The 114,879-nt window shown below is 59.2% G+C and carries 103 protein-coding genes, 1 tRNA gene and 1 pseudogene (1 of these 105 only partly in view); 37 read left to right on the forward strand and 68 right to left on the reverse strand.

The window, feature by feature from the left end:
- The 3 genes from DKK66_RS17585 to DKK66_RS17595 all read right to left on the reverse strand — a co-directional run.
- Positions 1-2,336, reverse strand: partial view of an AAA family ATPase gene (locus tag DKK66_RS17585; protein ID WP_131360151.1) — the 5' portion only. It extends 1,075 nt beyond the left edge of the window; only the first 2,336 of its 3,411 coding nucleotides appear in the window; it begins with the start codon at positions 2,334-2,336; its stop codon lies off the left edge, out of view.
- Positions 2,333-3,550, reverse strand: a complete 1,218-nt coding sequence (sbcD, locus tag DKK66_RS17590) for an exonuclease subunit SbcD (protein ID WP_131360153.1) — start codon at positions 3,548-3,550, stop codon at positions 2,333-2,335. Before sbcD ends, DKK66_RS17585 begins: the two co-directional genes overlap by 4 nt.
- A 74-nt stretch (positions 3,551-3,624) precedes the next feature.
- Positions 3,625-5,091 (reverse strand): DUF945 family protein, encoded by a 1,467-nt coding sequence (locus tag DKK66_RS17595; protein WP_131360155.1) that lies wholly within the window; start codon positions 5,089-5,091, stop codon positions 3,625-3,627.
- Positions 5,092-5,179: 88 nt separating this feature from the next.
- On the opposite strand from DKK66_RS17595, the gene DKK66_RS17600 reads away from it, so the two are divergent.
- Positions 5,180-5,830, forward strand: coding sequence for a phospholipase D family protein (locus DKK66_RS17600; RefSeq protein ID WP_207389807.1), 651 nt, complete (start codon positions 5,180-5,182; stop codon positions 5,828-5,830).
- Here DKK66_RS17600 and DKK66_RS17605 read toward each other — a convergent pair.
- Both DKK66_RS17605 and DKK66_RS17610 read right to left on the reverse strand, forming a co-directional pair.
- The gene (locus DKK66_RS17605) at positions 5,827-6,402 is read right to left on the reverse strand and encodes a cysteine hydrolase family protein (protein WP_131360157.1); all 576 of its coding nucleotides are present in this window, start codon (positions 6,400-6,402) and stop codon (positions 5,827-5,829) included. The genes DKK66_RS17600 and DKK66_RS17605 overlap by 4 nt on opposite strands.
- A gap of 176 nt (positions 6,403-6,578) precedes the next feature.
- Entirely contained in the window at positions 6,579-6,782 is a 204-nt protein-coding gene (locus DKK66_RS17610; protein WP_045844829.1) for a cold-shock protein, read from the reverse strand.
- A gap of 445 nt (positions 6,783-7,227) precedes the next feature.
- Here DKK66_RS17610 and DKK66_RS17615 point away from each other — a divergent pair.
- Both DKK66_RS17615 and DKK66_RS17620 read left to right on the forward strand, forming a co-directional pair.
- Positions 7,228-7,313, forward strand: a tRNA-Tyr gene (locus DKK66_RS17615).
- 80 nt (positions 7,314-7,393) lie between these two features.
- Positions 7,394-7,798, forward strand: a complete 405-nt coding sequence (locus DKK66_RS17620; RefSeq protein WP_131360159.1) for a hypothetical protein — start codon at positions 7,394-7,396, stop codon at positions 7,796-7,798.
- Positions 7,799-7,801: 3 nt separating this feature from the next.
- Here the strand turns inward: DKK66_RS17620 and DKK66_RS17625 are convergent, their stop codons facing one another.
- Positions 7,802-8,497 (reverse strand): ABC transporter substrate-binding protein, encoded by a 696-nt coding sequence (locus tag DKK66_RS17625; protein WP_165494218.1) that lies wholly within the window; start codon positions 8,495-8,497, stop codon positions 7,802-7,804.
- Positions 8,498-8,631: 134 nt separating this feature from the next.
- Between DKK66_RS17625 and DKK66_RS17630 the strand changes: the two genes are divergently transcribed.
- Positions 8,632-9,135, forward strand: a complete 504-nt coding sequence (locus DKK66_RS17630; RefSeq protein ID WP_131360163.1) for a prolyl-tRNA synthetase associated domain-containing protein — start codon at positions 8,632-8,634, stop codon at positions 9,133-9,135.
- Positions 9,136-9,241: 106 nt separating this feature from the next.
- Here DKK66_RS17630 and lipA read toward each other — a convergent pair whose 3' ends face one another.
- From lipA to DKK66_RS17650, 4 genes are all read right to left on the reverse strand, one after another.
- Positions 9,242-10,189: a lipoyl synthase gene (gene lipA, locus DKK66_RS17635; protein ID WP_045844835.1), complete on the reverse strand. Its 948-nt coding sequence runs from the start codon at positions 10,187-10,189 to the stop codon at positions 9,242-9,244.
- Positions 10,186-10,809 (reverse strand): lipoyl(octanoyl) transferase LipB, encoded by a 624-nt coding sequence (gene lipB, locus DKK66_RS17640; protein WP_045844836.1) that lies wholly within the window; start codon positions 10,807-10,809, stop codon positions 10,186-10,188. Before lipB ends, lipA begins: the two co-directional genes overlap by 4 nt.
- A 20-nt stretch (positions 10,810-10,829) precedes the next feature.
- Positions 10,830-11,108, reverse strand: a complete 279-nt coding sequence (locus DKK66_RS17645; protein WP_045844888.1) for a YbeD family protein — start codon at positions 11,106-11,108, stop codon at positions 10,830-10,832.
- A 93-nt stretch (positions 11,109-11,201) separates the two neighbouring features.
- Positions 11,202-12,350 (reverse strand): D-alanyl-D-alanine carboxypeptidase family protein, encoded by a 1,149-nt coding sequence (locus tag DKK66_RS17650; RefSeq protein WP_045844837.1) that lies wholly within the window; start codon positions 12,348-12,350, stop codon positions 11,202-11,204.
- Positions 12,351-12,572: 222 nt separating this feature from the next.
- Between DKK66_RS17650 and ilvA the strand changes: the two genes are divergently transcribed.
- The 4 genes from ilvA to DKK66_RS17670 all read left to right on the forward strand — a co-directional run bounded on the left by ilvA (position 12,573) and on the right by DKK66_RS17670 (position 15,711).
- Entirely contained in the window at positions 12,573-14,102 is a 1,530-nt protein-coding gene (gene ilvA, locus DKK66_RS17655; protein WP_131360165.1) for a threonine ammonia-lyase, biosynthetic, read from the forward strand.
- A 54-nt stretch (positions 14,103-14,156) separates the two neighbouring features.
- Positions 14,157-14,804, forward strand: a complete 648-nt coding sequence (locus DKK66_RS17660) for an HAD family hydrolase (RefSeq protein ID WP_131360167.1) — start codon at positions 14,157-14,159, stop codon at positions 14,802-14,804.
- Between the two features lie 179 nt (positions 14,805-14,983).
- The gene (locus tag DKK66_RS17665) at positions 14,984-15,223 is read left to right on the forward strand and encodes a hypothetical protein (protein WP_131360169.1); all 240 of its coding nucleotides are present in this window, start codon (positions 14,984-14,986) and stop codon (positions 15,221-15,223) included.
- Between the two features lie 32 nt (positions 15,224-15,255).
- Positions 15,256-15,711: a hypothetical protein gene (locus tag DKK66_RS17670; RefSeq protein WP_131360171.1), complete on the forward strand. Its 456-nt coding sequence runs from the start codon at positions 15,256-15,258 to the stop codon at positions 15,709-15,711.
- Between the two features lie 90 nt (positions 15,712-15,801).
- Here the strand turns inward: DKK66_RS17670 and DKK66_RS17675 are convergent, their stop codons facing one another.
- Together DKK66_RS17675 and DKK66_RS17680 are read right to left on the reverse strand one after the other, a co-directional pair.
- Positions 15,802-16,068 carry a hypothetical protein gene (locus DKK66_RS17675; RefSeq protein ID WP_045844841.1) on the reverse strand — a complete coding sequence of 89 codons (267 nt, stop codon included), beginning with the start codon at positions 16,066-16,068 and terminating at the stop codon, positions 15,802-15,804.
- 150 nt (positions 16,069-16,218) lie between these two features.
- Positions 16,219-16,839 carry a hypothetical protein gene (locus DKK66_RS17680; protein ID WP_131360173.1) on the reverse strand — a complete coding sequence of 207 codons (621 nt, stop codon included), beginning with the start codon at positions 16,837-16,839 and terminating at the stop codon, positions 16,219-16,221.
- A gap of 582 nt (positions 16,840-17,421) precedes the next feature.
- Here DKK66_RS17680 and DKK66_RS17685 point away from each other — a divergent pair.
- The 8 genes from DKK66_RS17685 to mdcH all read left to right on the forward strand — a co-directional run bounded on the left by DKK66_RS17685 (position 17,422) and on the right by mdcH (position 24,721).
- Positions 17,422-18,369, forward strand: a complete 948-nt coding sequence (locus DKK66_RS17685; RefSeq protein ID WP_131360175.1) for a LysR family transcriptional regulator — start codon at positions 17,422-17,424, stop codon at positions 18,367-18,369.
- An 81-nt stretch (positions 18,370-18,450) separates the two neighbouring features.
- Positions 18,451-20,112 carry a malonate decarboxylase subunit alpha gene (gene mdcA, locus DKK66_RS17690; RefSeq protein ID WP_131360177.1) on the forward strand — a complete coding sequence of 554 codons (1,662 nt, stop codon included), beginning with the start codon at positions 18,451-18,453 and terminating at the stop codon, positions 20,110-20,112.
- Positions 20,112-20,969, forward strand: a complete 858-nt coding sequence (locus DKK66_RS17695; RefSeq protein WP_131360179.1) for a triphosphoribosyl-dephospho-CoA synthase — start codon at positions 20,112-20,114, stop codon at positions 20,967-20,969. Before mdcA ends, DKK66_RS17695 begins: the two co-directional genes overlap by 1 nt.
- Before the next feature lie 25 nt (positions 20,970-20,994).
- Positions 20,995-21,291: a malonate decarboxylase subunit delta gene (locus DKK66_RS17700; protein ID WP_131360181.1), complete on the forward strand. Its 297-nt coding sequence runs from the start codon at positions 20,995-20,997 to the stop codon at positions 21,289-21,291.
- A complete protein-coding gene (locus DKK66_RS17705) occupies positions 21,288-22,151 on the forward strand; it encodes a biotin-independent malonate decarboxylase subunit beta (RefSeq protein WP_131360183.1) in 864 nt (287 codons plus the stop codon). Before DKK66_RS17700 ends, DKK66_RS17705 begins: the two co-directional genes overlap by 4 nt.
- Positions 22,148-22,981, forward strand: coding sequence for a biotin-independent malonate decarboxylase subunit gamma (mdcE, locus tag DKK66_RS17710; RefSeq protein WP_131360185.1), 834 nt, complete (start codon positions 22,148-22,150; stop codon positions 22,979-22,981). The genes DKK66_RS17705 and mdcE overlap by 4 nt, the downstream gene beginning before the upstream one ends.
- 139 nt (positions 22,982-23,120) lie before the next feature.
- On the forward strand, positions 23,121-23,786 hold the full coding sequence (locus DKK66_RS17715; RefSeq protein WP_131360187.1) for a malonate decarboxylase holo-ACP synthase: 666 nt from the start codon (positions 23,121-23,123) through the stop codon (positions 23,784-23,786).
- Positions 23,783-24,721, forward strand: coding sequence for a malonate decarboxylase subunit epsilon (gene mdcH, locus DKK66_RS17720; protein ID WP_131360189.1), 939 nt, complete (start codon positions 23,783-23,785; stop codon positions 24,719-24,721). Before DKK66_RS17715 ends, mdcH begins: the two co-directional genes overlap by 4 nt.
- A gap of 9 nt (positions 24,722-24,730) precedes the next feature.
- Here mdcH and DKK66_RS17725 read toward each other — a convergent pair whose 3' ends face one another.
- The 3 genes from DKK66_RS17725 to DKK66_RS17735 are packed head-to-tail and all read right to left on the reverse strand — an operon-like array spanning position 24,731 to position 27,862.
- Entirely contained in the window at positions 24,731-26,062 is a 1,332-nt protein-coding gene (locus tag DKK66_RS17725) for an aspartate aminotransferase family protein (RefSeq protein WP_207389808.1), read from the reverse strand.
- Positions 26,059-27,129 (reverse strand): phosphotransferase, encoded by a 1,071-nt coding sequence (locus DKK66_RS17730; protein WP_165494219.1) that lies wholly within the window; start codon positions 27,127-27,129, stop codon positions 26,059-26,061. The genes DKK66_RS17725 and DKK66_RS17730 overlap by 4 nt, the downstream gene beginning before the upstream one ends.
- The gene (locus tag DKK66_RS17735) at positions 27,122-27,862 is read right to left on the reverse strand and encodes an SDR family NAD(P)-dependent oxidoreductase (protein ID WP_207389809.1); all 741 of its coding nucleotides are present in this window, start codon (positions 27,860-27,862) and stop codon (positions 27,122-27,124) included. Before DKK66_RS17735 ends, DKK66_RS17730 begins: the two co-directional genes overlap by 8 nt.
- A gap of 156 nt (positions 27,863-28,018) precedes the next feature.
- Here DKK66_RS17735 and DKK66_RS17740 point away from each other — a divergent pair, with 156 nt between their 5' ends.
- Together DKK66_RS17740 and DKK66_RS17745 are read left to right on the forward strand one after the other, a co-directional pair.
- A complete protein-coding gene (locus DKK66_RS17740) occupies positions 28,019-28,726 on the forward strand; it encodes a GntR family transcriptional regulator (RefSeq protein WP_242673515.1) in 708 nt (235 codons plus the stop codon).
- Between the two features lie 151 nt (positions 28,727-28,877).
- On the forward strand, positions 28,878-29,066 hold the full coding sequence (locus DKK66_RS17745; RefSeq protein WP_045844855.1) for a hypothetical protein: 189 nt from the start codon (positions 28,878-28,880) through the stop codon (positions 29,064-29,066).
- Positions 29,067-29,184: 118 nt separating this feature from the next.
- Here DKK66_RS17745 and DKK66_RS17750 read toward each other — a convergent pair whose 3' ends face one another.
- Positions 29,185-30,114, reverse strand: a complete 930-nt coding sequence (locus DKK66_RS17750; RefSeq protein ID WP_207389810.1) for an AEC family transporter — start codon at positions 30,112-30,114, stop codon at positions 29,185-29,187.
- Positions 30,115-30,553: 439 nt separating this feature from the next.
- Here DKK66_RS17750 and DKK66_RS17755 point away from each other — a divergent pair, with 439 nt between their 5' ends.
- The 4 genes from DKK66_RS17755 (at position 30,554) to DKK66_RS17770 (ending at position 34,647) form a co-directional block, all read left to right on the forward strand.
- Positions 30,554-31,201, forward strand: a complete 648-nt coding sequence (locus DKK66_RS17755; RefSeq protein ID WP_131360195.1) for a 2Fe-2S iron-sulfur cluster-binding protein — start codon at positions 30,554-30,556, stop codon at positions 31,199-31,201.
- A complete protein-coding gene (locus tag DKK66_RS17760; protein WP_131360197.1) occupies positions 31,198-32,829 on the forward strand; it encodes an FAD-dependent oxidoreductase in 1,632 nt (543 codons plus the stop codon). The genes DKK66_RS17755 and DKK66_RS17760 overlap by 4 nt, the downstream gene beginning before the upstream one ends.
- A 2-nt stretch (positions 32,830-32,831) precedes the next feature.
- On the forward strand, positions 32,832-34,082 hold the full coding sequence (locus tag DKK66_RS17765) for an NADH-quinone oxidoreductase subunit F (RefSeq protein ID WP_131360199.1): 1,251 nt from the start codon (positions 32,832-32,834) through the stop codon (positions 34,080-34,082).
- Between the two features lie 73 nt (positions 34,083-34,155).
- The gene (locus tag DKK66_RS17770) at positions 34,156-34,647 is read left to right on the forward strand and encodes an aminoacyl-tRNA deacylase (RefSeq protein WP_045844859.1); all 492 of its coding nucleotides are present in this window, start codon (positions 34,156-34,158) and stop codon (positions 34,645-34,647) included.
- 80 nt (positions 34,648-34,727) lie between these two features.
- Here DKK66_RS17770 and DKK66_RS17775 read toward each other — a convergent pair whose 3' ends face one another.
- The 8 genes from DKK66_RS17775 to DKK66_RS17810 all read right to left on the reverse strand — a co-directional run bounded on the left by DKK66_RS17775 (position 34,728) and on the right by DKK66_RS17810 (position 48,754).
- A complete protein-coding gene (locus DKK66_RS17775; RefSeq protein WP_131360201.1) occupies positions 34,728-35,945 on the reverse strand; it encodes a hypothetical protein in 1,218 nt (405 codons plus the stop codon).
- Positions 35,942-36,697 (reverse strand): outer membrane lipoprotein-sorting protein, encoded by a 756-nt coding sequence (locus DKK66_RS17780; protein ID WP_242673516.1) that lies wholly within the window; start codon positions 36,695-36,697, stop codon positions 35,942-35,944. The genes DKK66_RS17775 and DKK66_RS17780 overlap by 4 nt, the downstream gene beginning before the upstream one ends.
- Positions 36,697-37,983 (reverse strand): ABC transporter permease, encoded by a 1,287-nt coding sequence (locus tag DKK66_RS17785; protein WP_131360203.1) that lies wholly within the window; start codon positions 37,981-37,983, stop codon positions 36,697-36,699. The genes DKK66_RS17780 and DKK66_RS17785 overlap by 1 nt, the downstream gene beginning before the upstream one ends.
- A 28-nt stretch (positions 37,984-38,011) precedes the next feature.
- Positions 38,012-38,698 (reverse strand): ABC transporter ATP-binding protein, encoded by a 687-nt coding sequence (locus DKK66_RS17790; protein WP_062790864.1) that lies wholly within the window; start codon positions 38,696-38,698, stop codon positions 38,012-38,014.
- Positions 38,699-38,823: 125 nt separating this feature from the next.
- Positions 38,824-45,324, reverse strand: a complete 6,501-nt coding sequence (locus tag DKK66_RS17795) for a type I polyketide synthase (protein ID WP_131360205.1) — start codon at positions 45,322-45,324, stop codon at positions 38,824-38,826.
- A gap of 84 nt (positions 45,325-45,408) precedes the next feature.
- Positions 45,409-45,930 (reverse strand): hypothetical protein, encoded by a 522-nt coding sequence (locus DKK66_RS17800; protein WP_131360207.1) that lies wholly within the window; start codon positions 45,928-45,930, stop codon positions 45,409-45,411.
- 903 nt (positions 45,931-46,833) lie between these two features.
- Positions 46,834-48,078 carry an ammonium transporter gene (locus DKK66_RS17805; RefSeq protein ID WP_165494221.1) on the reverse strand — a complete coding sequence of 415 codons (1,245 nt, stop codon included), beginning with the start codon at positions 48,076-48,078 and terminating at the stop codon, positions 46,834-46,836.
- A 262-nt stretch (positions 48,079-48,340) separates the two neighbouring features.
- On the reverse strand, positions 48,341-48,754 hold the full coding sequence (locus DKK66_RS17810) for a GFA family protein (protein ID WP_131360209.1): 414 nt from the start codon (positions 48,752-48,754) through the stop codon (positions 48,341-48,343).
- 273 nt (positions 48,755-49,027) lie between these two features.
- On the opposite strand from DKK66_RS17810, the gene DKK66_RS17815 reads away from it, so the two are divergent.
- The 3 genes from DKK66_RS17815 (at position 49,028) to DKK66_RS17825 (ending at position 51,330) form a co-directional block, all read left to right on the forward strand.
- Positions 49,028-49,618, forward strand: coding sequence for a hypothetical protein (locus tag DKK66_RS17815; protein ID WP_131360211.1), 591 nt, complete (start codon positions 49,028-49,030; stop codon positions 49,616-49,618).
- Positions 49,619-49,685: 67 nt separating this feature from the next.
- Positions 49,686-50,153 carry a hypothetical protein gene (locus DKK66_RS17820; RefSeq protein ID WP_131360213.1) on the forward strand — a complete coding sequence of 156 codons (468 nt, stop codon included), beginning with the start codon at positions 49,686-49,688 and terminating at the stop codon, positions 50,151-50,153.
- 496 nt (positions 50,154-50,649) lie between these two features.
- The gene (locus DKK66_RS17825; RefSeq protein ID WP_131360214.1) at positions 50,650-51,330 is read left to right on the forward strand and encodes a hypothetical protein; all 681 of its coding nucleotides are present in this window, start codon (positions 50,650-50,652) and stop codon (positions 51,328-51,330) included.
- A gap of 71 nt (positions 51,331-51,401) precedes the next feature.
- Here DKK66_RS17825 and DKK66_RS17830 read toward each other — a convergent pair whose 3' ends face one another.
- The 17 genes and pseudogenes from DKK66_RS17830 to DKK66_RS17910 form a co-directional block, all read right to left on the reverse strand.
- Positions 51,402-52,721 carry a sigma-54 dependent transcriptional regulator gene (locus DKK66_RS17830; RefSeq protein WP_131360216.1) on the reverse strand — a complete coding sequence of 440 codons (1,320 nt, stop codon included), beginning with the start codon at positions 52,719-52,721 and terminating at the stop codon, positions 51,402-51,404.
- A gap of 3 nt (positions 52,722-52,724) precedes the next feature.
- Complete coding sequence (locus DKK66_RS17835) at positions 52,725-54,548, reverse strand: ATP-binding protein (RefSeq protein ID WP_165494222.1); 1,824 nt, start codon at positions 54,546-54,548, stop codon at positions 52,725-52,727.
- A 207-nt stretch (positions 54,549-54,755) separates the two neighbouring features.
- Positions 54,756-56,438 carry an aspartate-alanine antiporter gene (aspT, locus tag DKK66_RS17840; RefSeq protein WP_045844898.1) on the reverse strand — a complete coding sequence of 561 codons (1,683 nt, stop codon included), beginning with the start codon at positions 56,436-56,438 and terminating at the stop codon, positions 54,756-54,758.
- 121 nt (positions 56,439-56,559) lie between these two features.
- Positions 56,560-58,218: an NAD-dependent malic enzyme gene (locus DKK66_RS17845; protein ID WP_082086274.1), complete on the reverse strand. Its 1,659-nt coding sequence runs from the start codon at positions 58,216-58,218 to the stop codon at positions 56,560-56,562.
- A gap of 322 nt (positions 58,219-58,540) precedes the next feature.
- A complete protein-coding gene (locus tag DKK66_RS17850) occupies positions 58,541-58,978 on the reverse strand; it encodes a DUF411 domain-containing protein (RefSeq protein ID WP_131360220.1) in 438 nt (145 codons plus the stop codon).
- 70 nt (positions 58,979-59,048) lie between these two features.
- Positions 59,049-59,387: a hypothetical protein gene (locus DKK66_RS17855; protein WP_131360222.1), complete on the reverse strand. Its 339-nt coding sequence runs from the start codon at positions 59,385-59,387 to the stop codon at positions 59,049-59,051.
- A gap of 118 nt (positions 59,388-59,505) precedes the next feature.
- On the reverse strand, positions 59,506-60,009 hold the full coding sequence (locus tag DKK66_RS17860) for a hypothetical protein (protein WP_131360224.1): 504 nt from the start codon (positions 60,007-60,009) through the stop codon (positions 59,506-59,508).
- Positions 60,010-60,058: 49 nt separating this feature from the next.
- Positions 60,059-60,322, reverse strand: coding sequence for a hypothetical protein (locus DKK66_RS17865; protein WP_131360226.1), 264 nt, complete (start codon positions 60,320-60,322; stop codon positions 60,059-60,061).
- Complete coding sequence (locus DKK66_RS17870) at positions 60,289-60,609, reverse strand: hypothetical protein (RefSeq protein ID WP_131360228.1); 321 nt, start codon at positions 60,607-60,609, stop codon at positions 60,289-60,291. Before DKK66_RS17870 ends, DKK66_RS17865 begins: the two co-directional genes overlap by 34 nt.
- Before the next feature lie 69 nt (positions 60,610-60,678).
- Entirely contained in the window at positions 60,679-61,083 is a 405-nt protein-coding gene (locus DKK66_RS17875; protein WP_131360230.1) for a hypothetical protein, read from the reverse strand.
- A gap of 84 nt (positions 61,084-61,167) precedes the next feature.
- Positions 61,168-61,422, reverse strand: coding sequence for a hypothetical protein (locus DKK66_RS17880; protein WP_131360232.1), 255 nt, complete (start codon positions 61,420-61,422; stop codon positions 61,168-61,170).
- Positions 61,423-61,531: 109 nt separating this feature from the next.
- Positions 61,532-62,095 carry a GNAT family N-acetyltransferase gene (locus DKK66_RS17885; RefSeq protein WP_131360234.1) on the reverse strand — a complete coding sequence of 188 codons (564 nt, stop codon included), beginning with the start codon at positions 62,093-62,095 and terminating at the stop codon, positions 61,532-61,534.
- A gap of 1,667 nt (positions 62,096-63,762) precedes the next feature.
- Positions 63,763-63,921, reverse strand: a pseudogene (locus DKK66_RS17890) (IS5/IS1182 family transposase); the annotation flags it as partial.
- A gap of 107 nt (positions 63,922-64,028) precedes the next feature.
- Positions 64,029-64,250: a hypothetical protein gene (locus DKK66_RS17895; RefSeq protein WP_165494223.1), complete on the reverse strand. Its 222-nt coding sequence runs from the start codon at positions 64,248-64,250 to the stop codon at positions 64,029-64,031.
- Positions 64,251-64,282: 32 nt separating this feature from the next.
- Positions 64,283-64,828 carry a hypothetical protein gene (locus DKK66_RS17900; protein ID WP_131360238.1) on the reverse strand — a complete coding sequence of 182 codons (546 nt, stop codon included), beginning with the start codon at positions 64,826-64,828 and terminating at the stop codon, positions 64,283-64,285.
- Positions 64,829-64,830: 2 nt separating this feature from the next.
- A complete protein-coding gene (locus tag DKK66_RS17905) occupies positions 64,831-65,133 on the reverse strand; it encodes a hypothetical protein (RefSeq protein WP_131360240.1) in 303 nt (100 codons plus the stop codon).
- Between the two features lie 275 nt (positions 65,134-65,408).
- On the reverse strand, positions 65,409-65,750 hold the full coding sequence (locus DKK66_RS17910) for a hypothetical protein (RefSeq protein WP_131360242.1): 342 nt from the start codon (positions 65,748-65,750) through the stop codon (positions 65,409-65,411).
- A gap of 390 nt (positions 65,751-66,140) precedes the next feature.
- On the opposite strand from DKK66_RS17910, the gene DKK66_RS17915 reads away from it, so the two are divergent.
- The gene (locus DKK66_RS17915; protein ID WP_131360244.1) at positions 66,141-66,827 is read left to right on the forward strand and encodes a hypothetical protein; all 687 of its coding nucleotides are present in this window, start codon (positions 66,141-66,143) and stop codon (positions 66,825-66,827) included.
- 38 nt (positions 66,828-66,865) lie between these two features.
- Here DKK66_RS17915 and DKK66_RS17920 read toward each other — a convergent pair whose 3' ends face one another.
- The 3 genes from DKK66_RS17920 to DKK66_RS17930 all read right to left on the reverse strand — a co-directional run bounded on the left by DKK66_RS17920 (position 66,866) and on the right by DKK66_RS17930 (position 69,554).
- Positions 66,866-67,582 carry an anaerobic ribonucleoside-triphosphate reductase activating protein gene (locus DKK66_RS17920; protein WP_131360246.1) on the reverse strand — a complete coding sequence of 239 codons (717 nt, stop codon included), beginning with the start codon at positions 67,580-67,582 and terminating at the stop codon, positions 66,866-66,868.
- A complete protein-coding gene (gene nrdD / locus DKK66_RS17925) occupies positions 67,560-67,736 on the reverse strand; it encodes an anaerobic ribonucleoside-triphosphate reductase (RefSeq protein ID WP_131360248.1) in 177 nt (58 codons plus the stop codon). The genes DKK66_RS17920 and nrdD overlap by 23 nt, the downstream gene beginning before the upstream one ends.
- Positions 67,737-67,847: 111 nt before the next feature.
- Positions 67,848-69,554: a ribonucleoside triphosphate reductase gene (locus DKK66_RS17930; protein WP_242673517.1), complete on the reverse strand. Its 1,707-nt coding sequence runs from the start codon at positions 69,552-69,554 to the stop codon at positions 67,848-67,850.
- A gap of 264 nt (positions 69,555-69,818) precedes the next feature.
- On the opposite strand from DKK66_RS17930, the gene DKK66_RS17935 reads away from it, so the two are divergent.
- Positions 69,819-71,591, forward strand: coding sequence for an ATP-binding protein (locus DKK66_RS17935; protein WP_131360252.1), 1,773 nt, complete (start codon positions 69,819-69,821; stop codon positions 71,589-71,591).
- A 53-nt stretch (positions 71,592-71,644) separates the two neighbouring features.
- Here the strand turns inward: DKK66_RS17935 and DKK66_RS17940 are convergent, their stop codons facing one another.
- The gene (locus DKK66_RS17940) at positions 71,645-80,692 is read right to left on the reverse strand and encodes a hemagglutinin repeat-containing protein (protein ID WP_131360255.1); all 9,048 of its coding nucleotides are present in this window, start codon (positions 80,690-80,692) and stop codon (positions 71,645-71,647) included.
- 11 nt (positions 80,693-80,703) lie between these two features.
- Positions 80,704-82,398 carry a ShlB/FhaC/HecB family hemolysin secretion/activation protein gene (locus DKK66_RS17945; RefSeq protein WP_165494224.1) on the reverse strand — a complete coding sequence of 565 codons (1,695 nt, stop codon included), beginning with the start codon at positions 82,396-82,398 and terminating at the stop codon, positions 80,704-80,706.
- Positions 82,399-82,770: 372 nt separating this feature from the next.
- Between DKK66_RS17945 and DKK66_RS17950 the strand changes: the two genes are divergently transcribed.
- From DKK66_RS17950 to DKK66_RS17985, 8 genes are all read left to right on the forward strand, one after another.
- A complete protein-coding gene (locus DKK66_RS17950) occupies positions 82,771-83,376 on the forward strand; it encodes a response regulator transcription factor (protein WP_131360259.1) in 606 nt (201 codons plus the stop codon).
- Positions 83,376-85,133: a hybrid sensor histidine kinase/response regulator gene (locus tag DKK66_RS17955; RefSeq protein ID WP_131360261.1), complete on the forward strand. Its 1,758-nt coding sequence runs from the start codon at positions 83,376-83,378 to the stop codon at positions 85,131-85,133. Before DKK66_RS17950 ends, DKK66_RS17955 begins: the two co-directional genes overlap by 1 nt.
- A 157-nt stretch (positions 85,134-85,290) precedes the next feature.
- A complete protein-coding gene (locus DKK66_RS17960; protein ID WP_045845019.1) occupies positions 85,291-86,397 on the forward strand; it encodes an ABC transporter ATP-binding protein in 1,107 nt (368 codons plus the stop codon).
- Between the two features lie 69 nt (positions 86,398-86,466).
- Positions 86,467-87,492, forward strand: coding sequence for an ABC transporter substrate-binding protein (locus DKK66_RS17965; protein WP_233160791.1), 1,026 nt, complete (start codon positions 86,467-86,469; stop codon positions 87,490-87,492).
- Between the two features lie 112 nt (positions 87,493-87,604).
- Positions 87,605-88,873 (forward strand): ABC transporter permease, encoded by a 1,269-nt coding sequence (locus DKK66_RS17970; RefSeq protein ID WP_062788920.1) that lies wholly within the window; start codon positions 87,605-87,607, stop codon positions 88,871-88,873.
- A gap of 26 nt (positions 88,874-88,899) precedes the next feature.
- Positions 88,900-89,718 carry an ABC transporter permease gene (locus tag DKK66_RS17975; RefSeq protein ID WP_045845016.1) on the forward strand — a complete coding sequence of 273 codons (819 nt, stop codon included), beginning with the start codon at positions 88,900-88,902 and terminating at the stop codon, positions 89,716-89,718.
- 186 nt (positions 89,719-89,904) lie between these two features.
- On the forward strand, positions 89,905-91,455 hold the full coding sequence (locus DKK66_RS17980) for a FecR domain-containing protein (protein ID WP_131360265.1): 1,551 nt from the start codon (positions 89,905-89,907) through the stop codon (positions 91,453-91,455).
- Positions 91,456-91,457: 2 nt separating this feature from the next.
- Positions 91,458-93,098: a CHASE2 domain-containing protein gene (locus tag DKK66_RS17985; protein WP_131360267.1), complete on the forward strand. Its 1,641-nt coding sequence runs from the start codon at positions 91,458-91,460 to the stop codon at positions 93,096-93,098.
- Positions 93,099-93,183: 85 nt separating this feature from the next.
- On the opposite strand, the gene DKK66_RS17990 is transcribed toward DKK66_RS17985, so the two are convergent.
- The 22 genes from DKK66_RS17990 to DKK66_RS20555 all read right to left on the reverse strand — a co-directional run bounded on the left by DKK66_RS17990 (position 93,184) and on the right by DKK66_RS20555 (position 112,102).
- Positions 93,184-93,528 carry a 2Fe-2S iron-sulfur cluster-binding protein gene (locus tag DKK66_RS17990; RefSeq protein ID WP_131360269.1) on the reverse strand — a complete coding sequence of 115 codons (345 nt, stop codon included), beginning with the start codon at positions 93,526-93,528 and terminating at the stop codon, positions 93,184-93,186.
- A gap of 2 nt (positions 93,529-93,530) precedes the next feature.
- The gene (gene glp, locus DKK66_RS17995; RefSeq protein ID WP_131360271.1) at positions 93,531-94,724 is read right to left on the reverse strand and encodes a gephyrin-like molybdotransferase Glp; all 1,194 of its coding nucleotides are present in this window, start codon (positions 94,722-94,724) and stop codon (positions 93,531-93,533) included.
- A complete protein-coding gene (gene mobB / locus DKK66_RS18000) occupies positions 94,711-95,232 on the reverse strand; it encodes a molybdopterin-guanine dinucleotide biosynthesis protein B (RefSeq protein ID WP_131360274.1) in 522 nt (173 codons plus the stop codon). Before mobB ends, glp begins: the two co-directional genes overlap by 14 nt.
- 117 nt (positions 95,233-95,349) lie before the next feature.
- Positions 95,350-95,568, reverse strand: a complete 219-nt coding sequence (locus DKK66_RS18005) for a hypothetical protein (RefSeq protein WP_131360276.1) — start codon at positions 95,566-95,568, stop codon at positions 95,350-95,352.
- A 176-nt stretch (positions 95,569-95,744) separates the two neighbouring features.
- Positions 95,745-96,872 carry a succinylglutamate desuccinylase/aspartoacylase family protein gene (locus DKK66_RS18010; RefSeq protein ID WP_131360278.1) on the reverse strand — a complete coding sequence of 376 codons (1,128 nt, stop codon included), beginning with the start codon at positions 96,870-96,872 and terminating at the stop codon, positions 95,745-95,747.
- 110 nt (positions 96,873-96,982) lie between these two features.
- The gene (locus DKK66_RS18015) at positions 96,983-97,489 is read right to left on the reverse strand and encodes a DNA-deoxyinosine glycosylase (RefSeq protein WP_242673518.1); all 507 of its coding nucleotides are present in this window, start codon (positions 97,487-97,489) and stop codon (positions 96,983-96,985) included.
- An 11-nt stretch (positions 97,490-97,500) separates the two neighbouring features.
- A complete protein-coding gene (rnhB, locus tag DKK66_RS18020; protein WP_207389811.1) occupies positions 97,501-98,094 on the reverse strand; it encodes a ribonuclease HII in 594 nt (197 codons plus the stop codon).
- Entirely contained in the window at positions 98,091-99,275 is a 1,185-nt protein-coding gene (gene lpxB, locus DKK66_RS18025) for a lipid-A-disaccharide synthase (protein ID WP_131360280.1), read from the reverse strand. Before lpxB ends, rnhB begins: the two co-directional genes overlap by 4 nt.
- Positions 99,276-99,277: 2 nt before the next feature.
- Positions 99,278-100,054 carry an acyl-ACP--UDP-N-acetylglucosamine O-acyltransferase gene (gene lpxA / locus DKK66_RS18030; protein ID WP_062788913.1) on the reverse strand — a complete coding sequence of 259 codons (777 nt, stop codon included), beginning with the start codon at positions 100,052-100,054 and terminating at the stop codon, positions 99,278-99,280.
- 2 nt (positions 100,055-100,056) lie between these two features.
- On the reverse strand, positions 100,057-100,509 hold the full coding sequence (fabZ, locus tag DKK66_RS18035; protein WP_045845007.1) for a 3-hydroxyacyl-ACP dehydratase FabZ: 453 nt from the start codon (positions 100,507-100,509) through the stop codon (positions 100,057-100,059).
- Positions 100,502-101,551 carry a UDP-3-O-(3-hydroxymyristoyl)glucosamine N-acyltransferase gene (gene lpxD / locus DKK66_RS18040; protein WP_131360282.1) on the reverse strand — a complete coding sequence of 350 codons (1,050 nt, stop codon included), beginning with the start codon at positions 101,549-101,551 and terminating at the stop codon, positions 100,502-100,504. Before lpxD ends, fabZ begins: the two co-directional genes overlap by 8 nt.
- Before the next feature lie 52 nt (positions 101,552-101,603).
- Positions 101,604-102,092 (reverse strand): OmpH family outer membrane protein, encoded by a 489-nt coding sequence (locus DKK66_RS18045; protein ID WP_131360284.1) that lies wholly within the window; start codon positions 102,090-102,092, stop codon positions 101,604-101,606.
- Between the two features lie 18 nt (positions 102,093-102,110).
- Positions 102,111-104,411 (reverse strand): outer membrane protein assembly factor BamA, encoded by a 2,301-nt coding sequence (gene bamA, locus DKK66_RS18050; RefSeq protein ID WP_131360286.1) that lies wholly within the window; start codon positions 104,409-104,411, stop codon positions 102,111-102,113.
- A gap of 9 nt (positions 104,412-104,420) precedes the next feature.
- Positions 104,421-105,767, reverse strand: coding sequence for an RIP metalloprotease RseP (gene rseP / locus DKK66_RS18055; protein WP_131360288.1), 1,347 nt, complete (start codon positions 105,765-105,767; stop codon positions 104,421-104,423).
- Positions 105,761-106,942, reverse strand: coding sequence for a 1-deoxy-D-xylulose-5-phosphate reductoisomerase (gene ispC, locus DKK66_RS18060; RefSeq protein ID WP_045845002.1), 1,182 nt, complete (start codon positions 106,940-106,942; stop codon positions 105,761-105,763). The genes rseP and ispC overlap by 7 nt, the downstream gene beginning before the upstream one ends.
- 9 nt (positions 106,943-106,951) lie before the next feature.
- Positions 106,952-107,758 (reverse strand): phosphatidate cytidylyltransferase, encoded by an 807-nt coding sequence (locus DKK66_RS18065; RefSeq protein ID WP_131360290.1) that lies wholly within the window; start codon positions 107,756-107,758, stop codon positions 106,952-106,954.
- Positions 107,759-107,764: 6 nt separating this feature from the next.
- A complete protein-coding gene (locus tag DKK66_RS18070) occupies positions 107,765-108,514 on the reverse strand; it encodes an isoprenyl transferase (protein ID WP_045845000.1) in 750 nt (249 codons plus the stop codon).
- Positions 108,515-108,525: 11 nt separating this feature from the next.
- Entirely contained in the window at positions 108,526-109,083 is a 558-nt protein-coding gene (gene frr, locus DKK66_RS18075) for a ribosome recycling factor (RefSeq protein ID WP_045845049.1), read from the reverse strand.
- 81 nt (positions 109,084-109,164) lie between these two features.
- Positions 109,165-109,884, reverse strand: coding sequence for a UMP kinase (gene pyrH / locus DKK66_RS18080; protein WP_045844999.1), 720 nt, complete (start codon positions 109,882-109,884; stop codon positions 109,165-109,167).
- A gap of 92 nt (positions 109,885-109,976) precedes the next feature.
- Positions 109,977-110,843, reverse strand: a complete 867-nt coding sequence (gene tsf / locus DKK66_RS18085; RefSeq protein WP_045844998.1) for a translation elongation factor Ts — start codon at positions 110,841-110,843, stop codon at positions 109,977-109,979.
- Between the two features lie 74 nt (positions 110,844-110,917).
- Positions 110,918-111,646, reverse strand: coding sequence for a 30S ribosomal protein S2 (gene rpsB / locus DKK66_RS18090; RefSeq protein ID WP_045844997.1), 729 nt, complete (start codon positions 111,644-111,646; stop codon positions 110,918-110,920).
- Between the two features lie 141 nt (positions 111,647-111,787).
- On the reverse strand, positions 111,788-112,102 hold the full coding sequence (locus DKK66_RS20555) for a hypothetical protein (protein ID WP_242673519.1): 315 nt from the start codon (positions 112,100-112,102) through the stop codon (positions 111,788-111,790).
- Between DKK66_RS20555 and DKK66_RS18100 the strand changes: the two genes are divergently transcribed.
- Both DKK66_RS18100 and DKK66_RS18105 read left to right on the forward strand, forming a co-directional pair.
- On the forward strand, positions 112,067-113,131 hold the full coding sequence (locus DKK66_RS18100; protein ID WP_131360292.1) for a nitronate monooxygenase family protein: 1,065 nt from the start codon (positions 112,067-112,069) through the stop codon (positions 113,129-113,131). The genes DKK66_RS20555 and DKK66_RS18100 overlap by 36 nt on opposite strands.
- A 213-nt stretch (positions 113,132-113,344) precedes the next feature.
- The gene (locus DKK66_RS18105) at positions 113,345-114,643 is read left to right on the forward strand and encodes an MFS transporter (protein WP_131360294.1); all 1,299 of its coding nucleotides are present in this window, start codon (positions 113,345-113,347) and stop codon (positions 114,641-114,643) included.
- Positions 114,644-114,879 lie beyond the last annotated feature (236 nt).

The following is a 114,879-nucleotide window of genomic DNA, read 5'->3' on the forward strand; positions in this document are numbered from 1 at the left end:
TGCTGGGTCAGGGCCTGGCTGTGCTGCTCTTCCAGCCGGGCCAGTTGCTGCTCCAGCTGCTGCATGTCGCTCTGCTGCTGTTGCCAGTGCTGCCATTGCTGCTGACGCGCATCCAGCCAGGCATCGACATCCTCTGGCATGGCATGGCCAGCGTCGGCCAGGGCTTGTTGCAACTGCTGCTGCAAGGCAAGGTGCTGACGCTGAAGATCAGCCAGCGCAGATTCCGCCTGCTGACATTGCTGCTGCATGGCTTGTCTTGCCTGTTGCAACAGGGCCAGCTCGGCCTGGGCTGCCTGGAATTGCTGCTGGCGCTGCTGACTGTCTTGCACCGCCTGTTGCCAGCGCAGGGCGGCGGCTTCGGCTTGCTGCATGGCTTGTTCGGCCTGTTGCAGCTGCTGCATCGCCTGCGCCACACCGGCCTGCAGACGGGCTGGCTGTTGCCAGTCATCCGCAAGCAAGGCCAGCGAAGCTGCCAGCGTCTGCCACTGCTGCAAAGCCAGTTGCTGCCGTTCCTGTTGCGCTTGCCATTGCTGCTGCAAGCTGGCCAGCTGTTGCTGCGCAGTGCTCAGCCGCAAACTGGCCTGTTGACCTTCCGCCTGTACTGTTTCCAGCTTGGCCTGGATTTCAGCCACGCCCTGACGGGCCGTCGACGCATCAGCCGCCTGATAACTTTCCACCAGCGGGTGGTGTTCCGACCCACACAGGGGACAGGGCTGGCCGGGCTGCAACTGGGCGCGCTGCGCCTCCAGCCCCTGGATGCGCAATTCCATTTCCAGCAGGCGCTGGCGGTCAAGCAGCTGTTCCTGTAGCTGACGGTATTGCGCACGCAGTGCAGTCAGGGTCTGTTCGTATTCCGGCAACAGTGCCTGCCTGCTGGCCATGTCCTGCTGCAGGGTGGCCAGCACCTGCTCTCCTTGCTGCAACTGCCCGGCAAATTGCTCGGCCTGTTGCCAGCCTTGTAACGTTTGCCCGGCCTGCTGCCAGTGCTGGCGCAGTGTTGGCAAGTCTGCCGGCTGGGCCGCCGCTGCTGCCGCTTCTGCCTGTATGGCAGCCTGCGCACTGGCTTCGGCCTGCGCGCAAAGCTGTTGCTGTTGGTCAATTTTCTGCTGCTGGCTGACCATGGCCACTTGCAAATGGCCGTGTTCTTGCCCGGCCTGCACCACGCGCTGTTGCAACTGGCTTAGCTGGCCAAACTGGCTGCGCCACAAGGGCAGCTGACTACCCAGGCTGGCCAGCTGCGGTGCGGACTGTTGCCGGGCCTGCCATTGCTGCCAGCGCAAGCGGCCTTGTTGCAGCTTCTGCTGCAAGCTGTCGACCAGTGAGCCGGCATGACACAAACCATCCCAGTTCAGTTGCTGCCATTGCTGCTGATCCTGTTGCAGCGCTTCTTCCTGTGTATTCAGGCTGCTGCGGATCTGCTCCAGCCGCTGCTGTCTGCTCTGCCATTGCTGGTATAGCGGAAGTATCTGACTGGCAGCCTCGCCATCTGCCAATTGCTGGCGCTGCCCGGCTGCGGCCTGCTGTGCCTCGCGGGCGGTATCCAGCTGCTGACTGGCGCTCTGCGCCTGTTCTTCCAGCTTGGCCAGCTGGCGACGCCAGTCCAGTGCCTGCACCAGCTTTTGTTGCTGCACCGCCAGTTGCTGCTGCTGTTGCTGTGCGTTTGCCAGCTGTTGCTGCATGCTGTTGCGCTCGATTTCATCCAGCAGATCGACCGCTCCAGCCTGGGTCTGCAATTGTTGCAGGGCCTGGCGGCTGTCCCTTGCCTGTTCGAATACGCGGCGCGACAGCTCGCCGTATAGCTCGGTGCCGGTCAGTTCCTCCAGCAATTCGGCCCGCTCATTCGGGCTGGCATTGAGAAAGGCGGCAAAACCACCCTGTGCCAGCAGCATGGATTTGGTAAAGCGGGCGAAATCCAGCCCTGTAATGGCGGCAATCCGTTTGAGCTTTTCGTTGCTGTGGGTAGTGATGATGGTGCCATCGGCCTCGGCCAGTTCCACCCGTGCTGCCTGCAAGGCGCCATCCGCCTTGTCGCGGGCGCGGCGCTGGCTCCAGAACGCTCGATAGGCCTTGCCCTTGACCTCGAACTCCACCTCCGCCAGGCAATCGGCAGTATGGCGGGTCATGATGTCGTTGCTGCTGGCCGATATGGTCTTCAGTCGCGGGGTTTCGTGGTACAGCGCCAGGCAGATGGCATCCAGCAAGGTGGATTTGCCTGCGCCGGTGGGGCCGGTAATGGCAAACAGCCCGTTATCCCGGAATGGCGGGCGGGTGAAGTCGATTTTCCACTCGCCTTGCAGCGAGTTAAGGTTTTTCAGCCGCAGGATAAGGATTTTCATGCCTGCTCCTCCTGCAGCTGCTGCAATACTTGCCGATAACGCTGGCGTAATGCCTCGGCCATTGGCGCTTCCATTTCTTCCAGCTGCAAGCGGCGTTCAAACACTTCCTGCGGGCTCAGTTCGTCCAGTGTGCTGCGTTCGGATTGCATGCTGACGGCTTGCTGGCTGCGGGCACGGCGCAGGCGCAGCAGCTCGGCAGGCTGTCCGTCCAGCATGGCCTGGATACGGCCTTGCAGGTCAGAGAGGTAATCATCTCCCTCTACCGTAATTTCCAGCCACAGGTGCTGGTCGGCAGCCAGCCCGGCCAGGGCTTGCGGTATGGCCTGCTGCAACTGCGCCAGCGTACCGCGCAGGCTGGCCAGCGGCTGGAAGCATGGCACCGGTAGCGCGGTGATGTTGAGCTCTGCCCTCGCACCGGTTTCTATCAGCAGCATTTGCTTGTCCTGACCCAGCTCATCAAAACTCAATGGCAAGGGCGAGCCGCTGTAACGGATATGTGCATGGCCACCTACCGGTTGCGGGCGGTGGATATGCCCCAGCGCGATGTAGTCGAACGGCGGGAAGGCATTGGTGGGGAAGGCATCCAGCGCGCCGACGTAAATGTCCCGCACCGATTCGCTGCTGCTGGCCCCCACGGTAGTCAGATGGCCGCTGGCGAGAATGGGCAGTTGCAGCCCCAGCGCTTCGCAGTGCTCACGGGCCAGCTGGTACAGGGCCTGATAATGCGCGGCAATGGCTTGTTGCAAGCTCAGCTGTTTTTCCTCGGCACTCTGGCCAGCCTGGCTTTGCAATACATCACGGGCGCGGATGAAGGGCACCGCGCACAGCAGAGCCGCAGGATTACCTGCGGCATCATGCAGGGTAATCAGCTGGCGCGACAGGTCGTCCTGTACTGCCGGAATGACGGTGCAACCCAGATAGGCCAGCAAGGGACGGCTTTCCTCCAGCGTGGCCACCGAGTCATGATTGCCGCCCAGCAGGATCAGCCGGCAGTGCGCATCATGCAGGCGCACCACCAGCTGGTTGTAGAGTTCCCGTGCATAACTGGGTGGCGCGCCGGTATCGAAAATGTCGCCCGCCAGCAGTACTGCATCCACAGCCTGTTGCTGTACTTGCTGCAACAGCCAGTCGATCAGTGCCTGATGTTCGGCCTGACGGCTGCGGCCCATGAAATGCTGGCCCAGATGCCAGTCCGAAGTGTGAAGAATGCGCATGCCATCGCTCTTGCCGGAAAACAGCGCATTCTAGCAAGAGCCGCCGCAACACGCGCGGCTCTTGTCCTGCCCGCTCAGTTGGCCGGAGTCTGATCCGGTGCATTTTCCTCAGCGGGAGCGGCAGCCGGTGCTGCTGCCTGAGGTGCAGTTGCCGCCGGATTTCCACCCAGCAAGCCTGCCATGGACGGCAGCGGGTGACCATTGAGCACTGCGCCATCCCGGTTGAAGCTGAAGTCGGCACTCAGGCGCTGCCCGTTATCACTCAGCCATCCCTGCTGCACCGCGCTTGAGATGCTGGCATCCATCATCTGGGCGGTCCGGGCGGTGTCGGCACTGCCGGCGGCTTGCCCAGCCAGCTCGTTAAGCAGGCCGCGATCCAGCTGCATGGCTGCCCTGCCGCTCAGGCGGTCGCGCAGCAGTGGCAGAATGCTTTGCGCGGTCTGCACCCCGGTCAGCATGCCATTGCCATCAAAGCGCAGTTCCAGGCTGCCATGCAGTCCGCCCTTGTCGGTCTGGAAGCCAAACTGGTCGATCCGGAAGGCAGGAGAACTAGCCAGCAGGCTGCTGGCACTGTCCAGCAATGCCTGTGCGCTGGCCTGCTGCATGGCTAGCGCATCCGTATTACCGGGGTTGGCATAGAGCTGATTGGCCTTGCTCTGCCAGTCGGCATAACCCTGCTTGTTGATGTTGGCATAAGAGAAGTCCATCCGGGCATCCTTGATGGCAAAGGCATGGTTGATCGGCCCCAGCTGCCCTTTTTCCGCCCGGCTGTGATACAGCATGTCCACCAGACTGCCCTTGTCCTGCATGGCGGCATCCAGCGACAAGCCATTCAGCCGCAGCACCGAATTATTGTCGACCAGCAGCTCCATGGACTCCAGCTTTTGCTGTGCATCCATCTGCCAGCTGTCCTTGACCGATGCCATGGCGGCCTGATGTCCATCCGCCTGCAAATTGCCCAGCACCAGCTGTACCACGCCACCGGCACCAGTGGGTACGGCCACGCGCAAGGTGGCGCCAGCCATGTTCATCCTGTACTGCATGGGTTTGCCGTCTTCAGTCTGGATGGTGGCCAGCAGTTTGCGCAGATCCAGTGCATTGCCATCCGGGCTGGCCCAATGCAGCTCATCCGCTTTGAGCGTGGTGTCGGTGCGACCGAAGAAGGTCTTGATGCTCCACGCTTCGATGGCCAGGGGATTACCACTATTATTGCCGCTGGCATCCAGCGGGGTGATGGTGTAGTCGGTACGTGCCCAGCGTTGCAGGGGAATGGCAAACTGGTTCACCTTGTAATCCACGGCAAACCGCAGCGTCTGGCCAGCCAGCGGCAGGCTGTAGCTCACACGGGCACTGGAGCCGAACCAGCCACGGTCGTAATGATCCACCTTCACTGTCCATGGCATCAGTTTGTTTTGCTGCAGGCTGTCGATATCATTGCGGATCTTGTCTTCGGTACGTACACCCACGATGCCGGGCAGCACCAGCACCCAGCCCAGCACCAGTCCTGTAGCAGCCAAAGCTGCCAGTTTTGTCGTTTTCATCTACTCCCCTTCATGCTTTACCCTGTCAGCCAAACATGCATAAAGAATAGTAAATAATTTAAAAATGAGGCGCACAAACAAAGAATTCATGATGAAAGACAATAATCAGCGACAACAGCATGGCTGGTGGCAGGCACAGGCTGCAAACCAGCAACCACTTCCAACCGGAAATAAACGCATGAAGCCTGCACATCGCGTGATATGTCTTGGCCTGCTTGTCCTGAGCCTCAACGCAGCCGCCGACACTACCCTCCAAAGCCCGACCACAACCATGACGACCGAAGTTGCGTTTGCTCCCGATCCGGCGGCATTGCAGCTGGTACTCAAGGGCATTGCGCAAGCCCGGCGCTCCATCCACCTGGCTGCATACGTCTTCACCAGCAAACCGGTGGCCACCGCCTTGCTGGAAGCAAAACGACGCGGCGTGGAAGTTGCGGTGGTGGCCGACATGCAGGAAAACCAGCGCCAGTACAGCGCAACGCGCTATCTGGCCAATCAGCAGCTTCCAGTAAGACTAAACGGGAAATACGCGATTTTGCATGACAAGTTCATGATTATTGACCAGCAGCATGTGCAGACCGGCAGCTTCAACTACACTGCCTCGGCCGCCAGCAAGAATGCTGAAAACGTGCTGATCATCTGGAATGCACCGGCATTGGCTGCGCGCTACGAATCACAATGGCAGCGCCTGTGGCAGGAGGGAGAACCCCTGGCCGCTGCCGACCCCGCTCCGCGCTAAGCGGCAGTCAGTGCTGCCAGCAACTGAGTGGAATGACAGACCTGGCAGTATTCACCATGCAGATTGGCCAAAGACATGGCATGCACTTCATCGGCTGTACGCCAGTTGCCGGCCCAATCGTTTCGGCCAAATGTAAAACAGGCATCTTCAGGCAGATACACGCGATAGCCCAGATTACCCGCCATGCGCACGGTGGCTTCCACCGAGTTACTGGTGGCCACCCCGACAACAATCAGGGTATTGCAAGCCATCTGCTGCAAACGCGCATGCAGGTCGGTACCGATAAACGCCGAGTTGGTTTGCTTGGCCAGCACCCACTCCTCCGGCAGCGGAATGACTTCGGGCTTGAAGGCATGACCGGCCTGACCTGGCCGATAGGTGGAGCTATCCTCTTGCGAGTCGTGCCGCACATGGCAAAGCGGGCGCCTCTGTTGGCGCCATGCCGACAACAATGCGCCGGCAACAGTTTCTGCCTGCGGGTTGTTACGCGGGCCCCAGCTGGGGTCATCCACCGCACATTGCAGATCGACCAGCAGTAACAGGCTGTTGTCAGGAATAAGTAATGGCTGCATGCAATACTCCACCGGAATTGATTGCCCAGCTTAACAGCTCCAGCCTTTGGCAAAGCCGCATGCATGACAAATTCACGGCCGCAGTCCATGAAAAAACCCACCGGACCGTAAGTCGGGTGGGTTTTTCAGCAGCCGAAGCACCGGGCTTCAGCCATCACACAGGCAAAGCCCGTGAATTACTGCGGCTGTACGTTGGTAGCAGCCGGGCCTTTTTGGCCAGCAGCTTTAACGTAGCTTACTTTCTGACCGTCTTGCAGCGACTTGAAGCCGTCTACCTTGATTTCGGAGAAATGTACGAACAGGTCGTCGCCGCCTGCATCCGGAGTGATAAAGCCAAAGCCTTTGGCGTCATTGAAAAACTTAACGGTGCCGGTTTCCATGATATATCCCTGACATAAAAAAACATTAAAAACAGAGCAAATGCTCAAACAACAAGAACTTCAAGGGATAGATATTTGAACAATTAGGCACTCGGGAAGGAGGGACACCACTGTAACGAAATAGGCACAACGCTTGAAATCCTGCACGACCGTTATACGCACCTCACAGCCATCGGTCAAACACTATCTGACAAATCAGCAAAATAAATTACGGTACGGTAAATATCCATTCATACCATTTGGCCGTTTCAGAAGGACTGCAGCATGCTGGCTGCCGCTTTTTACCAATGTCATCCCGGCAATAAAACCCGCCCTGCCATCGCTGTCACATCACCTGGCTCACGGCCGCCCGCGGCGGCAGGCAGTAGCCTGACTAGGCCATGCAAAAATTTTTACCGGGGGCTTGACGCTGAAAATGAGCCTCGCTATCATGCCGATCTCTTTTGGAGGGGTTACCCCAGCGGTCAACGGGTCCGGACTGTAAATCCGGCGGCTCAGCCTTCGAAGGTTCGAATCCTTCTCCCTCCACCAGTATTCCCAAAAGGCCCGACATTGCGTTCGGGCCTTTTGCATGCCGTCTGCAGCGGCACCATCCAGCGGGAGACACAGCCATGGCCAACAAGAACGGCAAAGCAGGCAAACCCAACACTGCCCAGGGCGTACGTCTGGCCGAACAAAAACGCTTCCAGCGTACTGAAGAAGCCTGCCGCCGCATCATGGACCAGCTGTTTGCCATGCAGCGTGCCAACCGTTTTACCGAAGGCGAGCTGGCAGAAAAATACGCTGTGATGGCCGGCATCCACTATCGCAAAGTCCGCAATGGCAAGGTGCTGGGTCCGGCCGATTTCAATGCCGCGGTGGAAGTGTGCACGGCGGCGCGGCGCTGCCTGCAGCAACTGGATGCCAGCCTGCAGTTTGACCAGTTGCCGGACAGTACCGGCCTGCAGCAAATATTGCCGCTGATTGATGGCGTGCTGGCCGATTACCAGCAACTGAAAGCTGGTCGCCAGCCCTGATGCTCAGGGCAGCTGCCGCTTGAGCAAGGCAGCCAGCTCTCCCCGCGCAGCCAGCGCCTGCAAACCCTTGTCCAGTTGCTGACGCAGCAATTCCGCCCCCGGCATGCGGCGCGAAATCATGAATGAAGCTTCCACCGCCAGCCTGCCCGGCAGCGGGCGCAGCACCAGCGGCGGCAGTTGATCCGGCTGCAACACGCCCAGCCGCAACAAACCCTGCCACACCTCCCGGTACTCGACAAAACCACGGCAATGCCCGGCGCGCAATTTGCGCAGCAGGTCCGGATAATTGGCCGAGCCCCGATCCACCTCCTGCGCACGCAAGCCGAAGGCCTGATAATTGAAACCGTTCAGACCACACCATGGCAGCCGGTCGCTACCTGCCAGCATGGGCTGCATGGTCAGGCTCACCGGATGCAATTGCAGATAAGGGCGGGTGAACAGGAACTGACTCTCGCGCGCAGGCGCACGGCTCGCCGCCATCACGATCTGCACCTGACTACCCTGCTCGGCCAGCGCCAGGCAACGGGCAAACGGCATCAGCCGGATTTGCAGGCCGGCCTCCGGCCCCAGGATGGTGCGCAGCACATCCGGAGAAAAGCCCTGCACATCCGCAGCGGATGCAAGCTGGTAAGACGACGGCGGCCATTGATTATCTCCACCACAAGCCACCACTGCCGCCTCTGCTGGCAGCACGAACATCAGGCATGGCCAGACGCTGCTGATGCACTGCATTACGGTTGTGAATGCACGTTTCATCCTGGGGCACACACCTCTTCAAGCGGACAGACTAGCAAGATACCATTAACACAACTGTCATTTCGATACGGAAAAGCATGAGAACCCCTCAGGATCTGTACCAGCTGCTGGATACAAAAGCCATCCACTACCAGCGTTTTGATCACCCTGCCGTCTTTACCTGTGCAGAAGCCAGCACACTGGCACCGATACCCGGCAGTCTGGCCAGCAAGAACCTGTTTCTCAAGGCTGGCAAAACCGGGCGTTACTTGCTGCTGTGCCTGCCTGCCAGCGCAAGGCTGGACCTCAAAGCCCTGGGTGAATTGCTGGCCATCAAGAACCTTGGGTTTGCCTCAGCCGAGCGGCTGCTGGCCACACTGGGACTGACACCGGGCGCCGTCAGCCTGCTGGCTGTCGTCAACGACAGCGCCGGGCTGGTTGACGTCATTATTGATGAGGCCGTAACCCAGCATGACACGGTGCTTTGCCACCCGCTGGTCAATACCAGCACGCTGGCCATCAACACTGGCGATTTGCTGCGTTTTCTCGATAGCAGCCACCACCCGGCCCGTGTGATGCAGCTACCCTGCCTGCCAGCCTAGGCCGCGCAGAAGAGGCATCAAGCAATGAAAAAGGCTGCCTGCACCACCGACAGAAGGTCGGCAGCACAGGCAGCCCGGCTGAGTCGCATGCGGCTCAGTGCATTACTTACACACCGGCCTCGTGAGCCTGCACATCGGCATGGTAGCTGGAGCGCACCATGGCACCGACTGCCGCGTGAGCAAAGCCCATTTCATAGGCCTTTTCTTCGAACATCTTGAAGGTGTCGGGGTGGACGTAGCGCAATACCGGCAAGTGACCGTCGGACGGTTGCAGGTACTGACCAATGGTAAGCATGTCCACATTGTGGGCACGCAGGTCGCGCATCACTTCGAGGATTTCCTCGTCGGTCTCACCCAGGCCCACCATCAGGCCAGACTTGGTGCGCACTTCCGGATTCTTGGCCTTGTAGTCCTTGAGCAACTGCAAGGAATGCGCGTAGTCGGCGCCGGGACGGGCCTGCTTGTACAGGCGCGGCACGGTTTCCAGATTGTGGTTCATCACATCCGGCGGGGTGGTGGTGAGAATGTCCACCGCAATATCCAGACGGCCACGGAAGTCCGGCACCAGGGTTTCGATCTGGGTACCTGGCGATGCGGCACGTACCGCGCTGATGCAGTCGGCAAAGTGCTGGGCACCGCCGTCACGCAGGTCATCGCGGTCCACCGAAGTCACCACCACATACTTCAGGCGCATGGCGGCCACGCTCTCGGCCAGGTGCTTGGGCTCGTTTTCGTCCAGCGGGTTCGGGCGGCCATGACCCACGTCGCAGAAGGGGCAGCGACGGGTGCAGATATCACCCATGATCATGAAGGTGGCCGTACCCTTGCTGAAACACTCGCCGATATTCGGGCAGGTGGCTTCTTCGCACACGGTATGCAGCTTCTGGTCGCGCAGAATCTGCTTGATTTCATGAAAACGCTGACCGGTGGGCAGCTTGGCGCGAATCCACTCCGGCTTTTTCAGCTTTTCATCCAGCGGCACGATCTTGATGGGAATACGTGCGGTTTTGGCGGCGCCTTTATGCTTGACCCCTGCCTCGTTATCCAACTTCATGCTGTCTCCTTCACCACGGTCAGGTGTTTTTCCAGCTGGGGCAGCAGCAGCTCGGCCACTTGCGCCAGGGTTTTATCCACCCCCAAATCCTTCATTTGCGTCACCCTGAGGCCTTCGTAGCCACAGGGGTTGATCCAGCCAAACGGCGTCAGGTCCATGTCCACATTCAGTGACAGGCCGTGATAGACCGCGCCGTTCTTGATACGCAGGCCCAGCGAGGCAATCTTGGCACCGTCCACATACACGCCCGGCGCATTCACGTCGCCATTGGCGGTAATGCCCTGCCCGGCCAGCATGTCGATGACCGACTGCTCGATGCGGCGCACCAGTTCGCGCACGCCAATATGCATGCGCTTGAAATCAATCAGCAGATACACCACCAGCTGGCCGGGGCCATGATAGGTAACCTGACCGCCACGGTCGGTCTTCACCACCGGGATGTCGGTCAGGCGCAGCAGGTGTTCCGGCTTGCCCGCCAGCCCTTGCGTGTATACCGGATGGTGCTCCACCACCCACAGCTCATCCGGCGTTTCGGCCGTGCGGGTATCGGTAAAGGCCTGCATGGCCCGCCAGGTGGGTTCATAGTCCACCAGGCCCAAATGCTTGATCAGACGCTGCACGCGCTTGGCTCCACGTTGGTTTAAAGCACCATCTTGACCATGGGATGGCCAGTGAGCGACAGGTAGATATTATCCAGCTGCTGGCGCGAGGTGGCATTCACGGTAATGGTGAGCGCGTAGAAACGTCCACCCGAGCTTTCCCGCAGGGTGACATCGTGCTCGGCCAGGTCGGGCGCGTGCACACGCACCACTTCGGTCATGGTGACGACAAATTCGTCGTGACGCTCACCCATCACCTTCAAAGGGAAGCGACAGGGAAATTCAATGATTTCCTGCTTTTCAGTACTGTTTTCAGCCATGTTCAACTCGATTCTGCAAAGGCAAAAGGCCCGCATCACCCGATGCAGGCCATTGCCGAACCCCGGCAGGCGGGGCGTCAATCAAAAGCCGGTTTACTTCCAGCCCAGCATCAGCTTGATGCTGTCCCACAGGCGGCTGAAGAAACCACCCTCTTCCACGGCCTGCAAGGCAACGACCGGACGCTCCAGCAGCGGCTTGCCATCCAGGCTCACCACCAGCTTGCCTACAGTCTGACCGGCCTTGATCGGGGCGATCAGCGGCTGCATGGTGGACATGTCCGCCTTCAGCTGGGCCGACTGACCCTTGGCCACCGTGGCAAATACATCCTGGGCAAAGCCAACCGGTACCGACTTGGCTGCGCCCTTGTAGACCGGCACTTCGGAAACAGGCTTGGATGCGCTGTAAAGTTTGGGCGTTTCGAAAAACTGCAAGCCGTAATTCAGCAGTTTGGCACTTTCGTTGGCGCGCGCCTCCGGGCTGGCCGTACCCACCACCACCGAAATCACCCGACGGCCATCACGATGGCTGGAGGTAATCATATTGTAGCCGGCGGTGTCGGTATAACCGGTTTTCATGCCGTCGACGTTGGGGTCACGGTACAGCAACAGGTTGCGGTTGGGCTGGGTAATCTTGTTATAGGTGAAGGACTTGATGGAGTACGTGGGGTAGAACTCCGGGAAGTCCCGGATCAGTGCGGCGGACAGGATGGCCAGATCATGCACGGTGGTGTAGTGATCGGCATGCGGCAGGCCGGTGGCATTGCGGAACTGGGTATTCTTCATGCCCAGTTTCTGCGCCTGCTGGGTCATCAGCTGGGCGAACACGTCTTCGCTGCCGGCAATGGCTTCGGCCAGGGTGACGCAGGCGTCGTTACCGGACTGCACGATCATGCCCTTGATCAGGTCATCCACCTTCACCGGCACTTTCGGGTCGAGGAACATGCGCGAGCCGTCAGTTTTCCAGCCACGGTTGGACACAGTCAGCATCTGGTCCAGCGACAGGCGCTTTTCCTTCACCGCCTTGAAGGTGAGGTAGGCGGTCATCAGCTTGGTCAGCGAGGCCGGTTCCACGCGGGCATCCGGGTCCTGTGCGGCCAGCACCTGGCCGCTATTGAAATCGACAAGATAAAACGCCTTGCCGGCAATCTCGGGCACGGGCGGTACAAAGGCAGCGGTCGCGGAGGCAGCAACAGGCATGGCCAGGCTGGCGGCCAGCAAAATTCGGGTGATGGTGGTTTTCATTGAGATCGACAACGGGTGAGGGGTACAAACAATAGCCGGTGATTATACACGTCCAGACTGCAACGTTGACCGTAAATGCCCGGTTTTGGCGCAATTGGCCGTCAATAACGGCTCGCTTGCGGCAATGCAGCATGAAAATGGCGACACGGCTTCCCGGCGGCTTGGAGTTCCTGCTACTCTGACAGTTCAATAAAAAAGCACGACAAGGACATCGGCATCACCATGCAAGACAAGCAAGACTACCTGGAGCGCATCCTCACCTCCCGCGTCTATGACGTCGCAGTGGAAACCCCGCTGGAAACCGCCAACAACCTGAGCCGCCGTACTGGCAACACCATTTTGCTGAAACGCGAAGACCTGCAACCGGTGTTCTCGTTCAAGCTGCGTGGCGCCTACAACAAGATGGCCAAGCTGACGCAGGATCAGCTGGCCAACGGTGTGATTACCGCCAGTGCCGGCAACCACGCGCAGGGCGTGGCACTGTCGGCCAGGAAGATTGGCTGTGAAGCCATCATCGTGATGCCGGTAACCACTCCACAGGTGAAGATTGACGGCGTTACCAGCCGTGGCGGCAAGGTGGTCTTGCATGGCGAATCGTTCAGTGACGCCTATCAGCACGCCATGAAACTGGTGGCCGAAACCGGCAAAACCTATATCCCGCCGTTTGACGACCCGGACGTGATTGCCGGCCAGGGTACCATCGGCATGGAAATCCTGCGTCAGCACCCCGGCCATATCGATGCCGTGTTCGTCGCCATTGGCGGCGGCGGCCTGGCTGCCGGCGTGGCCAGCTTCATCAAGCGCCTGAAACCGGAAATCAAGATCATCGGCGTACAACCGGTGGATTCAGACGCCATGAAGCAGTCCATCGAAAAAGGCGAGCGCGTAGAACTGAAAGACGTGGGCCTGTTTGCCGATGGCGTGGCAGTGAAGCTGGTGGGCGAGGAAACCTTCCGCATCTGCCGCGAGCTGCTGGACGAAATCATGCTGGTGGATTCGGACGCCATGTGTGCCGCCATCAAGGACATCTTCGAAGACACCCGTTCCATCGTGGAGCCGGCCGGTGCGCTGGCCGTGGCCGCCGCCAAGGCCTATATCGAGCGCGAAGGCTGTACCGGCCAGACGCTGGTGGCTATCAATTGCGGCGCCAACATGAACTTCGACCGCCTGCGTCACGTGTCGGAACGTTCCGAACTGGGCGAGCGCCGCGAAGCCATCATCGCCGTCACCATTCCGGAAAAACCCGGCAGCTTCAAGCAGTTCTGTTCGGTGATCGGCAACCGTAACATCACCGAATTCAACTACCGCTTTGCCGACCCTGGCACCGCCCATGTGTTTGTCGGGGTGCAGATCAGCGGCAAGCAGGATTCGGAACGCATCATTGCCGAACTGAAAGCCAATGGCCTGGAAGGGCTGGACCTGACCGACAACGAGCTGGCCAAGCTGCACATCCGCCATCTGGTGGGCGGCCATGCCCCGCAGCTGAAGGACGAGCGCGTGCTGCGCTTTGAATTCCCGGAACGTCCGGGCGCGCTGATGCGTTTCCTGGAAGGCATGCAGACCAACTGGAACATCAGCCTGTTCCACTACCGCAACCACGGTGCCGATTATGGCCGCGTACTGGTAGGCATTCAGGTGCCATCCAGCGATAATGCCGAGTTCCAGCGCTTCCTGGATGGTCTGGCCTACCCCTATGTGGAAGAAACCGACAACCCGGCCTACAAGCTGTTCCTGGGCAAGACCATCCGCTAACCCTGCCTGCCGGCGCACAATGCCGGCAGCAGACTCTTGCTACAGGCATTGCACATGATTCAAGCCGTATTGTTCGATCTGGACGGCACCCTGGCCGACACCGCACGCGACCTGGGCGCCGCCCTCAACCGTCTGCTGGCCGAGGAAGGCCTGCCGCCGCAGCCCTACTCCGCCATCCGCCCGATTGCCAGCCATGGCGCACGTGGACTGGTGAGCCTGGGCTTTGGCATTGATCGCGAACATCCGCGTTTCGAAGAATACCGCCTGCGTTTTCTCGACCACTACGAGCACAGCTTTGCCGACGAGACCGTATTGTTCGACGGCATCAACAGCATGCTGGACGGCATTACGGCCAAGGGGCTGACCTGGGGCATCATCACCAACAAGCCGATGCGCTTTACCGACCGGCTGGTGCCTGCCCTGCCCTTTGCCAGCCGCCCGGCCGTCACCGTCAGCGGCGATACCGTAGGCGTGCCCAAGCCGGACCCGGCACCCATGCTGCATGCGGCCAGCCAGATCGGCATTGCCCCGGAGCACTGCCTGTATGTGGGCGATGCCGAGCGCGACATCCAGGCCGGCCGCGTGGTGGGCATGAAAACCGTACTGGCCAGCTGGGGCTATATCTCGGCGCAGGACAAGCCGGAGCAATGGGGTGCCGACATCAGCATCAACCATCCGCTGGAATTGCTGCAGCACCTGTAAGCCAGAAGCAAGCACCACAACCCGCATGTCGCCACCGGCCAATGCGGGTTTTCTTTTGCATGATTAAACACCAATAAGAAATAATATCTTGAACATACTGATATTTATCACACAATGGGTAATCAATACACTGCATCCATCCGCTGACTGACAGCGCAAACCCGACAAGGATGCAAACCATGAAACACTTCGCCCTCGCCCTGCTGACCCTGAGCTTCAGCACCGCCGCCCTGGCCGCCCACCACAGCAGCTACCCCAGCAGCGCCGATGTCAGCGCCTGGCAAGCCGAACAAGCCGCCATCCGCGCCGCCGACGCACAATTATCGGCAGCGCGCCAGGCCGAAATCGCCCGTGACAATGCCGCCTGGCAAGCCGCGCTGCTGCAGAAAAACCAGCACAACGCCGGAATCAATCACTAAACGACAAGTACTGACAGACAAGGCAGCCCATCATGACCCGCTACCAACTGCATATCGCCGCACAGCACACCAGCCTGACTCAGGCGGCACAGCCGGCCCGCAGCATGCCGACAGGCTGGCAGTCAGCACTGCCCGTTGACAGTCACACCCTGCTGCCCACGGCTGCCGGGCTGGAGATGGCCATCATGCAGGTGGAAGACGCCATCAGTGCCAGCTGGCCCCAACGCCTGGCACTGGACACGGTGTACAGCAGCGATGCGGAACTGCGGCAACTGGCCACCCTGTGCGGCTTGTCAGACACGGCGGGCAGCCGGCTTGAACGCCAGATGGTGGAAAGCCTGTTCTCGCGTCTGGCCAATGCGGTGGAGGGCGGCCTGGCCAGCGGGTTGCCAAGCACACAGGCAGCCATGGGCAGCTTGCTGATCCTGCGCGAGCTGCTGCACCATCTGGACATTGCCAGCATCACCCTGCTGGAGCCCGATGCCTGACAAGGGCTGCAGGCAAAGAAAAACCGCCGTCAGATCACTCTGGCGGCGGCTTCTTGTCCATCCGGCTGCATCAGCAGCGTGATGGCCGGATCAGAAAGGGTAAACCACTTCTGCCGGCTTGAATTCGCAAGGCTTGTCGGACGGAGCAGCGTCGTGCATCTCGGCCTTGCTGTCGGAAATCTTCTTCCAGGAACCACCCAGGCTGCAGGCAAAATCCTGGCCCAGTTCCAGTTCACCAAACGTCGATGGCAGTACCGGCTCTTCACAGTGCGGGCACAGATTACCGGCCGGCCCGGTCAGTTGGGCCCGGCTGGATACCTCGTCACACCAGCAACATTTGATTTGATCTTCAGTCATCTTTACTTCCCGTTACCTTGGCTTGTCATGTCGGAATGACGCGAATGGAGCGGGATTATACCCCTCTTGAGGCAAACCGACGAATGCCATGTACGGCATCAGGTGCCTGACTCTTTGACAGGGATACCAGCAAAAGCCTCCGCAAGCACCCTAATTCTTCGTGACCATCCCATCGTCCAGCCCATCTACCGTTGACCGATGGCTATCAAGCGTGGCGGTGCTCACCATGAGTGACAAGGCATTGGCCACATAAGTGGCAAAACCATGGCGCGCATAACTTTGCTGCAGGGCCTGCAAACGGTCGGGCTGCTGAGCATAGTCAGCAGGCAGGACAAAGCCGATTTGCAGCTGCGGCATGGCCAGCTGATCGACAATCTGGCGAAACACCCGTCCGTGGTCCTGACTCACTCGTTCCAGCAAGGCCACGGAAACGGGCAATAACAGGATTTTGTCCTGATGCTGGCCGTGCAGGTAATTGAGCAGATGCAGGCAACGGATGAAGCGGTCCAGCACGACCGGCGTTTCGCTCACCCCGGTCAGGCGCGACAGCACCTCACCGCCAATCGGCTCGCCACCGGGGGCCACGGCATGCAGGCTGGCCAGCACACCAAGCGGCTCACCGGCAGCATCACTGACCGGTGCAAAGCGGCTGGCGAGCCTTACCTTGAGGAACTCCCCCACCACTTCTCCATCGGCGGTATTCCATAACGGAAATTCCATGAAGTAAGCGGGATGGATGGTGTGCAAAAAACGTGTGAGCAATGGATTCATGAGCGGCCTGACCGGCGGCAGGCATTAATGCGTATTGGTGTATGACCGCATCTGGCGCAGACACGGCCTCCCTGCACTCTAGCCGCTACCGCCGCAGAAGAAAAATCATCAATCTTCAATTCGACATGCATTTATCTGCTATCGACTGCACAAATCCGTCGCAAGCGCGTTCCAGAACACAAATCGACATGCCGGTATTGATATGACGCAAACTCTGCAAAAGTCATGCTGGACGCAATTTCCCATGGCCGGGATACTGCCTGCGTTAATCCTCCTCCATCCTATGGAACTTGTGCCCACCCCTTGCCGGGTGGGCAATTTTTATTCCACGGATGCTTTTGCCTTCCTCCCCGGTTGCACAGGCTGTAAGGCTCCGGTACAAATCGGTCAGATTTGCTGCTGCATCTGGCAGGGCTGGCTTATTCAGGCCGCCGGCAGAATACCGCCGCTTGCCATGCTCACTCTTTTTTCTGCTTCCGCTGCGACGGGCCATTACCGCCATTTCATCCAGACAAAACATGTGCAGCCTGCCCGGCCCTCTTGTTTCCGGGCATGGACAGCCACCACCGGCAAGGCAACACGATGATCAGTGAAGAAATCACCCTGCGCAAACTGCAGACCCTGGCCGCCTTTGTCGCCACCGGCAGTCTGCCGCGCACCGCCGAACGCATGCAGATGAGTACGGTGAGCGTGCACCGTGCCCTGCATTCGCTGGAAGACGCCATGCGCTGTGCGCTGTTCCGCCACGAGGGTCGCAGGCTGATTGCGCTGCCTGCCGCGCTGGCACTGGCCGAAGCAGCCGAGGACGCCGAGCGGACACTGGAAAACGGCATCCGCAAGGCGCGGGAAAAAGCCGGTTTTGGCGCGGCACAGCTGAAAATCGGCGCCATGTATTCGCTGACGGTGGAGCTGATTCCTCGGCTGGTGATGGGGGTGAAGCTGCGCCGCCCGGAACTGGCCATCGAATTGCAACTGGGTTCCAACGCCCAGCTGCTGGACAAGCTGCATACCCAGACCGTGGACGCCCTGCTGATGTCGCTGCCGGACGAGGGCAGCCTGCCGGGCCTGCTGGCCGTACCGTTGTTTGAAGATCAGCTGTATCTGGCCTCCTCGCTGACCAGCCCTGCACCGGCCAGCCCCACAGCCGACCTGGCAGATTACCGTCATGAAAAATTCGTCGCCCTCAGCGACGGCTTTGCCACCAGCCGCGACTTCCAGCGCCTGTTCAGCAGCGCCGGTTATCAGCCGGATGTGGTGATGCGGGTGGATGACATTTTCTCGTTGATGAACCTGGTGGCGGCCGGGGTGGGCCTCAGCCTGTTGCCCGGCCGGGTCAGCTCGCTATTTGCCGGACGCATCCGCTTTACCCCGCTGGCCCAGGAGTGGCGCAGCACGCAGCGTATCGGCCTGCTGCTGCAGGAATGTCGCGAGCGCGACCCCAATCTGCTGGCCTTGCTGGCCGAGGCCCGCATGCTGGGCCAGCAGATGTCTGCGCATGGTCTTGCCAGTCAACCATTAGCTTCAGGCTAATAATCACGCAGTCAGCTTGATTGATGGCCAGCGTGCCAGCGCCTACCTTGCAGACATTCTCATCTGCGATATGGAGCAAGCATGCTGGCAGACTCAACTCCCTCCCCGGTCTGGCATCGCCGCCGTGATGAAAAGCGCCGTCGTATTGAGCTGGCCACCCATCTGGCTGATGGCCGCATCCTGCCCACCAGTCAGCTGACCGCCGCGCTGGAAATCCTGATCGCCCCCGGCGACCGGGTGGTACTGGAAGGCAATAACCAGAAACAGGCCGACTTCCTGTCACGCAGCCTGGCCCGTGCCAATCCGGCCCGCCTGCATGATCTGCACATGATCATCCCCAGCGTGGGCCGGCCCGAGCATCTGGACATTTTCGAAAGCGGCATTGCCCGCAAACTGGATTTCTCCTTCTCCGGACCGCAAAGCCTGCGCATCGGCCAGCTATTGCAGGATGGCTGTCTGGAGATCGGTGCCATCCACACCTATGTCGAGCTGTATGCCCGGCTGTTTGTCGACCTCACCCCCAATGTCGCGCTGGTGGCCGCCTACCAGGCCGACCGCCACGGCAATTTGTACACCGGCCCCAGTACCGAGGACACCCCGGCGCTGGTGGAGGCTACCGCTTTTCGTGACGGTATTGTCATCGCCCAGGTGAATGAGATTGTCGACGACCCGTCCGGACTCACCCGCGTGGACATACCGGCCGACTGGGTGGATTTCGTGGTGCTGGCTGACCGCCCCTTCTTTATCGAACCGCTGTTCACCCGCGACCCACGCCTGATCAAGCCAGTACATGTGCTGATGGCGATGATGGCGATTCGCGGCATTTATGAGCGGCATCAGGTGCAATCGCTCAACCACGGCCTGGGCTTCAATACCGCCGCCATCGAATTGCTGCTGCCCACCTATGGCGAACAACTGGGGCTGAAAGGCAAAATCTGCCGCCACTGGACGCTGAACCCGCACCCGACGCTGATTCCGGCCATTGAAAGCGGCTGGGTGGAAAGCGTGCACTGCTTTGGCGGCGAACTGGGCATGGAAGCCTATGTGGCGGCCCGCCCAGACGTCTTCTTCACCGGGCAGGACGGTTCGCTGCGCTCCAACCGCGCCTTCTGCCAGATGGCAGGGCAATACGCGGTGGACATGTTTATCGGCTCCACCCTGCAAATGGATGGCGACGGCCATTCTTCCACCGTTACCCATGGCCGGCTGTCCGGCTTTGGCGGTGCCCCCAATATGGGGCACGACCCGCATGGCCGGCGGCATGCCAGCCCGGCCTGGCTGGACCTGATCCAGACCGACAGCCTGCTGGCACGTGGCCGCAAGCTGGTAGTGCAGATGGTGGAAACCTTCCAGGGCAATGGCCAGCCCACCATCGTGGAAAGCCTGGACGCGGTGGACGTGGCACGCAGCAGCGGCATGCCGCTGGCTCCGGTGATGATTTACGGTGACGACGTCAGCCACGTGCTGACCGAAGAAGGCATTGCCTACCTGTACAAGGCCGAGTCACTGGAACAGCGCCGGCAGATGATTGCCGCCGTGGCCGGCATCACCCCCATCGGCCTGCGCCACGACCCGGCCATCACCGCCAGCCTGCGCAAGGCCGGGCTGGTGGCCCTGCCGGAAGACCTGGGCATACGGCGCAGCGATGCCAGCCGCTCGCTGCTGGCAGCCAAGAGCATGGCCGAACTGGTGAGCTGGTCGGACGGGCTGTACCAGCCGCCGGCCCGCTTCAGGAGCTGGTAATGCTGCCCGCTCTCGCTCCCGACCAGGCCGGACAACTGGCCAGCCAGCTGGCGCTACTCGCCTGCCAGTGCCTGCTGGACGAAGCCCGGCTGGCGCCCAAACCCGGACTGGTGGATAGCCGTGGCAGCGGCGCACACCAGGACCTGACACTGGAACTGATGTGCCGCTCGGCCCGCGCCTTGCAACCGGCCTTCTTTGCCATGGCCCGCACCGCCTGGCAGCAGCAGCCATCGGCAACCCTGCGCGAACAGCTGGGCAGCCTGGGCCGGGGCGGAGAACACGCCATGCTGCAGGCCAGTGGCGGCGTCAACACCCATCGCGGTGCCATCTGGGCCATCGGCCTGCTGGTGGCCGCCGCCGCCATGGACATCAGCCAGCCACAAGCCGCTGCTGTCTGCCAGCGTGCCGCCGCACTGGCAAAACTGCCCGACCGCCTGCTACCGGCACAGCCACGCAAGGGGGAACTGGCCTGCCGCCGCTATGGCGTGGGTGGTGCCCGCGGTGAAGCCCAGCAGGGCTTTCCGCATATCACCCGGCTGGCGCTGCCCACCCTGCAAGCCAGCCGTGCACGCGGTGATGGCGAGAACCATGCCCGGCTCAATGCCTTGCTGGCCATCATGAGCCGGCTGGACGACACCTGCCTGCTGTCACGCGGCGGCATGCCGGGCTTGGCCCTGGTGCAAAGCGGCGCACAGGCGGTGCTGGATGCAGGCGGGGTAGCCACGCTGCCGGGCCGCCGCCATTTCAATCAACTGGAAAAGGACATGCTGGCGCAGCGCCTGTCACCGGGCGGTGCCGCCGACCTGCTGGCCGCCACCCTGCTGCTGGACCGGCTGCCACAGATCGCAGCTGACTGACGCAGGCAACAGACAAGGAGGAATCATGGAAAAACTGCATCTGGAATACCCGGCTGGGGCCCCGGCCACACAGCGCGTGCTGGTGGGCGTGGTGGCATCGGGCGATCTGGAAGTGCTGATCACGCCGGCTGCCGCAGGACGCTGCCACATCGTGATACACAGCTCTGCCGACGGCAGCGCCACCCGCTGGCGTGCCCAGCTCGACCGCCTGTTTGCCGACGGCAAGGCGGCCGCCATGCAGATGGAAATCAACGATTTTGCGGCCACGCCGGGCGTGATCAGCCTGCGTCTGGCCCAGGCACTGGAGGAACTGTCCGCATGAGCCATCAACAAGATATCGCCCGTCTGCTGCAAGGCCACAGCTTTATCGAGCTGAGCGCCCGCGAACGCGCCCACAGCCTGCTGGACCCAGGCAGCAGCCGCGAGCTGGCCGGCCCCTTCGACCGGCAGTACTCACCCTGGCTCGCTGCCCAGGGCATCGTGGCGCAGGCCGATGACGGCGTGGTCATCTGCAAGGGACTGCTGGATGGCCAGCCCGCAGTGATTGCCGCCATCGAAGGCGGTTTTCAGGGCGGCAGCCTGGGCGAAGTGGGCGGCGCCAAGCTGGCCTGCGCGCTGGAACTGGCGGCAGCCGATAACCGCCAGGGCATCCCCACCCGTGCCGTGATTCTGTTTGAAACCGGCGGCGTGCGTCTGCAGGAAGCCAACCTGGGCCTGGCCGCCATTGCCGAAATCCATGCCGCCATTGCCGACCTCAGCCGCTATCAACCGGTGGTTGGCATCATTGCAGGCACCGTGGGCTGCTTTGGCGGCATGTCGATTGCCGCCGGCATGTGCAGTTACCTGATTGTCACCCGCGAAGCCAGGCTGGGGCTGAACGGCCCGCAGGTGATCGAGCAGGAAGCCGGTGTTGCGGAATACGACTCGCGCAACCGGCCCTTCATCTGGAGCCTGACCGGCGGCGAACAACGCCATGCCTGCGGACTGGCCGACGCCCTGCTGGAAGACGACAGCACGCTGATCCGCCAGCAACTGTTGCACTTTCTTGCCAGCGGCCTGCCCGCCACGCCGCGCCCGCGGCGCAGCCAGCATTACCTGCAGCGGCTGCTGGCCATGGACAGCAGCGTCCAGGCCGATGCCGCCTCGGCCCGTCAACTTTTCCAGTCAGGAGCAAAACCATGAGCCAGTCCACCCTCAGCCAGCGCGGCCGCGACTGGTTCCATGCCCTGTGCGGGCAGATCCCCCTGCTACAGGGCTTGCCGCCATCCCTGCTGGTGGCGGATGGCGAACTTGCCGGGCAGCCCGCACGCTATGTGGCCGTGGTGGCCGACCCGCACAACCCGTTTGAACGCGCCCGCCACGGCGAGGTAGGCCTGCTGGAAGGCTGGGCGCTGGCGGCCACCATCGACGCTGTGGTGGATGCCGACCAGCAGCAAGAGCACAAGCGCGCCATCATCGCCATTATCGATGTTCCCAGCCAGGCTTATGGCCGACGCGAGGAAGCCTACGGCATCCATCAGGCGCTGGCCGCTGCCGCCGCTGCCTATGCCCGCGCCCGGCTGGCCGGTCATCCGGCGATCGGGCTGATCGTCGGCAAGGCCATGTCCGGGGCGTTTCTGGCGCATGGCTATCAGGCCAACCGCCTGCTGGCACTGGACGATGCCGGCGTGATGGTGCACGCCATGGGCAAGCAGGCCGCCGCCCGCATCACCCTGCGCACGGTGGAAGAACTGGAAAAGCTGGCCGCCAGTATCGCTCCCATGGCCTATGACATCGCCAGCTACGCCAGCCTGGGCCTGTTGTGGCGCTTGCTGAAAGCCGGGCAGCCAGACCAGCCCACCCCGGCCGATGTGCAGCTGGTGCGTACCGCGCTGACCGAGGCCTTGCACGACATCCAGGCCGACCCGCAACGCGACCTGCGTCAGCGCCTGCACGGCGAACACCGCCAGGCCACACGGCAGGTACGCGCGCTATTACAACAACAATGGACAGGCAACAGCGGAGAAAAATAGTAACAATTCGCTCTGCCCAAACTGTTTGGCGGCCTGACACGGCTGCCTGATAGCGTGCGAGTCGCCCCCGTGTCTTGATCTTGCTGCTTGAAACTGGCCCAAGCAGAGCTAGTTGCAGTCGATTCTTCAGGAAGCGCTGATGATCCGTTCTTATTTGCCACACGATTTGCTGTGGCTGGACAGTGCTGCGGCGCTGGTGGCAGAGAGCGAGCTGCCGGACTGGTTGCTACAGCACTGGCACCCCGGCCTGCCGGTGGTGGTGCGCCGCGCCAGTGCCAGGCCAGGCCTGATTGCAATTGGTATACGCGGCCCGTTGCGCGCCCAGCGTTGCGCACTGTGGGCCGACAGCCAGCATGTTTGCCGTCGGCTAAGCCCGGAGCAGCTGGCGGCACAGCAATATTGGCGGCAACATCCGCGCCTGGCTGTCCTGCCCGCCCTGCAGGCCCTGCAGCAGTCACACGCTGCCCTGCAAGCCAGCGGCCTTGCCTGGGGCATTACCGGCAGTGCCGGTTTCGAACTGGCCACTGGCCAACCCGTCCTCAGTAACAGCAGCGATCTGGACCTGCTGCTGCGCTGCCCGCAGCCACCGGCTGACTCTCAATTGCAAACCCTGGCTGCTGCGCTGGCTGACTTGCCTTGTCGGGTGGATATCCAGCTGCAAACCCCGGCGGGAGGGATGGCGCTGGATGAATACCTGCGTAGTGGCCGGGTATTGCTCAAAACCGGTAGCGGGCCACTGCTGCTGGATCAGCCACAAACAGCATGGACTGCCAGCAGGCAAAGTCAGGTGGAGCAATACACATGAGCGTGTTATTCGTGTTTCCCGGCCAGGGCAGCCAAAGCCCCGGCATGCTGCACCAGCTACCGCAACATGCCGCTTGCCAGGCGGTTATGGCCGAGGCTGAAGCCGTACTGGGCCGCTCGCCACTACTGCTGGATTCCGCCACAGCACTGCAATCCACCGTGGCGGTGCAGCTATGCCTGCTGATTGCCGGGGTGGCGTCCGCCCGCCTGCTGCAAGCGGAAGGCATCCAGCCACACATGGTGGCTGGCTTGTCCATTGGTGCCTTTCCGGCTGCCGTCATCGCCGGGGTGCTAGATTTCCACCACGCGGTGCAACTGGTTCAATTGCGTGGCCAGCTGATGGAGCAGGCCTATCCGCACGGCTATGGCATGTGCGCGATTACCGGGCTGGCGCTGCCGCAGCTGCAAACGCTGCTGAACCAAGCACAGGCTGAGGGAAAACAGGTGTATCTGGCCAATATCAATGCCGAGCAGCAACTGGTGGTGGCGGGCACAGATGCCACGCTGCAAGCCATTGCGCAGGCCGCCTTGCAGGCGGGTGCCGCCCGTTGCCGGCGACTGGCCATCAGCGTGCCCTCGCACTGCCGCCTACTGGAGCAAGCCGCGCAAACCCTTGCGCAGGCAATGCGTGACACGCCGCTACACGCCCCGGCTTGCCAATACCTGAGCGCCAATGCCGCACGGGTATTGCGCCAGCCGGAGCAGATCCGCGACGACCTGGCCAATAATATGGCCCGCCTGGTGCATTGGCATGACAGCGCCAGGCTGGCCTGGGAGCGCGGCGCACGGCTGGCGGTGGAAATGCTGCCCGGCACCACACTCAGCCGCCTGCTCAAACCGGTGTTCGCCCAAGGCGTGGTGATGACCGTGGCACAGGACAGGCTGGACAGCCTGCAATACACCGCCCGGCGCATGCAACAGGACAATCAGTACTGATTTGTGTAGTTACAGCCCGGCCAGCACCTCATCCAGCGCGCCCAACAGCATGTCGGCATGGTTGCGGCCAAACGGCAGCTGCGGCCGCACTTTCAGGATATTGCCAGCCGGGCCGGTGGCGCTGATCAGGATGCGCCGCTCACGCAGCGCATTGACGATGCGCGTGGTCTGCGCACTTGCCGGGGTCTTGCTGTCCCGGTCGCTCACCATTTCCACGCCGATAAAGAAGCCGGTGCCGCGCACATCACCAATCAGCGCATGCGTGCCTGCCAGTGCCTCGAAACCGGCCTTGAGGTAGGCACCGGTGTCGCGGGCATTCTGTTGCAAGCCTTCGCGCTCAATCACATCCAGCACTGCCATGCCGGCAGCCACCGATACCGGATTGCCGCCAAAGGTGTTGAAGTAACGTACCTGAGCGCCAAAGCAGTCGATGATGTCGGCGCGCGCCATCAGCCCGGCCAGCGGGTGGCCATTACCCATCGGCTTGCCCATGGTGATGATGTCCGGCACCACGCCATGGCGCTGAAAACCCCAGAAATGGCTGCCACTGCGTGCAAAACCCGCCTGCACCTCGTCGGCGATGAACAGCCCGCCTGCAGCGTGGATGGCATCCACCGCGCCTTGCAAAAATCCGGCTGGCTCGGCAAACACGCCATCACTGGTAAACAGCGTGTCCACCAGCAGTGCCGCCGGGCGGATGCCGTGGCGTTGCAGGTCGGCAATGGCGGCCTGCACATCACGGGTAAAGCGTGCGGCCACATCCTGCGCATTGCCGCGATAGGCATCCGGCGGCGGCACGGTACGTACATTCGGTCCCAGCGGCACGCCATCGCCAAAGGCTGGCGAACAGGCGGCAATACTGCTGGTGACGCCGTGATAGGCATGCGCGGTGACAATCACCCCCCGCCCGCCGGTGAAGCTGCCCGCCAGCCGCAGGGCCAAATCGTTGGCCTCGCTGCCGGTGCAGGTAAACATGGCCTGATAGCCGGGCATGGCCAGTGTGGAGAGCAGGCGCTCGGCGTAATCGACAATGCCGTCGTTCAGGTAGCGGGTATGGGTATTGAGTACGGCGGCCTGGCAGGCGATGGCGTCCACCACATGCGGGTGGCAATGGCCCACCGAGACCACATTGTTATACACGTCCAGATAGGGCTGGCCGTCAGGGTCGTACAACCACACGCCTTCGGCGCGCACCACATGCAGCGGTTGCTGGTAGAACAGGCGGTAAGCCTGGCCCAGCGCCTGCTGGCGACGACGGATCAGCGCCTGCTCGCGCGCTGGCAGCCCGCCTGCCGTGGCCGGGTCGAAGGCGTTTACCATGCGTTGATCGGGCGGGTTCATGCTTGTCCTTTCGTGCGGCACAGCCGGTAGAGGTAATCGCTGGCAAAGTCGCGTCCCAGCAGCCACAGCCTTTGCATGCCGTCCCAGCTGAGCGCGTGGTTGCGCAGGATGTAAGTGCGGTTTTCCGGATAGCGGGCTGCACGCCAGCCGGTAATGGTGACGGTCATGCACAGTCGGGTGAGGATGAGTTCGTACAGCAGGTCGATTTCCGCATCCAGCAGGGGGCAGACGGCGTGGTAGCCCGCCACCAGCTCGCCCGCGCTATCCAGCGGGTTGTCATGCTCCGATAGCTGGTAGGAACAGGCGACCGCCAGTTCGTTGATCAGCGGTGCTTGCACCATGTCGCCAAAATCGATCAACCCGACTGTGGTGATGTGATCCTGCGGGTCCACCAGCACATTGTAGGGGTTCAGGTCGTTATGAATCACCTGATGGCGCAAGCCGTCCAGCCGTGGCTGCACCTGCTGCATGAAGTGGGCCAGCCAGTCGCTCAGCACTGCCTTTTGCGGGCTGTCCGGGGTTTCGGCCAGCAGCGCTTGCAGCCGCTCGGCATGCTGGATGTCCCACAGCAGCGGATGGTGCGCCGCCGGATGCACATAGTCGCGCAAGGCATTATCCAGCCGCCCCAGCGTCTGCCCCAGGTGGGTACGCTGGGCGGGCGAACGGCTGACCTGATGCAAAGGCTGGCCGGACAGATAGCTCAGCAGGCGCAACACGCGCTGGCTGCCATCGGCCATGCTCACCGGCGCATAAGGCTGGCCATCCAGCCTGGGCATCAGCTGCGGAATGGGCAGGCCTGGGTCCGCTGCCCGCGCATGCAGCAGCGCCCGGCTTTGAAAGTCGGTGACAGCACGGTTTTCCGCCGGATGAGTGAGCTTGAGGACAAACTCGCGGCCATCCTCCGCCCGGATATGGAAATTGGCATCGCGCTCGCTATTGAGCGGGCTGGCAACCCCGCGCAAGCCATAGTGCTGCCACAGCAGTGCGACAGCTTCCTTGCAGTCAACCGGCGCGGCGGCAGTGGAAAACAGCTGGTCGATCACGCCCTCGGATACGGCTTCAGACATGCTGCCCCCCGTTGATGTGGATTTCCGAACCATTGATGTAGGAAGAGTGGCCGGAGCAGAGAAAGTAAATGGCTTCGGCCACTTCATGCGGCGTACCCAGACGGTGCATCGGCACATCGCGCTCCACAATGCGGGCGGTGTCCGGCGACAGGATAGCCGTGTCGATTTCACCCGGCGCAATGGCATTGGCGCGGATGCCGTGCGGACCGAACTCGTGCGCCAGCTCGCGCGTCAGCGCCGCCAGCCCGGCCTTGGAAGCGGCATAAGCCACCCCGGCGAACGGGTGCACGCGCGACCCGGCAATGGAAGTGACATTGACGATGGAGCCCTGCCCCTTTTTCAGTTCGTCAAACAACCCGCGTGCCAGCAAGGCAGTGGACACCAGATTGACATTCAGCACCCGGCTCCAGACGTCGATATCGCTGGCCAGAATTCCCAGCCGCTCACCTTGCGGCCCTTTGGGCGAGATGCCGGCATTGTTTACCAGTGCGTGCAGCTCGCCATTTGGCAGCCGGCTTTTCACCTCGGCAATCAAGTCATCCAGGCATGAGAGGTCGGACAAGTCGGCCTGTACATGGCTCTGCCGGGCGGACGGCCACAGGCAGGCTTCGGAAAAGGGCTGGCGCGACACGGTGAAAATCTGCCAGTCATGCTCCTGGAACAGCTTGACCGTGGCATGGCCAATGCCACGACTGGCACCGGTCAACAGCATGTAACGGGTGGAACCGGACATGGAATCTCCTGCTGGTAAGGGCTGATGCACAGCCAGACTGCGCACGAAAGGGATAGCGTGTCGGCACCCGAGAGCGGCGACAAGTCCGACATCACGCTCACAAATTATGATGCATCATATTTGCTGCATTTCATTCTGACAAGCAGCAGTGGTAACATGACGCACCCGTCACCACCACTCACCGGCCCGCAACGCATGGACTATCAACTGGACACACTGGAACACGACAATCTGGGCAGCACGGTCTACCAGCTGCTGTGCAAGGCGCTGATCCAGGGCCGGCTGCAACCCGGTGCCCGACTGAAAATACGTGAGCTGGCCGAGCAACTGGGCACCAGCGTCACCCCGGTGCGCGATGCCATCCTGCGTCTGGTGCAGGAGCAGGCGCTCACCATGCAGTCCCCACGTGACATCCGCGTGCCCTACATGACGGTGGAGCGCTATCTGGAAATCCGCGTCATCCGTATCCGGCTGGAGGGGCTGGCAGCGGAAACCGCTGCGCAGAAGGCAGACGCCAGTGCCATTGCCCGGCTGGAAGACATTGTCAGCCGCAACGCACTGGCCATGACGGCAGAGGACACGATGCTGGGCTGCGAGCTGAACCAGCAGTTTCACTTTGCCCTGGTGGACATCGCCGGGCTGCCCTTCCTGCAAGGCATCCTGTACCGCATCTGGTTGCAGATGGGGCCGCTGATTGCCGCCGTGTACCAGCAAGGCGGCAGCGACATGATTGACTACCACTACCCGGTACTGGCGGCCATCCGCACTGGCGATGGCCCTGCCGCCGCCGCTGCCATAGGTGATGACATCCTGCATGGCGGGCACAGCATCCTGCTGCATTTGCAGGCCCGCGCGCAGCAATGAGCGCGGTTTTCCGAACGCGCTTGCTCGGAAAACCGTCCGCCCCCAACGATGGCTGTTGAATTTTCCTTTATTATCAATATCTTGATATTGCGCACAGCAGGCACGGCTTTTGCAAGCAGCAGCCCTATCTGAATGCCGGAAAGCCGCTGCCATGCCTGTCAAACTCTTGCTTACCCTGAGCTTTTCTTCCCTGCTGGCCCGCCATCTGGGCAGCACCCCGTTGCCGGACCTCACCAACGCACTACCCCTGCCCGGCGTGCTGCTGCTGATGACGCTGGGCAATGCCCTTGCCTACCTGCTGGTGCGGCTGTTGTTCATCAAGCTGTCCGCGCAACACTGAGTCTTGCCATCCCGCTTCACCGTCCCTGGCCCTTGAACGCGACAAGGCCCGGCAATGCCGGGCCTTGTTGTTTGCTGCCGGTCAGACTGGCGGCGCCAGCCTGACCGTGCCGTTGCCATCACACCATGAAGTAAATCAGCGCCGCTTCACCCAACACCCCGATCACCGTGCCTACCAGTACAGAATGCGAGGCATGCAGCGCATAGGTCTGGTTGCGCACGGCAAACATCGAGGCCGCAATGGCGGTGGGCACCGCCCCGACAATCAGCGCCTGCTTGGCAAACTCCGCATCCACGCCAAACAGGAAGATGCCCAGCAGCATTAGGGCCGGTTGCAGGAAGTTCTTCATCGCCACATTGCCCACCACATGGCCGTTAAAGCTGGGCTTTTCACCGCAGAACATCAGGCCCAGCGCCAGCAGCGACACCCCACCGGCCGCCTTGGCCAGCATGTCCACGCTTTCCTGTACCGCAGCGGGCAGATGCAGGTGATTGAAGCTGAGTACCACCCCCAGGATAGGCAACCAGACAATCTGGTTGGACAGCGTCTTGACCAGGCTTTGCTTGAGCATGGCCACCATGCCGTCATCGTCCCCCGTATCCGCCATTTCACCGCAGCGGCACAGCACGATGGTAAGCGGCAGGATGACAAAGCTGGTGATCAGGTTGCCAATCAGCACGGCAATGAAACCCTGCGGACCGCACACTTGCTGCAGGATGGGCGCGCCAAAATAGGCCATGTCGGGAAAGGTACATACCAGTGCCTGGATGGCGCTGGTTTTCAGCCCCTGCCGGTAGTAATAACGCCCGGCCAGCAAGGCCAGTACATAGGTGCCGACAAAGCCGAAAGTCATGCACAGGATGAAAGGCAGGTTCTGGATGCGCTCCGGCGGCGTCTTCAACGCGCCGATAAACAATGAACAGGGCAAGGCATAACGCATCACCAGCGTTGCCATCACCCCCACATCCGCCTGACGGAAATAGCCGCGCTGTCCGCCAAACCAGCCCAGCAGCATCAATAGCACCACCGGTAGCAGTGCTGTACTCATGGTTCCCCACATGGTCTTGCTCCTTGATTTCTGTAGTGTGTCTCCCACCCACCGCAGAGCAAGCCCCATGCCACGCAACAGTCACTGCATGTCATTGATTTGAATGAACAATGCCATTGGCAAAACACTAAAAGTACGGCCAGCCGCGAATCCACTGTTTTAAAAGTACGGAAATCCGCACTTTGCCTTTCTGCCAGCCAAATCCCGCAAATCACTACCCCGCGTAAGGTTTTCCGTAAACCGCAGTCCGGCAGAAGCACGGTTTTCCGTTGATCTTGCTCCGCACGGCAACAAGCGACTCATGGTTTTTTCTTTCCATTCAACGCCTTGAAGAATTTTCACTGCGTGGCACGCTCCTTGCAGTAGCACAAGCAACGGCCCGACCAGAGGCAGCACCACATGCCGCCACTGGCCGCAACCCAAGCTTGAGGACAATCCCATGAGTGAAACCATCCGCATCAGCATTGATGGCAAGGTGGTGGATGCCACACCCGGCAACTCCATCCTGCACACCCGCCTGGAAGGCGATTCGCCACTCACCGCCAATATCGGCTGCATGGGCCAGGGCGTGTGCGGTTCCTGCCGCTGCCTGGTCCGCAAGGCCGGTGAGCGTAGTGCCGAAACCCGCCTGGCCTGTGAAACCACGGTAGAGGACGGCATGCAGGTCAGCTTTATCGACTACTACCTGCCCGACCACGTCCACCACTACCGCCCGCATGATTTGCGTGATGGCTGGCAGGCCCTGCCCCAGCTGCAGCAAACCTTTCCGGAGCTCGCCCACTGCCGCCACTGCAGCGGCTGCGACCGCGCCTGCCCACGGCATATACCGGTTCAGCAAGGCATGGCACTGGCGGCCAGCGGCCAGTTGCAAGCCGCCGCCGCGCTGTTTGACACCTGCATCATGTGCAATCTGTGCACCCTGGCCTGCCCGGAAAACATCCGGCCCAATCATGTCGGCCTTTACCTGCGCCGCGCCCAGGCCATCCAGAACCTGCGCCCGGGCGATCTGCTTCGCCGCCTGGAACAACAAGCCCGTGGCGAGCTGGCCATCAACACCCGCAGCGACACCCCCAGGAGCGAAGCATGAACAGCGCCATTCCCTATGCCCAAGCCCTGGCCAATCTGACCGCCCATGCCCAGCCACCGCTGCGCCCCGCCGACCTGTCGCGCAGCGCGCTGCTGGCGCAATACCACCCGGACAGCGACAGCAATGCCAGCACCTTGCTGCAAATCGGCCCCAGCCGCGGCCAACCCTGCCACCCGCAACTGGCCGCCTTGCTGCAAAGCAATGCGCTGATCGACGGCTTCGACCTGGCCGGTGCCGAACAGCGCAGCACCGATGTACTGGTGATTGGTGGCGGCGGTGCCGGTGCGGCCGCCGCGCTGACCGCCGCGCGCAGCGGCGCGCAAGTGATGCTGGCCAGCAAGCTACGACTGGGCGACAGCAATACCGTCATGGCCGAAGGTGGCATCCAGGCCGCACTGGCGGCCAGCGACAGCCCGCAACAACACTTTGACGACGCCATGCGTGGCGGCCACAAATGTGCCAATCCGCAATTGCTGGCGCAAATGGCCAGCGATGCACCCGGCGTCATCCGCTGGCTGATTGAACTGGGCATGCATTTTGATCTGGAAGACCCGCTCAACGACGGTGGCAAGCTGCGTTACAAGCAAGCCGGTGGCTGCAGTCAGCCACGCATCCTGTGCTACCGCGATTACACCGGGCTGGAGATGATGCGCGTGCTGCGCGAAACCGTGGAACTGGACCCGGCCATCACCCTGCTCAACCGCTGCCCGGTGGTGGAGCTGCTGTCACACGAGGACGGCAGCTGCGCCGGGGCCGTGCTGTACGACCTGGAATACCAGCGCTTCATGGTGGTATCCGCCCGGCAAACCATTCTGGCCACCGGAGGTTGCGGCCGGCTGCACCTGCAAGGCTTTCCCACCTCCAACCACTACGGCGCCACCGCCGACGGGCTGGTGCTGGCCTACCGACTGGGTGCTAGCTTGCGTGACATGGACGCCTTCCAGTACCACCCCACCGGCGTGGCCTGGCCGGCACGACTGCGTGGCGGGCTGATATCCGAAGCTGCCCGCTCCGGCGGTGCCTTGCTGGTCAACGGTCTGGGCGAGCGTTTTGTCGAAGAACTGGCCCCGCGCGACGTGGTAAGCGCTGCCATCCTGCGCGAATGCGCCGCCGGGCGCGGCATCGAACGCAATGGCCAGATCGGCGTGTTTCTGGACACCCGCACACTGGGGCCGGGACTGGCACAACGCCTGCCTGCCTTGCAGCACCTGGCCGACAAATGCGGCATAGACCCCAGCCGCGAGCCCATGCTGATCTACCCCACCCTGCACTACCAGAACGGCGGCGTCATCATCGACGGCAACGGCCAGACCGAAGTCCCCGGTCTGCTGTGTGCCGGTGAAATCACCGGCGGCATTCATGGCCGCAACCGGCTGATGGGCAATGCGCTACTGGATATCCTGGCTTTTGGCCGTCGCGCCGGACGCCAGGCCGCCCGGCTGGCGCAAGCCGCCCGCCACAAGTCATCGCTTCCGCCCCTGCGCGGCGGCATCGAACACGTCTACCGCTGGCAGCGCCAGCTGGCACTGGCCGGGCTGGACGCCAGCGTTCAAGCCCCCTTGCTCTATCCGGGACAGGCCCGCCTCGCCCTGCATCGCCCCACCAGCCCGCGCGCCCAGGAGAAATGATCATGGAAAAACTCAATCAGGTACTACTCAACCCGGCAGTGCAGGTAGGCCCAAACCTTGACGCCTGGCTGCAGACAGGGGGCGGACTTGGCCTGCAAGCGGCGCTCAGTGCCCGCAGCACCATCATCCGCCAGATTGCCGACGCCGACCTGCGCGGCATGGGCGGTGCCGGCTTCCCGGCCTGGCGCAAATGGGAAGCCACCGCCAATGCCGTGGGCGACAGCAAATACGTGGTGTGCAATGGCAATGAGGACGAACCGGGCACCTTCAAGGACCGCACCTTGCTCAGCGCATCGCCCCATCAGGTAGTGGAAGGCGCGCTGATTGCCGCGCTGGCCGTGCGCGCCGCCTGCGTCATCTTCTACATCAACCCTCACCAGGGCCAAAGCATGCAGCACATGCAACTGGCAGTCAGCCAATGGCAACACAGCGCCCTGTTGCAACAGCTGGAGCAGACCCTGGGCCACCCGCTGGAAATCAAGGTGGTGGCCAGTTCCGGCCGCTATATCGGCGGCGAGGAAACCGCCGTGGTGGCCTCGCTGGAAGCCGGCTTCCCCTTCCCGCGCAAAAAGCCGCCCTTCCCGGCAGAACAGGGCATCAACGGCCAGCCCACGCTGATCAACAATGTGGAAACCCTGGCCAATGTCAGCCACATCCTGCGCCATGGTGCCGACTGGTACCGCGCACTGGGCGTAGGCAAGGCCAGCGGCACCAAGCTGTACTCGCTGTCCGGCGACGTACTGCGCCCCGGCCTGTACGAGCTACCCATGGGCAGCAGCCTGCAGGAACTGGTGTTCCATTACGGCGGCGGCATGCTGCAGGGCAAGGCCTTCAAGGCCGTGTTTACCGGCGGCCCGTCCAACACCCTGCTCACCGCACGCGACCTGGACGTGGCACTGGATTTCGACTCGGTATGGCTGCGCCATTCGCGGCTGGGCACCGGGGCGATGATTGTCATCTCCGAAGGCAGCAGCATCATCCGCAAGGTGGCGGAATACATCGACTTCTTTGCCAAGGGCTCCTGCGGCCAGTGCCCGTCCTGCAAATGCGGCACCTTCCAGCTGGCCCGCCTGCTGGACCGGGTGGACGGCGGCCGCCACAGCCCTGCCGACCTGGATGCACTGCAACACCTGTGCCAGATCCTGCCCGGCAGCGGCCGCTGCGGGCTGATAGACGGTGCTGTCACCGTGGTGAAAAGCTCGATGCACACCTTCCCGCAAGAATACGGCCTGACGGCACCGGCAGAGGCCTGAGCCGACCCAGCCTGAAACCAGACACGCCGGCAGCCAGCCGCTGCCGGACCAACAACAGTAATGGAACAAGACCATGCGCCAAGCAAGCATCGCCGGCAGCACCCCGGCACTACGTTTTCTGCTGGATAACAAGGTGGATTTCAGCTGCCATGCCTACAGCTATGAAGAACACGGCGGCACCGCCACCCCGGCACGCGAACTGAAGGTGGACGAACACGCCGTCATCAAGACCCTGCTGTTTGAAGATCAGGACGGCCTGCCGCTGGTGGTGCTGATGCACGGAGACCGCAAGGTATCGGCCAAGGAACTGGCCCGCCAGCTGCCCTGCAAGAAAGTGCAGCCCTGCAAGCCGGACATTGCCAACCGCCACTCCGGCTATCTGGTGGGCGGTACCAGCCCCTTCGCCACCCGCACGCCCATGCCGGTTTACATGGAAGCCAGCATTCTCAATTTACCCAGGGTGTACATCAACGGCGGCCGCCGCGGCCTGCAAGTGGCCATGTCCCCGCTGGACATCGGCCGCCTGCTGCAAGCCCGCTGCGTGGAGGTGGCGCTGGAGAAATAACACCAGCCATAACAGCAGCAATTGGTACGCTTGCGTTTATCACGATGCTGGCGTACCACCTGCCAAGCAGCCGGATGGCATCAGAAGACAAACCACTTTAGCCCCAGCGTGAAAGAACTGCGCAGCAACCAGCCAAACTCCTGAGTCGCCCCGCCCAGACTACGACTGGCATGGACAAATCCGCTCAGGTAGCGATTGAGGCTTTTTTCATAATATGCGGCGATATTGACACTGTGATCATCCAGATTGCGGGTCAGCTCCAGTCGCCAGAATTGATTGCTGTCCTGCACATTACTATTCAAACCAAGCCAAAGATAATTTCTCCCCCACAAACCGGCATCATCCGCAGCAGCCATTGCCAGCCCGCCCTTTGCACGCCGATCCAGTATTTGCCGGCCATTCATCCGTCCCCAGTCGCTATGTCCATGCAGATACTCGGCGGTCAGTACCTGACCGCCCATAAAGGTATAAGACAGACCCAGCAACTGACTGGACATCTCACCCTGCGGCCTGCTCATGCGCCCTGCTTCGGCATATACCAGCCATGCGTCGCCGACTGAACGCTGCATGAAACCGCCAACAAAGCTGATATTCGACGCAGTCGCAAACTGTTTTGCCAGATTAATGCTCAGCAGGCTGTCAGCGGTCTGATAATCCAGTTTCAGCTGAGACACATTCTGGTAATTCAGCGTATCGTCCACCGCCGACGATGCATAAACATAAGCCAGCGTTGCTGTCAGTGCATCCATCGCATAACTGTAGCGCAGCATATCCAACCCGGAGAGCAGGCTTAAAGGGTCAGTCTTGCTGGCATCAAAATATACCGGACTGCTGGGAGAGCGAAAGGTAGCAGGCCCCCAGGTAAATACCTCGCGGCCCAGCAAGAAGGTATTTGCCCCTCCATTCCAACGCCAGAATGCCTGATCCAGCTTGATATCCGTCACATCATAACTTGCAGCACTTCCTGGATAAGCAGCTGTATCATGTTCAAATACTCTCTCCTGCCAGCGCAGCCTGGGCTGTAACAGCAGTGTTTGCTGCCCATCATCCACACGCCACTTGCCACGCATATCCGCCACCGACCACTGCCGAGGATAATTGACCAGCCTGTTATCCGGGTTATAAAACCCATCATGCCGAACTGCCGAACCGCTGGTATAAAACAGGTTTTCCAGAGAATACGAAAACGATGGCGCAGCTTCAGGCTCTGCTACCGGCGCATGCAGTTCTGTTGCACGGGACGGTGTGGATGACAAACCAAGCGTCAGCAGGATAAGAAAAACATGCAGTAATGTCATTGCAAATTCATGACATTGAACATGGCTGGAGGAATGGATTGAATCTTGACATTCTTGTAAACCAAGGTGGTATTGGCATCGGTCAATGCATCCTTGATGATCATTTCATCGACAAATGGAATTACCTTTCCGTCAACCTTGATTTTGTTCTGATAAGAGAAGGTTGCCGTCTTCAATGGTTTGCCGCCCAAAGATAAAAATACGGCACGCACTGCCAGACCGGTGTCCTTGACAATCCAGTAATCAATCCTGGCATAAGTCGATTGCGCATTGACGGATTTCAAATCAAGCCGATAACAGGGCTTACCTGTACACTCTTCAATTCCGACCAGGTTTGCCGCATAATCCTTGGCATAGTTTGTCGCTGCGACATCGCCAATAGCGGCCTGACCGGTAAAACGCTGCCTTGGTGAAATGGCGACCGGTTTTTTCAAGCCAGGCTTGCTTAACCACATATTGCGTTCTACTTGCAACATTTTGGAGGCTTTGACATTTTCGGGATAAGTCACCTCCACCAGGCTGGCATTCTGATTGGCCTTGACAATCATTTTCTGGTCCGTCTGCTTGTCCATGCCGCTGCCAGTGCTATGCGTGCTTACTTCCCAGCTCAGGCCTGCGATATCCCCGCCGCCGCGGGCAAGGTCCGACCCTTTTAGCAGGGCTGCCACATCAATCGGCTCGGAGATGGCAGCCATACCTGACTGTGCATATGCAGCCAATATAAAACAGAATGCCATTTGATATTTTTTCATTACACATGCCCTAGTGATTCGACAATTGAACGATAAGCAGCTTTATAGGCGGGCAGCAACGCGGCGAATAATGCAAGCAAGGTAATGGCACCAGCAGCAACTGCACTTCTAAACCAATCCACCCCGATATACAAAGGCACCGCCACGGTATTGGCTGGTGGAACATAAGTAATGCCGGATCCATTTACCCCGGCACGCACCAGTACCATCAGCACGGCGCCCAGTAACAGACCAAGAAACACCAGAATAAAAGCCTCGTACATGAAAAGGGTGATCACGCCGTGACGCCGCACACCAATGGCACGTAATGTCCCGATTTCCCTTGTTCTTTCCACGACAGACATGGTGACCGAATTGGCGATGGATAGCACCACGATCGCCACCACCACACACAGGATCAAGGTAAAAATCATGTCATACATTGTCTTTACCTGCCGGTAAAATACCGACATTTCCTGCCATGTCCTCACTTGTAGCTGCAACCCGGCAGCCTTGAACCTGCTTTCAAGCCGCGCTTTCAGGGCATTCATATAGGCAGCGTCAGGCGGAATACTTTCAAATGCCCAGCGAAATACATCTCTTTTTGCTTCGTCATTTAGTTCGGGCAGCAACACGGTCAGATAATCAGCCCGACCGGCAGCGTCCAGCAATGTCTGCGCCATGGCCAAGGGCAGGGTAACTGCCTTGTCATTCGTAGCAATATTGCCGGTATTGACGATTCCGATTACATCCAGGTCCAGCGCATTGGCCTGTCCATTAACGGTACTGACCAGGATGGATGCAAAATTGTTGACTTTCAGCCCCAGCATGCCTGCCAAGCCCTCGGCCACCACCCCGCCCATCGGCTTGTCATTATCCAGCATGCCATGTCGGGTTTTGAATGGCCCAAGTAAGCGGTGCTGATCTTCCGGCGTAATACCATTGGCTATAAAAATGCTGCTATTCACCCCATTGGAGAGCAAACCGGCCAACTGCAGACGTGGTATTACATCCGCTTTGGGGAGTGCATCTTGTACAATCTGCCGCACCTTGTTTACCTCCTCCGGGGTAAACAAGTATTTGCCAGGATCCAGCTTGCCTTTGACTTCCCAATCCAGCCGATTCAAAACCAGATGGCCCACGCCCTCGGCATAAATGGCGGTATTACCCAAACCGGCATAAATGGCATGGGTATAGCCTGCAAAAATGGCAATGGCGGCAAAGCCGAAGGTCAAACTACTGATTGTCACCATGCTGCGACGTCGATTGCGCCATAAATTGCGCCACGCCAGGCCCACAAGTTTCATTGCACTCCCCCCTTGCACCTTCTACCCATCACGAGCATGAAACCACGCCATCCACCAACCTTAATTTTCGTGGCACACGATCAAGCAAACGTGGATCATGGGTGGTGAAAATACAGCTGGTTTTCATTTCAAGATTGATGGATTCAATCAGATTGATCACTTCGTGACTGGTATTGGAATCCAGATTGGCAGTGGGTTCGTCCGCAATCAACAGCAATGGGTCGGTCACCAATGCCCTGGCAATGGCAACACGTTGTTTCTGCCCACCGGAAAGATGATCCGGCCTGAGTGTGCAGAATTCCATCAGGCCCAGTTTATCGAGAATACCTAGCGCTTTTTCTTTGGCTGGCCGAACTGGCATGCCTTGCACCTGCAAGGGCAGCATGACATTCTCAAGTGCAGTCAGTACCGGCAGTAAATTAAAATTCTGAAATACAAATCCAATCTTGCGACTACGCCAATCGGACAAATCATTATCAGACAAGGCCTCTATCTGCCGGCCATCAAAGGTCAATGCTCCTGCCGTGGGCGTATCTATCAATCCAAGAATATTAAGCAAGGTGGATTTGCCACTGCCTGACGGCCCCCAGATCACCATGTAGTCGCCACGCTCTATTTGTAAATCAACACCCCGCAGAGCATGGATATGCTGACTGCCAACCCGGTATTCTTTTTCAACACCTTCAAGCTTGAATAATGGAATATCACTAGCCATATCTGCCTTTCGCCATACAGACCCTTCCCCTCACCAAACAAACGCGCTTGCGCGGTGAGCGGAATCAGGCATTGCCTGCCCGCGCAAGCAATGCCAACCCGCTTCTATCCAACCCTGCGGTCACTCTATTTGACGTGGGCAGGACCGTCTGTCGTGGTTTCGTCGGCCTGGGCCTGGGCATTGCGTAGAGCTTGCCTGGCCTTTTCCGCCTCCACCATGCGTGGTAGCAAACGGGCTGCCAATGCAGCCAAGCCGCCACCGCGATTGAATTCCAGCACAGACAATTCCACCCCAAGCACGGTGGTCAAACTAAGGTTCAGCTCGACCGCCATCAGGGAGTCCATGCCCAATTCCGACAAGGGCGTGTGAATGTCTATGCTGTCGGCAGCAATCCCCATGACCGACGAAATATGCTTGATAAGGACTGCAATCAAGGCGTCGACTCTTTCTGCATCGGGTAGCGCCATGATTTCCTTGAGCACGGCATTGCCACTTCCCATTCCGGCAGCCGCCTTGTTGACGATGTCTGCAAAACGGGTCGTGCCAGCTGAAGCACCATAAGCCTGTCCCCACACGCCCCAGTCCACCTTGCAGATCATGGCATGCCCGACACCGCTGGCGATGACGTAGTCCATGTAGTCTGTCGCATGGTCCATATCAATCAGATGCAGCCCCATCATGGCCAGATAGCGTGCAACTTCGTCCGAGGCTTCGGCCATGCCTCCACCACCCAGTGCTCCCCAGTTAATGGCTGTCACCGCTTGCCCCTGGGCTTTCAGATAATCGGCAAGACTATCCAGCATGGTATTGGCCGCGGCATACGATGTTTGTGGCACGGTTCCATTGATGGCAGTTATCGAGGAATACAATACGAAGTAATCCAGACTGATTTTTTCTGCCTGTATTGCACGGTGCAAATTGATGGCGCCCAAGGCTTTTGGTGCCAGCACATGACGCATGACCTGCTCGGTCAAGCCACTGAACGGACCGTCCTGTACCACGCCCGCCGCATGAAACACACCGCGTATCGGTGGCAATTGCCGCCCGCTGGTTGCCATCCAGCTGGATAGCTGGTCCAGATTGGCAATATCCAGCCTGGCAGTCACTACATTCACACCAGCGGCTTCCAGTGCGGCCAATGCCAACTTTTGCTCGCTGGTGACAGCACCGCTGCGCCCCATCAGCACCAGGTGCCGGGCTCCTTTTCTCATCAGCCAACGTGCGGTGGCCAGTCCAAAGGCACCAAAGCCGCCGGTAATCAGGTAACTGGCATCCGGGTGTATTGCTGTTGCAGGAATTTGCGGTTTGATCAACACATCGGCATCGCGAAAATCAAGCATGACCCGGCCAATATGACTTGAGCGCTGCACCATGTGGAAGGCTTCATCCATGCGTGACAATGGCAGCAAATGCGTGGGTAAGGGCTGGTATTTTTCCGAACGGATCATGGCCACGATCTCGTCCTGCAACTGCCTGACCAGTTCGGGCGCACTCGCACTCATCCTGTCGATATCAACCGAAATGAAGGACAGATTCTTCTCGAATGGCGACAGCGATAACTGGCGGGAAGTGAAAATATCCAGCTTGCCTATTTCCACCACACGGCCAAACTCTGCAGCCACTTTCAGATTGGCGGCAATCACTTCGCCTGGCGCGCTACTGATGATGACATCGGCCCCATGCCCGTCAGTCAGGGCAATGATTTCATCAACAAAATTCAGGGTGCGGGAATCAAAGACCTGCTCCGCGCCCATGGCCTTCACCATTTCCCGGCGCTCCGCCGTGCTGGCTGTGGCAAACACTCTTGCACCCGCAGCCTTGGCGGCCATGATGCTGGCCATGCCAACACCGCCAGCCGCACCATGGACCAGGACAATTTCTCCGGCCTGCACCCTGGCAGCGTGGAAAATGCTGTACTGGGCGGTCAGCAAGGGCACCATGGCACTGAAAGCAGTAATGGGAATGGCAGGGTCCCTGCTGACAAAAAATCCATTATCAAGCCGGGTGGTGACATAGCGCTGCGCCATGCCCTTGCAGCCAAAAATCAAGGCATCGCCAACCCGGACATCATGCACATCCGGCCCGACCCGGCTGACCACACCGACGCCACTCATGCCCACCGTTGTACCAAAATAGGTTGAGCCAAGTTCTTTTTCGCCCAGCAGCCCAATCGCCTTCATGGCGTCCTTGTAATTCAACTCCAGCGCATCCAGCCTTAATTCAATCTCGCCGGATTGTGGTGCCTGGCGTGGAATGGCTCTGAGTGCAAGGTCGCTCAGCAACCTGGAAGCCGGAAATTCAATGGCAAAGTTTGCCTCCGGATCACGCAACGGCTGTGCTTCTTCCAGCTGCGCCTTATGGTCGGCAAAATTCTGTTTCAGTCGCTGCACATACGCCACGCCATCACGCATCATCACTTCATCTGCTTCTGGCGCACGCACTTCCAAGCGCACCAGCAGGTCATGCAAGGCGATGAAACCGGGGAGACGGTCATAATCCAGCAAGCGCCAGCGCAAGGCTGAATACTCATTGCGCAATACCCGGCGCACCCCCAGCAATGGAGACTGATTCAGGCATGGCACCTGATCATTGCTGATTGCCAGCGCATTACTGGTAACAAGCACTCCGCGAACCTGTGGCACGGTGCCGTGGGTATCCTCTTGGGCAGCCAGGACTTCCTGGGTGGCAATGGCCGCGCCCACCAGTGCCGCCATTGCCGTAAGCGCCCGATCCATGTCAAACGGGTTCGGGTCAATGCGGCCATCTACATGCCTTGTGTGGCTGGCTTCTCCGTCCCCGGCGGAGCAGATCAGCACGGTAATGGACATGCCCTGAACCTCCCTCAACAGTGCATGCAGTTGCGGGGCCAGCAAATCAGCGGCTTTTGCCGGTTCCTGCTCGGCCAAGCGCACATAGCGCATGGGCATGGCACTGGTTTCTTGCTGTGCCCAGTGGCTACGGTCCTGCCCCGTATCCACAATCAGATAAGCCATACGGGCCGGGGCGGCTGCCTCCTCGTCCGGCTCGCCGGGCGGATCCAGTGCCAGGGGTTCGGATAGCAGTTGATACCAGAGGGGTTCCAGCTCGTTGGCAATGGATTGACGGGGAGAAATCGGGCGGAACTGCACCCGTGACAACTCCAGCACGCTGTCTCCATCCGCTGTCGCCAGCAGGATGTCGGCCACCATATCGGATTCGCCATGCCGCGGGGTCAGCCTGGTGACCAATACCTGCACACTGGACGGCAAGGGCCCGAACTGGCGGACCGATTGCACGGCTGCAGGCACCACCGGGCCACTGGCCTTTTCGCTCGCCAGCAAGGCCCAGGCGGCCATGCATTGCAAAGCACAGTCCACCACGGCGGGATGGGCCTGGTGACGATCTGACGCAATACCATCCAGACGGGCCAGAATGGTGTTCTCGCCAACCTCGGCTTGCACGATGCGGCGGAAAGCAGTGCCGTAATGCAGGCCGATTTGCTCCAGGCGTGCATATAGCTCCTCGCCGCTGACGGTAAGGCGCTCCTCCTGTGCCAGCATGTCTGCCTGTGTGTGCAATACCCGGTTTGGCGCGTAAGCGGACTGGACGATTCTGCCCCTTGCCCGTAGCGCCCAGCCAGCTTCGTCGTCATTGCGGCTGCGAATGAAGAAATCACCACTGCCCTCGTCCACTGACAGGCGCAGCATGGGTGCTTCGTGCGTGGCAATGACCAGCGGAGAAATGAATGCAACATCCTCCAGCACCACCTGTTCAGCACCATGCAGCTGGGCTGCTGCAGCCAGTGCCGCATCAAGATAAGCAGCACCAGGCAGCAAGGTAGCGCCCGCCACTACATGGTCGTGCAGCCATGGCAAGGCGCCGACACTCAGGTCGCACTCCCACTCCGGCGAACTGGACTCGGTACGGAAGCCTGGCAATACCTTCTTGTCGACATCTCCCAGGCGGTCGCGACGCATCAGTGCTTCCTCGCTCCACAAATGCACGCGCTGGAACTGGTGACACGGCAAATCCTGCTGGCTGACGGCCCCGGTGATACCACCCGGCGGCTGTGCTCCGTCCAGCGCGCCCATGGTGTAGAGTTCAGCCAGCGCCTGACGGATGCTGGCGACATCTGGCTGCTCACGACGCAGGGTGGAAACGCAGCGACCGGTTTCCCCTTTGCTGGCAATGACTTGCAATACATTGCTGCTCAGGGTTGGGTGCGGCCCCAGCTCCAGAAAGGCCTGATAACCATCGGCCAATAAAGAGGAAACCGCGTCAGCAAAATAAACCGGCTGTCGGACATTGCTGAGCCAGTAGCTTGCGTCCCACAGGCTTTCCGGCCCGACTTGCCGGCCCGTGACCGTGGAATAAAGCGCAATGGAAGGCTGGCGAGGTTGAATGTCGGCCAGTACCGTGGCCAGCTCCTCCAGAATGGGCTCCATCAGGAAGCTGTGATATGGCACCTCGACACGGAGCATGCGGTTGAACACTTGTTCCTGATTCAGCGCTTCGGCCAGATCAAGCAACTGGACGGTATTACCCGCCAGTGTCACCCCGGCCGGGCTGTTGATGGCAGCTATTTCAACGCCAGCCATACCCTGCAAGCGTTCGCGGGCAGCCGCCTCGGACATGCCCACGGCCAGCATGCTGCCAGTTCCTGCCATGCGGCCTTGCAGTCTGGAACGGTGATAGGAAACTTTGACTGCATCTTGCAGGCTCAGCATGCCGGACAAATACGCGGCACTCACCTCACCCACGCTATGCCCCACAATCGCTGCCGGCCGCACGCCAAGGGTTTCCAGCTCTGCTGCCAACGCTATTTGCAGCAGAAAGTTTGCCGGCTGAGCCACTTCGGTACGCGCCATTTTCGAATGTGCCTCATCCGTCATCAAAGCATCGATGATGGACCAGCCAGCCAACGGCCTGAAAATGGCATCAATTTCCCTGGCCACCTCGGCAAAGCGCCCTTCGGCCCGGCATAAATCCCGTGCCATGCCCCACCACTGCGGTCCCATGCCGCTGAAAACAAATACCAGCTGCTTGCCGTTTGGCAATACACGGGCAGCTGCCTTGCCACTACCAGCCTGCACTTCCTCCAGCCGGTTCAGCAGATCTTGCTTGTCTTGATATGGCAGTGCGTAGCGCAAGGGCTGATGAACACGGCGCAGCCAGACTGCATCGGCCAGCGCATCAAGCGCTGCCGTGCCGTCCAAGGTGCTGACTTGTTCTGCCAGTTCCTTGGCAAAGGTACGCACCCCTTCTTCATTACGGCCGGATACCGGGAAAATACGTGCGGAATCCACCCTCGGCCTCTGGCTGTCATCTGCGGCAGTGACTGGCGGAGCTGCCACCAGTACGGCATAGGCATTGCTGCCGCCATAACCAAAACCGTTCACACTGGCAGCAGGCAAGGCGTAGTCGTCCGGAAACGGCTCTAGCTGCTGCGGCACGCTAATCCGGTAATCGTCGAAGGGAATGGCCGGATTCAGCTCATTCAGCCATGCTTGCGGAACAATGGTGCGGTGATGCAGGATCAGCGCCGTCTTGATGACGCTGGCCACTCCGGCTGCGGCTTCGGTATGGCCGATGGAGGCCTTGATGGAACCCACGCGCAATGTATTTTTGCGCCCCGGCACAGCGCCCAGCACTTTGCCAATGGATGCCAGTTCCAGCGGGTCGCCGATTGCCGTGCCAGTACCATGGGCTTCCACATAGCCGATATCCTCCGGGGCCACCCCGGAGCGGGCTGTCACTTCCTGCATCAACGCGGCCTGAGCCTGCGGGTTGGGAACGGTAATGCCGGGGGTGCGGCCATCCTGATTGGAACCTGTCGCCCGGATGACGGCATAAACACGGTCACTCTGTGCCTGCGCCTGATCCAGCCTGCGCAATATGATGACGCCGGCTCCTTCTCCCCGGGCATAGCCATCAGCGTCTTTATCAAAGGTTTTGCAGCGCCCGTCGGCCGCCAGAAAATGGCCCTTGCACATGGAAATGAAGGTTTCGGGGCGAATCATGGCATTCACCCCACCAACAATGGCCATTTCAATTTCGCCTCTTTGCAAGGCAGATACCGCTTCATGCAGTGCCACCAGCGAGGAAGAACAGGCCGTATCTATTGTCATGCTGGGGCCACGCAAATCAAACACATAGGAAATACGATTGGAAAGCATGGTGTAGGTGCTGCTGGTGGGCGTGTGCATGGAAATGGCATGCCGGGCATATTTGGAATGCCGGGCCGCCATATTGTCGGCAGTGAACCCGCCGATATAAACACCAACCGTGCGTCCCGCCACACGACCCGCGTAGCCGGCATCATCCAGCGCCTCTTGCGCCACCTCCAGCAGCAATCTTTGCTGCGGGTCCATGATGGCGGCCTCGCGCGGGGAAATGCCGAAGAACTCCGGGTCAAACTCTTCCAGCGAATCGTGCAGGAAACCTGCTTTTTTTACATACATACGGCCGGGAATTTCCGGGTCAGGGTCATAAAATCGTTCATTACTCCAGCGATCTGGCGGTGTTTCCACCATGCCATCCTGCTTGTTCAGCAACATATTCCATAGATCCGCCGGACTGCGCACACCGCCAGAGAATCGACATCCGATACCAACGATTGCAACCTCCATGACCCGTCCTTTCCTCATCGAAACATCAGCAAAATTTCAAAAATCATTCACTTTCAAAATACTATCCAAACCAGAATTTCACTCTTGGCGCACCTGTTTGAATCAAAGCGCATAACGGATCAGACATAATTCCCGACCATGAAACATCACTTCCTCATACTTTAGAAAGCCAACAGCGACGTATGCGCGATAATGTTTTTTCTCACAAGTAGCCCACAATACTTTCACGCCCTTTTCTTTTAAAATTGCGCCACACTCCCTGGCCACACGAGCCATCAATATCTCACGCCCTATAATGGTTTTATTGGCAAACATGGACAAAGCCTCCACCGCAAGCCCAGGCTCGCGGACAATATGAAATCCCAGACCTTCCAATTGCAGTTCATTCTGCATATCCATATTGACGGATACAGCAGACACCAGCTCGCCATGCCAATCAGCAGCAATAATAATTTGGTTTCTATAAGGAATTTTAGTGGCAATCCGCCTTGCAGCGTGATCAACCGTCCAGACTCCGTCTGTTTCGATCGGAGTGGATGCAAATGCACGATACATTGCCTGCTCATACTGCAACAAACGTGACTGATCATTTAAATCCAGCAAACCCACTTCGAGAAGCGACATATCAATAACCCAGAATAGTGTTGCAACAGTTGAATTGACTTTCATCTCAGCAAAGCAAAACAGCACCCATTCAATACCATAAAAAATTTTCAGTCCACCATCCTAAAAGACAGATTAATCAACAAGTCCCAAGTCATTTGATTAAAATCAAGCAAGCCGACACTAAAATGATCGCACAAAATATACAAGCCACCACAAATGCCAATAAATCTCCATCAGAAAAAAGCCAAAACAAATACAGAAAATTATATTTCAAATTCAATCTTGATATTTTTCAAACAGTGAATACAAAAACCAATGCGCACTCGACAGACTCACGCACCACAAGAAAGCACCAGCCTTATTTCAAGGCACGATGAAATAATCAAACGAATGGACACAACCCACCGAATGCTTATTCAAAAGCACAACAGGAAATAAACAATGAAGAATTCAAGGAGCAGTAGCCCAAACAGGCTGGAGGGAGACAGAAGAGCAATTGCGGCAACAAGATGAGGGTGCCCCATACCGCGAGCAGCTACAGGCATGGCAGACAGGCAGGACAGCCGGGAGAGGAATCAACATGGAACAGCAAACCAGGCCTTGAGAATACCGGCTTGCTGATTCGGTGAGACAGGCCACCTGGCTACATCAGCCAAGGCACCGAAGATCGTGCATGAATTGGCCAGGTTTCAGCCCCGAAGAGACTCGGTGTAAGACCGCAGCAAAACCAATCTGTTTCGCAGAGCCCCCGCAACATAGCGGGAAACTGCGGCCACACACGGGGGCAGGACAGGCTGCATTAGCGGTAATGCAGCCTGCACGCGGCACTGCCAAACAAGGCCATGCCCAGGTATTACTCAGCGCACAGGCTGAAACTGGAAGCACCCGTGCGCCACGCAGAAGAAAAGCGGCAAAGCAACATCACAAGCTGCCGCTGTAAGCCTCCTCACCATGCAAGGTCTGATCCAGCCCGGTTTCCTGCGTATGCTCGTCAATCAGCACCGGCGTCATCTTGTTGATCAGCCACAGCATGCCGTAGGTAAAGCCAAAGGCCCACAAACCGGAAACCACCGCAGCTACCACCTGCTTCCACAGGAAATCCGGATTACCCATCAGCAAGCCGTCAACGCCCGCCGGGTTCCAGGCCTTGCTGGCAAACACCCCCAGCAGCAATGTCCCCAGCAAGCCGCCCACCCCGTGCACGCCCCATACATCCAGCGCATCATCCCAGCCCAGGCGGTTTTTCAGCTGCACCGCGTAGTAACACACAACGGCGGCTATCACGCCGATGACGGCAGCCGTACCCAGCGACACATAGCCCGCCGCTGGCGTAATGGTGGCAAGGCCCGCCACCGCACCCGTCAGCAAACCGATGAACTTGGGCTGCCGGGCATGCGACCACTCCAGGAAAAACCAGGCCGTACCGGCAAACGAGGCGGCAACATCGGTATTGAGAAAGGCCGATGCGGTGATGTAATCCACCCGCAGCTCGGACCCGGCATTGAAGCCATACCAACCAAACCACAGCAAGCCGGTGCCAAGGGCAATCAAGGGCACATTATGCGGCTTGTTTTCCACTACCGAGCGCCGGCCCACATACAGTACCGAAGCCAGTGCGGCAAAACCGGCAGTGTTGTGCACCACGATGCCACCGGCAAAATCCAGCACGCCCCACTTAGCCAGCAGGCCGTCCGGACTCCAGATCATGTGGACAAAGGGGAAGTAAACCAGCACCAGCCAGCCGGTAAGAAACAGGAAATACGCCTTCACCGTCACCCGGTTGGCAAAAGCACCGGTAATCAGCGCCGGGGTGATGATGGCAAACATCATCTGGTAAGCCACATGCACAATCAGCGGAATACCTGCGTCATTGCCGGTGTACATGGTGTTGAGGGTAACGCCATGCATGAAGGCGTAATAAGTGGGGTCGCCGACAATGCCATGCCAGCTTGGCCCGAAGCACATGGAATACCCGAAGGCAAACCACAGCACCGTAGTCCAGCCCAGCGACATGAAGCTCTGGGCCATGATGGTCAGCACATTCTTGCGGCCCACCAGGCCACCGTAAAAGAAAGCCAGTCCGGGCGTCATCAGCATGACCAGGCTGGCACACAGCAGCATGAAGCCGGTATTGCCCACATTAAGAGGCGGGATTGGAGCAGTCATCGTTCACATCCTTATCCATAAATAATTAATTACTAATATTTTGTGGATCGAATGCTGCGCTCAGGCACGATAGCCCTGTTTGCTCCAGATCAAAAGAATGTGCAGGGGCAGGAAGGATGGCAGCTGGCCATCAATTGCGCGGCCTGTGACCTGTTGTCGTTGGCATTACAGCGCCCGTACGGGGGGCTTGCCCTGCCCTCTGTCGTCAACAAAGCAGCCGATAGATGGCAGCACAGGCCACCCTCTGGCCAAAGTTGACCGCTTAAGCTTGAGCGGCGCCTTGTTTTTTAGGCAGTTCCGGGTTCATGAAATCCCACTCTGCGGCGCTTGCCACATGGAAATCCAGCATTGGCCGGTATCGGGATGTTTCATTCAAGGTCCCGGCCTTGATACCCAGCACATCGGGAAGATGGCTGAACCTGGCAAACAGCTGGGAGCCACAATTGGGGCAAAAGCCACGGCTATGCGCATTTCCGCTATCCGACGTGGAAACAAAAATACGGGGCTCGCCGTGGATCACCACTTTGCTTGCCGGAAAAATCATTGCCGGAACATAGGCACTACCGGATGTGCGTTGGCAATCCTTGCAGTGGCAATTACCGGCAAACAGCGGATCAACATCCACCGTGTAACTGATTTGGCCACACAAACACTGCCCTGTGTATTTGGAACTCATATGCGACTCCATGCAGATGGGGGGTGGTGCACCAGCTGGATGCTGACATCAGCTTTTGGCTGCGGGCTGACATTCTAACACGATGTCATTTTTTCATTTGTGCAGTGCGCCCCCAATTCAACTCAAACACGACCCTGTAGCCGCAGAACGCTGCTGCTTTGGAAGTCACAGGCTTGTTTTGGCGAGGGTTTCAAGCTAGTCAGTACAGGCAAAAAATTACACTGCCCTGCCAGAGCAGTCGCACGTGCTGTCTACGTGTGGGTGATGATTTTCATGACAATGACTTTACCTGCCAAGCCAATGAAGGCTATAAATCCCGACATCCATATCAATGGTTTGCCGGAAACATGCATCCGGGTGAATCAAACAAGGAACGACAGGGCCAGCGTGACTTCAAAGTTTGCACCATTCAAAGAAGCAATCATTGGACAGCACATTACCCATGTATGGCGCGGCCATGGTTCAACCCTGTTCATTGAATTTGGCCGACTCACTCAGCGCACGAAGCGTGACGGCACACCCGGCCAGCCTCATGGAGAAATCACTCTCATGGTTGAGTGGAGCTGGCGCATTGAGAAAATGCGCTCGATTGTGGGGGGAAGCTGGAGCTCCGAGCGGCGATGGTCATCCATGCTCAAAAAATTAATTGGTGTTACGGTGCAGGACATTGAGCTGTTCGGGGAGATACCTGAAGTCAGGCTAACCCTCTCCAATGGCTTTCGGTTTCTCTCATTCATGACCGCTGAAGGGCAGCCCGGCTGGGCCCTTATTTCACAGCAGAGTCAATTGGGTACTTTACTGGTTCGAAAGGGCCGGCTTTTCTTAGAAAACACCAACATTCAAGGCCAATACGCAGAAAAATGAATACCTCAAAAATAATAGATGCACACATATCGATTCGCGTGTGACATCGGAAACTATCAGGATAACCATGACTGAACAACAGGAAGACTACATCCACTTATCCGTTTGCATCAATCAGCTGAACCATGCTTGGAAAACCCTAAACCTGGTCAAAAACACCAAGGACAATCCATTGTCAGGACCAGCATTTTGCTATGGACTAATTGAATATACAAGGGCATATACGACATCAAGAGGAACAATAAAAAGAAAACGAAAACTAGACCAGAAATGGATTCCATCTAAGTACTTGGCATTACACAATCGAATTATTGACGCCAGAGACAAAATTCATGCCCACTCTGACTTGACTACTTTAGAGGCCTTTCTGCACATTGATAGAGCCAACAACACCAAACCCATTTCAATGATTCAGAACAATATCAACGGACTTGAAGAACTTGAAAACATAGAAGATATCATTCACCTGATTGAAGAGACTCTTAATAAGCTATACATGGAGCAAGAATTGCTAGAAGCATCACTTAAATTCTGATTACCATCAGAAATGCATATCGCAATTTTTCATTCAGCTAATAAATCAATACAATAAATCCGCATCAGTTTCTAAAAATTATTGACCCATTTGAGTCGAATTGCGGCCTGACACCTCGCCCCGGCCACCTGTCGCATGCTTGACGGGGACCGCAGGGCGCATCGGTGCGGTCCTTTCCCTGCAAGTAACGTCCTGCTCGACTTCCCTTTCGAGCAGTTTCCCCACTCCCCTGTCATCCCTAGAATCCGCCGCTGGTGCTCAACACACCCTCAACAGCGGCTGCCGCATCCGTTAGTCTTGCGGCATTTCTACTTCCATCGGTTTTGTCATTGTCTGTTTTTATGGACAATGCACAGCCTATGGTCGGGTAGCGCGCAGCCATGCAATACCTGGGCAACCGGGAAAAACTGCGGGCCGTTACTGTTGGCGGTGTTGAAGTGCCTGACCACCCTCTCAACAGGGGTGACTTTCAACGATTCAACAGAAGGCCATTTCCATGACCAAGCAAGCCCCTTCGCATTCCCAACACCCGCCTCCCCTTTGCTTTTACTACCACGGCAAACCACTGCATGTGCAACACCACCAAGGAGAATGGTGGCTGCATGGCGGCGATGTGCTGGCCGTCACTGGCCGTCGGCTGGGAAGCCGCATGCAGCAATTACTGGCGGCAGACCCAAGCCGCGAAAACACGCCAAAAACAGAAGTCACAAACGAATACTGGCCCGCAATGGCTTTGCTGCGCGCCTTGCGCCGTAGCGGCAAGCCGCTGGCGCGGCAGTTGCGTGACTGGTTGAACCGAGCGCTGCTACCGGCACTGGAGCAGATTCCGCCCACTGCTCCGCGTTGGGAGCAGGCCCTGGCGCTGGCGGCGGAGGCCGGGGTACAGGTGAGTCATGCGGTGTTGCAGGCGGTGTTGGCGCAGGGTGCGCGCTGGCAGCATTCGCACTGGCTGCTGACGCTGGATTACACGCCGGACAGCCCCTTGCGCCATGCGCATGGCCGTTTGCTGGGGCTGAACAGTTCGGCCACACCCTTGCAGGCGCTGGCACAGCAGATAGCCACGGAACAAGGTATTGCGGCAGATAATGGCGAGTTGTTAGGGCTGGCAACGGCCTGCCATCAGCAACTGCGTGGTCGTTTGCAGCGCCAGGCACGGCGGATGCTGCAGCCGGGCTAGGCATGCAGCAAGCATGAAAAAACCGGCAGCGGGCGCTTGGCCCGGCTGCCGGTCTTGTCTTGTGCTGAGTTTTATTTTTCTTCCAGATCGTATTTGCGGATCTTGTCGAACAGCGTGGTTTTGGCAATTTTCAGCACTTCGGCGGTTTTGGACACATTACCGCCCTGCTTGCGCAGTTCTTCGGCAATCATGCCCTTTTCAAACGATTCCACCGCCGCGTGCAAGGTGGGCTGGGTATCGGCCATGGCGTTACCGGGCACCATTTTCAGGTCCAGCACAAAGCGGTCGGCCTGATTGCGCAGCTCGCGCACATTGCCCGGCCAGTGGTAGGCCATCAGGTCGCGGATGACTTCCGGGGTGATGGCCGGTGCCGGGCGGTTCATGCGTAGCGCCGACTGGGTGACAAAGTAGTCAAACAACAGCGGAATGTCCTCGCGCCGGGCGCGCAGCGGCGGCAGGTCCAGCGTCACCACGTTCAGGCGGAAGTACAGGTCGGCGCGGAATTTGTCTTCTTCGGCCAGCTTGGACAAATCGGCCTTGGTGGCGGCAATCACGCGAAAATCCACCGGAATCAGCCGATTGGAACCCAGCCGCTCGATCACCCGCTCTTGCAGCACGCGCAAGAGCTTGATCTGCATCGGCATGCTCATGCTTTCGATTTCATCCAGAAACAGCGTGCCGTGCTGGGCGTATTCGATTTTGCCGATGCGCTGCTTGCTGGCCCCGGAAAAGGCCCCGGCTTCGTGGCCGAACATTTCGCTGTCGAACAGGGTTTCCGGCAGGCCGCCGCAGTTGAGCGCCACAAAGGGGCCGGTGCGGCCGGACAGGTCGTGCAGGCAGCGCGCCAGCAGCTCTTTTCCGGCACCGGTTTCGCCGTTGATCAGCACATCGGTGGGCGTAGCGGCCACGCCCTGCACCAGGTGGCGCAGCTCGGCCATCACATTGGAGTTGCCAATCAGCCGGCTTTCCAGCCCGCCATAGGCGGCCAGTTGCTTGCGCAACTGGCGCACTTCCAGCGCCAGGCGGCGTTTTTCCAGCGCGCGTTGCACCACCGACACCAGCACTTGCGGCAGGAAGGGCTTCTGGATGAAGTCGTAAGCGCCGTCGCGCATGGCCTGCACCGCCATGGCAATGTCGCCGTGGCCGGTAATCAGGATGACCGGCAGGTCGGGATCGTCGGCCAGCAGCTCCTGCATGAAGGCCAGGCCGTCCATGCCGGGCAGGCGGATGTCGCTGACGATGATGCCGGCAAAGTCACGGCCTATGCTGCGACGGGCTTTTTCCACCGAATCGAAGCCCTGGGCCTGGATGCCGTCCAGCCCGAGCGCCTGGACATAGCCCAGCTGCACGTCCTGATCGTCCTCGATCACCAGTACTTGTAGATTGCTCATGAGTTACTCCTGCTTGTTCTGTCTGAGCGTGATGGTGAATACCGCCCCGCCATCCGGGTGATTGTCGGCAGTCAGCATGCCGCCATAGGACTTGATGATGTCCGAGGACAGGGCCAGCCCCAGGCCCAGCCCGCTGGTTTTCTTGGTGGTGAAAAAGGGCTCGAAGATGTGGGCGCCTACTTCGTCGGACAGGCCGCTGCCATTGTCGCGCACGCTGATGCGCACGGTATCGCCCTGGCGCGACCAGTCGATGCTGATCTGCGCGTTGTCCACGCCGTTCAGCACATCAATGGCATTGCTGACGAGATTCACCAGTACCTGCTCCAGCCGCACCGCTTCACACAGCACCACAATATCCGCCGGTTCGGCGGGCAGCTGCAATGTGATATGCGTCTTTTTCAGCCGGTGGTTCAGCAGGAACAGGGCGTTTTCCACCGCCTGCGCCACCGCTACCGATTCGCGCTCGCCATTGGGGCGGCGGGCAAAGGACTTCAGCTGCTCGGTCAGCGCGCCCAGCCGCACCACAATGTCGGTGATGCGTTCCAGATTGGCCCGCGCGGTGCTGAGATCGTTGATTTCCAGAAAACGTACGGTATTGGCCGACAAGGCGGACAGCGCCGCCAGCGGCTGGTTGATTTCATGGGCGATGCCGGTGGACAGCTGGCCGATGACTGCCAGGTTTTCGGTGCGGATCAGCTCGTTCTGGAAGTTTTCCACCTGCCGCGCCGCCTGGATGCGTTCTTCGATTTCCTTTTTCAGGCTGGCATTGGCTTCGCGCAACTCGCTGCTGCGCTGCTCGACCTGTTCTTCCAGATGATCGTGTGCCAGTTGCAGATTGCGCCGCGCCTCGGCCTGCGCTTTCAGGTTCATGCGCCACAGCCGGACAGAATGCAGCAGCAGGCAGGCAAAGCCCACCGCCACTGCCACCGCCAGTGCGCGGGTCAGGGCCAGGCTGTGCAGCTCGTGGGTGTCATTCAGCATGGTCAGCGTCATGCCGCTGACCGGGATGGTCTGGCTGATGGCCAGGTATTCGTGCCGACTGCGGCCCTGCCCCATCTGCACCAGCATGGCCTGGCTGTTGAGCACGCTCTTGCGCTGCCAGATGGGCGGCTTGATCACCTGCTTGTTGTATTGCTGGGCTTTTTCCAGCGCCAGCCGCGCATCAAAGCTGAGTGGCGTGGTGGCATGGTATTTCCACTCCGGCACGGAGGACAGCACCACCACGCCGTTGGAGTCCGACACCAGCAGCGGCTCCACGATATTGCCCCACATGTGTTCCAGCTGTTCCAGCCCTATCTTGATGGCCACCACCCCCACCCGCTCCTGCCCCTGGTAAATGCCGGTGGCCAGATAAAAGCCGGTGGCATTGCCGGTGGTGCCAATAGCGTAATAGGTGCTGATTCGATTGGCCGCCGCCTGCTGAAAATATGGCCGGTAAGCGATATTGCGGCCTACAAAACTGTCTTTTTGCTGCCAGTTGCTGGAGGCAATCACCTTGCCTGCCTTGTCTACCAGATAGGCCTGCAAGGAGCCGGCGCCCTGATTCAGCCGCACCAGGTACTGGTTGGCACGCGCCAGTTGCCGGGCATCATCCGGCGTGGCCAGCGCTTCGCGCAGGGTGTCGTTATAGGATGCCGCCAGCGGCAGCAGGCCGAACTTGTCCACCTCGTGCTGCAGGAAACCGGCATTGCGCGCCACACGGCGCACCGAATCCTGCTGGCGCTGTTGCAGTTGTTCCTGCCAGCTGACGGTGTACACCACCCAGGCGGACAGCAAGGACAGCGCCATGGAGATCAGCAAATAAAGATAAAAACCGCTTCGTTTCATACGCACTCCGGGCCTGGCCCGTTTGGCTTGATTCACGTCGTCGCCCTGCGGCGGCTGGCTGGTGGTGGCTGGCATGCGGGCATTATCCCACAGCACGATGTCACTTTTTGCGCCGCAACATGCAAAGCAAAAAAACCACGCGGGGCTAACCCGCGTGGCAAGGTCATGGCAGGGCCACGACGACCGAAAGGATAAAGAACAAGACCGCTAGAACACGTTGACCAGCACGATGGTGAACACCGCCATCACCAGCCGGGATACCGCATAGCCTACGGTATAGCCCACGGCAGGTACCTTGCTTTGCGCTGCGTCTTGCAATGCGCCCAGCGCGGCCGTGGTGGAACGGGCACCGGCGCAAGCACCAAGCAGGATGCCGGGGTGGAACTTGAACACGAAGCGTCCCAGCAGCAGGCCGACAATCAGCGGCACCAGGGTAACCACGGCACCGGCAAACAGCAGGGTCAGGCCGTATTGTTGCAGGCCGGAAATGAAGCCAGGCGCGGCATTCAGGCCAATCACCGCAATAAAGCCGTTAAGACCGACATTATTGAACACCCACAGTGCCGGGCCAGGAATCTTGCCGAAGGTACGCATGGTGGCACGCAGGTAACCACACACGATACCGGCCACGATGGAACCCACCGAAGTACCGAAGCTCAGCGGAATACCAGCCACATGCACGGTGATGGCACCCAGAATGCTGCCCACCACGATGCCGAAGCCCATGAAGGCCATGTCGGAGTTTTCCAGCGGACGGTCGGCATAGCCCAGTTCCTTGGCTACGGCCACCACGTCCTGCTTGGCACCCAGAATGGTCAGCACGTCACCACGCTGCACCACCACATCATGCCCCATCGGCATGTCCAGCTCGCCACGGCTAAAGCGGGTAAGGAACAGGCCACGGCCCGGCTTGCCAAACAGCGTACTGGTGATTTCGCCCAGGGTTTTGCCGGCGTATTTGCGGCTGGTCACTACCAGGTCGAGCAGTTCGGTGGAGAAGTCCAGCAGCGGAACGTCCTTCACTTCCTTGCCAAAATGGTGCTGGTATTTCAGCAGCGCGGTCAGGGTGCCGGAAATGGCCACCACATCATTACGCTGGATGCGGGTAGTCCCTTCGCAATCCACAATCCTGGCACCCACGGCCTGACGCACGCGGCGGACAAAGATTTCGTGGTTGAACATGGCTTCCACTTCGGAAACCGTCTTGTCGAACAGGTCCACATTGCTCAGCAGGAAGGCACGGGCGGAAAACTCGCGGTACGCAGTGCTGCCCACGGTGTGGCCATTGCCGTTTTCCTTTTCATAGCTCTTGCACTCTTCAGCCAGATTGAAACCCAGCACTTTCGGGGCAAAGGTCGCCAGGAACCAGGCAGAACCGGCAGTACCGAACGGGTAAGTCACGGCATAGGCCACCGGCATCAGCGCCATCGCCACTTTCACGCCGCCAGGCATCTGGTTGACCTGATTGAGCAAGTCGGTTGCCACGCCCAGCACGGTGGAGTTGGTATAGCCACCGGACAGCAGGCCGGCAGTCAGCGCTGCGTCGTAATGCAGCATCTTGCCCAGCAGGATGGCTGTAACCAGGCCGGAGGCACACACCAGAATGGTGAAGAACACCTGCGAGATACCGTCACTCTTGAGCGCGCGGATGAACTGCGGGCCCACGGCATAGCCGACGGCAAACAGGAACATGGCAAAGAAGGTGGATTGCAGCACCGGCGGAATCACCAGATGCACCTGGCCAATCAGCAAACCGGCCAGCAAGGTGGAAGTCACCACCCCCAGATTGAATTTGCCCAGACTGAGATTGCCCACCCAGAAGCCGACGGCGATGGTCAGATAAATCGCTATCTCCGGATACTTCTGCAGGGTATGAATGATGTAGTCCATGATAGACACCTTTGTATGGTCAACCACCGCCAGCCGGCTATCCGGCCCGGCGGAGGTCATCAGGCGCTTGCGCGCCCTTCAGCTGTTCATGCACCGCCCGACCGAGCGGTGCGTGCCCTTCTTAATATTGCGGCTTGTACAGTTGCGACTCGATCCAGGCACGGATATCACGCGGACGTTCCACCTGGGCCAGGCCGGAATCGAACATGTACTCGGCAATGCGTGCTGCCGTGGTCACTTCGGTTTCCAGAATCTGGTCCTGGCTGGGGAACAGCATGCTCTTGGCGCGCTGGGTCAGCGTGACCTGATCGGCGGTGGCATGGGCAGCCACGATGAAGCATTCGTCGTTCAGGCGGGTCGGACGGCAGCAGTAAGTAGCCAGACCGATGGCCGGGTAGATGTAGAAGTTGTTGGCCTGGCCCGGACGGAAGGTCTTGCCTTCGTAGTCAAAGTCGGGGAACTGCACGCCAGCGGCAAACAGCGCCTTGCCCTTGGACCAGGTGTAGGCTTCCTCAGCAGTACACTCGGCCTTGTGGGTGGGGTTGGACAGCGCAAAGATGATGGGCTGTTCGTTCAGCTCGCTCATCAGCTCGATCACCTCGCGGGTGAAGGCACGGGCCTTGGTGCTCACGCCTACCAGCACGGTGGGCTTGAAGTCGCGGATGGCTTGCACAAAGTCCTTGCACGGCTTGGCCGGGCGGGCATACAGCTTCTGGGTTTCGGACAGGTCGGTACGGGAATGCTCGATCAGGCCGTTGATGTCGAACAAGGCCACCTGCTTGCGGGCATCGGCTTCGCTCAGGCCCAGGGTTTGCAGTTCGGCGCAGAACAGCTTGGCAATGCCAAGGCCGGCAGAGCCCGCACCCAGGAACATCACGCGCTGGTCGGTCAGCTTGCCGCCGGTAATGTTCATGCCGGCCGCAATACCTGCCAGCGCCACGCTGGCAGTACCTTGAATGTCATCGTTGTAGCAGAGGATCTTGTCTTTGTAGCGATCCAGCATGCGGATGGCGTCGGTGCCCTTCCAGTCTTCAAAATGCACGCAGCAGTTGGGGAATACTTCCTGTACAGCCTGGATGAATTCTTCGGTCAGTTCGTCCAGCTCGGCTTCGGAAACCGGGGCTTCGCGGGTGCCCATGTAGAAGGGGTCGGCGCGCAGGGTTTCATTGGTGGTGCCAATGTCGAACAGCACCGGCAGCAGGCCGGCCGGCGGTACGGCAGCGCAAGCGGTGTACAGTTGCAGCTTGCCAATCGGAATACCCATGCCGTTGGCACCGATGTCGCCCAGGCCCAGAATGCGACCGCCGGTGGATACGCAGATGAAGCGCACGTCTTTTTCCGGCCAGTTGCGCAGTACTTCAGCCATGCGGCCCTTCATGTAACGGGTAATGTACATGCCACGGGCGCGGCGGTAATTGTTGCCGAAGGTTTCGCAGGCATCGGCCACGGTCGGGTCGTACAGTACCGGGATGAAGCGTTTCGGGTCGGACATCACCGTCTTGTAGAACACGGTTTCGTTACGGTCTTCCAGGCCGATCAAATAGGTGTAGCGTTCCAGATCGTCCGCTTTTTCATCCAGATGCGCCATGACGCGCTCTACCTGACGGTCCAGGTTTTCCACCGCATGCGGCAGCAAACCTTCCAGGCCCAGCTGGCGACGCTCTTCCACGCTGTAGGCCGTGCCCTTGTTCAGCTTGGGTTCATGCAGCAGCGGCATGCCGCCTTGTACGCCCTTGGCGCTCAGTTTGTCATTCTTGACGGAAGTGTTCTTTACAGTCATGGCAATCTCCAGTTTGTATCGAATGGGTGAGATGAAAACGTCTCAGCTGCCCTTCTTATTGCAACTGGCGTGCCAGCCTTTTCGTCCTTTGAAAATTTTTTAGCTCATTGATTTTTATGGGTTTTTATTTACCGAAAAAACCCTGCTGACGTCAGGCCGTACTTTGCCCCGTACCGCGGGTGCGGAAGTCCGTACTTTGTCTGTGGGCTTTATGCAGACATGAAAAAACCCGGCCAGCCAATCAAGGCTGCCGGGCTTGCGCTACTGCGAAGTAGGCGCACGAATGGTGCGGCTGCGCATGTCACCGCAGCCAGCAGATGGCTCAGAAGCGGCCAAACAGCACGCCGGTGCGCTGGTCCTTTGTCATGGTGTAAATGGCCTGCGTGCCTGGCTTTTCTTCACCCATGCCGGGGCTGTGCAGCGGCATGCCGGGGGCGGACAGGCCCACCACGTCGGCCTTGCTGGTCATCAGCTGCCTGATGGCAGCCACCGGCACATGGCCTTCAATGGTGTAGCGGCCAATCCTGGCGGTATGGCAGCTGCCAAGGCCGGGCGTGACGCCCATCTGCTGCTTGATGGACTGCATGTCATCGCGATTGATGGCGGTAACCTCAAAGCCCTGGTGCTTGAGGTAGCTGACATAGGCCTCGCAGCAGCTGCAACTGGGGCTTTTGTATAGCGTGACCGGCGTAGCGGCAAAAACGGAAGTACTGAACGCGCCGATCAATACGGCAATAACGCGGGTGCGGATAGTGGCCATGGTGGCCCTCCTTCTGGCAATGACAATGATTCGGATAAGCGGCAACAAGCCGGCAAAATGGAAAATGCGGTCAGGCCAGTACAGGGGGGCGGTGCGGCGGAGAAAGGGTGATGCCAGCCAGCGTGGCAGGCTGGGTGGGAACAAAAATACCACCGGTGGCTAACGAGGTGGCAGACCAGTCGGCAAACTGGGACAAGGCAGGTGCGCACAGCTGCACGCAGCCCGCGCCACCACACAACATGCCATGCGCCGCTTTTGCATGGCCGGCATGTTCCGGCATCTTGCCTGCTGTTTTGTCATGGCAGCTGGCATGGGCCATGCAGTCTGCGGAGGTGATAGCCGCACCGGCCATGGCCATATCAGCACTTGCCGCCAGCACATTGAGTGCCGGAAGCGCGAGCAGAAGCATGAGCAGGAAACGGTACAGGGCTTTCATGGCTGGGAAGATAGCACTGCCAGGTGGCACAGGTGAATGCAGGATGGTGTTTTGCTGGTGGATGGTTGATCTGGATCAGTCGAACACATGGTCAACCGGCATAAACAAAGGCCACCCGATTGATCAAGGGCATCAACACCACCACGCCATGTCGGGTATATGCATACCAGCTACCCGGTGCAGAGACAGCACGGTCGATTTCTCTGGCGACCCCGGCTTTGATTGGAATGCCGAAACCATACTGGTTCAGATAATTCTCCAGTAATGGCCCGGCTATTGTTTGTGAAGCGCCCTCCCCCTCAAACCACTCACGATGACCGTGCAAGGGGGTAGCTTCCCACTCCAGCTCCGGAAGCAGGCTATTCGGGTTCTTGCGGGCCAGATGCGGAGGAAGCTCATACAAGACCACTCCCGTCTCGTTACCTCCGGGGCCAAAACCCCAGGAGTCGGTTTCCGCGTACAGAACCTTCTGCACCCCCAGCTGTGGCGGCAGCAGCGATAAATGGTTTGGTGCGGCAAACACCCACATGGCAGCGATCAGGCCAATACATAGAAACAGGCAGGACAACACGCACACCCACGTTTGACGATTCATATGACTATCAATGCATGCATGGGAATTAGCTCAGGCAGATGCACATCTTTCATGACCCAGAACCAGCAACTTTCACCCTGAACCGACAGAACAATATCAAATCAACAACGATTGCAAAAACAATAAAGGCAATATCACCAGCCATGGAGTCACCTGCCTTTTGACGTTTGGCTTCATACTTCAAAACCGCACTATCATAAGGCACCATAACAACACCATCCGCCTCAATGGAAAACACCACCCTATCCTGTATGCCACTCATACCAACCCAGCCCAGTTTTATTCTGGAACCAACTTTATCGGCAAAATCCATCCGCCCAGGCTCATCGCAGCGTCCTTTGAAAAAACACAAACTACAACTCGAATAGCTAGCTCCGGCAGTTGGCGCACAATAATAAAAATGATTATCGCCCAGCAAAATTCCGGAATTTCCGGCAGTACGCTTTCCTGGCCTGTACTGAACTGCGCCGTTGAATATTTGATATCTGATTTATGTGGTGTGTGATACCTGGAATACAAAACCCAATCATTCCAAGCATTACCGACTGCAAAAAAATTGACTCCCACCACAATAATCATCAACGCAAGTCTTGCAAACATTTACCTTCCTGACTGCCAAGTCAAATTGCCTTGCCGATTAAGCATCATTCGACATGCATGGCATCCACTTCAAAAACAAGCACCAACCAAACCGCAGGCGGAGATAACCAGGCCAATTGGTGAGAAAATGGCAGCCAAAACAGTAACAATCGCCACCCAATCTTCACGTACGCGACTTTCATGTTTTCTGAGCAAGAATGCGCAAACAAATGCCAGCGAACTTGGGAGAAACAGAAAAACAGGGATTACCAAGTTTTCCGCAATAATGATTAGTTCCGGTTTAGGTCTGACAGGTGGTGTTCTTGCCCAGAAAAATGCATAGGCAAGCATAAGGGTGGCGATCAGTGCAATAACCAGTGCAACATATTGCAAGACCATATTTGTGAAGTGAATTTTCGCAAGCACAAAGCTTTTTCTGACAAGAAATGCATAGCCAAAGACCAAGGACAAAATAACAAACAGTTCCTTTATCATCTTTTATTACCAAAAATAACCATCATCAATCCCAAGAAACAGCCACCTGCAAAACCAACATTAAAACAATATACAGCAGCGCCTTTACTTACTCTTCAGCATCAAATAGCCGATACAAACCAAAAACACACCCAATAGCAAATAGATAACGCCTACAGCAAGCGCCACCACGGCAGAACTAAAAAACTGCGAAAGCAACAACGAGAGGCCGCATATCGCCTTACAACTGCTTCCATCCGCATACATTGCGCCACGAATCAATATGTCACTGCCATCTACAATACCGAACACACCAAGAATCAAAACACACCAAGCCAAGACAGTGCTGTCACGATACATACTTGACCTCGCCGCATTTAATCAACAAGCAATTACGATTAAGCTTGGCCAGTAGCGAGCGAAGCGCCTGACCAACCGCAGCCACTTTGACGTATTAGTCTGAAAGAATTTATACGCTTGAATCCGAAACGAGGGTTTCGCTCACGCCGTGTTGCCTGGTAGGTGTCTTTTCAAGCAACAGGAGATAAATGCCTTCAATAATTGGTAAACCGACACCAGCCGACAAGGGATATTCCGCCACCTCCCCGGTAAGTACATAACCACGGCGCTGGTAGAATGCCAGGAGTTCTGGTCGAGAAGACAGAACCGACATTCTGAATACCGATGCCTTTAAATGCTCTGTAGCGTATGCCTCTGCATGGAGCAGCATCTGCTTACCAAGACCTTGGGCCTGCATGCCGGGATGGGTCGCCAGCATGCCAATGTAAGCGCCAGACTGACCACCTTGCACATGTACACAAGCGACAATTTCAGCCGCGTGGCACAACAGCAGAACCGTGGACTGCTCGTGAAACAGAGAAAGAACCTGCGACAGGTTAATTCTTTCACCAGCAATCAGATTTGCTTCGTGAGTCCAGCCTGCCTCTTGCGGCGAGGGACGGTAGGCTCGGTTCACAAGAGTTGCAATTTCTTGGGCATCGGCCTCACCGCCAATACGTAGTTCAAATGACATTCGCGCTTTCATGGCTTAAGCCGGTTAACCGTTATTTGCGAACAGAGATGTTCAGCGTATCGCTGACGATACGGGCTACATTGGAAGGTCAGCAAGGCTTTCATGACATTGAGATTATCCGATGCAATCCCTCTACTCAAGTAACCATCACGCGGACCGTGCAGTAGAAATCCGGTCACGCGGATGATGATTTAAGTGCCGCTTCCGCGCGGCAGACGGGAAAGGGATCTTTGCTTGGCCAAAGATTCCCACTACGGGAAAAGCTAGCCACATCATATGGCCTGCAGCTACCCGAGAGGGCCCGTCCGGCGCGAGGCCCGCCTGAACTCGCGATTTGCTAACGTCAAATCGCTCAGACATTGCAGGCGCTTAAGACCTCGCCCCAGCTACCTGTCGGCATGCTTGATGGGACCGGTTGGCGCGTTGGTGCGGTGGTTAGCTGATCAAGAACGCCAGTCGGAGCTGACCCAGTCCCGTCAGCGCGAGCCGACTCAGTCGTGGCGCTCAGGGTCTTAAGCGGTCGGCTGTCCGCAGCGGCGCGACGGTAGCGCGCCGCAAGTTCCGGCCGCGCCCTGGGCAGTGCGGCTGGGGCGGGAATTCGACGCGCTGCGGGTCGCCTTTTCTTTGGGTACTTTCTTTTGGCTAAGCAAAAGTAAAGTACCTCGACGGCGGGGCGAGACCCGCGAAGTTAAACGCAGTGGCGCTGGATGAAAATCGGATTGCCATTACCAAGTAAAGACAGGGTTTGCATCCGCTGACGCGGATGATCTTTTCCACGCCGCTTCCGCGCGGCAGACGGGAAGGAGAGCTTGCCTGGCCAAGCCCTCCTTCACCTCCAAGGCCACCCCACAAGCATGGCCTGCGGCTGCCCGACAGGTTCCGTCCGGTGCGAGGCGCGCCTGAACTCGCGATTTGCTAACGTCAAATCGCTCAAACAGGGCAGGCGCTTAAGACCTCGCGCCGGCCACCTGTCGGCATGCTTGACGGGGCCGGTGGCTGCGTCGGTGCGGTGGTTCTCTGATCAGAAACACCTGTCGGAGCTGACCCAGTCCCGTCAGCGCGAGCCGACTCAGTCGTGGCGCTCAGGGTCTTAAGCGGTCGGCTGTCCGCAGCGGCGCGACGCTAGCGCGCCGCAAGTTCCGGCCGCGCCCTGAGCGGTGCGGCTGGGGCGGGAATTCGACGCGCTGCGGGTCGCCTTTTCTTTGGGTACTTTCTTTTTGGCGAAGCAAAAGAAAGTACCTCGACGGCGGGGCGAGACCCGCGAAGTTTAACGCAGTGGCGCTGGATGAAAATCGGGTTGCCATTACCAAGTCAAAACAGGCTTTGTATCCGCTCACGCGGATGATGGTTTACATGCCGCTTCCGCGCGGCGGACGGGAAAGGGATCTTTGCTTGGCCAAAGATCCCTTTCATCCCTAAAGGCCACCCAGCAAGCATGGCCTGCGGCTACCCGACAGGTCCCGCCCGAGGCGAGGCGCGCCTGAACTCGCGATTTGCTAACATCAAATCGCTCAGACATTGCAGGCGCTTAAAACCTCGCCCCGGCCACCCGTCGGCATGCTTGACGGGGTACAAGGGTGGCGTCGGTACGGTATTTCCAGTAGGAGAAATGGATTTATTCGATAGCGTTGCGCGGTGGAACGCCCCTTTAGGCCATCCCACCTTTAGAGATCGGCCTCGCACATGGCCGAAAAGCAGGCACCCATATTGGTGAGTGCTTCGTTGAGCCAGGTGCGGATGGGGCGCAGCGGCTGGTTAGCCGGAACGAATTCCTCAAGCCGAATGGTGGTGAACAATGCTTCGTTATAACCGTCCGCTCCGCGCATCGCACATCCCTCCATCATGAGTATTTGTCAGCAACGTCGCTAATCGGTGCTCGATACTCCAATATTTCAACAGCCTGCTAGCGTGGATTGTTGCTAAACAGTTCCGTTCACCCATCAAAGTCGGCCCAGTCTGGGGTCCAGCCAAGCCGACCATCGCAGTTCACTTTCTTGAACAGGTAGACCTTATTTTGCTGTTCATCAATGAAAGTACAAACGTCACCCGCCTGCACGGTAAATGCTAACTCGCTGGTACCATCAATCGGTTCCTTGTAGATGTCTACCTGTTTTGTGGCAACAACTTTCTTAACAGTTGGTGTGCAGGCAGTCATGATTAGCAAGCCTGTCAATAAAACCGGCCACTTCATTTGGAAACCACATTTTTCGTATGCGGAATTTTTTTTACTAACCGATTGGACTTGCTTACTACTGCCAAAATCTCAGCAGGAGGAACAGGAAAAGGAATCCAACGCGGGTCATGTGCCAGAATTCCAATCATCTCAAGCACATCTGCCACATTAGAAGAACAGCTATTATCAAACAGGCTGTACGGGGCATCGGTGGCCACACGCCGATCCAGCTCTTTTTGAAGAATCTCTCGTTCTCTGGGCGAAATCCATAGCTGCAAACCTATCGAATCTCGATACGAATTTCGCTTAACGTAGTCATCGTAAGTTGTGGTGAAATATACGTCGTGCGCCCGTGAGTAGACCTTTCCGTTCACATATATTGCCGTATGACCCCACTGTGACCCACGGCTGACAATTCTGGAATCACTGACAATTACCTCAATGAATTCGCGGGGAGACGTCACTGTTTTGACGCTTGTATCGGAGGCAGGCGTCAGCTGTTTGGTGGCAACTTTGATGAGCGTCTTGCCAGAACTTGGCGATTGAATCTGCTGTGGCACAATCAGCCCTCCAGATAAATGTCGATGTGATGCTTCTCGGCAACAGAGTCCAGTAGATGAGTCTGCCCACTGGCATCCGTCACACCATACTCAGGCTCGCCGCCATCCACTGACAGAGCGTATTCGGTATTGGCCAACGGTAAGCCATCTTGGTCTATGATGACGTACTTGTCATTAAAAACTAAAGCTGCGGTAGCTAAACCGAATCCGCTTCCCACACTGGACGAAATAGCGGATGTAGCCTTATTTAACTTTGCGACATATTCATCACTAATAATTAGCTGATACCCATCAGTAGTGTGCATCAACTTCTGCGGCTTCGGGCACTTGCATATCAGGTGATCGCCATTCAAAGCAAGCCTATATCCATAAATATTATTTGGCGCATAATCATCCGGCCTAGGCTCGACGCATCTAATTACCCCTACAGATTTACAGACGTTACACCAACCTTTCATGCCTTCCGCCGTAGGGTCCATGCCTCGATGGTTGAATTTTTCTATTCCAATACCCTCTAGTACACGGCCACCCCCGGTTATAGGATCGTTTCTGCGGCATAGATATCGAATAATCGGCATTATTAGTCAGCCTTAAAGTAATCAATCAAAAGACCTTCTGGAAAATCGCTATACTCTCTCACATCAAAACCCATACCGGCAGCAGGCATTGTCACAACAACATCACCTTTTTCCAATCGACTACCAATAACCGCGGCACTCGAATAGGAGCCATCTTTGTTTCTATACCTGACACCCCTGCCAATACCAGAAATTATTAAAGACTCACTACCATCTTGGTAGACAACCTTATCGCCAATGGCAGCCAAGAGCCACCCCGAATTAGCACATTCTCTATTAGCTGCTACCACGATTCCACCGTCGCGTGCTCTTGCACCATCAGTGATATACGTAACCCTTTCCATGATTGTTTTGCTCGTTGTTCAGCTTCCATTTTTATTTGGGTTTCAATCATGAAGCGAATTTGATCGGCCCCAAACCAAGGCATTTTGAGCTGATTTTTGAATGAAGCTTGTACTCTGAGAGTGATTGGGCAAATCACAGCAGAGGACTGTCGGATGTATTTCAATAGACCGCTAGTCAAGGTCTCTCTCATTACCCCGCAATTACTTTGCAAGGAAGCCACCTTACGAAGATATCCCGCCCAGCACAACCGATGCCCGCCTTCCCTTTCGAGCAGTTTCCGCACTCATCTGCCATCCCTAGAATCCGCCGCTGGTGCTCAACACACCATCTCGAAGCGGTTGCCCTGCCCGAAAGCAATGGGCGCGTTCACGTTCAAAGGAACCCGCTTCATGACTACGCAAACCTCCCCCCAACACCCGCTTCCCCTTTGCTTCTACTACCACGGCAAACCGCTGCATGTGCAACACCAGCACGGCCAATGGTGGCTGCATAGCGGCGATGTGCTGGCTGTCACTGGCCGACGTCTTGGCCAACGCTTACAGCACTTGCTCGCCGCAGACACCACTCACCAAAACACACCAGAAACAGAAGTCACAAACGAATACTGGCCCGCTACGGCTTTGCTGCGCGCCTTGCGTCGTAGTAGCAAGCCGCAGGCGCGGCAGTTGCGTGACTGGTTGAACCGAGAGTTGCTACCCCCGCTGGAGCAGCTGCCGCCCACTGCTCCGCGTTGGGAGCAGGCCCTGGCACTGGCGGTGGAGGCCGGGGTGCAAGTGAGTCATGCGGTGTTGCAGGCGGTATTGGCGCAGGGTGCGCGCTGGCAGCATTCGCACTGGTTGCTGACGCTGGATTACACGCCGGACCATCCCTTGCGCCATGCCCATGGCCGTTTGCTGGGGCTGAACAGTTCGGCCACGCCCTTGCAGGCGCTGGCGCAGCAGATAGCCACGCCGCCGGGCATCTCTGCCGATAATGGCGAATTGCTGGGGCTGGCTGCCCCTTGCCATCAGCGTTTGCACGGTCGCCTGTCACGGCAGTTGCTGCGTGATGGGCAGGGACCAGCCCGCCCGGCTTGAAGTCTGGCGCGAGCGCGCAGACGCCAAGTGCGTAAATGCTAGGCGTGACGCCAGCTGAACTGGCAAAAGCGCTGCTGCCAGTCGTCCAGTACCGCCTGACCCGGCCATTGTGTGGCGTCGAACAATGGCTGGCCTTTGGCATCCCGCCCCTGTTGCAAGGCGGCATGGGTGACGCCCCTGGCCTGCAGTGTTGCCGCAAGCCAGTGCAGGCTGTCTGCCGTCATCACGCGCGGGTCCAGCGTGGTGCGGCATTCCAGCGTGGCTCCACCGTCCGCTACCATGTCCAGCGCAACATCCAGTGCCTGCCACATGCGGCTTTCGCTGCCGGGCACGCCGGTGACGGCATCCACCCCGCCGGGCGCGGCCTTGATGTCGAGACCAATCCAGTCCACCAGGCCTTTGAGTGCCGCCAGCCGTTGCGGGTAGATGCCCGCCGTGTGCAGGCCGATGGCCAGGCCCAGCTGGCGGGCGTCCTGTATCCAGTCCACCAGTTGCGGGGCCAGGGTGGGTTCGCCACCGGAAAACACCACCCCATCCAGAAAGCCGACCCGCGCCGCCAGCATGCTGCGCACTTCTGGCCAGGCCAGTTGCCCGGCACTGCGGGCTTGCAGGCCGGGGTTGTGGCAATAGCCGCAGCGCCAGGGGCAGCCGGCGACAAACACGGTGGCCACCAGCCGCCCCGGCCAGTCACAACTGGAAAACGGGGCGACACCGGCCAGCGCCAGGCTGGATTCAGTGGTGCAGGTGCTGTTCATCAAAATGCACGCGCTCGGCAAATTCGCCCTGCTTGCCGGTATTGAAGGCGGATACCGGGCGGAAGTAACCCATGACGCGGGTCCATACTTCGCAGCGGGTGCGCAGGGACGGGTCCAGCTGTTCCGCCTGTTTGATGTCGGTTTGATGGGACATATTGCTCTCCTGTGAGGGTTGGGGTTTAGGCGCGGCTAACAAAATGGCGTGATGCCCTGGGGCCAGCTGGCCCAAGGCTGCGGCAGGCTCTTGTCAGCCTCGACAAGCATTTCAGCAGCAAGGCGCGGTGGCTGCCGTGGTACGGGCCAGCAGTTCGGCGTCGCACTTGGGGCAGAATTCATGATGACCACTCAGATAGCCGTGCTGCGGGCAGACCGAGAAGGTGGGCGTCACCGTGATGTAAGGCAGGCGGAAGCGTTGCAGCGAACGGTGCACCAGCTGCTTGCAGGCCGTGGCCGAGCTGACCGCCTCGGTCATGTACAGGTGCAGCACGGTACCGCCGGTGTAGCGCGCCTGGAGTGGCTCCTGATGTTGCAGGGCGACAAAGGGGTCGTCGGTATGCCCCACCGGCAGCTGGCTGGAGTTGGTGTAATAAGGCTTGTCGATTGGCCCGGCTTGCAGGATGTCGGGGTAGCGCTTGCGGTCTTCGCGGGCAAAGCGGTAGGTGGTGCCTTCCGCCGGGGTGGCCTCCAGGTTGTACAGATGGCCGGTGTCTTCCTGCATCTGCACCATGCGGGCACGGATGTGGTCCAGCAGTTGCAGCGCCAATTGCTGGCCGTGGGCGGTGGTGATGTCGTCGGCATCGTTGCTGTAATTGCGGATCAGCTCGTTGATGCCATTCACCCCCACGGTGGAGAAGTGATTGCGCAGCGTACCCAGATAACGCTTGGTATAAGGATACAGGCCGTCGTCCATCCAGCCTTGCACACGTGCGCGCTTGATTTCCAGGCTGGTGCAGGCCAGCGCCAGCAGGCGGTCGGTTTCTGCCAGCAGCCCATCCCAGTCACCACGGAAGCGGTAGCCCAGCCGCGCGCAGTTGAGGGTAACCACCCCCAGCGAGCCGGTTTGCTCGGCGCTGCCAAACAGGCCGTTGCCGCGTTTGAGCAGCTCGCGCAGGTCCAGTTGCAGGCGGCAGCACATGGAGCGCACCATTTGCGGTTCCAGATCCGAATTAAGGAAGTTCTGGAAATACGGCAGGCCGTAGCGGGCGGTCAGGTCGAACAGCAAATCGGCGTTGGCGCTGTCCCAGTCAAAATCGGGCGTGATGTTGTAGGTGGGAATGGGAAAGGTGAACGCCCGGCCATGCGCATCGCCCGCACCCATCACCCGCAGGAAGGCGCGGTTGATGCGGTCCATTTCCGGCTGGCAGTCGCCGTAGCAGAACGGCATTTCCTCACCGGCAATCAGCGGAATCTGCGGGGCCAGGTCGGCCGGGCAGGTCCAGTCGAAGGTCAGGTTGGTGAACGGGGTTTGCGTGCCCCAGCGCGAGGGCACATTCAGGTTGTACACAAATTCCTGCATGGCCTGCTCCAGCGCGGCATCGTCCAGCCCGTCGCGCTTGAGAAAGGGGGCCAGATAGGTATCCACGCTGGAAAACGCCTGCGCGCCCGCCCATTCGTTTTGCAGGGTACCCAGAAAATTCACCATCTGCCCCAGCGCCGCGCTCAGGTGACGCGGCGGAGCCGATTCCACCCGGCCGGGCACACCGTTGAAGCCTTCATGCAGCAGCTGACGCAGCGACCAGCCCGCACAATAGCCTGCCAGCACGTCCAGATCATGCAGGTGGAAGTCTGCCTCGCGGTGGGCCTGCGCCACCTCCGGCGGATAAATGCCGTCCAGCCAGTAGTTGGCGGTGAGCTTGCCAGCGGCATTGAGTATCATCCCGCCCAGGCTGTAGCCCTGATTGGCATTGGCAGAAACGCGCCAGTCGGCGCGGCTGAGGTATTCGTCCAGCGTGGCAAGCGGATTCAGCAGCACGGTATTTTTCATAACAATATATAGTGATTAAAATTTTATAAACACTATATATAGATTTTTATGACCATGCCGGACACAAGACCAAACACTTGATCCGCATCAAGCGCGGTGCCCTGCCAGCCGCCGCGGCAGGCATGTTGGCATAATCGTCATCAGTAAACTGGCAGCCTGAATAGGGCTGGGCCCTATAATGGCCTGCAAGCACAGCCGGGCAGCGCCCTGCGTGCCTGTTCCCGGAAACCAACGGTTCACCCTCTTCCGCACATGATCAACACAGAACAACAAGGCAGGCAGGACAAGGTCCGCATCGAGCAGATCCGCCTCTTGCTCAACAACCTGGGCAGCTCGGTCCTGCCCGGCATTCTGGTGGTACTGCTGGTGGCCTATGCCTTGCAACAGCAGGTTGACCCGCTGCGGCTGACCCTGTGGTGCGTGGTGGTGATTGCCTCCAAGCTGGTGGACTTCATGGATGCCCGCCGCCTGCTGGCCCGTGACATCCGGCCAGCCGAATTGCCGCAGCTGCGGCGGCGTCTGGTGGTACTGCACGCCATCGACGGAGCAGCCTGGGGCAGCCTGATGTGGGTGGGGCTGAACCCGGCGTCGCCCCCCAGCTGGATTCTGGCCATTGCCGTGCTGTCCGGTGTGGCGGGTAACTCCATGTCCATCCTGTCGCCGGTGCTGCCTGCCTTCATCGCCTTCATCACGCTGGAACTGGGCATGATTGCGCTCAAGTCCTTGCAGTCCGATGCACTGGCGCTCAATGCGCTTGGCCTGGCCGCCATCATGTATCTGGCCACCTTGCTGATGCAGGCGCGCAATAGTGCGCAGGCCGCCAAAGGGGCCATCGAGCTGCGCTTTGAAAACCTGGAACTGGTGGACCGGCTGCGTCAGGCTTCGGCCGCGGCACTGCGCGCCCAGCAGGAGGCCGAGCAGGCCAATATCGCCAAATCGAAATTCCTGGCTGCCGCCAGTCACGACCTGCGCCAGCCCATCCACGCACAGGGGCTGTTTCTGGAAGTGCTGGGCAAGACCAAGCTGGACCAGAACCAGCAGTCGCTGATCGGCCATATCCAGAGCGCCACCAATGCCTCGGCGGAAATGCTGCACAGCCTGCTGGATTATTCGCGGGTGGATGCCGGGGTGATTACCCCGCAACTGCAAGCCTTTGCCCTGCAGCCACTGCTTAACAAGATGGAAAGGGAGCTGGCACCGCTGGCCAACACCAAGGGCTTGTTCTACCGCAGTCGTGACACGGCCGAGGTGGTGCTGTCGGACCCGTCACTGATTGAACTGATCCTGCGCAACCTCATCAGCAATGCCATCCGTTACACCCAGCAAGGCGGCATTCTGGTGGGCTGCCGTCGCCGTGGCGACCAGCTGCTGCTGGAGATATGGGACAGCGGCATCGGCATAGACCCGCAGCAACAGCAGGAAATCTTTGACGAATTCCATCAGCTGGGCAATCCGGAACGCGACCGCAAGAAAGGCCTGGGCCTTGGGCTGGCCATCGTGCGCGGCCTCACCCAGCTGCTGCAACACCCCTTGCGGGTGGCGTCGCGGCCGGGCCGCGGCAGCGTGTTTCGCCTTGCCCTGCCACGCATCGCAGTGACCAACCCGTTACCCGCAGAAACCCCGCCACCAGTCAGCATCAGCCAGCCCCTGCCCAGGGCCGCCGTGTTGCTGATCGAGGACGATGACATCGTGCGCAGCAGCATGGTGATGCTGTTGCAAAGCTGGGGTTGCCAGTGCATGGCGGCAGAGTCGCTGGAAGCCGCTCTGCCCTTGCTGGCGCAACAGACGCCTGCCTTGCTGATCAGCGACTACCGGCTGCGCGAAAAGAAAAGCGGCACCGATGCCATCCGTGCCATCCGCAAGGCTGTTGGGCGCGACATCCCCGCCCTGCTGCTGACCGGCGACACCGCCCCGGCGCGGCTGCGCGAAGCCAGTGACAGCGGCCTGCCCTTGTTGCACAAGCCGGTCAGTCCGCAGCAACTGTACGCTTGCCTGGCAGAATTACTGGCTGACAGTCAGCCATAAAAAAACCTCGACCCTGGATGCGGGCCGAGGTTGTGGCGTTGCGCCAAACCGGCTTAGTTCGGTTTGTCCTTGCCCTGGGTGATGCTGACATCCACCGACGTGCTGTTTTCCAGCTGCAGGCTGCCGCCACCTTGCAAGTCGCCCACCCGCACCGGGATCTTGTCCTTCAGCTCCTTGCCCTTGGTGATCACCTTGTCTGCCGCCTGACCCAGCTTGCTGTTCTTGGCCTTGTCCAGCAAGGAGCTTTCCGGCTGATTAGCCGCCTTGCTGATGGCATCACCGGCATTGCTCAGACTATTGGTGCCAGAGGTTTTTTTCTTGTTCACCACATCGGCCGCTTCCTTGGCCAGGGCGGTTTGCTTGTCGCGGTCAGTCTGCGTCTTGGTGGTGTCATTGGCTGCGGTATCGTTGGTGGTTTTTTTCTTCAAGGTCACCGTGGCTCCTGCGGACAGGTCCACCCCGCTGCTGGACGACACTGCTTTTTGCTTGATGACCTGACCACCCGCCTGAGCGGATACCGTTTCCCCTGCCTTCAATGCCGTGCCTTCCAGCTTGATGTCCTGACCGGCAGACAGCTTGAGTTTGCCACCGCTATTTAGCGTGGCCACGCTAGCGCTGTCCTTCTGGCTCTGTCCATACTCGCCCGACAACCCGACGCTGACCGATGCTTCCTTGGTTTCCTTGCCCTTGTCAGTACTGCTACCACCACTGCCACCAGCACTCAGCCCGGCACCAATCTTCTGTGTGCTGGCCGTATCGTGTGCGGCGCTGATGGTCAACTGACCACCGGCAGCCAGCGTGGCATCACCCTTGCTGTTGAGTTTGCTGCCTTCCAGATTCATGTCGCCACCGCTACGCACCGTGATGGCGCCGCCGCTTTGCAGCGTGGCAGCAGTCTTGCTGGTGCTCTGGCTGTCAGACTGACTGTAATTGGCCGCTGCTGAAACCATGCCGTTGTTTTGCTTGTTGTCCACGCCACCACCGGTGGAGCCACCGGCACTGAACGAGGCACTGGCATCACGGGACGTGGCCTGACTGGTGCTGTTGGCGGCAGCAAAATTCACCTTGCCGCCCGCGTTCACATTGACATCTCCCTTGCTGGACAAGGCAGTGCCGGCAAAGCTGGCATCATCCTTCACCGTGATATTCATGCCACCACCGCTGCTGATACCACCCACCACGGCAGTACTGCTGCGCGACTGGCTGCTGCCACCGCCACCCGCCATGCTCAGTTCGCCGCCCACGACATGTTCGGCATTCACATTCACCTGCAAGGAAGCTGCTGCATTGGCCTGCGTACCGGTGGTGCTGCTGGTGTTCTGGGCTGCACGATAATCCAGCGAACCCGCCTTCAGATCCACGTTACCACCGCTGCTGATACGGCTGCCTTCCAGGCTGGTGGCCTGGCTGGAGTTACTGCTGAAGTCGCCCCCCACCTTGATGGTGGATACCCGTGCCGTGCTGGCATTGCTGGTGCTTTGCGCATCGTCATGCTTGGCACTGATGCTGCCACCAACCGACGCATCGGCCGCAGCTCCGCCGCTGACCGTAGCCGAGGCCGACGCCCCGGCATACATACCCACCCGTCCCTCAGAGTTTTGATGGCTGCTACTGCTGTAGCTGGTATCACTGGCGGCCTTGCTGGTGATGGTGGTGGCGCTCTGACGGAAATTGCCGCCAGCGCTGATGGCCGTACCGGTATCAACAATATCCTTGCTGGCAGTACGACTCATGTCACCGCCCGCACTCAACTGGGACACCACGGCAGTGGTGCTGCCTTTCATGCTGCTGCTACCGCTATTGTTGACGTAGTAACCGGCACCAACCATGGCAGAGGCACCGGTTTCCGCCATTACCTTGCCTGTGGCATTAGCGCCGGTGGAGGCATCCAGATACAGGCCGGCCGTAGTGGTGTTGCTACTGCTGCTGGTCTGATGCACATCCTGTGCCGCATTGAAATGCTGGCTGTCCGCCTTGAGGTCGGCATTACCACCTGCGGCAATGCCGGATCCGGTGACATCCAGCTGCTTGCCGGCATCCAGTTTCAGATTGCCACCGGCCTTGATTTGCGAGCCCTGGTTCACCACATCCAGGCTGCTATCGGTGCCGGTAACAGCCTTGAGCAGGGTCAGCTTGTTGTTTGAACTGGCCGATGCCGAAGCCCCGGCGCTGGCATTGACCACGGTAGCGGTATCGACACTGGCTCCGGCATTGGCATTGTTATTACTGGAAGCCATCAAACCGATCGACACATCGGTGCGCTGGGTGCTGGATGTGCTGACATCCTTCACCGTACCCACCACGACCTGTCCGGCCTTGATCTGCATATCCTTGTCGGCACTGAGCTGCGAACCGGTCAAGGCCAGCTGCTTGCCGGCATTGATGCTGACATTGCCGCCACTCACGGCACTGCCGCTATGCGTCAGCGTGCTGCTGTCGTTCTTGGTGGCGGTGATGTCCAGCAGGGTCAGGTTGGCCTGGCCATTGGCGTTGGCATCGGCGCTGGCAGCCGCCGCAGCCTTGGTGCCGATGGCGGTTTTCTTGGCTTGTGCGCTGGCATCGGCCTTGGCGCTGGCATCGGCATCACCCGACACCTTGGTCATCAGCCCCACCGTGGTTTCTGTAGTGGTGCTGCTATGAGTGGATTTGTTTTCCGCCGCCCGAATATCCACTTGCTGGGCATTCAGTTGCAAATCACCACCGGCCTTCAGCGTGGAGCCGGCAATATCGATATTCTGCGCAGCATTGATACTGCCGTTTTTACCAATACGCAGGCTGGAAGCCAGACTGTTGCTACTGCTGTCGGTGCTGGTGGTCTGGGTATTGCTCATCAGCGCCAGACCGGCACTGGCCTGGCCAGAGGCATTGGCGGAAGCATTTGCGCCGGCACCGGCCTTGGCCAGACCCTTGCTGGCCGAGCTGGTGCTGTTCGCATTACTTTCAGCACCGGTTTTACTACTAGTGGACGGGCCGACAATCTTGAAGAAAGTGGTGGTATTGGTTTGCTCCTGGCGGGTTTCATAGTTCTGCCCGGCCAGCACTTGTACATTGCTGGCATTCAGGCTGCCGCTGCCCGCCACGTCCAGCGCGGAACCACGCAGGGTGATGTCCGCACCGGCATTGAGCGTGGCATCGCCCTTCACCTTCAGGCTGCTGCCCACGCTGTTGCCCTTGCTGGTATCGGTAGTGGTGACCGAGGTGCCGAACAGACCGCCGCCCACACCCAGACCGCTCTGGCTAGTCACCGTATGCGTAGAGGTGGTGTCGGTGCGGTCCAACAGTTGCACACTTCCCTTGGCGTCGAGCTTGGCATTGCCGCCTACGTTAGCATCTGTCCCCGCCAGCGTGATGTCCTTCACGGCCGCCATATCAAGGTTGCCACCCACGCTCAGCCCGGACTTGATCTGCTTTACCGTGGTGACCGTACTGCTGGTGCTGGAGCGGTTGAAGGCCGTACTAGTGCTCTGGCTGGTGGTGGAGACAGTCTTGTCTTGCAGCGTGTCAAATGTGACATTGCCCTTGGCCGCCAGACTGGCATTGCCACCAGCACTGACATTGGCACCCAGATTGCTGATGTCTTTGGCAGCCGTCAGACCGAGATTGCCAGTGGCGCTGATGCTCGCTTGCTTGCCAATGCTGGTGGCAAAGTTTTTGTCATTGCCACTTCCCTGTGTCAGCGTCTGGTTGACGATGCTGCCATTGGTGGATGCCAGGTTGACGTTACCGCCACTGATGGTGCCGGAGGTATTGGTGATGTCGCCCTTGCTGCTGATATCCAGGCTCTTGCTGCCACTGATGGTGCCGCCGGTATTGTTGAGCGCATCCAGCTTGAGATTGATGTTACTGGAGGCAATTACCGCCCCGCTTTGAATGCTGGCGATGGTGGCCGGGGCCAGGAACACTTGCGGCACCAGCACGCTCTGGCCATTCACCGTGGTGCTGACCATCCACACGATATCCTGCTTCAGGCTGGCCAGTTGCTGGGCGCTGGGTGCCTGCCCCAGGGTCAGACCCAGGGTTTTGGCATCGCTGGCGGCGTTCTGCATCAGCTTCTGGATTTCCGCATTCTGGCTGGCATAGCCTTTCAGCAGATTATTGCCGGTCTGGGCAATCAGCTGTTGCTGGATCAGATAGGTTTCATAGCTGGCATCGCCCAGACGTGTTTGGGCAGTGTCCGGGTTGAAGCCAAGCAAGTTCAGCAGATAATTGGAGCCGGTAGCGTTATTGTCCACGCCCATCAGTGGGTTGGTTTCAATCAGATAGTGCGCACCGGGCTGGCTGACCGGCACGAAATAGCCATTGGGATTTGTCGGTAGCGAGATATGCAGGCCACCAAAACTGATGCTGCCGGAAAGCGTCGCCCCCTGACCCAGGCTGGCGCTGCCAGCAGACAGGCCGCTGCTGCCTTGACTGGTGCTGACACTGGCGGCGGCATTACCGGTGGTATTGCTGCTCACCACCACATTGCCTGCACTGGCACCGCTGGTGCTGCCAGCGCCGCTGCTGAGGCTGGCACCACTACCCAGATTGGGGCCGGTGCCACTGCTTGGACTGCCATAAGCCGAGCTGGTATTGCTGAGCGAGAAGCTGTTGCCATTAATGCCATTGACGGCGTAAATTCCGGCGCCACTGGAGTACACCGCCGGATAGTACTGCGACACATATGCACCGCTGTTGTTATGGTCCGGGTCGTCGATGTACTTTTCCGGGCCAGCCGCAATGTACTTGATGTAATGCTGCCAGGTTTGGGTGTAGCCCCGTTTTTGCAGCGCCAGGTCGTCGTTGACAAAGCTGGCCCCGCTGTTCCCCTGCAGATTGAGCGTGCCTGCCGAAATCACCCCGGCCAGATTGGTCACCCGGTCAAAGTTTTGCAGCGTGACCACCCCGGCGCCGATGATTTGCGGCTTGCTGTTGAGCGTGGTGGCACCATCGGCATAGGTCTGCTGAATCGTCCAGGTTTTCCTGTAGTCCGTCCACTCGGTCTGGTCGACACAGCCGCAACCATTGTAGCCCTGCGACGTATACACCGAACTGGTGGAAACTGATTGCGGACTGCCCCAGTAACGGGTGTCGCCACCATAGGTGTCGTTATGAATGATCGGGGCGCTCAGCGTGATGTCGCCCTGGCTTTCGATGGTGCTGCTGTTGTCGATGATGCTTGCAGTCAGGCTGATCAGACGACCGGCACGCATGCTGCCCAGCGGGCCGTCGGCAGTACCGTTATTGATGATCATGCCGCCCGAGCCACTATTAAGCTGCAGGGTATCTCCGGCATACAAGGCACCGCTGTTGATCACATCCCACCGGGCATTCAGCGTGAGCTTGCCCAGTGCCGAGATGCCACCATTGCTACCCACCGTGATATCGGTGGCATTCACCACAAAATCGCCACCGGAATAAATGCCGGCATCGTTATTGAGGTCGTTGTGCAGGGTCAGCGTACCGGTGCCACTACCGCTACGTGCCGCAACAATGCGGGACGAACTGTTGCCAAAACTCAGGCTGTTCAGATCGAGATTCATGTCGCCTTGCGACTGTACCGCCTTGCCACTGCCAATACTGAGCGTATCGGCCGTGATATTCAGGCTGCCACCCTGAATGGTGCCATTGGCCGTTACATTGTAGCGATTGCCCCCCTGTCCGCTGATATTCAAGGCCTGATCAGCCACCAGCGTACCGCTATTGCTCAGCCCGCCACTGCCCATCACCACATTGAGGCCGCCATAAGACTGCAAGCTGGCACTGTTATCAATGCTACTGGCGGTAACCGTACCAGCCCCCCCAGTCTGGCTGGCCATGTTGATCAGCCCGTTGCCGCTGTTGCTCAGGCTACCGCTGATATTCAGGCTGCTATCGCTTGCCCTACCACCCTGTACCGTACCGCTGTTGTTCAGCGTGCCTGCATTCACGGTCAGTCGGTTGCCCGCCAACAATGCACCATTGCCATTGTCCAGCTGGGTGACACCGCTTACCGTCAAGCTGCCGGAGGACTGAATGCTGGCATTGCTTTCATTGTTTAGCGTGCCATTGAGTGACAAGCCCAGATCGCCTGCTGCCAACAGCTTGCCCTGGTTGTCGACACTATTGGCGCTGAGATTGAATGCATGGGCCGACTGCAAAACACCCACATTACTCAGCGGACTTTGCAGGCTGATGTTGTCTGCCTGGCTATTGTCAGCAGTGGACAGCAGCCAGTTGCCAGCATTGTTCAGGCTGGCCAGTTGCAGGCTGCTGTAGCCCGCCGCCTGTATCCAGCCGCTGGCGCTGTTGCTGGCACTTGTAGCTTGCAACAGCAGATTGCCATTGGCTTGCATGGTACCGCTATTACTGAAGCTTTCACTGCCGCCGCCGTTGGCATCGGCAATATCCAGATTGCCACCAGCAAACAGGGTGCCGCTGTTGCTCAATGTGCCGTTGACGCGCAATACGGCATTGCCGTTGTCAGCCTGGCTGTTGCCGCTATTGGTAAAACCGTTGCCGGCAGTCAGGTTCAGTGCATTGGCCTTGAGCGTACCGGCATTGCTCAACGTGGCAGTATTCAGCCCCAGTGTGCCGCCAGACTGGGTAACAGCACCTTGCTGATTGCTGTAGTTGCCGCTGGTGGTAATGGCCAGATCGCCCGCCGCCAGCAGTTTGCCGCTGAGGTCGGCACTGCTGGCTGTCACATTCAGTGCATGGGCAGATTGCAGGGTACCGCTGTCAGTCAGACTACCGCTCAGGCTGATGTTGTCGGCTGTACTGCCATTGGTCGTGGACAGCAGCCAGCTGCCGCTATTGTTCAGGGCAGCCAGCTGCAGGCTGCTGTAGCCCGCCGCCTGTATCCAGCCGCTGGCGCTGTTGCTGGCACTTGTAGCTTGCAACAGCAGATTGCCATTGGCCTGCATGGTGCCGCTATTACTGAAGCTTTCACTGCCGCCGCCGTTGGCATCGGCAATATCCAGATTGCCACCAGCAAACAGGGTGCCGCTGTTGCTCAATGTGCCGTTGACGCGCAATACGGCATTGCCGTTGTCAGCCTGGCTGTTGCCGCTATTGGTAAAACCGTTGCCAGCAGTCAGGTTCAGTGCATTGGCCTTGAGGGTACCGGCATTGTTCAGCGTGGCAGCATTTAATGCCAGTGCGCCGCCGGACTGGGTGACGGCACCTTGCTGATTGCTGTAGTTGCCGCTGGTGGTAATGGCCAGATCGCCCGCCGCCAGCAGCTTGCCGCTGAGGTCGGCACTGCTGGCTGTCACATTCAGTGCATGGGCAGATTGCAGGGTACCGCTGTCAGCCAGACTGCCGCTCAGGCTGATGTTGTCGGCAGTGCTGCCATTGGTCGTGGACAGCAGCCAGCTGCCGCTATTGTTCAGGGCAGCCAGTTGCAGGCTGCTGTAGCCCGCCGCCTGTATCCAGCCGCTGGCGCTGTTGCTGGCGCTGCTCGCTTGTAGCAGCAGGTTGCCATTGCTTTGTACGGTGCCATCGTTACTGAAGCTGGCACCGGCATGACCAGTGGTATCGGCAATGTCCAGATTTCCGGCGGCAAACAGGGTGCCGCTGTTATGGCTGCCATTGCCTGCGCGCAGCGTGATGCTGCCAGTGTCGGCACTGATGCTGCCCGCATTGTCGAAGCCGTTGGCCGCGCGCACAGTGAGGTTGCCAGCTGTGCTTTCAATGCCTTGCGCTGCATCTGCGACGGTTGTGATCGCCCCTGCGGCCTGCAGGCTGATATCGCCAGCAGTCTTGATTTGCGCCTTGCCCAGAGCCAGGTCGCCACTGCTGCTGACAAGTTGCATCCCCTGACTGCCGTACAGTGTGGCACCCTGGTTGCCGATGGTCAGGGCAGCAAACCCTCCCCGCCAGTTGCCGTTACCACTGCCCCATTGCGTGCCATCCAGCGTGCCGCTGCCTGTAATGTCGAGGTTCAGGTCGTGAGCGGCAAAACGCTGATTATTATTGAGCTGTGAATTGGTGTCGGCACTGTCACTCAGCGCGGCGGCCTGAAGCGACAAGTCATGCCCGGCATACAGCGCACCGCCCACCAGGCTGCTACCGGCCTGGCTACTCAGCGTCAGGTCTTGTCCGGCGCTGATGCTGGCATCGTTCAACTGTAATGAACTGGCATTGCCGTTTGCGCTGACAGCCACATTGCCGGTGGCAGATAATTGACTACTCAACTGAATGCTACCGTTGCTACTGAGCGTAAAGTCGCCGCCATTGGCTGCTGCATTGCCCGCCATGCGTACCCCCACTCCGGCCTCAGTGGACACCAGAAAGATACGGTTGGCATACATGCCACCAAGGGCAGCGGTATCAATGGCGTAGCTGGGCGCATTGCCGCTGGGTGTGACGCTGCCGGTAACCCGGCGACTGGCGTAGTCCCAGCGGTTGGGGCCGGCATACACGCCAAAGTCCGGCACGTTTACCTGACCGCTGATGGATACCGAGCGGCTGACCAGGTCGAGAATCTGCTGGGTAGAGGCATTAATGCCGCTGCCGTTGATCTGGATATCACCCTGGCTGACATTGAAACCGGCCAGGCTGCCATTGCCGCCAAACACCGGCAAACCGGTAGTCAGTGTCACCCGGTCTGTATTGATGAAACCACAGCCCGAGCAGCTAATACCGTTGGGATTGGCTACCACCACATCGGCCTTGCCGCCCAGCACTTCGGTAAAACCGGCCAGCGTGCTGCGGCTGGTACTGACTACCTGATTGAGAATCAGGCTAGCCTGATTGCCAAGATTGACGTTGGCGTATACCTGCCCGGCCAGTTGCGACTGACGCGACAATTGACTGGTATTACCGTTATTGAGCACCAGGCCCTGGCTATTGACGTTGTACTGAGTGTATTGGTTGCTGGAAACACCAGCTGCATTAGCGGTGGCGATATCCACTACGGTGGCACCGTTAGCCACGGTATAGCTGCGGGTATTGCCGCCGGTCGGCGTCACACTGGGCTGCGGGGTGGCAGCCTGAGCCAGCAGGCTGCTACCCAATAACGAAAGCATGGCGGCACTACGAACGGTGGCAGCACGCGGGCCAGCACTGCGGGCGATTTCTGCTGCTGCCATCCAGCAGTTTTTTCTGGCATTCCATACCAGGCGATAAATCTTGTTCATGGCTTGAATCCTTACAATGCAGCAGAGACGCGGAACCAGGTTTGTGCAGGTTCGCGAGACAGAGTGGCTGGTTTGTCAACGGGCGCAGAGCGGAACAGATCCCAGCTAAGGCCACGCCAACGCAGTTGCAGGCCAATGGCCGCGCCAGTAAGGCGGCCGCCTTGCAAGTCCGGGTTCCTGTTGCTGACCCAGCCGGTATCCAGTGCGGCATAAATCTTGCCGTTGAGGGTTTCTCCGCCAATGCGGAATTGATGCGCCATGGAAAGATCATTGCGCCAGTAATAGCCGGTATCACCGGACAAGCTGTTATTGACGAAGCCGCGCACCGAATAAATGCTGCCAATCAGTAGTTGCTCAGAGCCATACAGCGTGTCGTAGGCTTGCTGGGCAAACACTTCGCTGTCGTAACTGAATGCCTTGCCCAGCAGGTCAAATGGCAAGTGGACGCGCAGGTCCGCAGTGACTTTCTGGAACTGCGCATGCGGCTGCTCACCCGGCAGGATGCCCGCATCGTGCATGGCACCGAATTCGGCCAGGCCACGGGCGTAATCCAGGTCCAGTGACCACTGCGTGTTATGGATGGCGGTGGAGTACGATGCTTTCAAATCCAGCACGCTCAGCTTGCGGCTGCTGACGCTGAGAAACTGCTGGGCAAAGTAATTGCGGGCATCTTTGGTGGTCAGCCCGGCACCAAACGTCAAGCGAGACACCTGGTCGCGATATGCCACCCTGTTCCAGCCAATGGTGCTGATCTTGTTATTGCCTTCTGCCGTTTGTTGCGCGCCACTGGGCAGACTCAGCACATTGATATAACGCGAGCGATTTACATCCAGCGAAAAGGTGTTGTAGCCATAGGGCAACGACAGGTTGAAGTCGTCAGATGCCGAATAATGCTCCTTGTTGCTCACCGGAATGGATTCCCGATGAGTAACGGTAAACATTTCACCCAGACCGGCCAGATTATCCAGCGTCAAGGCTGCCGCGCCCTGATTGGCCCCTGTGCTCACGCTGCCCTGATTATCGTAAGAGACAAACAAATGCACCGGGCGGCTTGGCTGGTTATGAATGACAACATTGCTGCCACCGGGCTGGCTGCCGGGCTGGATATCCAGCGTGGCATTATTCGATTGCAAACGGTTGAGCTGGTCGATGCCCTGCTCCAGGTCACGCAGATTCAGTAATTGCCCTGCTCCAGCGGGAAAACTGGTATTCAGCGGCAGGCGTGCTGCACCGTCGTCTTGTTTGAGTTGCTCTATCACCCCTTCCACCACATCAATCAACAACGTGCCTGTGTGCAGATCCTGAGCCGGTAAATAAGCCCGGGTAGTGACATAACCGCGTTCAATGTAATCTCGCGTTACCAGGCCCATGATCTGGGTGATTTCATTCACACCCAGACAATGGCCGGCATATCGTGCATCGATTTCCTGCACGACCGCGGCAGACAAATGCGGACGATTACGGATGACAATGTGCTGAATGGTATGGCATTGTGGTGTCAGCTCGGCAGGGACTGCAGGTGCTGGCACCAGCGTTTTCAGGTCCGCCCCACCGGGTGCGATAGCGCGCTGTGCTTGCTCCCGGTCTTGCTGCAATTGCTGCTGCTGACGCTGCTGGATCAGATCTGCCTGACGACTGGCCGCATCGATATCGCTGGCCGCCATCACCTGTTCTGCCAGCGCCCCAAGGCCAAGCCACAGCAACACCGTGCTTCTTTTTAACTTCCACCCGAACATGACAACCCCAATCATTAGTATTTTTTGAATTTGCTAAGAACCTGGCGCGGTGATTGACGTTAATCGGCAGCTTGCTTAATGTGCTTGCCCTGCATTGCCATAACCGGTGGATTGCGGATTTGCTACCGTTCTGCTAGCACAGAAATCTGGCATCACCTTGCGATTCACCACGCATTTTTCAAAGCCGGGGTATTGTCATATCGGTATCAGACGCAAGAAATAGTCTTTTCTGTTAGACCTAGTCTTTTTGGATTACCGCTTCACTGGAAAAACAGAAAATAATATTGATTGAAAGTCAGACCAAATTGGCCTTGCTCCTACAACCAAGATCACAACCTAATCATGCTCAGCGCCAGACTGCTTCTCATCGACGACCACGCCCTGTTCCGTACCGGCTTGCGCCTGGTACTGGAAAACAATGACAAAGTCGCCGACATTCTCGAAGCCGGCACCGTGATGGATGCCATCCACCAGTTTGGCAGCACGCCGGTGGACATCATCCTGCTGGACATACAACTGCCGGGCCTGAACGGCCTTGATGGCATTCACGTGCTGCGTCGGCATTTCCAGTCCGCTCGCATCATCATTCTGTCGGCCAGCCCGGAGCAGGCCAGCACCACGCCGGACATTGCCGGGGTGCTGACCAAGTCCGCCAGTGTCGAACAGATTGACCAGGCGCTGGAGCGCTGCCTGCGCGGTGAGGCACTGTCCGACGCGGCTCCGGCCAAGGCGACAGGCCGCGGCTCGCAACTGACTCCGCGCCAGCTGGAGGTGCTCAGCGAGCTGTGTCTGGGCCGGTCCAACAAGGCCATTGCCAATAGCCTGGGCCTGTCGGAAAACACCGTGCGCGTGCATGTGGCCGCCATCCTGGAACAATTCGGCGTGTACAGCCGAACCGAGGCGGTGCTGGAAGCCCAGCGTCGTGGCCTGGTACAGGTAATGCGCTGATGCGCTGGCTGCCACGCTTCGACCCGCCGCGCCTGCTGGCAGCGCAAATGGAGCTGATCGACCACAGCTTCGGCATTGCCATGCTGGGCTGTTTCCTCGCGTCCTTGCTGATGGCACTGGGGGTGCTCATCAGCACCGGCAATCCGGGCATCCTGGCCTGGTCGGCGCTGATGGGAGCCGGCTGTGCTGCCGGACACTTTGGCCGCTTTTACCTGCCGGACCGTCTGTCCGAAGCCAATGCGCCACGCTATGCCCGCGCCATGACCATGCTGCTGGTGGTGCTGGGCAGCCTGTGGGGCATCGCCGGCGGGCTGTACATGGACCTTAACTTCCCGCCCACTGCCATCAGCCTGTTGTCGATGATTGCCGGCATGAGCGCAGCAGCGCTGGCCATTTTTTCGCCTTGCCTGCCGGTGGCGGTCAGTTTTTTCATTCCGTCCATCCTGCCGGTATGGGGGGTGTTTCTGGCCACCGGCAACCTCGCCTACCTGCCCATGTTTCTGGGCGTGCCGCTGTTTCTGGTGGTGTTGCTGGTTTTTGCGCTGAACTACGCCCGCGTGGCGCGCCGCTCCATCGAGTTGCGCTTTGAAAACCGCGAGCTGGTGGACCAGTTGCGCGAGCAAACCGGCCGCGCCGCGCAGGCCTTGCACGAGGCGGAAGAAGCCAATCGCGCCAAGCTGGTATTCCTGGCTTCGGCCAGCCACGACCTGCGCCAGCCCATGCACGCACTGGGCCTGTTTCTGGCCACGCTGAAAACCACGGCACTGGATGCCAGACAGGACGAGCTGCTGGAGCATATCGAGGCCTCGGCCTCCGCCGCCTGTGAAATGCTGGACACCCTGCTGGACTTCTCCAAGCTGGAAGCCGGTGTCATCGAAGCCCGGCCACGCCAGCTGGCCTTGCAAAGTGTGCTGTACAAGCTGGAATGCGAATTCGCACCGCTGGCCAATGGCAAGAACCTGGTGTTCCGGGTAAGGGAAAGTGCGGTACAGGTGTATACCGACCCCAGCCTGCTGGAGCTGATCCTGCGCAACCTGATCAGCAATGCCATCAACTACACCCAGAGCGGTGGCATTTTGATTGGCTGTCGCCAGCGTGGCGAGCATTTGCTGATCGAGGTTTGGGATACCGGCATCGGCATTCCTGCCGCCCAGCAACAAGAGGTATTCCGCGAATTCCACCAGCTGGGCAACCCGGAACGTGACCGGCGCAAGGGCCTGGGCCTGGGGCTGGCCATCGTGCGCGGCCTGGCCCACACCATGGGGCTGACCGTCGGCTTGCAATCCCGCCCGGGCCGCGGTTCGGTGTTCCGCCTGACCATGCCGCGGCTGGCAGGCCCGGTCACCATGGAGGAAGCCGTCAGCAGCGCACCGCGCCAGTTGCCATTGCAAGCGGTGCCGATTCTGGTGATTGATGACGACTACGCGGTGCGCTCGGCCATGGAAGCGCTGCTGGGTTGCTGGGGCTGTCGCATTCTTACGGTGGAAGGCGCTGACGAGGCGCTGGACTGCCTGGACAGCTTCCAGCCGCAAGTGGTGATTGCCGACTACCGCCTGCGCGGCAACCAGACCGGCCAGCAGGTGCTCAAGCAGATTTACCAGCAGCTGGGACGCACCCTGCCCTCCATCATCATGACCGGCGACACCGCGCCCAATCGCTTGCGCGAGGCACAATCCAGCGGCGCATTACTGCTGCACAAGCCGGTGGATGCCGCTGCCTTGTATGGCAGCCTGCAGCAGATACTGAGTGCTGTCTGATGCCGCAATGCAGCAGAGCTGATGCTGATGTCTTGTAGGAATCGCCCTACACGACATCAGCAAATATCCTGACAGCAAAATCCGCCGCTGGCCGATATCCCGGCTGTCATCCGGTTTTTACAATTCAGTCATCACCATTTAAACAACAGGAGTGGTCATGGCTGAAACGAGTGCAAGCGACATCCTGGTCCGCTTCAAGAACGTACAAAAGAGCTACGACGGCGAGACCCTGATCGTCAAGGATCTGAACCTGGACATTCGCAAAGGCGAATTCCTTACCCTGTTGGGACCGTCCGGCTCCGGCAAGACCACCAGCCTGATGATGCTGGCCGGTTTCGAGACCCCCACCGCCGGTGAAATCATGCTGGGTGATCGCTCGCTCAACCGCGTACCGCCGCACAAGCGCGATATCGGCATGGTGTTCCAGAACTACGCACTGTTCCCGCACATGACCGTGGCCGAAAACCTGGCCTTCCCGCTCAAGGTTCGCGGCATGGACAAGACCGACGTCACCGAACGCGTGAAGCGCGCGCTGTCCATGGTGCAACTGGACAAGTTTGCCAACCGCTACCCCGGCCAGATGTCCGGTGGCCAGCAACAGCGTGTGGCCCTGGCACGCGCCCTGGTATTCGAACCGCAACTGGTGCTGATGGACGAACCGCTGGGCGCACTGGACAAGCAACTGCGCGAACACATGCAGATGGAAATCAAGCACCTGCACGAACGTCTGGGCGTGACCGTGGTGTACGTGACCCACGACCAGAGCGAAGCGCTGACCATGTCCGACCGCGTGGCCGTGTTCCATCAGGGTGAAATCCAGCAGATCGACAGCCCGCAAAACCTGTACGAACACCCGCGCAATACCTTTGTGGCCAACTTCATCGGCGAAAACAACCGCCTGCACGGCAAGCTGATCAGCCGCGAAGGCGAACGCTGTACCGTGGGCCTGGAAAACGGCGAGCGCGTGGAAGCCATGGCGATTCACGATGCCGCCCCTGGCGCACCGGTGTCGCTATCCATCCGTCCGGAGCGCATCAACCTGAATGTGCAGCAGGAGCAAAACCGCTTCTCCGGCCGTATCCGCGAATTCATTTACCTGGGTGACCATGTGCGTATCCGCCTGGAAGCCTGTGGCAATTCCAGTTTCATCGTCAAACAGCCCATCGCCACCCTGGACCCGAAACTGTCCGTGGGCGACGTGATTTCCCTGGGCTGGAATGTAGAACACGTAAGAGCGCTCGATCCTGTCGAACTGGCTGAATGAGTGCGTGCGAGTGAGTGCGTGTAGTTGTAGTCCCAAAACAATATGGAGAACTATCAAATGAATAAATGCATGAAAGCTCTTTCGCTGGCGGTTGTGGCCGCTTGTTGCGCTCAGGCTGCCCAAGCCGCTGACCTGACCGTGATTTCCTTTGGTGGTGCCAACAAGGCAGCCCAGGAAAAGGCCTACTACGCTCCGTTCACCAAGGCCACCGGCATCAAGGTGGTTGGCGGCGAATACAACGGCGAAATGGCCAAGGTCAAAGCCATGGTCGACACCAAGAGCGTGTCCTGGGACGTACTGGAAGTAGAGTCCCCGGAACTGGCTCGCGGCTGTGACGAAGGCATGTTCGAAAAGCTGGACTACAGCAAGATCGGCAACAAGGCTGATTTCGTACCGGGCGCTGCCCAGACTTGCGGCGTGGGCATCTTCGTATGGTCCACCGTACTGGCCTACAACGCCGACAAGCTGAAGGTTGGCCCGACCAGCTGGAAAGATTTCTGGGACGTGAAGAAATTCCCGGGCAAGCGCGGCATGCGCAAGGGTGCCAAGTACACCCTGGAAGTGGCCCTGATGGCTGACGGCGTGGCACCGAAAGACGTGTACAAGGTTCTGGCCACCCCGGCTGGCGTTGATCGCGCCTTCAAGAAGCTGGACCAGCTGAAGCCGAACATCCAGTGGTGGGAAGCCGGCGCACAACCGCCGCAGTACCTGGTATCCGGCGACGTGGTGATGAGCTCGGCCTACAACGGCCGTATCGCCAACACCCAGAAGGAAGGCAAGAACCTGAAGATCGTCTGGAACGGCGGCATGTATGACTTCGATTCCTGGGCCATTCCGAAGGGTTCCCCGAACAAGGACGCTGCGCTGAAGTTCATCGCTTTCGCCAGCAAGCCGGAAAACCAGAAGGTGTACTCGCAGAACATCGCTTACGGCCCGACCAACAAGAAAGCCGTACCGCTCTTGGACAAACAGCTGGTTGCCGACCTGCCGACCGCCCCGCAGAACATCAAGAGCGGCGTAGCCGTGGATGTGGCTTTCTGGGCTGACTACGGCGAGTCGCTGGAACAACGCTTCAACGCCTGGGCTGCCAAGTAAGCAGCTGCAACACGCATGACTGCTGCCGGTGATGTCTGCTGGCAGCAGGTCCGCCCCCTCGGGGGTTCATCCCCAGGGGGTTTCACCCCTTACCTGATCCGGAGCCGGAAGAATGACCGCTTCCTCTGCACCCACCACCGCTGTCGCAGCCACCCTGCCGGAGGCCGGCCGTTCGCTGAAACAGAAGCTGGCCCGCGCCGAGCGCATGAACAAGCTGAAATCGCAGCTGCTGATTCTGCCGCTGGTGCTGTTTATCCTGCTGGTATTCGTGCTGCCCATTACCAGCCTCTTGTTCAAGAGCGTCAACAACCCCGAAGTGGTTGACGCCATGCCGCACACGGTCAAGGCCATTTCCAGCTGGAGCGGCCGTGCCCTGCCGCCAGAAGCGGTATATGCCGCTGCGGCACAAGACATCCAGCAAGCTCATGACGACCAGAAACTGGGCGATCTGGGCAAACGCCTGAACATGGAAGTAGCCGGCTACCGCAGCCTGCTCAACAAAACTGCCCGTGCCCTGCCGATGGACCCGGCCCCGAAATCCTACAAGGAAGCGCTGACCAATCTGGACGAGCGCTGGGGTGACCCGGCCTACTGGCAGGCCATCCGCCGCAACACCAGCACCCAGACCCCGTTCTACCTGCTGGCCGCCATGGACCACCGCGTGGACGACCTGGGCGAAATCAGCCGCTCCTCGCCGGACCAGGCCATTTACCTGGACATTTTCACCCGTACTTTCTGGATGAGCCTGGTAGTCACCGCCATCGCCCTGGCCCTGGCTTACCCGCTGGCCTACCTGCTGGTGAACCTGCCCACCCGTACCAGCAACCTGCTGATGATTCTGGTGCTGCTGCCGTTCTGGACCTCGGTGCTGGTGCGCGTTGCCGCCTGGATCGTCCTGCTGCAATCGGGCGGCCTGATCAACTCCACCATGCAATGGCTGGGCATGATCGATCACCCGCTGCAACTGGTGTTCAACCGCACCGGCGTGTACATCTCCATGGTGCACATCCTGCTGCCCTTCATGATCCTGCCCATCTACAGCGTGATGAAAGGCATTTCGCCAAGCTACATGAAGGCTGCCATCTCGCTGGGCTGCCACCCGTTCGCCAGCTTCTGGCGCGTGTACTTCCCGCAGACCGTGGCCGGTATCAGTGCCGGTGCGCTGCTGGTGTTCATCCTGTCCATCGGCTACTACATCACCCCGGCCTTGCTGGGTAGCCCGAACGACCAGATGGTGAGCTACTTCGTGGCCTTCTACACCAACACCTCGATCAACTGGGGCATGGCAACCGCACTGGGCGGCCTGCTGCTGGCAGCCACCATGATCCTGTACATCGTTTACAACTGGCTGGTAGGCGCCAAGAGCCTGCGCCTGGGCTAACCCTCACCCTTCACGGAGACATAACCATGCTGAACCCGACCATGTCGCCCATCGAAAAGGTGTGGCACTACGTTCTGCGCATTACCAGCGGCCTGACCCTGCTGTTCCTGATCCTGCCGGTACTGGTGATCATTCCGCTGTCCTTCAACGAAGGCTCTTTCCTGGTGTACCCGCTGACCGGCTTCTCCTTCCGCTGGTATCAGGACCTGTTCAGCGCACCGGAGTGGATCCGCTCCTTGCAGAACAGCATGATCGTGGCCCCGGCCGCCACCGTGCTGGCCATGGTGCTGGGCACCCTGGCTTCCATCGGCCTCACCCGTGGCGAATTCCGTGGCAAGGGCATCATCATGTTCCTGCTGATTTCGCCGATGGTGGTGCCGGTGGTGATTGTCGGTGTGGCCAGCTACCTGTTCTTTGCCCCGCTGGGCATGGACAACAGCTACACCACGCTGATTCTGGAACATGCTGCGCTGGGCGTGCCGTTTGTCATCATCACCGTGACCGCCACCCTGCAGGGCTATAACCACAACCTGACCCGTGCGGCGGCCAACCTGGGTGCTTCGCCCATCACCACCTTCTTCCGCATCACCCTGCCGCTGATTGCGCCAGGCGTGATTTCCGGTGCCCTGTTCGCCTTTGCCACGTCCTTTGACGAAGTGGTGGTGACCCTGTTCCTGGCCGGACCGGAACAAGCCACCCTGCCGCGCCAGATGTTCAGCGGCATTCGCGAAAACCTGAGCCCCACCATTGCGGCGGCGGCTACCTTGCTGATCGGCTTCTCCATCCTGCTGCTGTTGACGCTGGAATGGTTGCGGGGCCGCAGCGAGCGACTGCGTACCAGCTAAGCAGAAAGCATTTCTTCATCAGCTCCGTGCAGTACCGACATTCCGGGCCAATCCTTACCGATTGGCCCGTTTTTTTTAATAATTTCAAACAAATAAAAAAAAGCTGCCGCGCTTGGTTGCAATCCCTCGTCAGGGGCTTACTATGCAGATATTCTGCGTTTTGTGCGCCATTTCCCGACCGTATTTATGAGAATCATTCTGCTTTCCGGCCTGATCGCGCTCTGTATGCAAGCCCATGCCGCCTCCGGCATCGACAGTGCCTACTGGGAGTATCAGGTCAAATCCGGTGACTCCCTGTGGTCACTGGCCGACCAGCATCTGGCATCCCCCGCCTATGTTCCCCGCCTGCAAAAGCTGAACCATATTGCCGACCCTTACCGGCTGACACCCGGCAGCCGTGTGCGCGTGCCCTACCCCTGGGTCAAGCAGCAGCCCTCCAGCGCCCGTATCGAGGAATTCTCCGGTGACGTCACCGCGCAGGACAGCAAGAACCAGCCGCTGCCAATCAACAAGGAAACACGCTATCCCAAGGGTGTCCGCTTCCAGACCGGCAACGACGCCATGCTCAAGCTGCGCTTTGAAGACGGCTCCACCCTGCTGATGGGTGCCAATTCCAGCGCCCAGCTGCAAACCGAAATCTATTACCCCAGCACCGGTTCGGCCAAAACCGAAATCCGTCTGGACAAGGGCAATGCCGGCAGTTCGGTGATACCCAACATCCTGATGCCCGGTCGCTACCAGATCCGCACGCCGTCTGCGGTGACTACCGTGCGCGGCACGGAATTCCGCGTCAGCGCCGAGTCAACCGACAGCACCGCCACCGAAGTGCTGCGCGGCAAGGTGAATGTGGGTGGCCAGCAAGGCGGTAAGGTAGATGTGCAGGCTGGATTCGGCACCACAACCCAGCAAGGCGCCAAACCGACCGCGCCGGAAGCACTGCCCGCCGCGCCGGACCTGAGCCCATTGCCAACCCAAAGCAGTTTCAATCCCCCGCTGCTGCAATGGACAGCCGACCAGCAAGCCGTGGCATACCGGGTCAAGATCAATGGCCCGGGCAGCACCGGCCAGCAATTATCCGAACGCACGGTCAACGGGCCGCAGTTTTACCTGTCCTTGCCCGCCAACGGTCAGTACCAGCTTGCCGCACGAGCCAGGAATGCCCACGGACTGGAAGGCTACGACAGCAGCAAGACCTTCGAACTCAAGGCCTACCCGACACCGCCCTTGCTGCTGGGAACCGCCGGCCCGCAGGAAATCCGCGGCCAGACTTTCAGCCTGCACACCACCGCCAGCCCGGAACGACCGGTGCAATGGCAGCTGTCGCGCCAGCCGGATTTCAGCCAGATCAATCAAACCCTGCTGCTGACTACCCCGGAGAGCAAGCTGACCTTGCCTGAGGACGGCCAATGGTATTGGCGTGTGGCGCATGTGGATGGCCAGGGCCAGCCCGGCCCCTACAGCGAAATCCAGTCCCTGCTGTCCAAGGGTGTGTTCTCCTCCCTGAAACCGGCGCTGCCTGTGCTGCTGGCACGGCATTACCCGGTGAAGGACGCACGCTATACCCTGACCCTGCTGGCTCAGGCCGACCGCCAGACCGTGGTTTACCGCAACACTGCCAGTCAGCCGAGCTGGCCGCTGTCCCAGCTTCCCAAAGGACAGTTTCTGGCACGGCTGGAAATCCATGGCGAGGCGGGCTACCACGCCATTGAGGCCAACGAAATCATCCAGCTGCACTGACCATGCCTGTTGACCCATCCACGCCGCCTGCCCGCAGGCCGCCATGGCAACAACTGCTCCCGCTACTGGCCGGAGCAGTTGTTTTGCTATTGGTACTGAGCGGCGCGCTGCAACGTCTGGACAACTGGTTTTATGATGTTGCAATCAGCCAGCGCCCGCTGGGAAAAGCAGCTGACGACCCCATCCTGATTGAAGTGGACAACCGCAGCCTGGCGGAAATGGGCAACTGGCCGTGGCCGCGCGAACTGCACGCCCACCTCATCCGCCAGCTGCAATCAGCCAAGGCAGTGGGGCTGGACATAGCACTGGCAGAAAGCACGCTCAGCAGCAGCCGACCGGACCAGGCACTGGCCAGTGCCATCCACGATAACGGCAAGGTAGTCAGCCCGGTGTTTCCGGAAAGCAGCGGCGGTGTGCTGACCGAAACCCGCCCGCTGCCGCTGTTTGCCGCAGCGTCCAACCGTCTGGGCCATACCGACTTCGAACGGGACGATGACGGCATCGTGCGTCGTGGCTATTTGCATGCCGGGCTGGGCAGTGCCGACTACCCAGCCTTTGCCCGTGCAGTTCTGGACGTGGCCGAGGGCAAACCGGCCAATAGTGCTGGCACGCTGGTGCATAGCCGTGACGAACCCTGGGTGCGCAGTGATGAAATCATGGTGCCCTACGGCAAAGGGGCCGAGCCTTTCCAGCGGCTGTCGTATATCGACGCCCTGGCCAACACCGACCCGGAACTGTTCCACAACCGCATCGTGCTGATTGGCGTCACCGCCGCCGGGCTGGGCGACATGCACACTACCCCATTGTCCGCCGGAGCCGGCAGCATGCCCGGTGTGGTGATCAACGCCTATCTGCTGCGCGGCTTGCAGGATGGCAGCCTGATTCGCCCGCTTACCCTGACCCAGCAAGCCCTGTTCAGTCTGCTGCTGGTGCTGGGGCTGGATTACCTGCTCTCCCCCTGGGGCCGCCGCCGCAATGCCTTGCAGGCTTATGCGGCCGCAAGCGCCATTCCAGCCTTGATCAGCATTGCCGGGCTGCTGCTGGCCCGCTATTGGTTTGCACCGGTCAGCTGCATGCTGGTGCTGCTGGTTTGCGGTTTTGCCCGCTTCATCGAACGGCAGGCCAGCCTGCAAACGCTGGCCACCACCGATGGTTTGACCCAGCTGGCCAACCGTCGTCATTTTGACGAGGTGTTCATCCCGGCGATTGACCGGCAGCGCAATGCCAGCCAGCCGCTGGCCTTCATCCTGCTGGATATTGACCACTTCAAGCTGTACAACGACCAGTACGGCCACTATGCAGGCGACATGATCCTCAAACGGGTGGCCCATGTACTGCAAGACACTTTCAAGCGCAAAGGCGTGCTGCCTGCCCGTCTGGGCGGGGAAGAGTTTGGTGTGCTGATGCCTGGCACCAGCATGCAGGAAGCAGTGGATGCCGCAGAAACCTTCCGCCAGCGGCTGGAAGACCTGGACCTGCCGCATGATGGCAGCCCCTTGCACAAGGTAACTTGCAGCATTGGTGTGGCGGCACGTGTGCCCCAGCCCGATGACACGGCCCAGCGCATTTACGAAGAAGCCGATGGCGCGCTGTATATTGCCAAGCGCTCCGGGCGCAATGTGGTCAGCCCGGCATCCAGCTGACATACCCGTCCACAATAATGAAAAACAATAATGAACAAAGCCACGACCTTGATCGTGGCTTTGTTTTTGCCATGCAAACCCGCGCTCAGTCCTGCGGGCAGACCACCTGCCAGTCCTGCTCACCCACCGGTACATGGCAGGCCAGCCGCCAGCCTGACGAGACATCCGGCCAGCTTTCCTGTGCAGCTTGTGCGGCATCAATCAAACCGGCGCGCAGCAGCACATTGCGCTCCTTGCGTGTCAGCCTGACTGGCTGCTGAGGGTCAGCATGACGAATGCTCACCTTGCAGGTGCCGCAGGTGCCCTGTCCGCAGCGCCAATGCAAAGGCACATCCGCAAGACGGGCAACATCCAGCAGCACATCACCGGGCTGTGCCTCTACGGCAGCCAACAGCTGCCCGGCACCATCGACAAAATGCAGAGTGGGCATGTTCAGCCGGAAATGGGCAGCAAGGCCAGCATGTCGCCAGGCTGTACCTGTTGTCCGGCAGCCAGCCGTACCAGACCGTCCGCCCAGGCGCAGGAAGTAAGCACGCCGGAGCCCTGATTGGGATAGCGCTGCAATTGCCACTGGCCGTCTTGCCGTACCAGTTTCACCCGTAGGAACTCTTCACGCCGGGTGTCCGGTCGCTCCCAGGCAAAGCCGGCCGGATAGTGGGCCGCGGGCTGGATGTCATCTTGCTGCAAACCGGCACAGCGCTGCAGATAGGGTTTTACCAGCACCTGATAGGTGACAAAGCCGGATACCGGATTACCCGGCAAGCCGATGAAACCGGCCTGCCCTACCTTGCCGCTGGCCAGCGGCTTGCCCGGCTTGATGGCGATTTTCCACAGATCAAGGCTACCCTCGGCCTCTACCGCCGCCTTCACATGGTCCTCCTCGCCAACCGACACACCGCCGCAAGTCATGATGACATCGGCCAGCCCGGCGGCATCCTGCAGGATTTCGCGGGTGCGGCTAAGTGAATCCGGCACGATGCCAAGATCGGTCACCTCGCAGCCCAGCCGCATCAGTTCCGGCACCAGCCAATAGCGATTGGAATTGTAAATCTGCCCTGCTTGCAGCGGCTGGCCTGGCTCCGTCAGCTCATCGCCGGTAAAGAACACCGCCACCCGCAAGGGTCGGTACACCGTCAGCGTGGGCACACCAATGGAAGCAGCCAGCCCCAGATCGGCAGCACTGAGCAACTGCCCGGCAGACAGCACGGTGGCTCCGCGCAGGATATCTTCGCCAGCGCGGCGGATATTCTGGCCCGGCTTCACCGGCTGGTTGAACAGCACCCGGCCATCCGCCTGCAGCTCGGCCATTTCCTGCATCACCACCGCATCAGCCCCGGCAGGAATGGGCGCACCGGTAAAAATGCGCGCCGCCGTACCTGCTTGCAATGGCTGCGGCTGGGTACCGGCGGGAATGCGCTGCGAAACGGCAAACGGGCCATTGCCATCTGCACTGTTCAGGGCATAGCCATCCATCGCGCTATTGTCCTGCGGCGGCACGTCAAGGCCGGCCAGTACCGGTTCGGCCAGAATGCGGCCCAGCGCCTGCAGCAGCGGAAGAGTTTCGGTAGCACGTATGGGCTGGGCACGCTGCAACAGCCAGTCACGGGCCTGATCAACGGTGAGCATCTTGATGTTTTTCCAGTAAGGCAAGAATGAAACGGGCAATGGCTTCGACATCATCCCGCCCAAAGCGGGGCAATGCGGTGGGTGGCAAGTCTGGCTGCGCCGCATCCGTCACCACCGCGAGCACGGCCGGGTCCTGCACGTACAACGGCGCATGTCCCAGTGCCGGGTCGTAGACTTCCAGTTTGGCAATGGCCTCATGCTTGAAGCCTTCAGCCAATACCAGGTCGCAAGGGCGCAAGGCGGCCACATGTTCAGCCAGTGGCGCATCATTGCCCTGGGGCATGGCTTGCACCAGCAGGCGGCGCCTGGCACCGGCCAGCAACACCTGGGCAGCACCCGCCTCGCGGTGACGCCAGCTGTCCTTGCCGGGTTGGTCCCAGTCCACGTCGTGATGGGTGTGCTTGATCACGGCGACATCCACACCAGCAGCGCACAGCAGCGGGATGATTTTCTCCAGCAAGGTGGTCTTGCCACTGCCTGAATAGCCTGCTACGCCCAGCACATACATGATGGCGGATCCAAATAAAAAGGGATGGGCCGCATGATAGCATGCAGGCCAATCCCGTTTCTTCCCTCTGACGAACTAGGACCGGTCACTCCAAGGCAGGAGCAGTCCGGCGCAAACTCAGGCCACTGCACGCGCGATTGGCGCGCTTTGGGCTTCCACTTGTTCGAATCGCTTCCAGTCCACAATCATCACCTGACTGAGCCCGCAATCCAGGGCCAGCTGCGCCTCGATTTCTTCCAGTACCTGATGACAATGGATGCTGCCGTTGATGGCCACCTCTGCACGCCGCATGACCGTGTCGTCCGGGGTGACAAACCAGATGCAATAACGACTCATGCTTATACTCCTCTCTTGCTGGATGCCAGACACTACCAATATCAGTGCAAGCGGCAGCAAACTGCAAGTTTTCGGGCATGAACTGCATCATCCAGCCATGCCTTGGTACGGAAAACACGACAAATCAGCCTTGCCCTGCTTGCCTTCTGGCATTCGGGAAGCTAGTTGCAACTTTTTCATGCACCCAGCAAATTGCGTTCACTCAGCGGATGCCGGCCAGCTATCTTGGCCACCGTACCACCACGTACCACATAGGGATGACGGGCAAACACATAGAACATGCCGTCGGTTCCGGCATGCAAGGTGGTAGTGGTGCCGGCAATCGGGTCGATCACATCCGCGATGGCATCACCCGCTGCCACCACACTGCCCAGCTCGGCCCGCATCACGATTACCCCGGCATGCGGGGCGATCAGGGTTTCGGAGCCGGACAGCGGTGTTGCCGGGTACGGCAAGGGTGCAGGTGCAACCGGCTCACCGGCAATCACGCCACGCCCGGTCAGATAATGCAGGATGGCCTGACTATCCTGCCCGGCCAGCCGGTAATCGACATCGCCCTCACCCCGCAGCTCGACCGTGACTGCCACGCTGTCAAACGGCACCGGGAATTGCGGCAAGGCGGCACGAATCCTGGCCCAGGGCAGGAAGATGGCTTCATCAAACGGCATTACGCCATATTCATCGGCCAGCAGCGAAGCGCCACATTGCAGGTGCGCCGCCAGGTCTTCCACCAGTGGCCAGTGTTCGCTATGCGAGTAAATGTGCACTTCACCGGCAAAGTCGCAGTGCAGGTCCAGCACCAGGTCGGCATCCAGCGCCAGCAGGTGCAGGGTCTGGCGCAGGCTTTGCAGCTCGGTATGCACCGGCTCGCTGGCAATGGCCTTGCGCAAGGCCTGACGGATGAGGCTGCGATTGGTATCGGCATCCTGCGTCAGTTGTTCACGCAGTTGCGGAATGACTTGCGCGGAGGGTTCGCTGTACAGGCGGTTGAAGTTTTCACCGCTGGCCAGATCAAACCGCCCCTGCGGCTGGTAATGCAGTTGCTGCGCCAGGCCGATGGGGTTGGCCACCGGCACCAGTACGATTTCCGCCTGCAACAGCCCACGCGCTTCCAGATCGGCAAATTGCTGGCGCAACAGGTGAGCCACCAGCATGCCCGGAATTTCCCCGGCGTGCAGGCTGGCCTGGATATACACCTTGCGCGGCCAGCTACCACTGCCGCCTGCCGGTCCGAAGTGAAAGCTGGTGATGCTGCGCTGGGTACCCAGGCTGGGGGATAGTAGCGGATGATGTTCGGTACGCATGGATGCTCCTGTAGCAGATATGGCAGGCGGCGTGGCCAGATGGCACAGAACACCACAGCCAAGCGCCGACTTCAAGCAAAACCTGCGTCAGACGCAGATGCCTGCCGGTTTCAGCCGGGCATCAGCACACTGCGCAATGGCAGCCATTGCTCCAGCTTCTGTGCGAAAGGCATGGTATGGGCGGGACTGGAAGATGGCAGCGTCAGACGCGGCAGCAAAGCAGTGTCACCGTGCAGCTGTTTGCTGCCGATGCGCGCTGCCGTTGCGCCATTGAAGGCAAGTGCCTGCAACTGCGGCAGGCCCATGCACAAGGTGGAGAGGTCGTTGTGGCTGGCTGCGCGGATGGCAGTGTCCAGACTACCCTGCCGCTGCGCCTGGGCCACCACATCCCACAGCCCGACACCGCGCGCTTGCAGGCATGCCAGACGCTGGGCATAGGTCAATTCAATCAGGGGTTGTTGCAGCACCTGTTCCAGCAAACGCCAGAACTGGTTGCGCGGATGGGCGTAATACTGGGCGGCTTGTAGCGAGGCGTCGCCGGGTAGCGAGCCCAGGATCAGCAGCCGGGTGTGCGCATCCACTACCGGGGGAAAGCAGGTTTTGGCCACGTCGGTCACGGCGTGGCGGCCTAGAACAGCTGACCTTGCTGGCGTGCCAGCCAGGCCTTGACCGGACCAAAGGACTTGCGGTGCTCGGCCAGCGCACCGTATTGCTCCAGTGCCGCCAGATGCTCGGCGGTAGGATAGCCCTTGTGGCGGGCAAAACCGTATTGCGGATGCAGGGCATCCAGCGCAACCAGTTCGGCATCACGCGCTGTCTTGGCCAGAATGGAGGCCGCCGAAATGGCCTGCACCTTGGCGTCGCCCTTGACGATGGCTTCAGCAGCCAAGGTAATCTGCTTTGGCACGCGGTTGCCGTCAATCAACACCTTGCCCGGCGTCACCGCCAGCCCGGCCACCGCCCGGCTCATGGCCAGCATGGTGGCTTGCAGGATGTTGATCTTGTCGATTTCCTCGACACTGGCGCTGGCAATGCACCAGGCCAGCGCATCCTGCTTGATTTGCACCGCCAGCGCATCGCGCCGCGCTTCACTCAGCACTTTGGAGTCCGCCAGCCCGGCAATGGGGCGTGCCGGATCCAGAATGACCGCAGCGGCAAATACCGCACCGGCCAGAGGACCGCGCCCGGCCTCATCCACACCGGCAATCAACTCGGTGCTCATGCAGGCTTCGCCTGACATCCGGCCTCCTGCAATACCGCTGCTGCGGCCAGCCCGGCCGTATCAGCCAGCAATGACTGATGCAAATCGGTAAACGCCTGCACCATCTCGGCCCGTGCATCCTTGTCTTCGTACAGCCGCTTCACTTCCGCCGTCAGTTTTTCTACGGTGGCGTCCTTTTGCAGCAGTTCCGGCACTACAAAGCGTCCGCACAGGATATTGGGCAAGCCGACGTAAGGCAGCTTGATCTTGCGCTTCACCAGCAGGTAGGTCAGCCAGGACAGCTTGTAGCTGATCACCATCGGCCGCTTGGTCAGCGCCACTTCCAGCGTGGCGGTGCCACTGGTCACCAGCACCACGTCGCTGGCAATCATTGCCATCTGGGCGTGCCCAAACAACTTGCGCAGCGGCAAGTCCCAGGCCTTGTGACGGGTCAGCAGCTGATCGAACTGATCCATGGTGGCGCGGGTAGCCAGCGGCACCAGGAAGGTGGCATCGGGGTAATCGCGCAGCAGCATGCGGGCCACTTCGATATACAACGGCGCCATGAATTCCAGCTCGCTTTTGCGGCTGCCCGGCATCAGGGTGAAAATGGGCCCCTGCCGCGGCAAACCCAGCTGTTCACGCATGGCCTGCTGGTCCGGGGCCATCGGAATTGCGCTGGCCAGCGGATGGCCGACAAAATCCGCCCGCACCTTGGCTTGCTGATACAAGGCCGGCTCCATCGGAAACAGGCACAGTACGCGATTGACGGCACGGCCTATCTTGTAGATGCGCTCCAGCCGCCATGCCCATACGGACGGGCTGACGTAATGGATGGTGGCAATGCCCTGCTTCTTCAGTGCGGCTTCCAGCGCCAGATTGAAGTCCGGTGCATCCACACCGATAAAGACATCCGGCTTTTCGGCCAACAGGCGGTCACGCAGGGTGCGACGGATACGCAGCAGCTCCGGCAGGCGCTTGAGCACTTCGGCATAGCCCATCACCGCCAGCCGGCTTTGCGGCGCGTGGCTGACAAAACCCCGCGCCTCCATGCGCGGGCCGCCGATACCGGCAAATTCGATATCGGCGTGTCTTGCCTGCAAGGCTTCCATCAGGTGAGCCGCCAGCAGGTCGCCGGAGGCCTCGCCAGCCACCATGGCCACCTTGAGCGCGCCTTTACGCTTGAACAAGGGTTCAGACATGGTTAGCGGATGATGCCTCGCTCGGACTGGGCAAAGAAGCGGGTGAACGGTTCCAGCTCGACATGGCCTTGCTGTGCTTCGGCCAGAATGGCTTCCTTGGCGGCATCGTATTGCAGACCCTGACGGTACAGGGCCTTGTAGGCATTACGCACCCGGCGGATCTGCTCCGGGGTGAAGCCACGACGCTTCAGGCCTTCGGCATTGATGCCGGCCGGCACCGCACGGTTACCATGCGCCATCACGTAGGGCGGCACATCCTGCGCCACCGCACTGGCAAAGGCGGTCATGGCGTGATCGCCGATGATGGCAAACTGGTGCACGCTGGTGAAACCACCCAGGATTACCCAGTCACCAATATGCACGTGGCCGCCCAAAGTGGCGTTATTGGCAAAAATGGTGTTGTTGCCGATCTGGCAGTCATGGCCCAGATGCACGTAAGCCATGATCCAGTTGTTGTTGCCCAGACGGGTTACGCCCACATCCTGCGCGGTACCGATATTGAAGGTGCAGAATTCGCGGATGGTGTTGTTGTCGCCGATTTCCAGCCGGGTAGGTTCACCGGCGTACTTCTTGTCCTGCGGAATGGCACCCAGCGAGCTGAACTGGAAAATGCGGTTGTTCTTGCCGATGCTGGTATGCCCTTCGATCACCACGTGCGGACCTACCCAGGTACCACTGTCGATGGATACATCCGGGCCAATGATGGAATAGGCGCCGATTTCCACATCAGCGGCAATGTTTGCCTTGGGATCGACAATCGCTGTCGGATGAATGGCCATGCTCAGACCTCGCGTTTGGCACACATGATTTCGGCTTCACAAGCCACCTGACCATCCACCAGTGCGCGGGCATTGTATTTGCCGATGCCGCGCTTCACGGTGATTTGCTCCACTTCGAAAATCAGCTGGTCGCCCGGCACCACCTGGCGCTTGAAGCGGGCCTTGTCGATGCCGACAAAGAAGTACAGCTCGTTTTCGGCGCGCTCGCCCTGGCTCTTGATGGCCAGAATGCCGGCAGCCTGTGCCAGCGCTTCAATGATCAGCACGCCCGGCATGACCGGGTATTGCTCGAAGTGGCCGCAGAAGAAGGGTTCGTTGATGGTGACGTTCTTCAGCGCCTTGATGCGGGTGTCCGGCACCATTTCGGTCACGCGATCCACCAGCAGGAAGGGATAGCGGTGCGGCAGACACTTCATGATTTCACGTACATCAATGTTTACGGCGTGTTCAGTCATTTGTATTGTCCTTGTTTTCTTTCAGCATGCCGATCTCGCGTTCGAGTTGTTTTATCCGCTTGGCGAGATCGTCCAGATGTCTTACATGAACGGCATTGCCCAGCCATTCCTTCATGGTTTGCAGCGGGTAGGACGAAGCGTAGGTATCCGGCTGGCGGATGGACTTCGACACCAGCGTACCGCCACCGATATGCGTCTTGTCTGTCACTTCGATATGGCCGACAAACATGGCTGCCCCCCCCACCGTGCAATACGCGCCGATGGTGGTGCTGCCGGCGATGCCGACACAACCGGCGATGGCGGTATGCTCGCCAATCTGCACGTTGTGGGCAATCTGCACCAGATTGTCGATCTTGGCCCCGCGCCGGATGATGGTGTCTGCCAGCGCGCCACGGTCGATGGTGGTATTGGCACCCACTTCCACGTCGTCTTCCAGAATGGCACGGCCGGTTTGCGGAATCTTGAACCATTGATCCTTGGCCCATGCCAGGCCGAAGCCGTCCGCCCCGATCACACTACCCGAATGCACGGCCACGCGATTGCCCAGCACGCAGCCATGGTAAACCGTGACATTGGGATAAAGAACCACATCATCGCCCAGTACCGTACCAGCACCAATCACCACACCGGGGTGCAGGATGCAACGCTCGCCAATCACGGCACCGGCACCAATGCTGACGTGTTCGCGTACTTCGCTACTGGCAGCAATGACAGCACCCTCGCCGATCACCGCACTGGCATGGATGCCGGGCTGCGGCTGTGCAGGCGGGTGGAACAAGGTTGCCACCTTGGCAAAATACAGATAGGGGTCATCCACCACAATCCAGGAGCGTGCCGGGTCCAGCTCTGCTTCCAGCTTGGGCGAAACAATCACCGCACCGGCGGCACATCCGTCCAGCTGCTTGCGGTACTTGGGATTGGACAGAAAGGTAATATCGCTCGCGATCGCCACATCCAGCGGTGCCAGGCGTTCGACCGTACGGTCTTCGCCCTTGAGCACACCACCCAGGCTGGCCACGATATGAGAAAGTGTGTACGCCATCAAAAATGAAAGCCGACCCCGGGTCGGCTTCTCCCGTAACAGTTAGGCAGGATTATTTTTCCAGTTCCTTCAGCACCTTACCGGTCAGGTCGTACTTAGGATTGACATAAACCACATCCTGCAGGATCAGGTCGTATTGCTCGCGATCGGCGATCTGGCGCAGCACCCGGTTGGCGCGCTCCTGTACCGAAGCAAACTCTTCGTTGCGACGCTGGTTGAAGTCTTCCGACAACTCGCGGGCCTTGGCCTGATAGTCGCGGTCCAGACCGGCATATTCGCGCTCGTAGCGTTTGCGGTCATCAATGGACAGCGTACTCTTGGCCAGCAGGCCTTCCAGTTCCTTGGCACGCTTTGCCATTTTATTCAGCTCGGCACGGCGGTCGCCAAATTCCTTGTCCAGCTTTTTCTGGATGGCAATCGCCGGCGCCGCCTCGCGGTATACCCGCTCGATGTTGACGAATCCCAGCTTGAAGTCTGCGGCCGAGGCCTGCAGGCTGACCATGGCCAGCCCGGCAATCAAGCACTTGAAAGTAGATTTCATGTTCAGGCCTCTTTCGGTTTAGAAGACGGTACCCAGCTGGAACTGGAAGCTCTGGTACTTGTCGCCTTCCTTCTTGCGCAGGGCTTTGGCCAGACTGAACTTCATCGGTCCCAGCGGGGACAGCCAGGTCACGGCCGCACCGGTGGAGTAACGCAGTTCGCTGCTCGGGGTGCTACCGCTGACGGTGCTATCCCAAACCGTACCGGAGTCAAAGAATACGCTGGCACGTACCGATTTGTTGTCCTTCATCCCCGGGAAGGGGAACAGGATTTCGGCATTGGCCACCATCTTGCGGGTACCACCCAGATAGTCGCCGGAAGCAGCATCCTTCGGACCCAGGCTGTTGGAGTCGTAACCACGCACCGAACCCAGACCACCCAGATAGAAGTTCTGGAAGAACGGCAAGGTGGAGGTCTTGCCATAACCGTTGGCATAACCCACTTCACCGTTCAGCATCAGGGTGAAGGTTTTGGACAGCGGGAAGAACCACTGCTGCGAGTGCGTCAGACGGTACCACTCAAGGTCGCCGCCCGGCAGCGCCGCATCGGCCTGTACCTTGATGTTGGCACCACGGGTCGGCCACAGCGAGCTGTCGCGGGTATCACGGCCCCAGCCGGCAGTACCGATCAGCGACAGGTTGTTGCTGCCGTACTTGTTGACGAAGTCCAGATAGCGGGTGGGGCTATCGCTCCAGGTACCCACCTTGGTCTGCTCCAGACCGAGGCTGAAGTTGATGCGGTCGGTTTCCGTCACCGGCACGCCAAAGCGCATGGCGGCACCATCGGTGGATGTCTTGTAGTGCGTGGTGCTGGAGGACGAGCTGTTATACGGCTTGTACACGCGGTGGTACAGGTCGTAACCCAGACTTACGCCATCGGCGGTGAAGTACGGGTCGGTAAACGACAAGGTGGCATTCTTGTTCACCGAGCCATTGGAAATACCGAAGGACATGTATTTGCCGGAGCCGAAAATATTGCTCTGCGAAACACTGGCCGACAGCTGGATACCTTCACCCTGCACGAAACCGACACCAGCTGAGATACTGCCGGTGGCGCGTTCCTTCAGGGAGATGTTCATGTCCACCTGGTCTGGCGCATCCGCGACCGCCGGGGTTTCCACGTTTACATCTTCAAAGTAGCCCAGCAGCTCGACACGGTCCTTGCTGCGCTTCACATTGGCGGCGTTGTATACCGAGCCTTCCAGCTGACGCAGTTCACGGCGTACCACTTCGTCACGGGTCTTGGTATTGCCGGCAATATTGACGCGGCGTACATAGGTCTTGCGACCCGGATCCACAAAGAAGGTAAAGCCGACTTGCTGCTTGTCGCGATTGATGTCCGGCAAGGCATTGACGTTGGCAAAGGCGTAGCCTTCATTGCCCAGACGGTCACTCAGCGCCTTCACGCTTTCGGTCACCTTTTCATTGTCGAACACAGTGCCGGATTTCACGGTAATCAGCTTGCGCAGCTCGGCTTCAGGCACTTTCAGGTCGCCAGCCAGCTTGATGTCGGCAACGGTGAACTTGCTGCCTTCATTGATGTTCAGCGTCAGAAACATTTGCTGCTTGTCGGCGCTGATGGATACCTGGGTGGATTCGATATTGAATTCCAGATAGCCCTGGTTCTGGTAGAAGGCCTTGAGCTTCTCCAGATCGCCAGTCAGCTTTTGCTTGGAGTACTGGTTGTCCTTGGTCAGCCAGGAGAACCAGCCACCGGAAGTCAGCGACATCTCATCCAGCAGCTTGTCCTGGCTGAATGCCTTGTTGCCGACAAAATGGATGTCCTTGATCTGGGCAGTCACCCCTTCGGTGATATCCAGCGTCACCGCAACACGGTTGCGCTCCAGCTTGGTGACTTGCGGGGTAATCTCCACCGCATACTTGCCACGGCTGTAGTACTGACGCTTCAGTTCCTGCACCGCGCCGTCCAGCAGGGCCTGGTCAAAAATGCGGGATTCGGCAAAGCCGTTGTCCTTCAGGGCCTTTTTGAGCTGATCCTTGCTGAATTCCTTGGCGCCATTGATATTGAGCTGGGTGATTACCGGTCGCTCGGCAACGGCGACAATCACCACGCCATCGCGCGATTCCACGCGCACATCATCAAAGAAGCCGGTGGCAAACAGGCTCTTGATGGACTCACGTGCCTTCTCGTCATTGAATGTATCGCCCACCTTGACCGGCAGGTAGTTGAAGACCGTACCGGCTTCGGTACGTTGCAGGCCTTCAACCCGGATATCCTTGATCACGAACGGATCCGCAGCCCAAACAGCTGTTGCCGTAGTCATGCCCAGCACAGCGGCCGCGAGTAATTTCAATTTCATAGGTTTGTTTTAACCCCCAAAAAGGCGGCTGATATCATTCAGCACAGCAAACAGCATCAGCGACGCCAGCAGGATGAATCCGATCTTCTGTCCAAACAGTTGCGCACGCTCGCTCAGCGGGCGGCCTTTGACCAGCTCCGCGACATAATACATTAAGTGCCCGCCATCCAGCACAGGTATTGGCAACAGATTCAACACACCAATGCTGACACTGATCAGCGCGAGAAATTCCAGGTAGGGACTCCAGCCTTCGCGGGCGGTCTGCCCGGCAATGCTGGCAATGGTCAGCGGGCCGGACAGATTATCCAGCGACGCCTGGCCAATCACCATGCGGCCCAGAAACTTCAGGCTCATCCAGGCGGTGTCGGTCATCTTGCGCCAGGCTTCAACCCCCGCTTCGGCCACGCCGGGTTTGTGGGTAAATGCCAGTTGTTTCATCCAGGCGGCATCCAGCAGCGGCGCTGCACCGATACGGCCTATCATCACGTCGCCATCCGCCACGGTAGCCGGACGCAGCTTGATATCCTGCTGCTTGCCATCACGCTGAATGCGGATCAGCAGCTCCTTGCCCGGGCTCTCATGCACCAGGCGCACCCAGGCATCCCAGCTGGCCAGCGGCTTGCCATCCACGGCAATCAGCTTGTCCCCTGCTTTCAGCCCGGCTCGCGCCGCCACGCCACCTTCTTCCACACCGCCGATGGCAGGCAGATAGCGCATGGGCATGAAGCCGGGATTACCTTGCTCCAGCGCCTTGAGCGTGTCTTCATCCGCCTGGGCCGGGTCGATACTGCGCAGCACCGTGACCGACTGGGCAGTCTTCACCTGCAGGCGCAGCGGTACATCGCCACTGCCTACCGCATCCACCAGCGCCAGGCGCAGGCCTTGCCAGTCATCCACCTTCTGCCCATTCACCGACAACACGCGGTCGCCAGGCTGGAAGCCGGCAGTGGCGGCCAGACTGGGGGTGATGACCGTGCCGACTTGCGGCAGCAGTTGCGTGACACCACCAGCAATCACCAGCCAGTAAAACAGCACAGCCAGCACCAGATTGGCCAGCGGGCCTGCCGCCACAATGGCCATGCGCTTGTAAACCGACTGGGTATTGAAAGCCAGATGGCGCTCTTCCGGCGCGACATCCATTTCGCGCTCATCCAGCATGCGCACATAGCCACCCAGCGGAATGGGGCTGATGGCCCACTCGGTATCGCCACGGCGGAAGGTATACAAAGGCGCGCCAAAACCTACCGAGAAGCGCAGGACCTTTACACCGCACAAGCGTGCTACCCAGTAATGACCCAGTTCGTGAAAGGTAACCAGCACACCGATGGCCACCAGGAATGCCAGGAATGTCAGCATGAACCCACCTTGTTCATGGCAAAGCGACGCGCTTCACCATCCTTGTCCAGCAAGGCAGCCAGCGAGGTGCTGGGTGACAGGCTGACACCAGCCAGCGTGGCTTCCACCACGGCAGCAATATCGACAAAGCGCAAGCGCCCTTCCAGGAAGGCCGCCACCGCTACTTCATTGGCTGCATTGAGTACTGCAGGGGCGTCGCCACCACTGCGCAAGGAGTCAAACGCCAGCCCAAGACAGGGGAAACGAGCCAGATCGGGCTGTTCGAAACTCAGATTGCCCATGCTGAAGAAATCCAGCGAGCTGACGCCAGCCTCGATGCGTTCCGGCCATGCCAGTGCGCAGGCAATCGGGGTACGCATGTCGGGAGAACCCAGCTGCGCCATCACCGAACCATCACGGTACTGCACCATGGAATGAATCACGCTCTGCGGATGCACCACCACGTCGATACGTTCCGGCGGAGCCGAAAACAGCCAGTGTGCCTCGATGACTTCCAGCCCCTTGTTCATCAGGCTGGCCGAATCCACGGAAATCTTGCGTCCCATCACCCAGTTGGGGTGACGACAGGCATCTTCCACCGTGACGTGCAGCAAGTCTTCGGCACTGTGCTGACGGAAGGGCCCACCCGAGGCAGTGAGAATGATCTTGCGAATGCCGGAAGCATCCAGATTGCCGGCGTAATCATGCGGCAGGGACTGGAAAATGGCACTGTGTTCGCTATCCACCGGCAACAAGGTGGCACCATGCTCGCGCACCGCCTCCATGAACAGGCGACCGGCCACCACCAGCGATTCCTTGTTGGCCAGCAATATTTTCTTGCCAGCGCGTGCCGCCGCCATGGCCGAAGGCAAGCCAGCCGCCCCGACGATGGCTGCCATCACCACATCCACTTCAGGCAAGCTGGCCACACGCTCCAGCGCGGCTGCGCCATGCAACACTTCGGTAGCCAGGCCTTGCTCTTGCAAGCGGCCTTGCAAATCATTGGCAGATACAGCATCCGCCACGACAACATAAAGGGGAGAAAAACGGCAGGCCTGTTCAAACAGACGGTCGACCTGATGATGACCACTGAGCGCCACCACGCGGTAGCGCTCGGGATGACGGGCAACCACATCCAGCGTATTGACGCCGATGCTGCCGGTTGCCCCAAGAACTGCAATGCCTTGAGGTTTCATGAGATGTGCTTACAGCCCGCCCAGCACGCGCAGCGCATTGCTGACTGCCAGAACGGCAATGAGACTATCGATTCGGTCATAAACGCCGCCATGACCAGGCAGCAGCTTGCTGCTGTCCTTGATGCCTGACGCACGTTTGAACCAGGATTCCAGCAAGTCGCCGCAAACGCTGACCGCAGTAAGCGGCAAGGCCAGCAATACCAGCGCCCACACTGGCAGGCCGACGGAAATCCAGCCCAGGCGGCTGACAATGACCACATAAACAGCCACGCCCACCAGCGCGCCGTACACGCCTTCCCAGCTTTTGCCAGGGCTGATGGAAGGTGCCAGCTTGCGCTTGCCGAATGCCTTGCCGGAGAAGTAAGCGGCCACGTCCGCCACCCATACCAGGCCCATCACGGCCAGCAAGGTCAGCGCATGGCTGGCATCAGCCTGCGGCCGCCACTCGAGAAAGCCATACCAGGCCGGCAGCATCAGCACCCAGCCGAGCACGGCAGCCACGCCGGGGGACTTTACCGTCCAGCGACGGGCCAGCCACAAGGGCATCACCAGCAACCAGAACACCAGCGCCAGCAGGTGCGCAGCCTGCGGCATATGCCAGCCCTGCCACCAGGAAACACCGGCAAAAGCCGTGCTCAAGCCCAGATACCCCCACTTGGCCATGCCGCGCAGGGGCGTCATGCGGGCGTATTCCCACAGGGCCAACAGGATGATCAGCCAGGAAAAAGCGGCCCAGGCATCCGCCGGAAACACGAACAATGCGGCCAGCATCAGCGGCAGCAACACCAGAGCGGTCAGTATGCGGGTCTTGAGCATGAGGGGTCAGTTTCTGCGCTGCTGTTCAGGCAGCTGCTCGCTGGTGCGGCCAAAACGGCGCTCGCGCGAGCGGTAGGAGTCCAGTGCCTGATCCAGTGCCGCACGGTTGAAATCCGGCCACAGCAGATCAGTGAAATACAACTCGGAATAAGCCAGTTGCCACAGCAGGAAATTGCTGATGCGCTGCTCGCCGCCAGTGCGGATGAACAGATCCGGCTCCGGAGCCCAGTGCGTGGACAGGCGGGAAGCCAGGTTTTCTTCAGTAATCTCACTGACACCATCGGCAATCAGGCCGTTGACTGCATTGAGCACGTCCCAGCGACCGCCATAATCGGCAGCGATACTGAGCACCAGCCCGTCATTACCCGCTGTCTTGTCTTCCGCCGCCTGGATCCGTTCGGCCAGCGCCGGACTGAAGCGCTCGCGCGTGCCCAATACCCGCAGGCGGATATTATTGGCATGCAGTTTGCTGACTTCGTTTTCCAGCGCACGGATGAACAGGTCCATCAGGAAGCTCACCTCATCCGGCGGACGACGCCAGTTTTCAGTGGAGAAGGCAAACAGCGTCAGGTACTCCACCCCCAATTCCTTGCAGGTGGTGACAATTTCACGGACGGTGTCCAGGCCCTTCTTGTGCCCTGCCACCCGCGGCAGGAAACGCTTCTTGGCCCAGCGGCCATTGCCATCCATGATGATGGCGATATGCCGGGGTACGCAGCGCACCTCCGGCACGTCCTTGGTGGAGCTTCCAAACAAGGCTATTTCCTTTATACCGCCATCAGGTCCGCTTCTTTGGCCGCCAGCGCCTTGTCGATCTCGGCAATGTACTTGTCGGTCATTTTCTGGATGTCGTCCTGGCCGCGGCGCTCGTCGTCCTCGGTAATGGCCTTGTCCTTGATCAGGTTCTTGAATTCGTTATTGGCATCACGACGAATATTGCGCACAGCCACACGAGCGCCTTCAGCCTCGCTACGCACCACCTTGATCAGGTCACGGCGACGTTCTTCGGTCAGCATCGGCATCGGCACGCGGATGATGTCGCCCATGGAAGCCGGGTTCAGACCCAGATCGGAATCGCGAATGGCTTTCTCGATCTTGGCTACCATGTTCTTTTCCCATGCCTGCACACCGATGGTACGGGCATCAATCAGGCTGACATTGGCTACCTGGTTTACCGGCACGTCGCTACCGTAGTAGTCGACCATGACATGATCAAGAATGCCGGTATGGGCGCGACCCGTACGTACTTTGGTCAGGTCGGTCTTGAACGCCTCCAGAGACTTGGTCATCTTCTGCTCGGCGGATTTCTTGACTTCATTAATCATGCTTGCTCCAAAAATCGGTACTTTGAAAAACAAGGCGGAAAGCGGCTTCCAGCCGTTTCCGCCCCTTGGTATTCATCAAGCTCAGCAGTGTACCAGCGTGCCTTCATCTTCGCCAAGCACTACGCGCTTGAGTGCGCCTTGCTTGAAGATGCTGAACACCTTGATGTTCAGGTGCTGGTCGCGGCACAGTGCAAAAGCGGTAGCATCCATCACCTTCAGGTTGCGGCCGATGGCTTCATCAAAGGTCAGGGTTTGATAGCGTACGGCATCCGGGTTTTTCTTCGGGTCGTCCGTGTACACGCCATCCACCTTGGTGGCCTTGAGCATGATGTCGACATTCATTTCCATGCCGCGCAGCGCTGCGGCGGTATCTGTCGTGAAGAAGGGGTTGCCGGTACCGGCACCAAAAATCACCACCTTGCCCTCTTCCAGATACTGCATGGCCTTGCCACGCACATAGGGCTCGGCAATCTGCTGCATGGTGAGGGCGGACTGCACACGCGCCACCACACCCACCTTGCCCATGGCATCCTTCAGCGCCAGCGCATTCATCACAGTGGCCATCATGCCCATGTAGTCGGCCGTGGCACGGTCCATGCCGCTGGCAGCACTGGAGACGCCGCGGAAGATGTTGCCACCACCAATCACGATACCAACCTGTACGCCCAGCTCTACCACTTCCTTGATCTGACCGACAATCTGCTCGATGGTCGAGCGGTTGATGCCGTAGTTATCGTCGCCCATCAGGGCCTCACCGGACAGCTTGAGCAGAATGCGTTTATAGGAAGGAGCTTGGCTCATGGTAACCTCGAGTTGGGTGTGTTTGGGGCATTCAGTTTGCAAAACGGCACCCTGCAGGCAGGGTGCCGTTCGATCATACAGTCTTGTCAGACTTACAGCTTGGCAGCAGCAGCCACTTCAGCAGCATAGTCTACAACCTTCTTCTCGATGCCTTCGCCAACAACAAACATGGCGAATGCATTTACGGAAGCAGATTTTTCAGCCAGCAGTTTTTCTACAGTCACGTCCGGGTTCTTGACGAAAGGCTGACCAACCAGGGTCACTTCGGCCAGGAACTTGTTGACGCGGCCTTCAACCATCTTGGCGACGATATCGGCCGGCTTGCCGGATTCGGCAGCCTGAGCGGTGTAGATCTTGCGTTCCTGCTCCAGGGTTTCGGCCGGAACCTGATCCTTGGAAACACAGATCGGCTTGGAAGCAGCGATGTGCATGGCGATGTCACGACCCAGCGCTTCGTCACCCTTCAGGTCAACGATCACGCCGATCTTGGCACCGTGCAGGTAAGTAGCGATGGTACCGGTGGTTTCGTAACGAACGAAACGACGGATGGTCATGTTTTCGCCCAGCTTGGCGATGGCAGCCTTGCGGATGTCTTCAACGGACTGGCCGTCGATCACAACAGCGGACAGGGCTTCAACATCAGCCGGGTTGGCAGTGGCAGCAGCCTGAGCAGCAGCATTGGCCAGCGCAACGAAAGTCGGGTCCTTGGCAACGAAGTCGGTTTCACAGTTCACTTCAACCAGGGCACCAACGCCGCCGGCAACGTAAGAACCGATGATACCTTCGGCAGCCAGACGACCAGCCATCTTGGAAGCCTTGTTGCCGGACTTGATGCGCAGAATTTCTTCAGCCTTGGCAGCGTCGCCTTCAGCTTCAACCAGGGCTTTCTTGCATTCCATCATGCCTAGGCCGGTAGCAGCGCGCAGATCCGAAACCATTTTTGCGGTGATTTCCGCCATTTGTAACTCCTGTATTCGATACGTAAGGGTAATCAGGTCTGAAAAAAGGGGCTTGCGCCCCCTTTCGAGTCTGCTTACTCAGCCTGGGCCGTTTCGGCGGCAGCTACGACTTCTTGCAGCGACTGGGCGCGGCCTTCCAGTACGGCGTCGGCGATGCCGCGAGCGTACAGGCGGATGGCACGGCTGGAGTCGTCGTTGCCCGGAATAACGTAGTCGATGCCATCCGGCGAGTTGTTGGTATCAACAACGCCGATTACCGGGATACCCAGTTTCTTGGCTTCAACGATGGTACCTTTCTGGTAGCCAGTGTCGATAACGAAGATGGCATCCGGCAGGCCCTTCATATCCTTGATACCGCCCAGCGAGCGTTCCAGCTTGTCAACTTCGCGTTGCAGGTCCAACAGTTCTTTCTTGTTGTAACCGGTATCAGCGCCTTCCAGGATGGCACGCTTTTCTTCAAGACGCTTGATGGACTGCTTCACGGTCTTGTAGTTGGTCAGCATGCCGCCGAGCCAGCGGTGATCAACAAACGGCATGCCAGCGCGGGCAGCTTCTTCACGGACGATCTCACGCGCCTGACGCTTGGTACCAACAAACATTACGGTGCCCTTGTTGGCAGCCAGACGACGCACATATTCCTGGGCGCCGATGAACAGCGGCAGAGTCTTTTCCAGGTTGATGATGTGAATCTTGTTGCGGCTGCCAAAGATGTACTGAGCCATCTTCGGGTTCCAGAAACGGGTTTGGTGGCCGAAGTGAACGCCGGCCTCAAGCATTTGACGCATGGTAACGTTGGTGGACATGCAAAAACTCCTTAAAGGGTTAAGCCTCCATCCGCGCAGACAACCGCCATTTTGCGTTGGCGGCACCCTTTGGCGCGGATGTGCGTAGTGTTTCCCCTGCCCAATGCAGAGGACGCAGGATTCTAGCACCGCAAAGCCGCCTCACTCAAGCGTCTTGCCTTGATTTGCCTGCCCTTGCGCCAATTCCTGCCGTTTGCGCAGGCGGCGGCGTGTCATTCTTGCAATAAACAGGGTGGGCAAAAAGCCCAGGAAGAACAAAATGGAGAATGTTGCCCACAGACTGTTCTGTGCCACTGCCAGCATCAGTACCACGTAGAGCCAGCCAATCAATACCATATACATAATCAAACAACCGTTTGAATTTTTCGGAAAAAGCCTGAACAATAGCGCCATAGTGTAAACCACCCGGCGGCCATCATCATGCAAACCCGATTTACCGAAACCTTCGGCATTCAATTGCCTCTTGCCTGCCCTGGCATGAGCTACATCGCCACCCCCGAACTGGTGGCCGCCACTGCCAACGCAGGCGGCCTGGGCATTCTGGCCACAGGGCCGCTCAATGCCGCACAAACCCGCGCCGCCATCCGCCGCATCCGCGAGTTGACCGACAAACCCTTTGGCATTGGCTGCACCCTGATGATGCCCGGCGCACATGACAATTGCGTGGTAGCACTGGAAGAACAAGTGCCGGTGATCAACTTCTCCCTGGGCAAGGGCGACTGGATTGTAAAGCGTGCACACGCCTACGGCGGCAAGGTGATTGCCACTGTGGTAACGGAAAAACACGCCATCTCGGCAGAGAAATCCGGCGTGGACGGTCTGCTGGTGACCGGCCACGAAGCGGCCGCGCATGGCGGCGAAGTCACTTCTCTGGTTTTGATTCCAGCCATTCGCAAGGTGAGCAAGCTTCCCATCATCGCCGCCGGCGGCTTTGGCAGCGGGGCCGGTCTGCTGGCCGCACTGGCACTGGGTGCCGATGCCGTCGCCATGGGCAGCCGCCTAGCCATGACCCGTGAAAGCCCGGTACACGCCACTAGCAAGGAGATGATTCGTCAGCGCAGTGTCAGCGACACCCTGTATTCGCGAAATTTTGATGGCCTGTGGTGCCGCATGATGGACACCCCGGCCGCGCGCGCCGCCTGTCGCAAGCCAATGAACCTGCTGATGGCCGGCTGGAAGGCCAGCGCCGTTGCCCGCAAGTTGAAGTTGCCGGTACTGAAGGTGGCACTGGGCGGCATGCTGAAAAAACCGCAGGAATTGCGCCAGTTGGCCTTGTTTGGCGCAGCCACCGAATCCATCCGCCTTGCCATTGAAGAAGGCAATCATCAGCAAGGGGTGCAGTTGATTGGCCAGGTGCAAGGCCTGATTGACGACATTCCTGGCGTGGCTGAACTCTTTTTGCGGGTGATGCAGGAGGCCGAAGACCAGCTATCGCGACTGAATGCCTTGCACAGCGCAACGGCCGCACCGTACAGCAATTCATGACAAAAGATTTTCTGCGCATCTTTCATGAAATATCTGGCTGATTGAATGCATTAACTCAACAAACTACCCGCCATGACGCAACAAGCTGCCACTGCACGGCAGCTTGTTGCATTGCCCCGCGTCCTTCTATCTCGTATTCTCACTACCCTGCCCACAGGCAGACCGCAGGCCGCCACAGAGCGGCCGCCTTGTTCATTTACCAAGAGAATACGCATGACCACCCCGCACCTGCTTGAGGACACCCCACCCCGCCCGCTCAATGGCCAGGATTACCGCACCCTGGCACTGGCCGCCCTGGGCGGCGCACTGGAGTTTTACGACTTCATCATTTTCGTGTTTTTCGCCCTGGTCATCGGCAAGCTGTTTTTTCCACCGGACATGCCGGACTGGCTGCGTCAGTTCCAGACCTTCGGCATTTTCGCTGCCGGCTATCTGGCACGCCCGCTGGGCGGCATCATCATGGCCCACTTTGGTGACAAGCTGGGACGCAAGCGCATGTTCACCCTATCCATCATCCTGATGGCGGTACCAACCTTGCTGATGGGCATGCTGCCCACTTATGCCAGCATCGGCATTGCCGCCCCGCTGGCTTTGCTTGCCTTGCGCATCCTGCAAGGGGCCGCCATCGGTGGCGAGGTGCCCGGTGCCTGGGTATTTGTCGCCGAGCACGTCCCTGCCCGTCACACCGGCTACGCTTGCGGCACCCTGACCGCAGGCCTGACTGCAGGCATCTTGCTGGGCTCCTTGCTGGCCACGCTGATCAACAGCAGCTTCAGCCCCGCGCAGATTGCCGACTGGGCATGGCGACTGCCATTCCTGATTGGCGGCGTGTTCGGCCTGGTGGCCATGTATTTGCGCCAATGGCTGGAAGAAACCCCTGTTTTCGCCGAAATGCAGGCCCGCAAGGCATTGGCCGAAGAGTTGCCACTCAAGACCGTCCTGAACCAGCACAAGCCCGCCATCATTGTCTCCATGCTGCTGACCTGGCTGCTGTCCGCTGCCATCGTGGTGGTCATCCTGCTGACACCAACTTATTTGCAAAAGCAGTTCGGCATGGCGGCCACTACCACACTGAAGGCCAACAGCCTGGCCATTATTGCCCTGACCGCAGGCTGCATTCTGGCCGGTCGCATCATCGACCGACTGGGCAGCGGGCCAACCTTCATTCTGGGCTGCCTGCTGCTGGGGCTGAGCAGTCATCATTTCTATACCACTGTCGCGCATGACGCGAGCCAGCTGTATGCGCTATACGCGCTGACCGGGCTGTGCGTGGGCATTGTCGGTGCGGTGCCTTATGTGATGGTGCGCGCTTTCCCGCCAGCCATCCGCTTCACCGGGCTGTCGTTTTCCTACAATGTGTCGTATGCCATCTTCGGCGGCCTGACCCCTATGGTGGTGACACTGTGGCAACAGCACGACCCGCTGGCACCGGCACGCTATGTGCTCGCCCTGTGCATCATGGGCATGGCATTGGGTGGCTATCTGCTATGGCAGGAGCGCAGCCGGCGTTGATCCACCCGTGCGCACCTCGCCAACGGCCCGCTACGGGCCGTTTTTCATTTCCCGTCACAACCTGATCACATAGCCAGTTGCACAAAAATAAAAATATCGCGGAACCATACAGCTACATCAGCAGTCCCTTATTAATCAAACCTTGCAACACACCACCTGCCAAACCCTTGCCAATCCGCGCCACTCCCGGCCTTGACCTGCACCTGTGCAGCCCACTCCACCAGACCACGGAGACG

The organism is Aquitalea sp. USM4, from assembly GCF_004328945.1.
GTDB classification, from domain to species: domain Bacteria; phylum Pseudomonadota; class Gammaproteobacteria; order Burkholderiales; family Chromobacteriaceae; genus Aquitalea; species Aquitalea pelogenes.

Excerpts from the sequence above, each read along its gene's own strand:
- DKK66_RS17670 (WP_131360171.1), top strand. The coding sequence starts at position 15,256 with ATGACCCGCTACCAACTGCATATCGCCGCACAGCACACCAGCCTGACT.
- rseP (WP_131360288.1), bottom strand. The coding sequence starts at position 105,767 with ATGCTGACATTCCTGGCATTCCTGGTGGCCATCGGTGTGCTGGTTACC.
- DKK66_RS17965 (WP_233160791.1), top strand. The coding sequence starts at position 86,467 with ATGAAAGCTCTTTCGCTGGCGGTTGTGGCCGCTTGTTGCGCTCAGGCT.
- DKK66_RS18045 (WP_131360284.1), bottom strand. The coding sequence starts at position 102,092 with ATGAAATCTACTTTCAAGTGCTTGATTGCCGGGCTGGCCATGGTCAGC.
- ispC (WP_045845002.1), bottom strand. The coding sequence starts at position 106,942 with ATGAAACCTCAAGGCATTGCAGTTCTTGGGGCAACCGGCAGCATCGGC.
- ilvA (WP_131360165.1), top strand. The coding sequence starts at position 12,573 with ATGCAAGACAAGCAAGACTACCTGGAGCGCATCCTCACCTCCCGCGTC.
- DKK66_RS17760 (WP_131360197.1), top strand. The coding sequence starts at position 31,198 with ATGAACAGCGCCATTCCCTATGCCCAAGCCCTGGCCAATCTGACCGCC.
- DKK66_RS17625 (WP_165494218.1), bottom strand. The coding sequence starts at position 8,497 with ATGTTCGTGCTGCCAGCAGAGGCGGCAGTGGTGGCTTGTGGTGGAGAT.
- DKK66_RS17715 (WP_131360187.1), top strand. The coding sequence starts at position 23,121 with ATGATCCGTTCTTATTTGCCACACGATTTGCTGTGGCTGGACAGTGCT.
- mdcA (WP_131360177.1), top strand. The coding sequence starts at position 18,451 with ATGCTGGCAGACTCAACTCCCTCCCCGGTCTGGCATCGCCGCCGTGAT.
- mdcH (WP_131360189.1), top strand. The coding sequence starts at position 23,783 with ATGAGCGTGTTATTCGTGTTTCCCGGCCAGGGCAGCCAAAGCCCCGGC.
- DKK66_RS18065 (WP_131360290.1), bottom strand. The coding sequence starts at position 107,758 with ATGCTCAAGACCCGCATACTGACCGCTCTGGTGTTGCTGCCGCTGATG.
- rpsB (WP_045844997.1), bottom strand. The coding sequence starts at position 111,646 with ATGTCCACCAACGTTACCATGCGTCAAATGCTTGAGGCCGGCGTTCAC.
- lpxB (WP_131360280.1), bottom strand. The coding sequence starts at position 99,275 with ATGTCTGAACCCTTGTTCAAGCGTAAAGGCGCGCTCAAGGTGGCCATG.
- aspT (WP_045844898.1), bottom strand. The coding sequence starts at position 56,438 with ATGGACTACATCATTCATACCCTGCAGAAGTATCCGGAGATAGCGATT.
- DKK66_RS17795 (WP_131360205.1), bottom strand. The coding sequence starts at position 45,324 with ATGAGGAAAGGACGGGTCATGGAGGTTGCAATCGTTGGTATCGGATGT.
- DKK66_RS17825 (WP_131360214.1), top strand. The coding sequence starts at position 50,650 with ATGACCAAGCAAGCCCCTTCGCATTCCCAACACCCGCCTCCCCTTTGC.
- DKK66_RS17650 (WP_045844837.1), bottom strand. The coding sequence starts at position 12,350 with ATGAAAACCACCATCACCCGAATTTTGCTGGCCGCCAGCCTGGCCATG.
- lpxA (WP_062788913.1), bottom strand. The coding sequence starts at position 100,054 with ATGGCCATTCATCCGACAGCGATTGTCGATCCCAAGGCAAACATTGCC.
- DKK66_RS17765 (WP_131360199.1), top strand. The coding sequence starts at position 32,832 with ATGGAAAAACTCAATCAGGTACTACTCAACCCGGCAGTGCAGGTAGGC.
- lpxD (WP_131360282.1), bottom strand. The coding sequence starts at position 101,551 with ATGGCGTACACACTTTCTCATATCGTGGCCAGCCTGGGTGGTGTGCTC.
- DKK66_RS17645 (WP_045844888.1), bottom strand. The coding sequence starts at position 11,108 with ATGGCTGAAAACAGTACTGAAAAGCAGGAAATCATTGAATTTCCCTGT.
- DKK66_RS17885 (WP_131360234.1), bottom strand. The coding sequence starts at position 62,095 with ATGTCATTTGAACTACGTATTGGCGGTGAGGCCGATGCCCAAGAAATT.
- DKK66_RS17810 (WP_131360209.1), bottom strand. The coding sequence starts at position 48,754 with ATGAGTTCCAAATACACAGGGCAGTGTTTGTGTGGCCAAATCAGTTAC.
- DKK66_RS17920 (WP_131360246.1), bottom strand. The coding sequence starts at position 67,582 with ATGAACAGCACCTGCACCACTGAATCCAGCCTGGCGCTGGCCGGTGTC.
- DKK66_RS18100 (WP_131360292.1), top strand. The coding sequence starts at position 112,067 with ATGCAAACCCGATTTACCGAAACCTTCGGCATTCAATTGCCTCTTGCC.
- tsf (WP_045844998.1), bottom strand. The coding sequence starts at position 110,843 with ATGGCGGAAATCACCGCAAAAATGGTTTCGGATCTGCGCGCTGCTACC.
- DKK66_RS17820 (WP_131360213.1), top strand. The coding sequence starts at position 49,686 with ATGACTGAACAACAGGAAGACTACATCCACTTATCCGTTTGCATCAAT.
- DKK66_RS17960 (WP_045845019.1), top strand. The coding sequence starts at position 85,291 with ATGGCTGAAACGAGTGCAAGCGACATCCTGGTCCGCTTCAAGAACGTA.
- DKK66_RS17705 (WP_131360183.1), top strand. The coding sequence starts at position 21,288 with ATGAGCCATCAACAAGATATCGCCCGTCTGCTGCAAGGCCACAGCTTT.
- DKK66_RS17855 (WP_131360222.1), bottom strand. The coding sequence starts at position 59,387 with ATGCTTCTGCTCGCGCTTCCGGCACTCAATGTGCTGGCGGCAAGTGCT.
- DKK66_RS17850 (WP_131360220.1), bottom strand. The coding sequence starts at position 58,978 with ATGGCCACTATCCGCACCCGCGTTATTGCCGTATTGATCGGCGCGTTC.
- sbcD (WP_131360153.1), bottom strand. The coding sequence starts at position 3,550 with ATGCGCATTCTTCACACTTCGGACTGGCATCTGGGCCAGCATTTCATG.
- DKK66_RS17870 (WP_131360228.1), bottom strand. The coding sequence starts at position 60,609 with ATGTTTGCAAGACTTGCGTTGATGATTATTGTGGTGGGAGTCAATTTT.
- DKK66_RS17740 (WP_242673515.1), top strand. The coding sequence starts at position 28,019 with ATGACGCACCCGTCACCACCACTCACCGGCCCGCAACGCATGGACTAT.
- DKK66_RS17780 (WP_242673516.1), bottom strand. The coding sequence starts at position 36,697 with ATGAAAAAATATCAAATGGCATTCTGTTTTATATTGGCTGCATATGCA.
- DKK66_RS17680 (WP_131360173.1), bottom strand. The coding sequence starts at position 16,839 with ATGAATCCATTGCTCACACGTTTTTTGCACACCATCCATCCCGCTTAC.
- DKK66_RS17665 (WP_131360169.1), top strand. The coding sequence starts at position 14,984 with ATGAAACACTTCGCCCTCGCCCTGCTGACCCTGAGCTTCAGCACCGCC.
- DKK66_RS17745 (WP_045844855.1), top strand. The coding sequence starts at position 28,878 with ATGCCTGTCAAACTCTTGCTTACCCTGAGCTTTTCTTCCCTGCTGGCC.
- DKK66_RS17875 (WP_131360230.1), bottom strand. The coding sequence starts at position 61,083 with ATGATAAAGGAACTGTTTGTTATTTTGTCCTTGGTCTTTGGCTATGCA.
- DKK66_RS17845 (WP_082086274.1), bottom strand. The coding sequence starts at position 58,218 with ATGACTGTAAAGAACACTTCCGTCAAGAATGACAAACTGAGCGCCAAG.
- DKK66_RS18105 (WP_131360294.1), top strand. The coding sequence starts at position 113,345 with ATGACCACCCCGCACCTGCTTGAGGACACCCCACCCCGCCCGCTCAAT.
- DKK66_RS17955 (WP_131360261.1), top strand. The coding sequence starts at position 83,376 with ATGCGCTGGCTGCCACGCTTCGACCCGCCGCGCCTGCTGGCAGCGCAA.
- lipA (WP_045844835.1), bottom strand. The coding sequence starts at position 10,189 with ATGAAGTTGGATAACGAGGCAGGGGTCAAGCATAAAGGCGCCGCCAAA.
- DKK66_RS17935 (WP_131360252.1), top strand. The coding sequence starts at position 69,819 with ATGATCAACACAGAACAACAAGGCAGGCAGGACAAGGTCCGCATCGAG.
- DKK66_RS17980 (WP_131360265.1), top strand. The coding sequence starts at position 89,905 with ATGAGAATCATTCTGCTTTCCGGCCTGATCGCGCTCTGTATGCAAGCC.
- mobB (WP_131360274.1), bottom strand. The coding sequence starts at position 95,232 with ATGTATGTGCTGGGCGTAGCAGGCTATTCAGGCAGTGGCAAGACCACC.
- DKK66_RS17835 (WP_165494222.1), bottom strand. The coding sequence starts at position 54,548 with ATGAAACGAAGCGGTTTTTATCTTTATTTGCTGATCTCCATGGCGCTG.
- DKK66_RS17800 (WP_131360207.1), bottom strand. The coding sequence starts at position 45,930 with ATGTCGCTTCTCGAAGTGGGTTTGCTGGATTTAAATGATCAGTCACGT.
- DKK66_RS17830 (WP_131360216.1), bottom strand. The coding sequence starts at position 52,721 with ATGAGCAATCTACAAGTACTGGTGATCGAGGACGATCAGGACGTGCAG.
- DKK66_RS17990 (WP_131360269.1), bottom strand. The coding sequence starts at position 93,528 with ATGCCCACTCTGCATTTTGTCGATGGTGCCGGGCAGCTGTTGGCTGCC.
- DKK66_RS17790 (WP_062790864.1), bottom strand. The coding sequence starts at position 38,698 with ATGGCTAGTGATATTCCATTATTCAAGCTTGAAGGTGTTGAAAAAGAA.
- nrdD (WP_131360248.1), bottom strand. The coding sequence starts at position 67,736 with ATGTCCCATCAAACCGACATCAAACAGGCGGAACAGCTGGACCCGTCC.
- DKK66_RS17895 (WP_165494223.1), bottom strand. The coding sequence starts at position 64,250 with ATGACTGCCTGCACACCAACTGTTAAGAAAGTTGTTGCCACAAAACAG.
- DKK66_RS17860 (WP_131360224.1), bottom strand. The coding sequence starts at position 60,009 with ATGAATCGTCAAACGTGGGTGTGCGTGTTGTCCTGCCTGTTTCTATGT.
- DKK66_RS17725 (WP_207389808.1), bottom strand. The coding sequence starts at position 26,062 with ATGAACCCGCCCGATCAACGCATGGTAAACGCCTTCGACCCGGCCACG.
- mdcE (WP_131360185.1), top strand. The coding sequence starts at position 22,148 with ATGAGCCAGTCCACCCTCAGCCAGCGCGGCCGCGACTGGTTCCATGCC.
- DKK66_RS17600 (WP_207389807.1), top strand. The coding sequence starts at position 5,180 with ATGATGAAAGACAATAATCAGCGACAACAGCATGGCTGGTGGCAGGCA.
- DKK66_RS17815 (WP_131360211.1), top strand. The coding sequence starts at position 49,028 with ATGACAATGACTTTACCTGCCAAGCCAATGAAGGCTATAAATCCCGAC.
- DKK66_RS17975 (WP_045845016.1), top strand. The coding sequence starts at position 88,900 with ATGCTGAACCCGACCATGTCGCCCATCGAAAAGGTGTGGCACTACGTT.
- DKK66_RS17755 (WP_131360195.1), top strand. The coding sequence starts at position 30,554 with ATGAGTGAAACCATCCGCATCAGCATTGATGGCAAGGTGGTGGATGCC.
- DKK66_RS17695 (WP_131360179.1), top strand. The coding sequence starts at position 20,112 with ATGCTGCCCGCTCTCGCTCCCGACCAGGCCGGACAACTGGCCAGCCAG.
- DKK66_RS17910 (WP_131360242.1), bottom strand. The coding sequence starts at position 65,750 with ATGGAAAGGGTTACGTATATCACTGATGGTGCAAGAGCACGCGACGGT.
- DKK66_RS17620 (WP_131360159.1), top strand. The coding sequence starts at position 7,394 with ATGGCCAACAAGAACGGCAAAGCAGGCAAACCCAACACTGCCCAGGGC.
- DKK66_RS17750 (WP_207389810.1), bottom strand. The coding sequence starts at position 30,114 with ATGAGTACAGCACTGCTACCGGTGGTGCTATTGATGCTGCTGGGCTGG.
- DKK66_RS17905 (WP_131360240.1), bottom strand. The coding sequence starts at position 65,133 with ATGCACACTACTGATGGGTATCAGCTAATTATTAGTGATGAATATGTC.
- rnhB (WP_207389811.1), bottom strand. The coding sequence starts at position 98,094 with ATGAGCACCGAGTTGATTGCCGGTGTGGATGAGGCCGGGCGCGGTCCT.
- DKK66_RS17730 (WP_165494219.1), bottom strand. The coding sequence starts at position 27,129 with ATGTCTGAAGCCGTATCCGAGGGCGTGATCGACCAGCTGTTTTCCACT.
- DKK66_RS17630 (WP_131360163.1), top strand. The coding sequence starts at position 8,632 with ATGAGAACCCCTCAGGATCTGTACCAGCTGCTGGATACAAAAGCCATC.
- DKK66_RS17595 (WP_131360155.1), bottom strand. The coding sequence starts at position 5,091 with ATGAAAACGACAAAACTGGCAGCTTTGGCTGCTACAGGACTGGTGCTG.
- frr (WP_045845049.1), bottom strand. The coding sequence starts at position 109,083 with ATGATTAATGAAGTCAAGAAATCCGCCGAGCAGAAGATGACCAAGTCT.
- DKK66_RS17865 (WP_131360226.1), bottom strand. The coding sequence starts at position 60,322 with ATGGATTTTGCCGATAAAGTTGGTTCCAGAATAAAACTGGGCTGGGTT.
- DKK66_RS17685 (WP_131360175.1), top strand. The coding sequence starts at position 17,422 with ATGATCAGTGAAGAAATCACCCTGCGCAAACTGCAGACCCTGGCCGCC.
- DKK66_RS17770 (WP_045844859.1), top strand. The coding sequence starts at position 34,156 with ATGCGCCAAGCAAGCATCGCCGGCAGCACCCCGGCACTACGTTTTCTG.
- pyrH (WP_045844999.1), bottom strand. The coding sequence starts at position 109,884 with ATGAGCCAAGCTCCTTCCTATAAACGCATTCTGCTCAAGCTGTCCGGT.
- DKK66_RS17985 (WP_131360267.1), top strand. The coding sequence starts at position 91,458 with ATGCCTGTTGACCCATCCACGCCGCCTGCCCGCAGGCCGCCATGGCAA.
- DKK66_RS17700 (WP_131360181.1), top strand. The coding sequence starts at position 20,995 with ATGGAAAAACTGCATCTGGAATACCCGGCTGGGGCCCCGGCCACACAG.
- DKK66_RS17735 (WP_207389809.1), bottom strand. The coding sequence starts at position 27,862 with ATGTCCGGTTCCACCCGTTACATGCTGTTGACCGGTGCCAGTCGTGGC.
- fabZ (WP_045845007.1), bottom strand. The coding sequence starts at position 100,509 with ATGACTGAACACGCCGTAAACATTGATGTACGTGAAATCATGAAGTGT.
- DKK66_RS17915 (WP_131360244.1), top strand. The coding sequence starts at position 66,141 with ATGACTACGCAAACCTCCCCCCAACACCCGCTTCCCCTTTGCTTCTAC.
- bamA (WP_131360286.1), bottom strand. The coding sequence starts at position 104,411 with ATGAAATTGAAATTACTCGCGGCCGCTGTGCTGGGCATGACTACGGCA.
- DKK66_RS18010 (WP_131360278.1), bottom strand. The coding sequence starts at position 96,872 with ATGCGTACCGAACATCATCCGCTACTATCCCCCAGCCTGGGTACCCAG.
- DKK66_RS18005 (WP_131360276.1), bottom strand. The coding sequence starts at position 95,568 with ATGAGTCGTTATTGCATCTGGTTTGTCACCCCGGACGACACGGTCATG.
- DKK66_RS17785 (WP_131360203.1), bottom strand. The coding sequence starts at position 37,983 with ATGAAACTTGTGGGCCTGGCGTGGCGCAATTTATGGCGCAATCGACGT.
- DKK66_RS17805 (WP_165494221.1), bottom strand. The coding sequence starts at position 48,078 with ATGACTGCTCCAATCCCGCCTCTTAATGTGGGCAATACCGGCTTCATG.
- DKK66_RS17950 (WP_131360259.1), top strand. The coding sequence starts at position 82,771 with ATGCTCAGCGCCAGACTGCTTCTCATCGACGACCACGCCCTGTTCCGT.
- DKK66_RS17660 (WP_131360167.1), top strand. The coding sequence starts at position 14,157 with ATGATTCAAGCCGTATTGTTCGATCTGGACGGCACCCTGGCCGACACC.
- glp (WP_131360271.1), bottom strand. The coding sequence starts at position 94,724 with ATGCTCACCGTTGATCAGGCCCGTGACTGGCTGTTGCAGCGTGCCCAG.
- DKK66_RS17970 (WP_062788920.1), top strand. The coding sequence starts at position 87,605 with ATGACCGCTTCCTCTGCACCCACCACCGCTGTCGCAGCCACCCTGCCG.
- DKK66_RS17880 (WP_131360232.1), bottom strand. The coding sequence starts at position 61,422 with ATGTATCGTGACAGCACTGTCTTGGCTTGGTGTGTTTTGATTCTTGGT.
- DKK66_RS17605 (WP_131360157.1), bottom strand. The coding sequence starts at position 6,402 with ATGCAGCCATTACTTATTCCTGACAACAGCCTGTTACTGCTGGTCGAT.
- DKK66_RS17775 (WP_131360201.1), bottom strand. The coding sequence starts at position 35,945 with ATGACATTACTGCATGTTTTTCTTATCCTGCTGACGCTTGGTTTGTCA.
- DKK66_RS17940 (WP_131360255.1), bottom strand. The coding sequence starts at position 80,692 with ATGAACAAGATTTATCGCCTGGTATGGAATGCCAGAAAAAACTGCTGG.
- DKK66_RS17675 (WP_045844841.1), bottom strand. The coding sequence starts at position 16,068 with ATGACTGAAGATCAAATCAAATGTTGCTGGTGTGACGAGGTATCCAGC.
- DKK66_RS17610 (WP_045844829.1), bottom strand. The coding sequence starts at position 6,782 with ATGGAAACCGGCACCGTTAAGTTTTTCAATGACGCCAAAGGCTTTGGC.